Raw genomic sequence first — 115,343 nt, forward strand, 5'->3', positions numbered from 1 at the left:
GCAATGGATCTCGGCTTCAGCGATCAGCGGCAGCAGCTTGGAGACGTAATAATTGTCCATCGAATGCATGGAGGTGAGGTGCGAACCGGCGACCCTGCCTTTCAGGCCAAGCCGCTGCGTCTCATAGGCAAGGCTTTCGATATGTCGCGACATGGGATCGTCGGTTTCGTCGCAATGCAGGTCGACCATCAGGCCACGTTCGGCGGCGATCTCGCAAAGCGCCTGCACCGACAGGCGTCCATCCTCCATCGTGCGTTCGAAATGTGGAATGCCGCCAACCACGTCGACGCCCATGTCGAGCGCGCGGATGAGGTTCGTGGCAGCGGTCGGGGAGCGATAGAAACCGTCCTGCGGGAAGGCAACGAGCTGCAGGTCGAGGTAATCCTTCACCAGGTCGCGCACTTCGAGCAGCGCCTCGACGCCGACCAGCCGGTCGTCGCAAACGTCCACGTGGCTGCGGACGGCCAGCAATCCCTGCGAGACGGCGAGGTCGCAATAGCGCAGCGCCCGCTCGATCACCGCATCCTTGGTGAGAAGCGGCTTCAGTTCGCCCCAGAGCTGGATGCCTTCAAGCAGCGTGCCGGACCGGTTGAGCCTCGGCGTACCGAGCGACAGGGTGGCATCCATGTGGAAATGGATATCGATGAAGGGGGCGGTCACCAGCTTGCCGCCGGCATCGATGACGCGGCCGGCTTCCGCCGTGATGCCGCTTTCGACGGCTGCGATCTTGCCGCCGGAAACGGCGATGTCGATGCCGGTCCGGTCATCGGGTAGGTTGGCGTTCTTGATGAGAAGGTCGAAGGTCATCGGTCGGCTCCGGACATGTTGCGGATGTCTCTTCCCTGGGCGCCGATGCCGCTGCTGGACCGGTCATTGTTATTGCCGCAGAGTAGATGTAACCTGACCAAGTCGTCAATTTTTTAGATGCCACCCGCCACCGAAAAACATGCGGATGGCAGGAAAGCTATCAAGCGCATGCCAAAGGCCCGGACAGCGGAAAAGCTGGATGAAAAAATCCGCGCCCGCAATGTCAGACTGATCCTCGATGTTGCAACCGATGTCTTCTCCCGCAAGGGTTTCGACGGTACGCGGATTGCCGAGATCGCCGAGTTGGCGGAGCTGCCGAAGGCCAATATCTACTATTACTTCTCCTCCAAGGAGGAGATTTATTCGGCGATCATTTCCCGGCTGATCACCGGCTGGGACGACGCTCTGTCGAATATTAACGCAGACCGTGCTCCGGCAGACGCGCTGCGGGACTATGTCCGCGCCAAGCTTGATTATACCCGCGACAACCCGCGTGAATCACGGCTTTTCGCGAACGAGATCATCCAGGGCGCCCGTTTCCTGAGCGAAAAGGACCGCGCCCATATGCGCGCGGCAACCGACCGGCACGTGGCCGTGCTCGAGCAATGGATGAAGGATGGCCGCATGACTGCCGTCGACCCGCGGCATTTCTTCATCATGTTGTGGGGCGCGACGCAGTTCTACAGCGATTTCGAACCACTCGCCTGCGATGCGCTCAAGGCCCAGAAGATGTCGGCCAAGGATTACGACATGGCCGCAGAAACGATCGTCAGGACCATCCTCGGCGGCGTCATTCCACCAGCACCGCGGGATAAGCTGTCGCGGCCTCGATCGCACTCTAGAGCGGTTCATGTTTGACGGAAGCGTATCCTGCATTGGCGAAGTAGTTTGCGGGCGTTGTCACGTTGTCTTCGGCTTAAGGTTTCCGGGATAGTTGCAGTGGGATGTGCACCCTCTTCGTCAGCTATAAGAACCACCGCTTTCCGCCACAGATTATCGCCCATGCGGTGTGGCTGCATTTTCGGTTTCCTTTGAGCCTGCGGCTGGTCGAGGAAATGTTGTTGGAGCGCGGCATTGTCGTCTCCTATGAAACAATCCGGCGATGGGGCCGCAAATTTGGCTCGGCCTACGCAAAACAGTTGCGTAGAAAGAAGCCATCTCGAAAGGATATCTGGCACTTGGACGAGGTGGTAATTTCCATCGGTGGCCGAAAGCATTGGCTGTGGCGTGCTGTCGATCAAGACGGCAATGTTCTCGACGAAATCGTCCAGCCCCGCCGTGACACCAAGGCTGCCAAGCGATTGCTGGTCAGACTGCTGAAGAAGCAAGGCCTGGCGCCGAAGCGCATCATCACCGACAAATTGCGCTCATACGGCGCCGCAAAGCGAGATGTCACGCCCACTGTCGAACATCGATCGGACAAGGGCCTGAACAATCGGGCCGAGAATTCTCACTTACCCTTTCGAAAACGAGAACGGATGATGCAGGGATTTCGATCGGTCGGCGGTTTGCAACGGTTCGTATCGATCTTTTCAGCAGTCCGAAATCTCTTCGTCGCCCCACACCAGAAACGCTCGGCTCTGGCCATCTACATTCACCGTATCTGCGCCATGGCGCAGTGGAAAGCTGTGACAGCTGTGAGTGCCTGACCTACGCGCAGTGACGGTCCTCATCCATCTTTCGCCAACAACGTGCCAACGCCCACCCCAGACTTCTACCAACAGCCGCAAGTCAAAGCGCGACAACAAGCTCAACTTCCCGATCCTGAACGATAAGGACAGCGAGGTTGCCGACGAGTTCGGTATCCGCTTCTTGCTGCACGACGACCTTATCGAGGTCTACAGGAAGTTCGGGAACGATCTGCCGCAAATCAATTCAGGCCGGGACTGGCGGCTACCTATCGGAGACGACGCCCTTAACATTGATGTCAATCTGGCGATCGAAGGCGGCGATGTCTGCGCTCTCATCGCCAACCAGTCCGGTGACGAAGACGCCGCCGAATTGACCAGAATGTCGAGCCGGCCGAAGGCTGCATGCACTTTTCTGACCAGGGATACGACCTCGCCCGGTAAAGCCTGGTCCGCCTTGAAGGCGATTGCCTTGCCTCCGGCTGCTTCGATTTCCTTCACTAGGTTTTCGGCACGATCGGTGGACGCTGCATAACTGAAGGCGACCATTGCCCCGTCTTGAGTTAGGCGCCGGACGATGGCTGCACCGATACCACGCGAGCCGCCGCTGACGAGCGCGACTTTGCCTGCGAGGGGTTTCTCCGTCTTGGACATGATGTTCACTCCGTTTCTGTTGATGGAGTGAAGATGGGATGGATTATTCCATCTTGATTAGCGGTGAGTGCACGGTATCAATTTCAAGCAAAGCTTGAAGGAACGCCATGGACAGCCTTTCCAACCTGCAGTCGTTCGTGCGGAGCGCCGAGCTCGGCTCGAGGAATGACCGGCTCCCCGTCGGCTCATGCGACCGGTATGCAACACCAATCATGCGACGCGGCAAGAATGCACCCCGCGCTACGTCACCGCGATTCGTTGAACAAAATCCAGAAAAGCCCGCACCTTGGCCGGCGGCATGTGGCGTGACGGATGATAGGCATAAAGTGGAAACCGCTCGCCGGACCATTCCGTCAGGATCGTCGTGAGCGCCCCGCTCTCAAGCCACTCGTCGAGACCTAGGGCAAAGCTCTGGAATATGCCTTGCCCCGCGAGACAGGCCGCGACGGCAGCGGAGGGGTCGTCCATGACCAACCGCCCTGCCACCTTGATCTCGATGGCACCGCTATCACCCTGGAATTCCCAGGTGAACGGCCGCCCGGTCTGCGGGTCGCGAAAGAGAATGCAATCGTGGTGCATCAGGTCGTGGGGCGTGGCTGGAACTCCGTGACGGTCAAGATAGCCTGGGGCGGCACAGGTCAGCACCGGTACGTCCAGCAGTTTGCGCACGATCAGCGACGATTCGTCCGGCGGTCCAAAACGCACGGCGAAATCCGCGCCGCTCATCATCTCTTCGCGATAGTTGCTGGTGGTCAGATCGAGCGTCAGAGCGGGATAGCGCGCCAGAAATTCACCGATCCTCGGTGCCAGCACCATGCGCGCGAACCAGGGATCAATCGAAACCCTGAGCCGTCCGCCGACGAAGGTCGCCGAACCGGCGGCTTCGGAGGCCGCCTCCTCCAGCCCGGCCAGCAACGGCATTATCCTCGCATGGAAGCGGGCGCCCTCTTCGGTCAGCGTAACTTCACGCGGATTGCGGTCGAACAATCTGACGCCGACGCGTTGTTCGAGCCGCGCTACCGCACGACTGACCCCCGATGGCGTGAGGCCGAGAACATCCGCGGCCCGCACGAAATTGCCCGCCTCCATCACCGCCCCGAAAACGCCGACCCCGGTCAGCAGCCGCGTGTCGAAACTCATGCACCCTCTCCGCCGCAAGATCGGTCTTGCTGACCGTCTCGTCATGATGATTTGAAGTCATCTTATCTTTGATCTTAATGCGCGTGAATCATCTTTCTTCGTCCCTTAGATAGTTTCTCAACGCCCGGGCGGCGCCAGCGGCATGCCGGAACCGTGGAAATCTCCGGCCTTGCAGAGAAGGAATTCATCCATGGATGCGATCTCACGCCGAAGCCTGTTGGCGCGCGGCGGCCTCTTGCTGGCAGCCGGTACAGCCGCTGCGAATAAGCCGGCTCATGCGCTGGCAGCCAAACCGCAGGCGCGGTCCGGAAATTTCAAACCGATCGACATGGCGATGGAGCAGGCCGTTCGCGACGGGACCGTGGCAGGAGTCGTCGCCACAGCCGCAGGACCGGATGGCACGATCTACGAAGGGACATTCGGAAAGGCCAATACAGTTGAAGCCGGAAACGGTCGCGTCGATGATGCGAAACCAGATCGGCGACCTCGACGTGCGCGCCATGACGACGGCCCAACCCGCCTATTCGCAGAGCTTCGACCAGTTTCCCGGTGAGCCCCACAAGTGGGGATATTCGTTCGACATCAACACGCTGCCCGGTCCGAACGGTCGGTCGGCGGGCAGCATTTCCTGGGCTGGCCTGCTCAATATTTCTGGCTCGACCCGGTCCGGCAGGTGACCGGCGCCATCTTCACCCAGCTTCTGCCCTTCTACGACGAAAAGGTCGTGAAGCTCTACGGCACATTCGAGCGCGGCCTCTACGACGGCCTCGCCTGATCCATTCCCGACCTCAACACCAGGAGACATATCATGTATGCGATTACAGGAATTACCGGCAAGGTCGGCGGCGCGCTGGCGAAAGCCCTGATCGAAGCCGGAGAACCGGTCCGTGCGGTGCTGCGCGATCCCGCCAAGGCGGAAATCTGGCGCAAGCGCGGTTGCGAAATCGCCTTTGCCGACATGGGCGACGCGACGCAGCTTGCCACCGCGTTCAAGGGCGCCAAGGGCGTCTTCATCCTGCCGCCGTCGGAGTTCGATCCGGCGCCCGGCTATCCGGAAGCGGCAAAGCAGAATGAGGTGCTGACGACCGCTCTCCTTGCTGCCCGCCCGGAAAGGGTCGTCTGCCTCTCCACCATCGGCGCCGACGCGGACGTGGACAATCTGTTGAGCCAGCGGACGATGCTGGAAGAAGCCCTCGGCGAACTCGATCTTCCCGTCACCTTCCTGCGGCCCGGCTGGTTCATGGAAAATGCCGCCTGGGACATGGCCTCGGCCCGCGACGAAGGCGTGCTGCACAGCTTCCTCCAACCTGCCGACAAGACCTTCGCCATGGTCGCGACGCAGGATATCGGCCGGCTTGCCGCAGATCTGATCCGCGAGCAATGGATCGGCAAGCGGGTGGTGGAACTGGAAGGCCCGGCACGGGTCTCCCCCAACGATCTCGCCAATGCCTTCACGTCGGTGCTCGGGCATTCGGTGCGGGTGGAGATCGTCCCGCGGGCAAGCTGGGAGAACTTGTTCCGTGCCCAGGGTACGCGTCACCCGCAGCCGCGCATGCGTATGCTCGACGGTTTCAACGAAGGCTGGATCGACTTCAAAGCCGACGGCGGAAACCGTGTCAGGGGCACGACGTCACTTGAGCAGGTGATCGAAGCGCTGGTCCGGCAAGCAGCGGCGAGCGAGACCGCCTGAGCCCGCCGGGAGAACGGGCGGCGGACGGCTTCTGCCTCTGCCGCCGCGTCCCTCGCAACTCGAAAGGAATGATCATGGAAACGATTGAGACTCACGGTGTCGCGATCCCCCGGTTAGGACTGGGGACTTTCCGGATGCCGGGCGATGCCGCCCGACCGGTGGTCGAAAGCGGGCTTGAACTCGGCTTTCGCCACATCGATACCGCCGCCATGTACGACAATGAAGCCGCCGTCGGCGCGGCGCTCGCGGCCTCCGGCATAAACCGCGCTGACCTCTTCGTCACCACCAAGGTCTGGTACGACAAGCTCTCCCCCGATGCCCTGCGACGGTCCTTCGACACGAGCCTCGGCAAGCTTCGCCTCGACCATATCGATCTCTTCCTCGTGCATTGGCCATCAGCGAACATGAACATGAGCGCAACGCTGGACGCGATCACCAAACTGAAGGAGGAAGGGTTGGCGCGCGCCATCGGCGTCTGCAACTTCAACCTGCCCATGATCCGGCATGCGATCGAGGAAATCGGCGCCCCCATCGCCGTTCATCAAGTAGAATATCATCCGTTCCTGTCGCAGACGCCGATGCTGGATTACCTTCGCCGCAAGGGTATTCCGATGACCGCCTATGCGCCGCTTGCGCAAGGCCGGGCGGCAAAGGATTCCGTTCTCGCCAGGATCGGTGAGAAGCACAGCGCCACCGCAGCCCAGATCGCCATAGCCTGGCTTCTGGATCAGGAAAACCTCATCGCTATCCCCAAAGCCGCTCGCCCCTCCAGCCAGCGAGCCAATCTCGATGCGCTCAACATTCACCTCGACGAGGAGGACCGCGCGGCTATCGCGGCTCTGCCGAAGGACCTACGCTACGTTGACCCGCCTTTTGCTCCAGACTGGGAGGCTGCAACGATCTGAAATAATCTCGGGCTACGCCCTGGATACCCCTCGATATAGCCGAGCAACGTCCGCTTGTTGGCGCCAAGGCTATTGGCGAACGACCGGAATGGGCGCGCAAAGCGGCGCTGCTGCGGTGATCATCTGTTCGGTGGCTTCAATGCTCAGAACGGAAATTATTTCCGCTGACCCCGCCGGTTGACTGATACCCAAAGCCAGGGCACAAAGGTGGCATCCACGGTCGCTCGCGATGGGAAAACAGAGGGAATTTCAAGACTTTTCTTCTAAGCCATTGAAATCACGTGAGAATCCAGGTCTCCCAGGCAAGCCATTTTAGACCGATTCTCCGATCCAAATCGGCGACCATCTCTCGCACGAAAAAGCGACGTCTTCTCAAGAACTTGGGCAATCTCGGCCGCAGTTCTTTAGGCCATCCTTCGTGTTCGAAGGCGGCTAGGAAAATTGGCTGGGGACCCGCGGGCAATGACCGCAACGGGGCCGAGACCGGAATGGCAATTTTCAGGCGTCGACGACGCATAAGCGGACGAGAGTTCTAAATCTATCCTTTTGCACTCGTCACACACGCATATGGTCTATCACCGTCTGAGGCAATGGAAAGGTTCTGCGGTTGGTGGACAGTTTCCGATATTGTGAGGGTGTTAGGTTGTGGTGTCGGAGAAACACTCGGTTGAAATTTGACAGATTGCGATAGCCGACCTCGAAGCAGATGTCCGTGATCGGCAGAGAGGTATCGGTCAATAGCTGTCCCGCCTTCCAGATACGAAGCTTGTTGACGTGGTCGGTGAAGCTGTGACCGCTGTTTTTCTTGAAGAATCGCGAGAAAGCGCTGTCGCTCATGCCGACCATGCGGGCCATGTCCGGCATCCTTATGTCCTCCGACAGATTGACAAAGATATAGGCAAAGACCTGTTGCAGGGCTTCAAGCGACCCATAGCTCAGGTCCGGCACATAAGCCTCCGAGGACAGCGTATCGAACTCGTCGGTGTCCCGCAGCAGCGAGAGCAGTGATAGGAAGGTCGAAAGCCGCACGGAGCCAGTCTGGAACTCCATGTCGAGGATCAGCGCCTCCGCCTGCTCCCGCGTCCGGCCCTTGAAGGAAAGCCCCCGCTGCGCACGCGTAAGAAACTCACGTAGGCCCACCAGTTCCGGCAGGAAGGCCGAAGCCTGCTCCAGCTTGGCCGGCAGAAACTGGATGACGATGTCACGGCCTGGGATGCGCTCGTCCGGTCCGAGCGGTGTCACCCAGTCATGCGGCAGGTTGCTGCCGATGACGGAAATATGGCCCGGCGTGAACGCCCCGACATGATCGCCTGCAAGCAGGACGCCGCTTGCATTGGGAATGTAGTGGATCTCCACCTCCGGGTGGAAATTCCATACATTGCGCTCCCACGGATAGTCGTCACGGCGCCAGAGGAACGACTCGTCCGCTCCGGTCAAGACGTATTCAAATCTCGCGACCGTCGGCGAAATAGCTGACATTGCGGACACCCTCCAGTGCTTCCCACCATGCGCGTTGCGCTGACAACCAATATTGGATTGTGCAATGCACACAAAAATTCATAGGTATACTGGGTATTTTGCGCATGAGAGTATCAGTATTGCGCACCGGGCGCGCTTGTGTCCACCCATTCTTTCTACAAATATTCAGCTCCGTTGAGCGTGTCGGAGGAGAGTTTAGCACGCGCAGCCGGACCGATCTTACGATCCAAATGGAGGAGAATAATGAACAGTTTCGTCAAAGCCGCGGGCGTCGGCTTCATTTCGCTTGGCCTTTGGAGCTCGACCGCTCTTGCTCAGGATTCCTGGTGGAAGACTGCCGCCCAGCCCTATCAGGGCGCGACCATCCGGGGCATCTCGGAATCGACACCAGCATCGAAATATGTCGAGCAAGTGCTCGGCCCGAAATTCACCGAAGAGACGGGCATCAAGGTCGAATTCGAGGCCACGTCCTGGGACCAGATGTACGACAAGGCAATCAAGGACATGGAGGCCAACACTGGCATCTATGACTTCGTCTACATCGAACAGGACATCGTCTATACCTATCTGGCCCGCAACTTCCTGGTCGATATCTCCAAGTCGCTCGCCGACAATGCAAAGATAGCCTCGCCGGATTTCAAGCCGGAGAATTTCACCACGTTCCTGAACTATTTCAAGGATCCGAAGTCGGGCGATGTCATGGGCGTCCCGATGGAAGCATTCATCAAGCCTTATCTCTACCGCAAGGATCTTTTCGATGATCCGGCGATCCAGAAAGCCTACAAGGATGCCACCGGTGCGGATCTGAAGCCCGCGACGACGCATGAAGAGTATACCCAGATCGCCAAGTTCTTCACCGAATACGGCGCGGACAAGGAGCTGTGGGGAACCACCGTACAGGCCTCGTCGAGCCACCCTGCAGCCTTCTACGAATTCTTCGAGTCGGTCGCGCCGACCTTCGGCGTGTACAACTGGGGCATCGATGGCAAGACCTTCGCGGCCACAGAAGCCAACGGCGGCCAGATGAACTCGGCCGCGGCGAAGAAGGCGCTCAACTACTGGATCGACCTGCTGAAATACGCGCCGCCGGAATCGACGTCGTCCACATGGGACGAGGTTGCCGGGACATTTGCGGCCGGCCGCGCAGCCCAAGGCCTTGTCTACGGTGAAAACGCTGCCTGGATCGCGACCGACAGCAGCAAATCGACCGTCGTCGGTAAGGTGGGTGTGGCATTGCCTCCGGTCGAGCCGGGTGTCAAGGAAGCCGCCGAATCCGGAAAGGGATATATCGGCTACTACGATGGCGGCGCGTTCGGCATTCCGCATTCGTCCAAGAACAAGGACGCGGCGCTGCTATTCCTGCAGTATATCGGGCAGCCTTCGGTACAGACCGACTGGGCGCTGGCCGGCTCCCGTATCGTCATGAACTCGACCTACGATGATCCAAAGATTGTCGAGCAGGACAAGAAGATGAACGGCTACTACACGCTGATGCGTGAGGATGGAAAGCTGTTCGCAGGAGCGCCGCCCTTCCCGTTCCACTCGCAGGTTCTGCAGGTCGTCGCGCCGTTCATCTACAAGGCGATCGTCGGCGAGATCAAGCCGGACGATGCGCTGGACCAGGCCGCGACCGCAGCCGAAGCCGAACTCGTGAAGCTCGGTTACCGCAAATAAAAGACCGTACCTCCCAGCGGCCGGCGGTCGCCTTCCATAAGGCGGCCGCCCCTTCCTGACTGCAATTTTGCGGGCCTGCCCGCGACGTCGGCAGTCAGACAAACAAAAGTCATGAACAATCTGACGGAGCGCAGGATGAGACAATCCAACATCGGATGGCTGTTTCTAACGCCGGCAACGCTAATCCTGTTCGTTGTCGGGTTCGTTCCCTTCATCTACATTCTCTATGTCGGCTTCTTCGACTGGAATACCAACGCAGTCGACCCTACCCTGCGCTGGGCTGGCCTCCAGAATTATCGCAACCTCGTCTTTGACGCGACCTTCCTGAACTCGCTTGCGCGCACGCTGGTCTTCGCGTTCTTCGTCGTTGTGAGCGAACTGTTGCTCGGCTATGTCCTCGCCCGCGCGCTAATGGCAGACCGCCTGTGGGGCCGGCAGTTCTTTCGCACAATGCACACACTGCCGATCGTCGTCGCGCCCATCGCAGTCGGCGCCACCTGGCGGCTGCTTTGCGTTCCAGGCTTCGGCATCGTCCCCTATTACCTGAGACTGTGGTTCGGCATCGACTACAACATCTCGACCAATGCCTATCATGCCTTCGCAACGGCGATCATCATGGACCTGTGGCACTGGACACCGTTCGTCACGTTGTCGCTCATGGCGGGACTGACCGCCCTGCCGAAAGAGCCGCTCGAACAGGCGCAGATCGACGGCGGCAACAAGCTGCAGATTTTCTGGTACGTGATCGTCCCGATGTTGAAGCCGGTGCTTCTGACGACCGTCTTCATCCGGCTGATGGACGCGCTGCGCTCGGTCGACGAAATCTGGATGCTGACCAAAGGTGGTCCGGCTGAGGCGACCCGGTTCATCGGTCTTCATATCTGGATCAACGTCTTTCCGAAGACCGACTACGGCTACGGCGCGGCCATGTCGCTGCTCACGCTTTACGTCACGATCGTTTTGAGCTGGCTGCTGTTCGTCGCCATGACCGGCCGCAAGGGAGGCGCACAATGAGACGCTCCGGTATAGCCTCTTTCGTCCTCTGGATATGTCTGACCGTTCTGACACTGCTGCCCGTGTGGTGGATGCTGGTCGTTTCAATGCGCCCCCGCGTGAAGCTTTATTCGAAGTCGGTCCTCATCGACGATCTTTACTGGGACAATTTCCTGGCGGTGCTGAACAGCTCGACTTTCCTGCAGTATCTCTGGAACTCGCTCGTTGTGGCGACGTCGAACGCAGCGCTCGTCTGCGCGCTCGGCCTGCTCGCGGCGTTCGGGCTGTCGCGCTACAAGATCAGCGGCGGCGACAACGTGTTCTTCTGGCTGATCACCAACCGTATGGCGCCGCCAGCCGTGTTTCTCCTGCCGCTCTTCCTGCTCTTCACCAAGTGGTTCGTCTTCGGCGATTTCATGCTGTTCGACACGAAGATTGGCCTGATCCTCCTCTATTGCGTCTTCAACCTGCCCTTCGCCATCTGGCTCCTGAAGGGCATGCTCGACGGAATTCCGCTGGAGCTTGATGAAGCGGCACGGGTCGATGGTGCGACAACCGGCCAGGTGCTGTCCAACGTCATCCTGCCGCTGGCGCGGCCGGGTTTGGCCGTCACCTTCATCCTGACCTGGATTTTTGCCTGGAACGAGTACCTGTTCGCGGCGACTCTTACGTCCTCGGCCGGCGCCAGGACCGTGACGACGGCGCTCGCTGAATATGTCTCGGTGACCGGAACGAACTGGGGCGAGATGGCGGCGATGGCATTCCTGACCACGCTGCCGGCCCTGATCGTGCTCGGCTTCGTCCAGAAGCACATCGTGACCGGCCTCACGTTCGGTGCATTGAAAGGGTAAGACGATGGGTGGCTTTCAACCTCAGAAAACCGAACGCGACGGATTCCTGCCGATCCGTACCAACGGCTTCGACCGTGGCTTCATCTCCGTCGTCATCCTGATCCTGGTGCATCTTCTCTGGATGCGTTTCCTGGAGGGCGTGCTGCCCCTGTGGGTGGCAACGGTGCTCTGCCTGGCGCTGGCCGTATTTATTATCCGAAAGGGCTGAAAACATGAGATCGCTCGTCCTCGAACGCAAAGACGAACTGCGCATTCGCGACCTGGACCCGAAGGAGGTGCTCGGTCCGACCGACGTGCGCATCGCCATCAAGACCGTTGGCGTCTGCGGATCGGACGTTCACTATTATACCCACGGCGCGATCGGTCCCTTCGTTGTGCGTGAGCCGATGATCCTCGGCCACGAAGCCGCCGGCGTCATCGAGGAGGTCGGCAGCGCCGTCGAAAACCTGAAAGTCGGCGACCGTGTTTGCATGGAGCCCGGCATTCCCGATCCCCAAAGTCGCGCGTCGCGGCTCGGTCTCTACAATCTCGATCCCGCGGTGCGCTTCTGGGCGACGCCGCCGGTGCATGGGGTGCTGAGGCCGAGCGTAGTCCATCCGGCGTCCTTCACATTCAAGCTTCCGGACAATGTGTCCTACGCCGCCGGCGCCATGGTCGAGCCGCTGGCTGTCGGCTTCCAGGCAGTCTCCAAGGCGAGACTGACGCCCGGCGCGGTCGCGCTGGTCACGGGCGCCGGGCCGATCGGCATGGTGACGGCGATCGCGGCGCTGTCGGCTGGCTGCGCCAAGGTTATCGTGACCGACGTGGTCGACGAAAAGCTTGCCGTGGCGCGCAGGCTCGGCCCTGCCATCATGACCGTCAACGTCCGCGAGCAGGACCTGAAGAGTGTAGTTGCCCGCGAAACTGATGGCTGGGGTGTCGATGTCGTGTTCGAATGTTCGGGCGCGGCCGCGGTAATCGCAGACACGGTGCATCACGGTTGCCCCGGCGGCGCCGTCGTCCTTGTCGGCATGCCGCTGAAGCCGGTCCCGATCGATGTCGTCATCGCCCAGACCAAGGAACTGCGCATCGAACACGTGTTCCGCTACGCCCATGTCTACCCGCGCATCGTCGCGCTGCTGGGATCGAACCAGATCAATGTCGATGCGCTGATCACCGATACCTACGCCTTCGATGACTCCGTGGAAGCGTTCGATTACGCCGTGCGGCCGAAGCCGTCCTCCGTGAAGATCCAGATCGAGCTTGGAAAGTAGCATGTACCTGCGGAAGTTCGATCTCAGCGGAAGAGTGGCGGTCGTCACCGGCGCGGGGCGCAACATCGGCTATGCCTGCGCAGATGCCCTGTCGGAAGCCGGCGCCCATGTCGTGCTGACCGATCTTGACGAAGAGCTTGGTCGGTCGGCAGCCGAGAAGCTCGCCGCGACGGGGCGAAAGGCCGAATTCATTCGTCTCGACGTGACCGATTCCGGCGAGACCGACCGTGTCGCGGCTTCGATCGCCACCAGGCTTGGCCGCGTGGACATTCTGGTCGCCAATGCCGGCGTCGCTGCGCACAGCCCGGCGGAGGAAATGTCCGATGCCGACTGGCTCAAGGTCGCAAACGTTAACGTCAACGGCGTGTTCTGGAGCAATCGCGCCTTCGGAAACCTGATGCTAAAGGCGGGCAAGGGCGCGATCGTGAATATCGGTTCGATGTCCGGCATCATCGCCAACCGTCCGCAGCCGCAGGCGGGTTACAACGCCTCGAAGGGTGCCGTTCACATGCTGACGAGGTCCCTTGCAGCGGAATGGGCCGAGCGTGGTGTCCGCGTCAACGCCGTCGCGCCGACCTATATCGCGACCGACATGACGAAGAGCGCCGTCGAAAAGACCGGATGGGACAAGGACTGGTTGGACATGACGCCGATGAAGCGCATGGGCGAAGTCGAGGAAATCGCATCCGTTGTCCTGTTCCTGGCCTCCGATGCCGCCAGCCTGATGACCGGCAGCATCGTCGTTGCGGATGCAGGATACACCTCATGGTGAAGCTACCCGCGCACCCGTCCCGAATGATCGGCGGCCATGCCGCCACAACTGACTGAGGATTGATACATGGCGACGATCGAGCTCGACCAGGTCGATAAGCATTACGGCTCCTATCACGCACTGCGCAGGATCTCGTTCGACATAGCCGACGGCGAGTTCGTGGTCCTGGTCGGCCCCTCCGGTTGCGGCAAATCCACGCTGCTGCGATCTCTTGCCGGCCTCGAGGAGATCACCGGCGGCACGATCAAGCTTGGCGGACATCGCGTCGACAATATCGCCGCCAAGGACCGTGACGTGGCGATGGTGTTCCAGAACTACGCGCTCTATCCGCACATGACCGTTCGGGAAAACATGGCCTTCGCACTGAAGTTGCGCGGCGAAAATCTTGCGGATCGCAACGCCAAGGTCGACAAGGCTGCGGAGATGTTGCGGCTTACGCCCTATCTCGACCGATACCCGAAGGCGCTCTCCGGCGGCCAGCGGCAGCGCGTTGCCATGGGGCGCGCCATGGTTCGCCGCCCAAAGGCGTTCTTCTTCGACGAGCCGCTGTCGAACCTAGACGCTGCGCTGCGCGTCGATATGCGTTCGGAGATCAAGGCTCTTCACCAGCGCCTCGGCGCGACTTCCGTCTATGTCACGCATGACCAGATTGAAGCCATGACAATGGCGGACCGTATTGTCGTGCTTCGCGACGGCAAGGTGGAGCAGATCGGCGCGCCACTGGAGCTGTACGACAGGCCGGCAAATATCTTCGTCGCCGGCTTCATCGGATCGCCGGCGATGAACATGCTCCCGGCCACGATCGATCTCTCGCTGAACTCGGCGCGGCTGGCCGACGGGTCAACCCTTCTCCTGCCGCAAGACATTCGGGCGACCGACAGGCAGGAGGTGATATACGGAGTACGTCCGGACCAGTGGATCCTGTCGAAGGACGATACGGGCGTACCGGCGACTGTCGAGCTGATCGAGCCGACGGGTGCCGAAATTCTCCTGGCAGCCCAATTGGCGGGCAAGCGGGTCCTGTGCGCCTTCCGCGAGCGCCACGCGCTGAAGCCGCGCGACAGCATACGGCTCAACGTCGATCCCGCCGCGGCTCATGTGTTCGACAAGCAGACCGAACAGAGACTCGCGTTCTGAGCAACAGGCATCGGAAGGACCAGCCATGTCGGACTTTACAGGAAAAACGGTCATCATCACGGGCGCCGGCAAGGGTATCGGTCGCGCCTGCGTTGAACTGCTCACCCGCCGCGGCGCGCGGCTCATAGCCTTGTCGCGCTCGCAGGCCGATCTGGATGATCTGGCGGCAAAGTTCGGCGCGACCGTCATATCCGTCGATCTTGCCGACAATGCCGCAGCGCGCGCTGCCATGAAGGCGGCGGGACTGGCAGACGCACTGATCAATTGCGCGGGAACCAACGTGCTTGAAAGCGTCATCGATATGACGGAGGAGGGCTATGAGCAGGTCCTCGGCATCAACCTGCGGGCCGCGCTGATTTGTGCGCAGGAGTTCGCGCGGGCGCGCATTTCGAATGGCGGCGGCGGTGCGATCGTGAATGTGACGTCGATCGCCGGACATCGTGGTTTTGCGGACCATGTGGCTTATGCCGCCTCGAAGGCGGGTCTGGAAGGCGCGACACGCGTCATGGCCAAGGAACTCGGTGCCTATGGAATCCGCGTCAATGCGGTGGCGCCGACGGTTACGATGACGGAGCTTGCCGCGAAGGCCTGGTCCGAGCCTTCCAAAAGGGATCCGATGATTGTTCGCCACCCGATGGCACGCTTTGCAGGGGTCGACGATATCGCACGCTCGATTGCGCTGCTCATTTCGGAGGACGCGCCCATGATCAGTGGCGCGGTACTGCCAGTCGATGGCGGCTTCCTTGCCGTATGAAGAAACCAAGAAGCGAGACAAAACGATGACGAGACGACTTGAAGGAAAGATCGCTGCGGTAACCGGCGCAGCGTCCGGGATCGGGCTGGCGACCACCCGTGCCCTGGTCGATGCCGGCGCCAATGTCGTGATGGTTGATTACAACAGACAGGCGCTGGAAACCTGTGCGGCCGAGTTCGGCAACGCTGTCGTCATGCAGGTCACCGATCTCCTGGACGCCGCCAGTTGTGCGGCCATGGTGCCGGAAATCCTGGCAAAGGTCGGCCACCTCGACATCCTCCACTGCAATGCAGGGTCCTATATCGGCGGGGATCTCGTCGACACCGATACCGCGACGATGGATCGGATGCTCAATCTCAACGTGAACGCCGTCATGAAGAACGTCCGCGACATCGCTCCGCACATGATCGAGCGCGGGACCGGAGATATCCTGGTGACATGCTCCGTGGCCGGCCATGCGCCGATCCAATGGGAGCCGGTCTATTCCGCCTCCAAATGGGCGATCACCAGTTTCGTCCAGATCATGCGCCGGCAGTTGAAGAACCACGGCATCAGGGTCGGCCAGGTCTCGCCTGGCCCGGTCGTTTCTGCTCTGCTTGCCGATTGGCCCGCGGAAAACCTCGAGAAAGCAAAAGCCAATGGGAGCCTGATCGAGCCCTCGGAGGTCTCCGACGCCATCATCTTCATGCTGACCCGCCCGCGAAACGTCACGATCCGGGACATGATTGTCCTGCCGACAAATTTCGACGTGTAGGTAAGGAATGCCAAGTCGGTGCGGAAGCTCAATTCCGGGCTTCACACCGTAAGCCTGCGATAACAAGCAAACGAAAGCGCCGGATTAAATTTTGTCGAGTAGCGCTTTTCGTCGTTGCATCAAGTTGGTCAAAACGACACGACGGCCGCTTTGCGACGACCGGTCAATTGTGCAAACGTCCGAAATGAAGGCACAAAACTGCCGCGAGCCTTATAGCCGCCTCGCCGCAAACGTGAGGCCCGAAAGCGGAAATTATTGCCGCTCAACCGTCCAGTTGACTGATGCCCAAAGCCAGGGCACAAAGGTGGCATCCACGGTCGCTCGCGGCAGGAAAATAGAGGGGATTTCAAGGATTTTCATCTAAGTCATTGAAATTGTGTGAGAATCCAGGCCTCCTAGGCAAGTCATTTTTGATCGATTTTTCGATCCAAATTGGCGACCATCTGCCGCACGAAAAAGTGGCGTCTTCTCAATAAGTTGGGTGATCTCGGCCGCAGTTCCTTAGGCCATCCGTCGTGTTCGAAGACGGCTAGGAAAATTGGCTGGGGACCCCTTATTCGAGTCCTCAGACACTGTGTAACTGACGGCGGCATTGGCGCCGCAAGCAGGCCTTCCGGTAGTGGAGGCCGGGGGATGAAATAGCTGCCATAGAGTACGGGCGACCTCCATGACCTCTTCCGACCCTCCTGGCAGCCGTCAGCAGCCAATCTTGTTCGTGTAGCTGTCGCCAATGTCTGAATCAATTCCGCCAGCCGAATGCGCGCACCGAGAGGTGAGCGGTAGCCAAAAACAATAATCTTTCATAGCCACGGGAACTGAATCGTTTTCGATTCGTCCGCTCAGTAGTTTGTCAGGCTATTGCAGACCCGGCGCGCTCCGACAGCAGTTTGCCGGCGATCCCCAGGGCCTCCTCGCGAGATGAGGCGAGCCTCATCGGGTAGCCCCAGAACTTGGCAAATGCCACACCGAATGGCTTGAATGCCAGACGCTTGGCGGCGCTGGGCTCGATTACGATCATCGCCAGCACGAGCGTCCGTAGTTCGGCCTTGTGCTTTTTCATCCACAGCGAGGTGCGCTTCTTTTCTTCCTGGGTGTGCTCGTGGTCTTCGGCCGGAGCGGAGTTGGTCAAGAGCACGAACGGCAAGCCGCGCTTTAGATTCGCCTCAAAAGCCTCAAAGTCGTGGTCGTGGTCGTGGTCGGGACCTTCTTCAAAACTCATCCAGACGAGTGGGAAGTTCGTGCTGTCCAAAGGCATGTGTCGTCTCCTTGCCGGGATGGATGGTTTCAATTCGATCGGATGTGCCGCCAGGACATGATCAACGCGACCGCGCCCGGAAGCGTTACTGCCAGCAGTTCCAGGGCAACGAGATGGCTGCCGTCGCGCAAGCCATCCGATACGCCTGCGAGCGTGCTCATGGCGAAAAGGAGACCGCCGATGACAAGCATGGCCCGGTCGGTCACGCGCCTTCCGGGAAGCGCCAGCATTGGCGGGACGACCCAGGCGCCGTAAAAGATAGAGACTCCCCACAACGCGGCCGGGCCGAATGTAATGGCCTGCATCGTCCCGCCGCTCCTGACGTAATCGTTCAGATAAGAAAAGCACTGGATCGTGACGAAGATCGCGGCTCCGACTGCTGGGACAAGCCACGCGAGTGCGAGATTAACTGGTTTCTTTTCGATCACTGCAACACTCCTATCTGAATTTGCTCGATAGGGCAGTTGAGCGCCGCCCCTCCTGAAGAGGAGCGCGATCATAATCGCCGCATTTCCCTTCTGTCTGAAAGCAATAAGTCAGTCGGCAAGAGGCGTCATTGCGCAATCGTGACATTATATTTGTCAATCCTGCCGAGATGAAAACTGCGTCCCGCCAATCTCAAGACGAGCGCTTTTCAGCCAGGCTGTAGGTTTGTTCCATCAGGTATCGGGCTGGCGGTTTCCCTAACGTCTTTCGGAACATGGTGACGAAACTGCTTGCACTTTCATATCCCAGATCAAGCGCGACATTTTGAACGATTTCGCCGTCGCCAAGTCGCTGAAGGGCTAGGACAACATGTAGCTGACGTCGCCAGCGGCCAAAGCTCATCCCAGTCTCAACGAGAAGCGATCGACTCAAGGTGCGTTCACTCAATCCAATCCTCGCGGCCCATTTGGCCAGAGTCGCCTTGTCTCTTGGTTGTTTGAGAAGCAAGTCTGCAAGGTGCCGAAGGGGAACTGATTTGGGCATAGGAAACGAAAGCTTCACTTCTTGTGCGGCATCAAGTTCATCTAACAGGACAGCCAGGATGCGAAAATCCGCGTCGAAGAATGGCGCATCGACAGGCGATTGTGCGAACCTGAGAACCAGTTCCCGCAAGAGGGGCGAAACGGAAAGAGTTGCGCACGACCTTGGTTGCTTGGTGATCAATTCGGGTTCGATGAAGACAGCGTAACATTCGATATTACCTGACATGCGCCCCGAATGAGCTGTCCCTGCGGGCATCCACAGCGCAGAATGGGGAGGGACGATCCAGACACCATCGTCTGCTTCGCAAGTCACCATTCCTCTGAGGTTCAGCAAAAGCGAAGCCTTTCTGTGCGCGTGTTGCCCTTTCTCCCAGTAGGAAATGGCCTTCTTTGCACCCACGGTTATGAGAGGTTTTTCCACCATATCAGGATCAAATTCGGTCTCGAATTCTTCCAAGATAGGCATTGAAAAACCTCTCCATCATCTTCAGTCAGTATTGGCGCAGACGCCCATGCCATCAAAGCGCTGATATAGTGTGGCCAGTCAGAAGGACTTTGAAATGCCGACCCCCAGGACGCGGCCTTGGCTGACGGAAACAACCTGGCTTCCAAAGTAACCGGCGGCGCCGAACGTCTCATAACGTTCATCAAACAGGTTGCGTCCGAAACCGTAAACTTCAAAATCTCCGCCATCGTTTTTCCAGCCAATGCGAGCATTGACGATCTGATATGCGTCAAGGTCGAAGGTGGACTGCACATCAGCAGGGCGAGAGCTTCTGTACTGATAATCGATGGCGGCATTGAACGAGCCGGGCAAGCCCACCATTTCAGCATCCGTTTCGTAAGCCAATCCCGCAGATACACTCCATTCCGGAATATTGGGAACCCGGTTTCCTTCGAAAATCGAACTTGCTCCGTCCGAGCCGAGCCGGGTATGTGTATAGCCCACGCCCGCGTTAAAGCTTAATTCGTCCGTAATTGCAGCGCGCGCCTGCAATTCGAACCCATACGTGTCATAACTCTGGAAAGTCGTAGCGAAGCCCCCAATGCCGGGATCGTAATAGCTCAGGACGCCGTTCTTCACATCGTTATAAAAGACACTCCCGTCCAGTTCGAGACGGTCATCGAAAAGCGCAACCTTGGTACCAAGTTCATAGGTCCAGTTTTCGGCCGCGGGGTAAGCGTCGGCCACAATGCCGTTGTTCGGATAGGAAAACAGCGGGTAGATTTTCGTCCCATGTCCACGCGCGATGGAGACGTAGCTCTGCGCGGTTTCGCTCCATTTGTAAGCGAGCGCGGCTCGTCCCGTGAGATAGGTTCCATCAGCATCGCTGTCGCCCGTTAAGCTGGGAACTCGAAGGTCATTGGTCTTTTTCACTTTGATGTCATCGTGGCTCAGACGCCCACCAAATGACACTTCCCATTTCTCGCCGAGCGGGACGGAGGCATCACCGAACAGGCCAAGATTCAGACTGCGCAGATTCGTGTTCACGGTAACGAGACCGGAATATGGGAATGGTGCGCATTGAGGAGCCGCGCAACTATGGTCGAGATCCGAATAATTGAGGCTCGCTCCCACGACCCACCTGATATCATCCCCTTCAAGAGAGTTCAGTCGGATCTCCTGACTGAAGACCTTTTCCTCATCAACACCGAGCCAAACATTGCTCCCCACCAACGGGAACAATGACGGAATGAGGATATCGTTTGATTCAGTCCGGGACTTTATCTTGTTATTCTGGAAGCCCGTGATGGAAGTGAGGGAAAAGTTCTCGAACTCGTGCTTGATAGTGAGTCCGACATCGGCATGTGTCGTAACATAGTCAGGTTCTGTCACGACACCACTGATCGGGAACCCCGGCGCTCCACGCAAAAGAGAAAAGGGGGCGTTTGAATCGTCACGAAGATAATTTCCGGTCAGTGTGACAATCGTGTCATCAAGGCCATTGAATTGCAGCCCTCCGCGGAAGGCACCGATTTTTCTTGCGCCGAGATCGTCAGTGAACAGGCTGTCGATATCCCCGTCATAGTGGTTGAAACGAATTGCCATTCGCCCGTTCAGACTGTCGGGGATCAGCACGCCGCCGAGTGTGGCTTCGCCCATGGCATAGCCATGTTCTCCGTATTCGGTCGTGATCTTTGCCTCGTGTTCGCCGTCCGGCTGTTTGGTGGTCACATTGATTGCGCCGCCAAGCGCAGTCGTGCCCCAAAGCGTTCCCTGCGGTCCGCGAAGAACTTCCACACGATCGATGTCGAAGAGCATATTCTGAGAACTCAACATGCTCTGTGGTATGCCATCAACCGTAAAGCCAATTGTGCCATCGGAAAAATTGTTCGGCACGCCCAAGGAACTGATTCCGCGGATCGAAAAGAACTGTCTCCCCACGGATGCATTCTGCCACACGACGTTTGGAGACGTTGCCGCAATCGCTCCGCCTGAGTCGAGCGCATTACTTTCAACGTCTTCCGGCTTTACGACGGTGATGCTTTGAGGCACATCCCTTATTTGTTCTTCCGTTTTTCGTGCAGTTATGACGATCGGCTTGAGGACGGTAGAATCCTGTTCGATCGCTTCCTGGGCCCTTGCAGGAACAGCCGACGTGGCCACTAGCGCAAGCATCGACACGCGAGCAAGGTATTTCATCTTATGTTGGTTTTGGAATTTGTTTTGACCGCTTGGCTTGCTATCCGCATTGCTGTTCATGCCCTATCGCCCCGATTAACTTGACTGTTTTAGTCTTCTAATCGGCTTCATGATCACGAGCATTTCGATATCTGGACAAAATATTTTTCATTTCGGCCAAACCGTTCCGGGAAACAGCCATTGTGGCAATTTCACTTCATAGAAAGCTGCTGCTTTCAGTCTTTCCCGCTCGCGCCAGCGAGGGCATCACCCGACATGAATTGATATGGAGCAAGGACACCTAAATTGGGTGAATTAGCCCCCGAAGGCCCGGACATGCTCCAGGTTCAGACTAACTCCAAGATCCATGCAGCATCCGTTCCGCCCTTGAAGACAAACAATGCTCCGATTTAAGCAGCCCGTCAGCTCTTAGAGGGTTTTGGAATGAGCCGGATGGCAGAAATGAAGGCGCGAAGCCGTCATTGAACACATTCGCGAATCTGACAGCGGACGAGCTTTCAAGGTCTTGATGGGAACAAATCCAGAGAGCCCGTCACTCGGCATCTGGCTGCAGCTGAACGGAATCGAACGCGGACTTGTTAGGCCGACCTTAACCTTCTGGTAACCCTTCGGCCTTAGCACGCCACGCCTCGGGCTGGCATGTATATCGCTAAGGGAAACCTGAATGATCACAAACCCAACATCCGAAGCCTTTCGGCGCAAGATCTCCAGTTTCAGCGAGGTGCGGCTCGCGCCGCTCTTCGAGGCAGACGAATTGGAGCGGCTGACAGCTTTTACGCTTGCTCTCGTGGACTGCTGCCAGTTCCCGCCGATGCGCGGCAATGCAGTTGATTGGTCGGAGATTTCGATCGCGTGCAATCTCACCTCTCAGCTAACCACCAAGCACAAACGGATCGGCCAGTTTGGGTTCGATGCCGTCATCCGGTGGGTAAAAAATAGTGGGTGCTTGGTTCCCTTCACTAGGGATCCTGCTGGAATTGCTTATCGATGGTGATGTGGTGTTGGCGTCTCGGCAAATGTTGATCACCGCTGCGATTGGAAAGCTGCCTCCAGGTTTAGCCGGTCAAAGGCTCCGCTCTCGCGCTTGCCAATAGAGCCATGATCGGCCTCCCTCACTCCATCCGCTCGACAACGCTCGCCTGAGATCCGGCAGCGCCTATTCGAGTTCAATCTTGGCGTCGCGCACGACAGGTGTCCACTTGGCGATCTCCGCCTTTACATGTGCGCCGAGCTGCTCCGGCGTTGAACCCACGACAACGGCGCTGAACTCAGCCATCCTTTTTTTGACCTCCGGATCGGCGAGCGCCTTAATGGCGGCCGAGTTCAGGCGAGCAACGACATCTGCCGGGGTACCGGCGGGAGCAAACAGCGCGTTCCACGTGTAGGTTTCGTAGCCTGGAACGGTCTCGGCCACTGTTGGAACATCGGGGAATGATGAAGCACGCTCCTTGGTCGTGACCGCAAGCGCACGCAGTGTGCCGCTTTTGATGTGACCGGACGACGAGGGCAAGTTGTCGAACATGATCGGAACCTGATTGCCAAGAACATCGTTTAACGCCGGGCCCGCGCCCTTATAGGGGATATGTTCCATGTCCACCCCGGCCATCGCCTTGAAGAGCTCTCCGGAAAGATGCAGCGGCGTGCCGTTCCCAGACGAAGCATAGCTGTAAGTGCCAGGATTGGCCTTGAGGAGCGCGACCAGTTCGGCAACCGTTTTGGCCGGCAGCTCGGGATTGACGACGAGAACGTTGGGTACCAGCACCAACAGCGAGATTGGGGCGAAATCCTTTTCGGGGTCGTAGGGGGTCGATTTCAGGATCAACGGATTGAGCGCATGCGTCGCAACCGTTCCCATCAGGATCGTGTAGCCGTCTGCATCGGCGCGCGCGACATTGCCGGCGCCAAGATTACCGCCCGCACCTGCGACATTCTGCACGATCATCTGCTGGCCCAAATCCTCGGACATCTTTTGAGCCAGGATACGGGCAACGACGTCGGTTGATCCGCCGGCCGCAAATGGAACGACCATCGTCACCTGCCGATCGGGAAAATCCGCCGCCAGTGATGGCGATCCCGCCACCAGCGTCGCCACCAAAGAAAGGCCCGCAGCAAGCGTGTTTCGACGCGTCAGGATCAGTTTCGTCATCCAAATTCCTCCTCGTTGCAGTCTGTTTGTCAACGCGATGCGATGATCCCGTTTGCTCAGTCTTCTTCCTGGAAGACCTCCTCGCGCTTGGCCTTTACCGACGGCAAAAACACGACCAGCAGGACAGCGAGCGCAATCAGGAGCAAGATGGCACTGATTGGACGCGTCACGAAAGTCATCGGATCGCCGCGGGAAAGGATCATGGCGCGCCTCAGGTTTTCTTCCAGTAGCGGCCCCAGCACGAAGCCGAGAAGCAACGGTGCCGGCTCGCAGCGCAGCTTGACCAGCAGGTAACCCGCCAGCCCGAAAAAGGCGACGGCATAGAGGTCGTAGACGTTGGAATTGACGCTGTAGACCCCAATCGAGCAGAAGGCCATGATGATCGGGAAAAGCACGTAGTAGGGAATAGTCAGCAATTTCACCCAGAGGCCGATCAGCGGTAGGTTGAGGACAACCAGCATCAGATTGCCGATCCACATGGAGGCGATGATCCCCCAGAACAGGGCGGGCTGCTCGCTCGCCACGTTCGGACCCGGCACAATCCCCTGGATGATCATGGCGCCGACCATCAGCGCCATCACTGGATTGGCCGGAATCCCGAGCGTCAACAGCGGAATGAACGACGTCTGTGCCCCGGCATTGTTGGCCGATTCCGGACCGGCAACGCCGGCAATCGCCCCATGACCGAACTCCTGCGGGCGGTCGGAGATGCGCTTCTCCACCGTATAGGCGGCAAACGCAGCAAGGATGGCGCCGCCGCCCGGCAGGATTCCGAGTGCTGACCCGATCGCCGTGCCGCGTAGCACCGGTGCGATCATCCGTCGGAAGTCCTCGCGCGTCGGCCACAGACCGCTGACCTTGGCGATCAAGACCGTGCGGGTCTTCTCGCCCTCCAGATTGCGCAGGATCTCCGCGACACCGAACACGCCAACGGCAACGGCAACGAAATTCAGCCCGTCGGCATATTCACGAATTCCGAGGGTAAAGCGCGGCGTTCCCGTGTAGATATCCGTACCGACCAATCCGAGCAGCAGGCCAAGCGCCACCATGGCGAGCGCCTTGACGATCGAGCCATGCGCAAGGGCAACCGAGGACACCAGCCCGACGATCATGAGCGAGAAGTATTCGGCAGCACCGAATTTAAGGGCAAGCGCGGTCAGAGGGATTGCGAAGATCGCCACGAGAAAGGTCGAGACGGTGCCGGCAAAGAACGAGCCGAGTGCCGCAATCGAGAGTGCTGCCCCTGCTCTGCCGCGACGCGCCATCTGATAGCCATCGATCGCCGTCACCGCCGACGAAGATTCGCCCGGCATGTTGATGAGGATGGCCGTGGTCGAACCGCCGTACTGGGCGCCATAGTAGATGCCGGCCAGCATGATGAGCGAGGAAACCGGCTCGAGCTGGAACGTGATTGGCAATAGCATGGCGATGGTCGCCGTTGCCCCGATCCCCGGCAGGACGCCGATCAAGGTGCCGAGCAGCACGCCGATCAGGCAAAAAAGAAGATTCTCGGGCGAGGCAGCGGTGCTGAAGCCAAGGGCGAGATTGCTGACGAGATCCATAGATGCCTCCTAGAACCGAACCCAAGGGCCGAAGCGTTCGAATGGCAGGCCAAGCGCATAGCTGAAGACGGCGACCGAGAAGAGGGTTATTGCGGCTGCAAGGATTATCGCCAGCGGCACCTTCATCCGCGAGGAAGCGAAAGCCGCAATCAGCGCCACGACGAACAGCGACGGCACGAAACCGAGGCCGCGCACCGTCAACCCGAAGACGATCGGGGCGGGCAGGATGAAGGCCAGTCCGCGCCACGCGATCGGGCCGAGCGGCTCGCCTTGAACCCGTATCGCCTGGAGCAGCACGATCAAGCCGAGAAATGTGAGAACAACAGCAAGCAGCAGCGGGAAATAACCCGGACCCATACGGAGCGCCGTGCCGAGTTCAAGGTTCAGGCATTGATAGATGAAGAAGCAGCCCAAGCCGACGAAGAGCGCGCCGCAAAGAGCGTTGGTGCTGTCGAATGTCAATGATTTCATGTCTCCCCCGCTGTCGTTTCGACCTGAGCGCAGCAACAGTGCCGCCCGAAGGTTCTTCCGGGCGGCAACGAAGCGGCCTAGTCCGCGTACTGGCCCGCAGCCTCGATCACCGGCTTCCAGCGGGCAATCTCCGTTTCGAGTTTGGCCTTGAGCGCTGCCGGTGTCGCGTCAGCTTCCGGCGATGGCTCGGTGCCCAGTTCGGCGAAGCGGGCAATGACATTCGGGTCCTTGAGCGCAACCTGCAGCGATTTCGACAACCGCTCGGTCACATCGCCCGGCGTGCCCTTCGGCGCATACAGACCATGCCAGATACCGACTTGGAAATCGGGAAGGCCGCCTTCGACGGCGGTCGGCACGTCCGGAAGCACTTTCAGGCGTGCAGGCGAAGTGACGGCGTAAGCCTTGATCGTGCCTCCCTGGATCTGCTTGGTCGTGTTGGTGGTCTGGTCGCACATGATGTCGACCTGGCCGCCAAGCAGGTCGGTCATCGCAGGACCGGTGCCCTTGTAGGGAACAGTGGTCAGCGGTGTTTGGATCGCACTCATCAGCATCATGCCGCACAGATGGGAGGCCGCGCCGATACCCGCGTTGGCAACAGTCACACTGTCCTTGTTAGCCTTGATGTATTCGACAAGGCTTTTGAGGTCGGTCGGCTCGAAATCCTTGCGCGCAACGATTGTCATCGGCACGTCAGTCACGAGACCGACATATTCGAAGGAGTTCAAGGTGTCATAGGCAAGCTTGCGGTAAAGCGTGGCGCTTGTCGCCATGCCGATATGATGCAAGAGCACCGTGTAGCCGTCCGGGTCTGCCTGCGCGACGCGGCCTGCGCCAAGCGTGCCACCAGCCCCGCCGACATTTTCGACAATGATCTGTTGGCCGAGATCCTTCGACATCGACTCGGCCACGAGACGGGCGACCGTATCTGTCGGGCCGCCGGCGGCGAACGGAACGACCATCGTGATGGTCCGTTCCGGATAGGTTTGAGCGATTGCGGACGCGGAAATGAGCGAAACGGCGGCAACGGCCGTCATGCCCAGCAAGGCATTCAGTATTTTCATGTCATCCTCCCAGTAAACCACCGGAGCGGCTCCCCCCGCCCCGGTCATCAACTGTTACTGTGGAGTGCTCAATGCGTCGGACAACCGGGCGAGGTGCTGCTTGTCGCATTTTCCTGCATGATATCACACAAGACGGGTAGGAAAGGGGACAAACGAGCGGGACCATGGGTGGATTTCCACCCATTCACACTTCGAGCTCGTCCTCACCCCGACTCCCTTTTTCAAGCCCGTATTTCTGCATCTTCTCGTAGAGCGTCTTTCGCGAAACGCCCAGCATCTCATAGACTGGACGGAGACTCCCACCGTGAGCGGCAAGCGCGCTGGCAATAAGGCCGCGCTCAAAGGCGGCAACCCTGTCGGCGAGCTTCTGGTTTTGCTCTGCCGTGTCCTCAGGCTGCAGGTCGAGACCGAGAACCAGTCGGTCGGCGGCGTTGCGCAATTCGCGCACATTGCCAGGCCAGCTTCGCGAGCCGATCTTGCCGATCGTCTCCGGCCGTACCTCTATGTCGCTGCGCCCGTAGCGGGCCGCCGCCTCTCGAACCAACTGGAAAAACAACAGCGGAATATCGGCTTGCCGCTGCGCAAGCGAAGGGACATGAATGGTAACGACATTGAGGCGATAGAGGAGGTCAGGACGAAAGCGCCCTCGTGCCACTTCGGTCTCCAGATCGACCTTGCTGGTGGCAATGAAGCGCACGTCGAGCGATATAGCTTCGTTGGAGCCGAGACGGGTAATGACGCGCTCCTGCAGGACACGCAGGAACTTCGCCTGGAGATCGAATGGCATCGAGCCGATCTCGTCGAGCAGGATCGTGCCGCCACGACCGTGCTCGAACTTTCCGTATCGCGGTCGAAGAGCACCGGGAAAAGCGCCGGCTTCGTGTCCGAACAACTCACTCTCGATCAGGGTCTCCGGCAACGCCGCGCAATTGATCGCAATGAATGGCTTTCCGGCCCGGGCGCTGGTGTCGTGCAGCGCCCGGGCGACAACTTCCTTGCCGACACCGGTCTCACCGATGATCAGCGTGTCGGCATCCGTTGCCGCAATTGCTCGCAGCCGATAGCGCAGGTCCACCATTGCCTGCGTGCGTCCGGGCAGACGAGCCTCGATGTCGTCGCGTTTGCCGGCCACTGCACGCAACCGCCTGTTCTCGAGAACCAGGCTGCGCCGATCCAGCGCGCGTCTGATGATGCCAACAAGGTGCTGGGCCGCGAATGGCTTTTCGACAAAGTCATAAACCCCGGCATGCATTGCGCTGACGGCGAGCTGCACGTCCGCATGTCCCGTCACCAGGATGACCGGTATCTCCGAATCCATCTCGCGTATCCGCTGCAAGAGCGTCATGCCATCCATGCCCGGCATCCGGATATCGCTGATCACCACGCCGTCAAAGCCATAGCCGACACGCTCCAGCACCGGCTCTGCGCTGGCGAATGTAGCAACGTCCAGTCCAAACAAGCCGAGCGCCTGGGCGGAAGAGCGGCGCATCTCCTCCTCATCGTCTATCAGGAGTATCCGGCCTGCGCTCATTACTCAGCAGCCTCTCTGACGACAGGTGCAGCATCAAGGACGATACGGAATTCCGCGCCTCCGTCCGGTGCATTGCTCACCGAAAGGCTGCCGCCAAAATCCTTGATGATGTTGTAGGAGATCGACAGGCCGAGCCCAAGGCCGCGGCCGACGCCCTTCGTGCTGAAGAACGGATCAAAAATACGCTCGGCGATCGAAGGGGGAACGCCTGCTCCATGATCGCGCACGGTTACGATCACTTTGGCACCGTCGCGAGACGACACGACATGGATTCGCCTGTCATCAAGCCCCTCCACCGCATCAGCGGCATTGGTGATGATGTTGACAAGAACCTGCTGCAGGCGCACCGACCCCGCCTGCACGGCGACAGATGGCTCGCTGAGATCGATGTCGAGTGTCGCGTCTGCCACTTTCAGCCGCGCAGAAACGATTTCGAGCGTATCGGCCATTGCGGCGGCAAGCGAAACCGGACCAATCTTTTCATTGGGCTTGCGCGCAAAATTACGCAGGTGCCGGCTGATCGACGCCATCCGGTCGATCAAGCCGGAAATGCGGCCAAGGTTGTCACGCGCTTCATCCACGCGGTTTCGCGCTATCAGCATCGAGGCGCTGTCCACATAGGTCTTGGCAGCGGCAAGCGGTTGGTTGAGTTCATGCGATAAGGCTGCTGACATTTGCCCGAGGCCGGCAAGCTTTCCTGCCTGAATGAGATCGGCCTGCGTCTGGCGAAGCTTTTGTTCCGTCAGTCGTCGCTCGGCGATTTCCTCTTCGATGCGCTGATTAACGCGCGCCAGATCGGCGGTTCGCTCCTCTACACGCTGCTCCAACTGGTTGCGGGCATCGACCTGCATGCGCATCCTTTCGCGCGCGCGTGCCCGGCGCTGCAGCACGATCGCGACAACCAGCCCCGACAGGCCTAGGGAAAGCAAGACAGCGATCAGCATGGTCCGCGCCTGTGCGTGCACGGAACTCGTGTCCATCAAGACACTAACGGTCCAGTCCGCGTCCGGCATGTAGTGGGAGAGCGACAGATATTCCCTGACAGCAGCGCCATCGGCAACAGTGATCAATCTGTGACCACCCGCATTCTGCTCGCTGATCGGAAGCGGCTTTAGAACAGCTTCGGCGTAGCGGCGTGATGCCTGGGTGCGTTGCAGGCGCTCGTCTGTCAGGGGCAGGATGCCGGAATACAGCCATTCCGGGCTACCGGTCATGAAGATGATGCCTTCCGGATCGGAGACGAGTATCTTGTACTCGCCGCCCTTCCACGAGGCCTCGATTGAGTCGATATCGACCTTGAAGACGATAACCCCGCGGATTGTATTGTTCACCCGGATTGGCGAAGCGAAATAGTAGCCTCGCTTCAGCGATGTTGTACCGAGCGCATAAAACCGTGCCTGACGGCCCGCTACCGCATCCTGAAAGTAGGGCCGGTAGCTGAAATTCTCACCCACGAAACTCGTCGGGCCATCGTAGTTGCTGGCGGCGATTGTATCGCCGTTCATCCTCATCACGTAGATATCGGATGATTCAAGCAAACTGTTGATCTCCTTCAGATAGGTGTTTGCCGCATCGCGCAGGGCCGGATTGCCAGGATCGCTCACCAGCTGCTTGATATCGTCATGATCTGCGATCAGTTCAGGCAGCGGCTCGTATCGGCTCAGATGCCCGCCAAGCGCCGAAACAGCAAGGCGAAGCGCCGAGCCAGCTTGCAGTGACGCCTCGTCCATATAGCTTCGCGTCGCGAATTCTTTACCGGGAAAGATGGCAACATAGCAAACGGCCGACAACAGGCAGAAGCCGACAAGGATACGAAATCGTTGCTTCACGAACGCGGGCTCCTCCTTCCCTCGCCGCGGCCACTGCGACCGTCGGGCAAGTCTAGAGTTCAAAGCCGCAGTTTCCAAGAGTGCACGTTAACACCAGTTCGCCCGGACGCTGGACAGAACTTCCTGGCGGATGCAATGTCCGTCTGCGTAAGATCGTCGATGAAGCGCTGGGCTTTCACGATTCAGACGAACCCAAAAGCGACACCAGCCTTGATCGCAGTCATCTCGCCCGGGCCGCACATGGTGCGCGTTTACTCCAAATCCCGACGCGCCATTCAAGCAACTGAAGATTACACCTACCAGGAACCGCGGCACCTCGTCCTCCTGATCCGCCGACGCCAAGGCCCGTTGAAAACCGCCTTTACCCACCTCTAATTGATCCACGCCACGCGAGCTCCGCTTTGAACCTGAGCGAAAGATTTTCACTACCTGCGCTGTCGGTCGGCGGCTCGGAAAGCCATTCCACGGCAGCCTTGGCAACTTCCTTCACGGGTTGGGCAAACGTCGTGAGATCGTACGAAAGCCATGAAGCCTGCTCGATATCGTCGAAACCGGCGACACATAGCTGTTCCGGGATGGAAATGAAGAACTGGTGGCGGGCCGTATCCATAAAGCCACACGCCAGAAGGTCGGTAGCACAGAAGACGGCGTCTGGACGCTCAGCGCGCGTCAACATCCTTTGCGCGAGCACCTGTCCGGCAGCGTAGCCGGTCCAGCCGTGGCGCTCGACCATGACATCAAGTCCGAGTGCCCTGGCCGCTGCGACAAAGCCGTGTTCTCGCGCCATGAGGCTCGGTGTTCCGGCCTCGGAATTCGCAAAGGCGAGCTTGCGACACCCCGCACGGACAAAAGCGGTCACGGCACGCCCTGCGGCCTCGCAATCATCCAGATTGATCTTGAGGGGACCGGGCTGGTCGTCGTCGCGGTTGATGAGAACCAGGCGTTGACCGCTGCGCAGGCAAAGCTGCGCGATCGATTTGTCGGGAAGCCCGGAGAGGATAATCGAAGCATCGGCGCGGTATCGAATAGCTTGGCGCAGCGCCCGATCGACGCTACCGTTCGTAAGGTCGGTGTTGATGAGCATTGCTACCTTGCCGGCGTTCTGCAGCTGCAGCGTCAGTTCCCGCAGCAGAACGGACCGGTGTGGGGTCGCGACATCGGAAACGATAAGGCAGACGATCCCACTTTCCCTGCGCATCAACCCGCGTGCAAGCTCGTTGACGTGATATCCGAGCACTTCGGCGGCCTCCATCACACGTCTGCGTGTTTCAGCCGACACGCTGGCGCCGGGCGTAAAAGTGCGCGAGACCGCCGAGCGCGAAACGCCCGCCCTTTCGGCCACTTCCTGCGCACGGACATAAGCTTTGCTACCCAATGGCCCCTCCCATATCAGCGACTGTGCACAAACTTGCAATCGCGTGCAAGTGTCAGTCAATGAAAGATTTGGATAATCTCGGCATCAATGCTATTGACAGCTGCGTTTGCCTCATGCAGCATTTGCACGCGCTTGCAAAAGCGAGCGGCGTGGAGGCGCCGATTTTTTTCAGGAGGAAACAATGCATACGGTAAAAATTGCCGCGGCAGCACTTGCCGCGAGTGTGTCTTTTGTTGCCTATTCGGCGCATGCTGCCGGTGATCTCAATCTGATCTGCTCGGCCGATGTCGTCATCTGCGAAATGATGAAGGACCGATTCGAGAAAGAGACCGACATCAAGGTGAACATGGTTCGCCTGTCTTCCGGCGAAACCTACGCCAAGGTTCGCGCCGAGGCGCGCAACCCGAAGACTGACATTTGGTGGGCTGGCACGGGCGACCCGCATCTGCAGGCGGCAAGCGAAGGCCTGACACAGGAATACAAGTCGCCGATGCTCGACCAGCTCCAGGACTGGGCGAAGAAGCAGGCCGAAAGCGCCAATTATCGTACGGTCGGCGTCTATGCCGGCGCGCTCGGCTGGGGCTACAACACCGACCTTCTGACGAAGAAGGGGCTGAAGGAGCCGAAGTGCTGGGCCGATCTGCTCGATGCGTCCTACAAGGGCGAGATCCAGATCGCCAACCCGAATTCGTCTGGTACGGCCTATACCGCCCTGGCGACGCTCGTCCAGATCATGGGTGAGGACAAGGCTTTCGATTACCTCGGCAAGCTGAACGCCAACATCTCGCAATACACCAAATCTGGCTCCGCGCCGGTCAAGGCGGCCGCACGCGGCGAGGCGACGATCGGCATCGTCTTCATGCATGACGCGGTCGCCCAGACGGTCGAAGGCTTCCCGGTCAAGTCCGTCGCGCCTTGCGAAGGTACCGGCTATGAGATCGGCTCGATGTCGATCATCAAGGGCGCCAAGAACCTCGAAAACGCCAAGAAGTGGTACGACTGGGCGCTGTCTGCAGATGTGCAATCGCACATGAAAGATGCCAAGTCCTTCCAGCTGCCGTCCAACAAGTCTGCAGAAGTTCCGAAGGAGTCGCCGAAGTTCGAGGACATCAAGCTGATCGACTACGATTTCAAGACCTACGGCGATCCGGATAAGCGCAAGGCGCTACTCTCACGCTGGGACAAGGAAATTGGCGCGAAGGCCAACTGATCTGATCCACAATGACAATGGCCGGCTCCCGGTTGCCGGCCAAAATGCATGATACTGTACCCAAGCGGGAGCGACCGATGAAGAACCACAACCGCAGACTGGAGATCGCTCTCGTCCTTGCCGTTGTCGCCCTGATGCTGCTCCCGTGGTATCGGATCGAAGGCGGCTTCTTCGGCCTTGGCTGGCTGTCTGATTTCCCGGGTGATCCCTCCACGGCGCCCGGCATCGTGCAGATCGTCTCACATGGCCGATGGTGGCTCGCGATCGCTGTCCTCTTTGTTCTGCTTGGCGGCATCGCGCGCTTCCTTCCCGATCATCACCGGCGCGGTTCGCTGCTTGCCTGGGCGGGCGGCCTCGGCCTTCTGTTTCTCGCGCTTCAGGGATTGGCGATCGGCTTTACCGGCTGGAGCTGGACGATCAGTGAAACGCTATTCGGCGCTCTGCCGGACGGCCAACCTTCGATGGGCGCGGGTGCTGTTGTCGTCGGCCTCGTCTTCGTGCTCTTCTTTTCCTTCGGGCTTGCCGAGCGCGGCGTGATGAAAGGCGATGCCTTCGTCGTCAGCGCCATCGCCATGCTGATTTTCCTCGTCACCGTCTTCGTCTTCTACCCGATCGGCAGCATGTTCGTCGGCGCCTTCCAGGATTTCGACGGGTCCTTCAATCCCAACGGCTTCCTGGCGAATATTCAGGATTCTTCGGTCTGGAGCCTGCGATGTGTGGTGGGCGGCGAGCGCTGCGGCGTCGCTTGGCGGACGCTTTTGCTGGCGATCATGACGGCCGCCAGCTCAACGACGCTCGGCCTCTGCTTTGCCCTTGTTGCGACACGCACCCACTTCCCTTTCAAGAAGGGGCTGCGGCTGCTGACCATCCTGCCGATCATTACTCCACCCTTCGTCGTCGGCCTTGCTCTTACGCTGCTCTTTGGCCGCTCCGGCGTCGCCACGCAGTTCGTCTCTTTCCTGCTCGGTGTCGAGCCCGGCCGCTGGCTCTACGGCCTGACCGGCATCTGGATTGCCCAGGTGCTCTCGTTCACGCCGATCTCCTTCCTCGTGCTGATTGGTGTCGTGGAGGGCGTCAGCCCGTCGATGGAAGAGGCCTCGCAGACGCTGCGCGCCGATCGCTGGCGCACCTTCTGGCGCGTCTCCCTGCCGCTGATGAAACCCGGGGTCGCCAACGCCTTCCTGATCGGTTTCATCGAGAGTATGGCGGATTTTGGCAATCCGCTGGTACTCGGTGGTAGCCACGGTGTGTTGTCGACGGAAATCTTCTTTGCTGTCGTCGGCTCGCAGAATGATCCGTCGCGCGCGGCAGTGCTCGCCATGATCCTGCTCTGCTTCACGCTCTCGGCGTTCCTGGCACAGCGTTTCTGGCTTTCCGGTAAAAATTTCGCGACGGTTACTGGTAAGGGCGACTCTGGCCAGCATATCGCACTGCCGCGCGGGCTTTCGATTGCTGTCCATGCGATCGTCATTCCCTGGATGATCTTCACCATCGTCGTCTATGCGATGATCCTGTTCGGCGGTTTCGTACGCACTTGGGGTCTCGATAACACGCTGACATTCGAACACTACATCCGTGCTTTCTCGGTCGGGTTGCGCGATGACGGCGGCCTGGCCTGGACGGGGGTCGCCTGGAACTCGTTCTGGACGACGATGGAGATCGCCCTGATCTCCGCCCCACTCACGGCCGCTGTCGGCTTGCTCACCGCCTACCTCATCGTCCGGCAGAAGTTCGCCGGGCGTAATCTATTCGAGTTCGCGCTGATGATGAGCTTCGCGATCCCCGGCACGGTCATCGGCATCAGTTACATCATGGCCTTCAACCTGCCGCCGCTCGAAATGACCGGCACCGCGCTGATCCTCGTCGCCTGCTTCGTCTTCCGCAACATGCCGGTCGGCGTGCGTGGCGGTGTGGCGGCGATGAGCCAGCTCGACAAGAGCCTCGACGAGGCCTCGCTGACGCTGCGCGCCGACAGCTTCCGGACGATCCGCAAAGTCATCCTGCCGCTCTTGCGTCCGGCAATCACGGCGGCCCTCGTCTATTCCTTCGTGCGTGCTATCACCTCGATCAGCGCCGTCGTCTTCCTCGTCAGCGCCGAGTACAACATGGCAACATCCTACATCGTCGGCCTCGTCGAGAACGGCGAATACGGCGTCGCCATCGCCTATTCCTCGACACTGATCATCGTCATGGTCGCCGTCATTGCGAGCTTCCAGCGTCTTGTCGGAGAACGGCGGCTGCGGCGTGAAAATCGCGTTGCGCTCGCAGCACCGACGGCTACCGCTTCAGCACCTTTCGGTCAGGAGAAAACCGCATGAGCACCAACAAACCTGGTTCCGTCGTCTTTAAGAATGTGCGCAAGAGCTTTGGTGCCTTCACAGCGATCCCGGACCTTTCCTTGACGATCGAGCCCGGTACATTGGTTACCCTGCTTGGCCCCTCGGGTTGCGGCAAGACGACAACACTGCGCATGCTGGCAGGTCTCGAGCATCCATCCGCGGGGAAAATCCTGATCGGCGGCAAGGACGTGACCATGCTGCCCGCGAACGAGCGCGACGTCTCGATGGTCTTCCAGTCCTATGCTCTCTTCCCGCATATGACGGCACTCGACAACGTCGCCTACGGCCTTGAATCCTCCGGCCTGAAGCGCAAGGAAGCCCGCGAAAGGGCTGAAGAAGGCTTGCAGCTCGTCGGCCTTGCCGGAATGGGGCAGCGCCTGCCCGCCGAACTCTCGGGCGGCCAGCAGCAGCGTGTCGCGGTTGCCCGCGCACTGGTGCTCGGGCCGCAGGTGCTGTTGCTCGACGAACCTCTGTCGAACCTCGACGCACGCCTTCGCCGCCGCGTCAGGACCGAGATCCGAGAGTTGCAGCAGCGGCTTGGCTTCACCGCCGTCTACGTCACCCACGATCAGGACGAGGCACTCGCCGTCTCCGACCAGATCATCGTCATGAAGGACGGCGAGATCGCCCAGAAGGGCGCGCCGCGCGACCTTTACGACCAGCCGGCATCGGCCTTCATCGCCGACTTCATGGGCGAGGCGAATGTCGTGCCTTGCGATATTGTCGGTATCGACGGCGACCATGCGACGATCAACGTCGAGGGGCTGTTGCATCGGGTCGCCAGCCGCAACATGCGTCCGGGTCCGGCGCAGCTTGCAGTTCGTCCGAACGCCATCACGCTGGCGCCGAAGAATGGCGGCGCTTTCAGCGGACAGATCACCCACGCCGCCTACCTCGGCGATCACGTGGAATATGAAGTCAAAACCAATAACGGCACCCTGTTTGTCGTCGATCCTGCGATGGAGAGGGCTTTTGAACCTTTGACAGAGGTTGAAATCGGCTTCAAGGATCGCGGGATTGCCATCATCGGCGGCTGAGCGCCGCATTTCATCAAGGGAAGATTTTTATGACGTCGCATGTCGTACCAGGGCTCGAGGCGCGCTTTGCACTTGCCGAGGCGGTGGCCCGCGAGGCAGGAGCGGTGGCGCTCGATTACTTCAAGCGCCGCGAGACACTGGTTATCGAAACCAAACGGGACCCGCAGGACGTGGTCTCGATCGCCGACCGGGATGTCGAAAACCTGATCCGCGCCCGGTTCAACGAAGCATTTCCCGCCGATGGCGTGCTCGGCGAGGAGTATGGCCTTGAAGAAGGCACCTCGGGGTTTACGTGGGTCGTCGATCCGATCGACGGCACCAGTCCGTTCGTCAACGGCATGCCGAACTGGTGCGTTTCCATTGGCCTGCTGCATGACGGCGTACCGGTCGTCGGTGTCATCTGCGCACCGTGCCATGACGAGCTTTATGCTGCGGCACTCGACAAGGGAGCAACGCTGAATGGCAAGAAGCTTTCCCTGGACGCGTCGCGGACCATCAGAAACGCCGTTACAGGCATCGGTGCCAACAACCATGTCACGCCGGCGCTCGTCGCTGGGATAGTCGAAAGCCTCCTGGAGGCCGGCGGCAATTTCATCCGCAATGGTTCAGGCGCCTTGATGCTCGCCTATGTCGCGGCCGGTCGTCTCGTCGGCTACTACGAGCCATACATGCACGCATGGGATTGCATGGCCGGATACTGCCTCGTGAGGGAAGCGGGCGGCTGGTACCATCCTTTCCCAACGGTCGGGGAACAGCTGACAAAAGGCGCGCCGGTGCTTGCCGCCGCGCCAGGTGCGATCGACGACCTGCGCAAGCTCGCTGGCGTGTGATGCCGTTGACAGACCGGGCCGGCATCGGCAGCCGAGCGCTGCCGTCTATGCCTTTGCCTTTAAGAGCGCGGTCGCAATGCCGACAAACCCAAGGCCCGCCGGCTCCGAGGAAACCCATCGGGGCCTGTGCGGGAGCTTGTCCAGGATAGGCACGATGTTGCGCACGCCAAAGGAATTGCGGATGTAGCCGAACATCGGGGCGTCGTTGCGTGAATCGCCCACGAAAGCCGTTAGGGAAGGCGTATTGACGGGATCCACGCCGAATGCCTCATGAAGCACCCGCTCGCTCATGGCCCGCTTGTCGTAGTTACCGATCCATGTGTTGATATGAATGGAACTGATGGCGACGGTCGCACCCATTTCCCGGATTTGAGCGGCCAGGATCTCGACGTCTTCGTGCGCCACTCCACCAATGTCGATAGCAACGTCGGCCAGCCGGAATGGCTGGTCGTGGGCAATCTTGAAGGGTAGGGTGCTCAGGCTCAGAAGCGCCCTGATGGTCTCCAGATGCTCTCGCTGGCGTTTCGCCTGCCCGATACCGTCCTCCCAGTAATCGAAGCAGACCTGGCCATTTCGCCGGAAAGCCGCAAAGGCACCGCTCTCGCCGATGACCGCAGCCACCGGCCAGGCCCGGACGATATGTTCGCACCAGCCGGCCGATCCTCCGGTGACGGGAACGATCGAAACGCCGGCATGGTAGAGATCCCAAAGCGCCTGGTACGTCTGCGGCAACAGCTGGCCCTCGGTGGTCAGCGTGTCGTCAATATCGGTGAACAAATAACGCACGTCGCGCAGGTCCACCCGCGATGGCGCAGCGCCTATGAATGTCATGAATGCTCCTCGTCGCACACTACGATGTCCATGCTGCTTGCCGCGCATGCGGCCACAACACCGGGGTCATCAGGCAGTCGGTCGGTATAAAACCGGGTCAGTTTGTTGAAGGGAGCAACGCGCACCGAAGCGTTGCGCGTCCATTTGCTGGCGTCGGCGGCCAAAAAGCAGCTCTTGGAGTTTTCGATAATGGCGTTGGTGATCTGGGCTTCGCTGTAGCTGAAGTCCATCAGGCCGTGAACGGGACTGAGTGCACCGGCTCCGACAACCGCATGCGTGGCATAGAACTTCTCGAAAAACCGGATGACGTCGGCGCCGACCACATCCCGGTCGTCGTGACGCAACAGGCCACCGGTCAGATGCACCTCGATGTTTGAGGCGTCGCAAAGGATGAGTGCGACATGGATATTGTTGGTGACGACCGTAAGGCCGCGGTGATCACGTAGCGCCTCGGCCACAAACTGGACGCTGCTGCCGATCCCCAGAAAAACCGTGGAGTCCGGGCCGATATCGGCTGCGACGCGTTTGGCGATGCGCCGCTTTGCAACGCTGTTGAGTTGTGTGCGCGCATTGACGGAGATGTTCCTGCCCTCGACAGGCACATCGACGCCGCCGTGAAACCGCCTGGCATAACCGAGGTCGCAAAGCGCATTGATATCGCGCCGGATCGTCTGCGTCGTCAGGCCGTAACGACGCGCAAGATCCTCGATGAACTGTGTCCCCTCGTTCTCAATCAGCGCGAGGATGTCGCGTTGTCTGCTCGATATCATTCCGGCCCCCTGCACGCCTTCAAGTCAGAAAGAGACTTGGGTCGTCAGTAATGACACCTGTCAAGCCAGCGTCCCAGAAAGGAACAAGAAGATGTGGTGCGTTGCATGTCCAGGCCCTTACCTTGACCCCGCAACGCCTCGCCTCCTCGAGAAGGCCGAAGCTCAGCGCCTTGTAGTTTAGATGGATCGTCGTTGCCGGGATTGAGGTCAGGATATCGGCCCAGTCACGCGGAAGCTCGCGCCAAAGCATGGCGAGATCATAGCTTGGATCGAGCTTATGCATCGCCTTCAGCGCTTCTGAAGCGAAGCTCGAAATCATGATCTCGGTATGTGGCGCACGCTGGCGCAGGTGCGCATGCACGGTCTCAGCCAATTGCGCAAGGGATGTGTGATGCGCATGCTGCTTGATCTCGACATTGGCGCTGAGCCCAAGGTCGCCCAGCTTCTCGATCGCATGTGCGAGTGTCGGCAGCGCCTCTCCGCTGAAGGCTTCAGAGAACCAGGAACCGGCATCGATGCGGGCAAGATCAGTCGCCACCATGTCGGCAAGATGGCCGCGCGAGGAAGAGCAACGGTCGACGCTGACGTCGTGGATGACCACCGCCGTTCCGTCCTTGAGGAGGGCGACGTCGAGTTCGACCCATTTGCAGCCTTGCTCGGCTGCTGCCTTGAAGGCGGCAATCGTATTTTCAGGAGCAACGGCGGAAGCGCCCCGATGCGCCTGGACCTCGTTGCGTGTTGGGCCGGAACGCGGAGTCGTCATTTCGTTACGTCTTTCATCAGGCTGCAGGGCAGACGTGTTTGCATTGTCGTTACAGTGCGGATGCGACATCAGTTCGCTTGCCGGTTTCGCGGCTGAACGGATGCATCTCCTTGACGCGGGCATAGACCGGAAACTTCGCCGCCTCTGCCACGTCGGGACGTCCGGGGACGCTGAGGATGGCGGTGTGGTGAGTGTCACCAAGGCGCACGTGAAGATGGCTTTCTCCACCAATCGGCTCCAAAAGTTCGGCCGTCGCCTCCAGCCGGATCGATGGCTCGGACAGCTCGACAAGCGACAGTTCATCGGGGCGAAGCCCGACAATGTCGGTTCCGGCAGGCAGGTCGAGTGCATTCGCCCCGTTGGAACCGGTGACTATCTCGATCGGCATCAGGTTCATCGGCGGCGAACCGATGAACCCCGCGACGAACAAGCTGGCAGGTCGATCATAGACCTCTACGGGTGAGCCTATCTGTTCGACGAGCCCGCCGTTCATCACCACCAGCCGGTCGGCGAGCGTCATCGCCTCGAGCTGATCATGGGTGACGTAAATGCTCGTCGTCCTGAGCCGCCGCTGCAACCGTCGGATTTCCACGCGCATCTGCACGCGCAGCTTGGCATCAAGGTTTGAGAGTGGTTCGTCGAATAAGAACGCGGCAGGCTCGCGCACGATCGCCCGGCCCATTGCAACGCGCTGGCGCTGACCACCCGACAGTTCGCGCGGCTTGCGCTCCAGCATCGGTCCGATCTCCAGAATGTCGGCCGCTTCCTGCACACGTCGATCGATTTCGGCCCGTGGGGTTCCTCGGTTTTTCAGCCCGTATTCCAGATTGCCGCGCACCGTCATGTGCGGATAGAGCGCATAGTTTTGGAAGACCATCGCGATGTCGCGTTGTGCGGGCTCGGCATTGTTGACGTTGCGGCCGGCAATTTCGATTTTCCCTTCGCTGACGGTTTCAAGCCCGGCAATCATCCGCAGCAAGGTTGATTTGCCGCACCCAGAGGGACCGACGAGGACGATGAGTTCGCCATCGGCAACAGAGAGGCTCACGCCCCTGACGGCGGGTACGGAGCCGTAGTTCTTCTTCAGGTCGACGATGTCGATCGTGGCCATTTCTTATTTCTCCGTTTCAACCAGGCCTTTGACGAAAAGGCGTTGCATGGCGAGGATGACGAGGACGGGTGGTAGGGCTGCGAGGATCACGGCTGCCATCACGAGGTTCCAGCGTGGCTCCGCGTCTGCGACCGCCGCCATGCGCTGAATGCCCATGACAACGGTGTAAAGGCTCTGATCGGTGGTGATCAGCAGCGGCCAGAGGTACTGGTTCCAGCCAAGCACGAAGAGAATGATGAAGAGTGCAGCGATATTGGTGGTCGAGAGCGGCAGGAGGATATCGCGAAAGAACTTCATCGGGCCGGCGCCATCGACGCGCGCCGCTTCCATCAGTTCTTCCGGCACGGTCAGGAAGAACTGGCGGAAGAGGAAAGTCGCGGTCGCCGAGGCAATCAGCGGAATGATGAGGCCGCCATAATTGTTGAGAAGCCCGAGATCCGCGACGACCTTGAACGTCGGCACAATACGAACTTCGACCGGCAGCATCAGCGTGATGAAGATCATCCAGAAGGCAAGCGTTCGAAAAGGGAACCGGAAGTAGACGATCGCAAAGGCCGAGAGGATGGAAATGACGATCTTCCCGACCGCCACGCCAACGGCCATGACCAGCGAGTTGATCATCATCGGCCCGATCGGCGGGGCACCCGAACTCGTCATCCCGGCTGACAGCATCGTGGCATAGTTCTCGACAAGATGAGGGCCTGGAACAAGCGGCACGATGCCGGAGAGAAAGTCATTGCCGCCATGCGTGGAAGCGATGAAGGCAACGTAGACCGGAAAGACGACGACGGCGGCACCGATTATCAACACAAGATGCGCCAGGAAATTCAGGAATGGACGGTTCTCAACCACGGCAGAACTTTCTCAGTATTGAACGCGCCGCTCGATGAAGCGGAACTGGATAGCCGTGAGGCCAATGACAATCAGCATCAGGATGACGGACTGTGCTGCCGACGAGCCCAGATTGAGGCCGATAAACCCGTCGAAGTAGACCTTGTAGACGAGGATTTCCGTTGCGCGCGCCGGGCCACCCTGTGTCGTTGCGTGAATGATCCCGAAGGTGTCGAACATCGCGTAGACGATATTGATGACCATCAGATAGAAAGTCGTCGGCGAAATCAGTGGGAAGACGATCGTCCAGAAACGCTTGACCGGACCGGCGCCGTCGATTGCGCCGGCCTCCTGGAGCGACCGCGGCACCGATTGCAAACCCGCGAGGAAAAACAGGAAGTTATAGGAAATCTGCTTCCACGTCGCGGCAATGACGATCAGCGCCATGGCGTCGGTGGAGTTGACGAGATGGTTCCAATTGATCCCGACGGCGCGCAGCATGTAGGCGACGATGCCAATCGACGGATTGAACATGAACCACCAAAGAATGCCGGCAATCGCGGGCGCGACCGCATAGGGCCAGACGAGCAAGGTAGAATAGATCCGCGATCCCCTCAGAACCCGCATTGCTGCAACAGCCAGAAGCAGCGAGATCGACAGCGACAGGAACGTGACGAGGACGGCGAATACAATCGTATTCCCGAACGCGCTGACGTAGATCGGATCGGCAAACAGCCGTCGGTAATTCGCGAACCAGACGAAAGTGGTCTTGAAACCGAAAGCATCGTTACGGAGAAACGACTGCCAGAACGCCGTTCCGGCCGGCCAGACAAAGAAAACAATGGTCACCAACATCTGCGGTGCAAGCAGCAGATAAGGCAGCAGTTTGTTTGGGAAGACGGTTCGCTTGGTCTGCATGTGTCCCCTCACGCAAGAACAGATGGCAAGGAGGAAGCCGGCTGGGCCGGCTCCCTGTGTCGGGGACTATTGATTAGCCGATTGGAAATCGCGCAGCTGCTCGTTGCCACGGTTAACGACGGAATCGAGCGCCTCCTTGGCGGATTTCTTGCCGCCGAGCAAAGCTGCGAATTCGTCATCGATAATGCCGCGCACCTGCACGTAGTTACCGAAACGAATGCCCTTGGAGTTTTCCGTAGGCGCGACCCGCGTCAATTGCTTGATGGCAACATCCGAGCCGGGATTCTTCTCGTAGTAGTCTTGGTCCTGGCCAAGCTTGTAGGCCGCTTCCGTGATCGGAAGGTAGCCTGAGAACTGGTGCCAGCCGGCCTGGACTTCGGGCTTTTGGAGGTAAGTGTAGAACTTCGCTACGCCCTTGTATTCTTCTACCGGTCTTCCCTGCAGCGTCCAGAGGGTCGCCCCGCCGATGATTGAGTTCATCGGTTGCTTGATGACATCGTCATAGTAGGGTAGCGGCGCGAAGCCGACCTTGAAGTCCTTAGCGTTGTTGACCACGCCGGCGCGCCCAGCCGAAGAGTTCATGTACATGGCGCATTCCTGCGAGTAGAACATCGGAGGCGCGTTATCGCCACCACCTGGGCCGCCATATTTGAACAGCCCGTCATCCTGCCACTTTTTGAGGTTGCCCCAATGGCGTTCCGTGAGGTCGTTGTTGAAGGTGAACTCGGCATCGAGACCACCAAACCCGTTGGCCTTCGTCGAATACGGCTTGTCATGCAGCGCGTTCAGATTTTCAGTCTGGATCCACGAAATCCATGCGCTGGTGAAGCCGCACTTGGCAGCACCCGACATAACGATCTTGCGCGAGAAGGATTCGACGTCTGCCCAGGTCTTCGGCGGAGTCTCCGGGTCGAGACCGGCTTTCTTGAAGACATCCTTGTTGTAATACATGATCGGGGTCGAGGAGTTGAACGGCAACGACAGCACGTTCCCATCCGTGTCGGAGTAGTAGCCAACGACCGGAGTAATGAATTTACTCTGATCCCAGGCTTCGCCCTGATCCTTCATCAACTGGTAAATCGGGTAAATGGCACCCTGCGCGGCCATCATCGTGCCGGTACCAACTTCGTAAACCTGCACGATTGCAGGCTGCTGGTTGGCTCTAAAGGCTGCAATGGCCCCGGTTAGCGTCTCGTCATACGTTCCCTTGAAGACCGGAACGATCTCGTAGTCGCTCTGCGATGCGTTGAACTTCTTTGCGATCTCTTCGAGCTTGGCACCGTTTTCGCCTCCCATGGCGTGCCACCACTGAATCTTGGTTGCCGCCCATGCCGCCTGCGATGCCAGAAGCACTGCCGCCACACCTGCCGACAGGAACAAAGCCGTCTTTTTCATGCTCACTCCCTATTTGGTTCAGAGCCTCCCGCTCCAAACTTGCGGGGGACCGTATCAGGCGATGTTCATTTTGCAAGAACAAATATTCAAATGAACATTGCCAGTGAAAATACCGCCGATAGTACTGCCAGGGATTGAAAAAACTCATCAGGGCTGACGTCCATGGGCGCGGATGCCCGCATATCTCATTCATATGAACCTTTTGCGACTACAATATCGAAAGGGCGCAAAGGTCGGCGAGTGCCGTGGCGGAGGTCCCGTTAGAAATGGAGTTCCAACCTCGATCGAACTGGCCAAGTCGAAAGACTGTGGAAAGTCACGCTGCCACACCCTATCTAAAAGTATGCTAGGTTTCCGGTGCCCGCTGCTGTGATATTGCCCGATCTCAATCGGGAGAGATTCGATGGCCTTGATCGATATTCTGACGTCCGTGGCTCTCGCGGCAACTGCAACGGTCACCGCGTCCATTTCGCCGGCTCAGACGTCAACTCCTGCCTTCCGGCCATTCGGTGTTTCGCAAGATGCCCTGCCCTCCGCGCTCGGCTGCACGCCGATTTACGGCAACCAGCCAGATACGACAGGACAATATTCGTGCAACAGCTTGCCGGACGGAAATGACCTCTACGACCAGTATGTACTCGCCTACGTCCGCGGGATGGGAATCTGCAACGTCGTCGCGGTCTCTCGCTACATCAACGATGACCAGCGCGGCACTACGACGCGGCAGGTCTATAAGGAGGCGACTTCCTTGCTCGCATCCCAATTCGGTCCCGCGGACGAGAAGATCGACCATGTTGCCACGTCCAAATTCGGAAAGGATGGGATGTTCAAAGAGGCGGTCATCGCCCAGGAACGACAGATCTTCGAGCAGTGGGACAACCTGAACACTAAGTTTCAAAATGCCCAATCTGCCAGCGTGACCATTTCCGGAAGTGAGGACGCGGGGTTGGCGGTCTACAGTATTCTCCGCTTCGCCCACAACGATGCATGCCTCAGCAATCTCGAGCAACAGACGGGACTGTCCGGCGACGACGCAGAGTGATTGGGGTTGGCTGCAGATTTCGAACAAAAGGCCGCCAGCCGGCGGCCTCAAAGCAAAGCAGCTCAGGCGTCCGATCGAGCCCGACCCGTTTCTGGTCAGGATATGAACAATGCCCGCAAGCGAGAGAATAAGCCCGGCCGTTCTGCGCCGAGAATCCCCCGCACATAATGGGCTGCCGTTGCGGCGTTGACCGTCGCGCCGAAATGGCAATAGCAAAGCACATTGTGCAGTTCACTATCGGTAAGACTGAAGAATTTCTTTGCCTGACCGTAAGTGTCATTTTCCAATCCAGCAGCCCGCAGGATCGGATCCTCGAAGGCGACAGAAATCGGCGAGTTATCACTGCGCAGCAGCGACAAGACTGAAGTCGGCTGATGTTCCGTCTGGTAGAGGGTCGCCAGTCGTCGATGCGGACTCAGCTCGAGAAGCTCCACCCAGCGCTCGAGACGCTCGATTCGCGACATGATGCGGTGCGGATATGTCTGGTCGATATCCGCAATATTTTGCAGTTGCTCCAATGTCTGATGTTTCATGGTGGGCTCCATTCGGCTGAAATTTGCGCAGCCCCAATCACGCGTACGCCCCTGTATAATTGAGCTAGGGGACAGGGAAGCCCAATCAAGATAGCCTCGAAGGATTTATGCAGGCTTCGAGCAAATTGAATGACAGGCCGCTTTGGAGCCGCGCTTTGTTACACAGCGTATCCGGCCGCAACGCGCTCTTTGGGCCAGCCTTAAAGATATCAAAAAAAGGCCCAGGCTGTCGGAAACCGAGCGGCCAAAAGCCCCCAAGCCGTATGAATTTCATTCCTAAAGGGTTTCGCGCGACGAACAATATAAGTTGACATAAACAGTAAAGTTTCGCAGGAGCGTACGAACCCGCAATTGCTATCCGAATGCGAACAAAGAGACACCGCGCATGTCGACGCCCTTCCTGACCATGACACAGATTGCCTATCAAGCCGAAGGAAAGACCATCCTTGCGGCAATCGACCTGACATTGAAGAGCGGACGCGTCTATGGCCTGGTTGGGCAGAACGGTAGCGGCAAGAGTACGCTTCTGAAGATCATGGCCCGACAGATCACTCCGACGGCTGGCGCCATCGATCTGAAAGGACAAGCGCTTGCGCGCTGGGGCGGCAGAACCTTTGCCCGGCAGATCGCCTATATGCCGCAGTTTACGCCGGCAACCGACAGTATGACAGTTCGAGAACTGGTGGCACTCGGCCGCTTCCCCTGGCACGGCACGCTCGGCCGATTTACCAGCGTCGATCAGAAACTGGTCGATGAAGCCATAGAGCGCACCGATCTCGAGCGTTTTGCACACAGCTCGGTTGCCCACATGTCTGGCGGCGAGCGGCAACGCGCCTGGATTGCCATGATGCTGGCACAGAATGCGCAGTGCCTGCTTCTCGATGAACCGACTTCCGCGCTAGACCTTCTGCACCAGGACGGTGTCCTGGCACTGCTTCGCGAACTCAGCCATGAGCGCCGGCTGACGATCGTCGTCGTCCTCCACGATATCAATCTGGCCGCCCGCTATTGCGATGAGATTGTGGCCCTGAAGAATGGTCGTGTCTCGGCACACGGCACGCCGGCCGACATCATAAAATCCGATGTGCTGAAATCGGTCTTCGATTTGGAGATGGGTGTATTTTCGCACCCGGTCAGCAACGATCCGATCAGCTACATCCTCTAACAACGGCATTTGGTCGTCATGCGCGCGGACGGGACCGGGATTGGCGGGTTCACCGTATGCATGCCTATAATCTATTATTTCTATGGACTAAGAAATACGCAGCCGCCACGGCCGTCAAATAGGAAAAGTCTTTCCTCGATGCCCCTCCCCGGATGCTGCATGGTGACGCCAAATGAACGGGAGTCAGCCATGAACGCGCAACTGCATCACCTCGTACCGGACCGATCTGCGGCTATTTTTCTTGAGAATGAACAACAGGCGATCGCTGTCGCGCAGGAGCTTGCAAAGCAGTTTCAGACAACCGCATCAAGGCGAGATCGTGAGAGGCTGCTCCCCTTCGCTGAACTCGACGCCCTATCGCAATCCGGCCTGCTTGGTATCACGGTTCCTGAGCAGTACGGCGGGCTCGACGTGTCCAATTCGGTATTGGCTGAGATCATCGCCATTCTGTCCGAAGCAGATGGCTCGATTGGTCAGATCCCGCAGAACCATTTCTATATCCTGGAGGCGCTGCGCACCGACGGAACGGAAGAGCAGAAGCGCTTCTATTTCGGCCGTGCGCTTGCAGGCGACCGCTTCGGCAATGCTCTTTCAGAGCGCGGAACAAAGACTGTCGGCCACTACAATACCCGCATCACACGCGACGGCATCGGCTATCGCATCAACGGGCGGAAATACTACTCGACAGGCGTCCTGTTTGCCGACTGGATCGCGATTTTCGCACTGGATGAGGAAGAGCGGCTGGTTATGGCCTTCGTACCGAAGGGCACCGAAGGCGTGGACATTATCGACGATTGGGACGGTTTCGGTCAGCGTGTCACCGGCAGCGGCACGACGGTTCTCAACAATGTCTATGTCCACGCAGATTCCGTCGTGCGTCATCATAGAGGGTTCGAGCGTCCGACGACCATCGGCTCTGTCGGACAGATCATTCACGCCGGCATCGATCTTGGCATAGCCCGCGCTGCCTTTAGCGAAACGCTCGACTTCTTGCGGACCAAGTCGCGCCCTTGGACGAACAGCGGCGTCGACCATGCGTCGGAAGATCCGTTGACGATCGCCAGAATCGGCCAAATCGCCATTCGGCTGGAGGCCGCGACGGCGACAATCGAACGGGCCGGCCGCAAGGTCGATGCGGCACAGATCGGCACGACGCAGGAGAAGGTCGTTGAGGCGACGCTTGCCGTGGCGGCAGCGAAAGTCCTGACGACCGAGATCGCCCTTGAGGCCACCAACACCCTCTTCGAACTTGCCGGCACCGCGTCGGTGACGCTCGATGCCAATCTCGACAGGCACTGGCGCAACGCGCGTACCCACACGCTGCACGATCCGGTGCGCTGGAAGTACCATGTTGTCGGCAACTATCACCTGAACGGCGTCATCCCGCCGAAAAGCGGCGCCTTATAAGTCATCCGTCAAAGCAAAACCCCATTCTCTTGCCTGGGAATGGGGTTTTGCGTTTTGAGACTGTAGTGCACCTTAACTGTAAAGGCTGACTTCAGGAATCTTGTCGTTCAGAACAAACTCGCCGACTTCCTTGGCCTTGTAGAAGACTGGATCGTGCAAGGTGTGCGTGCGCACGTTTCGCCAGAAGCGATCAAACCGATATCGTTCTGCCGTCGAGCGCGCACCGGTCAGTTCGAAGACGCGCGAGGTGATGTCGAGCGACACATGGGTCGCGTGTATCTTGGCAGCATAGGCCTCCGCCGCCGCTTCGCCACGCTCGCGTGCCGTCACATGATGCCCACGCGCGAGACTTGCCTGAACGGCTGCAGCAGCATCGTCCGCCAACGCGGCGGAGGCTTTCAGCGCCGCGGTGAACTCGCCGATGCGCTCGAGAATGTAAGGGTCATCGGTGGCGCGCTCGACGCCAGAGGTGATCCACGGCCGCGTCGTCGTGCGGACATAGTCGATGGCCGCCTGCAGCGCCCCTTCTGCCGTACCGAGGTAGAAATTGACGAAGACAAGCTGGATCAGCGGCGTGTTGAAGGTGGCGAGCACGGGCGGCAGCGCACCCGGCGCATCAACGAAATCCTCCTCGTAGACGGGAAAGTCGCGGAACTCAACGCTGCCGCTGTCGGACAAGCGCTGGCCGAAATTGTCCCAGTCGTCGTTGGCCATGTAGCCCGGGCGGCTTGTCGGTACCGCAAAGCCGACGATCTTGCCATCGAGGCTCGCATTCGCGTTGATGTAATCGGAGACATGCGCCGCCGTGGAAAAGGACTTGCGCCCGTTGAGCACATAACCGCTGCCGCGACGCGTCAGGACGAGACCGGGATCGCGTGGATTGACGGCGGCCCCCCAATAGAGATTCTTGGCGACCGTTTCGCTCCCGAGCACGCGGGCACGGGCCTCGTCGAACGCCCAGTAGACGTACTGACTGTTGACGAAGTGGTAGCCGAGCAACTGGCCGATGGAGCTTTCGCCGCGTGCGAGAATGCGCGTGAGCTTCAAACCGTCCACCCAGTTCAACCCACCCCCACCGATCTCCGGCGCATGCAGAGCGTTCAGAAGACCAGCGTTCTTGAGTTTGACGATCTCGGCAAGCGGGGGACGCCCATCGCGGTCGAGCTGGGCGGAGCGCTTGGAAAGATCGGCGGAAATATCCTTTGCACGGGAGAAGAGATCCTCTCGGCTGGCTGTGCGATTGCTTGCAAAGAGCACGTTGGATTGGCTCATGGGTCGGAACTCCAATTCTTGAAATGGTGTCGGCAGGACCTCGCTGCTCCCGCCGACAAGTCGAGGCAGGCAGCTTAGAAAAGCCTGTCCGGAATCCAGCTTGCGGTCGCCGCGTCGCTCGTGGCGAAGGCCGGAACCTTCTGCGCCAGGTCCTCGATCGTCTTGACCCCGGCCGCGCGCAGGCTTTCCTGGGTGAGCAGCGCCGGCTTGACGGTGATCTGATGGGCAACGTCCTCGCCCGCGACCTGCAGCGCCGCCGCACGCACGGACACGGCCCCGACCACCGCCGGATTGGTCGCGACCGTCGCGACCCAGGGGCTACCGTCTTCGGTGATCTCCTGAATGTCCGCAGTCGAGACGTCAGCAGAGTAGATCTTCAACTTCTTGGTGATGCCGAGATCGCTTGCCGCCAATTTCACGCCGCGGGCAAATTCGTCATATGGCGCGAAGACGACACTGATGTCGGGATTGGCCGAGAGAACGGCCTTCGCCTGATCGGCCGTAGAGGTTGCCGTCGTATCGTTGACGACACCAAACCGCGCCTTCTCCACAACGCCGGCGTTTTCCGATCGGAACTTGTCCCAAACCTCGTTGCGGCGGTCGAGTGGCGCAAAGCCGGCGACATAGGCGTAGCCCGCCTTGAAACTCTTGCCATTGTCTTTCACCGCCTGATCGAGTGCGAGTTGCGCAAGCTCGTGGTCGCTCTGTTCGACCTGCGGGATCTTCGGGTTATTGAGATTTACGTCGAAAGCGACGACCTTGATGCCCTTGTCCAGCGCTTGCTGGGCTACGTCTCCGAGCGATTCTGGCAGGCCGTGATCGATCACGATGGCGGATACGCCGAGGTTGATTGCCTGCAGCACCTGTTCGCGCTGCTCTGCGGCATCCTGGCGGCCCGGAAAGACACGCAGATCAATATCGAGCGACTTCGCCTGCGCTTCGGCACCGGCCTGATAGGCCTGGAAGAAGTCGCCGGCGGAAATGTAGCTGATCAGCGCTATTTTGACGCCACCCTTGTCGAAGGGGGCGGGCGCACCGGCGAGGCCTCCGGCGAAGGCCGCCTCAGAGACAAAGAGCGGGATGGCGGCGCTCAGGGCCAGCCGTGCAAGAAGTTTCATCGTCGCGTTCCTCTAGTCATTTGAAAGCGTCGTCTGACGGACGGCAGATCCCTGCGACGCACGAATTATTAGATATAAACTCTATGTTTTTAGTAGATTAAATCGTCTGATTTTGCGGGCTTGCAGAGATTCTTTGTTTCGCGGGCAAGACCTGGCCGGCAAAGGCTTGCCTGGAAGTTCGGCCATTCTCCAGGTCAATATCAGCCGCTCGAAGCCGATCGGAATACCACGATGCCACTTCTTCATATAGAGAATCTTACCCGCAGCTTTGGCGCGACGCGTGCGCTGGCGGGGGTCGATCTTACGATCGATCGGGGAGAGCTCGTCGCGTTGATGGGCGCGAACGGTGCTGGCAAGTCGACGCTGGTCAAGATCCTGTCGGGCGTGCTTGCCGCAGACGGCGGCAAGATCAGCCTCAACGAACATGCCTTCGCTCCCCGTACGCCTTCCGAGGCCAGCAGTGCCGGTATAGCGACCGTCCATCAATCGACGGATATTGTCGGCGCCGCCGGGCTTACGGTAGCGGACGCACTGCTCCTCAATCGCTTTGCCGACCGCGGCACGCCGTTCTTCGTCTCGCGCCGGAGCCTCCGTCGCCAAGCGCGGGCAATGCTCGACGCCGCAGGCTTTTCGCTACCGCTCGATCGCGACTTCGGCGATCTCGCTGCGGCCGACCGTCAGCTCGTGGCGATTGCCCGGGCTCTTGCGGACAGGGCCGATCTGTTGATCCTCGACGAGCCAACCGCCAGTCTTTCCGGCGACGAAAGCCGACGACTGTTCGACATACTTTTGAAGCTGCGTTCTAAGGGCCTCGCGATCCTCTACATATCCCATCGTACGGCCGACCTCGAAGCCATCGCAGATCGAGCCCTTGTGATGCGCGGTGGCCGTGTCGTGCGCAGTTTCCGCCGACCGATTGACTTCTCGGGTGCCATCGAAGCAATGATCGGCCGCCGGCTCGAGGCGGCACATCCGGACGCGCGCGGCCAGCCTGGACCCTTGGTCTTTGAGATGCGTAGCGCGCGCCTCGTGCCGACAAGTGTGCCCTTCGATCTGACGATACGAGAAGGAGAGGTTGTCGCGATCACCGGGGCGCTCGGCGTTGGCAAGAGCCGACTGCTGTCTGCGATCTTCGGCGCGAACCGGCTTGCCGGCGGAGAAATGCTGCTCGACGGGCGACCGCACGCGCCGCGATCCCCTGCCGAGGCGATTGCCGCTGGCGTTGCAATGGCTGGGGAAGACCGCCATCGTTCATCCTTGATCCCAGCGGGCTGGCCGGGACATTCGCTTGCCGCCACGATCAGTCTTCCGCATTTGTCGAGATGGTATCGGCAAGGCTTCCTGCTCGGCGACCGGGAACGGCGCGAGGCAGTAAAGGCAATTTCCCGTCTCGGGATCAAGACTTCTGATCCCCTCGCCTCCGTCTGGAGCCTTTCCGGCGGCAACCAGCAGAAGACTGTGATCGCCCGCTGGGAGGCCGAACCAAGCCGACTGCTTCTCCTTGACGAGCCTTTCCAGGGCGTCGATGTCGGGGCGCGCCGCGATATCATCGATGCGATCCGCGCGCGCACCGATCGCGCCACATTGATCGCCACCTCCGATCCTGAGGAGGCCTACGAAGTCGCCGACCGCATCCTGAACATCGAACGCCATACCCTGCGACCGATCGCAGCCGCCAATCCAGTCATTCAAGGAACATATGCATGACGACGATCGATGATAGTGCTCTTTCAAAGGAACCAGCTGCACCTGACGACATCAGCAAAGATAGACGCAGCGCCGGCGCGGTCTTGCGCTCCGGCGCAGTCTTCATTCTGCTCGGCCTGATGCTGGTCGGCTTCGGCGTTGCCGAACCAGCCTTTATCAACATCGGCAATCTGATGAGCGTCCTGCAGGCAGTATCTGTCGTCGCGATCCTCGGGGCCGGCGTCACAGTGACGCTGGCCGTCGGCGGTTTCGATCTTTCCATCGGCGCGGTCGCCGCCTCAAGCGTCATGGCGGCAAGTTACGCCATGATCGTCTGGCAGCTCGATGCCTTTGCGACGGTACCTCTCGTGTTGGCCTTCGGCGCGACAATTGGGCTCATCAACGCCTTGCTTATCGTGCGCCTGCGCGTGCCCGATCTGCTGGCCACGCTTGCCATGATGTTCCTTTTGTCCGGATTGCAGCTCATCCCGACGGCGGGCCGCTCGATCTCGACCGGCCTGGTTCTGCCGGATGGATCGAAGGCGGTAGGAGCCTATGATCCGGTCTTTCTCCTCATCGGCCGGTATAGCTTCCTCGGCACGTTGCCCGTCTCGGTGCTGCTCATGACGCTCGTGGCACTTGTTCTCTATGTCCTCACCGAACGCACGCGCATTGGTCGACTGCTGTTTGCAACCGGCGGCAACGAGGTGGCAACACGGCTTGCAGGAGCGTCCACCGCGCGACTGAAGACGCTTGCTTATGTCATTTCAGGCGCGCTCGCCTCTCTCGGCGGCATCGTAATCGCTGCCCGCGTCGGTCGCGGCGACGTCTCGTCCGGCGGATCATTGCTCATGGATGCCGTGGCCGCCGCTCTGATCGGCTTCGCCGTCCTCAACCTTCGCCGCCCCAATGTGCTCGGAACTCTGGTGGGGGCGGTCTTCGTCGGCGTGCTGCTGAACGGCCTGACGATGCTGAACGCGCCTTATTACACGCAAGACTTCGTGAAGGGTGCAGTGCTGGTCGGCGCACTTGCCCTCACCTACGGCCTTGGCCGCAACCTGGATCGCTGAGAGCAGACTGCCGCCTTCCGAAATTTTCCCGTCGGGCGGTCCTTTTGGAATGACGTTTCTCCTTAATGATTTAAATCCATATATTTTATGGATTAAACGGAAACGAGAGGGTTATTTCCATGACTGAAGAAACGGCATCCGGCTTCGGCCGCCGCGAAATCTTGAAGCTCGCGGCCGTCGCGGGGGCAACATTTGCAGGCGCAGGCGTTTTTGCGTCGGCGTCGGCCAGCACTGCGGAGGATGGGCTTTCGCTGAAAGGCAAGCGCATCGCAATCAGCGCGACCGGCACCGACCACTATTTCGATCTGCAGGTCTACAACGCCCAGATCGAAGAGGTGAAGCGGCTGGGCGGCGAGCCGATTGCTGTCGATGCCGGCCGCAACGACGGCAAGCTGATCGCCCAGTTGCAGACGCTGGTGGCCCAGAAGCCCGACGCACTGGTGCAGATCCTCGGTACGCTCAGCGTCATCGACCCGTGGCTGAAGAAGGCCCGCGACGCCGGTATCCCGGTGCTGACCGTCGATGTCGGCTCGACCAATTCGCTTAACAACACGACCTCGGACAATTGGGGCATCGGCAAGGATCTCGCCTTGCAGCTGGTGTCCGACATCGGCGGCGAGGGCAACATCGTCGTCTTCAATGGCTTTTACGGCGTGACGCCATGCGCTATCCGCTACGACCAGCTGGTCAATGTCATCAAGTACTTCCCGAAGGTGAAGATCCTTCAGCCGGAACTGCGCGACGTCATCCCGAACACCGTCCAGGACGCGTTTACGCAGATCACCGCGATCCTTAACAAGTATCCGGAAAAGGGTTCGATCAAGGCCGTCTGGTCAGCCTGGGATATTCCGCAGCTCGGCGCTACACAGGCGATTGCCGCGGCCGGCCGTAACGAGATCCGTACCTACGGCGTCGACGGCAGCCCCGAGGTTCTGCAGCTCGTCGCCGATCCCAAGTCTCCGGCAGGCGCCGATGCTGCCCAGCAGCCGGCCGAGATCGGTCGCGTCGCGATCCGCAACGTCGCAAAGCTGCTGGCCGGACAAACGCTGCCGCGCGAGACCTATGTCCCGGCTCTCCTCGCAAACAAGGAGAACGTCGGCGAGATCACCAAGAAGCTCGGCATCGGCTGATAGCCGTCTCGCGATGCGGCCAGGCCGCATCGCCTACCTTACCTCTGAAGAGCCAGCAACATGACCGCAGCTGAACCAGCCGAGCCCGGCGACGCCATCATTCGTTTTGACCGTATCGTGAAACGCTTCGGTGGCGCGCAGGCGCTGGCAGGCGCCTCCTTTGCTGTGCGACGCGCCACCGTGCATGGCCTTGTCGGTCAAAACGGAGCTGGCAAATCCACACTCATCAAAATCCTTGCCGGCCTGCATAGGCCGGACGAAGGGCGCATTGAAATCGAAGGACGCGGCTACGAAAGCCTGACGCCGCATCTCTGCGAAGAGCTTGGTATCCACTTCATCCATCAGGACCGCCTGTTGGTGCCGACGTTCACTGTCGGGGAAGCGCTTTTTCTCGGCCGCGAAACACGCCTTCCCGGAACACCGTTCCTCGATCGCCACGCCATGCAGCGGCGGGCAGAAGAAATCCTTCTCAACTACTTCGGGCTGCGGCTGGCGAAAGATGCCCTGATCGGCGAGCTTTCCACTGCCGAACGACAGATCGTGCAGATAACCCGTGCCCTGCTCAACCAACCCAAGGTGCTGGTCTTCGATGAGCCGACGGCAGCGCTGGTGCGGCGTGAGGCGGAAACGCTCTTCCGGCTAATCCGACGCCTTCGCGACGATGGCGTCACCATCATCTATATCTCTCACTACCTCAACGAGATCGAGGAACTGTGCGACCACGTGACGGTCCTGCGCAACGGCCTCGACGTCGCCTCGCTGCCGATTGCCGAGACCTCGGCGAAGGGCATCGCCGGACTGATGATCGAGCGCGATATCACCGAGATGTTCCCGAAGTCACATGTCGAGCCGGGCGCTGAAATCCTCAGGGTCGAGGCTCTATCGGCACCGAACCGTTACGACAATGTCGGTTTCACGCTGCGCCGTGGCGAGGTGCTTGGCATCACCGGTCTGCTGGGATCCGGAGCCAAGGATCTCATCCGTACGCTCTTCGGGCTGGAACAGGCGGCATCCGGTTGGATCGAGATGGACAGCAAGGCTGCGCAGTTGCGCAACCCCAAACAAGCCGTCGAGCGAAGCGTCGCATTGGTGCCGGAAGATCGGCGTGGCCATGGAGTGGGTCTCGATCTCAGCCTGACCGAGAACATAACCTTGTCGAGCCTTGCGCGATATACCCGCTTCGGCTTCCTGAAGCGGAAGCGTGAACGCTCGGACACCGACGACCTCATTCGGCGCCTGCAGATCAAGACCACCGGACGAGACGCGCTGGTGCGCACACTTTCCGGTGGCAACCAGCAGAAGGTCGCAATTGCCAAATGGCTGAGCCGACAATCGGAGATCTACCTCCTGGACGAGCCGACGGTCGGCGTCGATATCGGCTCCAAGGTGGAGATCTACGCGTTGATCGGAGAGCTCGCCGCCCGTGGCGCCGGCATCATCGTTCTTTCCTCAGACCTGCCCGAGCTTGTGGGCATTACCGATCGGATCCTCGTTTTCTTCCGCGGACGTGTTGTCCGCGAACTCGTCTCCTTAGACACCACAACGGATGAAGTGCTGGCGGCATCGACCGGCGCTTCGGAAGGATTGCGCCATGTCGGCTGATGTTCCCTTCGCATCCCTGCCCGCCATTGCCGACAGCGACGCACCGAAGTCCAGGGGTAATCTCGCAGCCGCTGCACTTCGCTTCGGATCGTTGCTGGCCTTCGCCTCCATTTTTGTCGTCTTCTCGCTCACCGCTCCTTATTTCTTCACGATCGGCAACATTGGGAATGTTCTCGGTCAGTCGGCCATCGCAGGCGTTCTTGCGATCGGCTTGACGATCGTCCTGATCGCCGGAGGCTCAAACGTGGTCACTGGCGGTATCGATCTGTCGCTTGCCGCCAATATGGGCTTGAGCGCTGCGGTCTATGCTTCGCTCATTCAGCTCGGCTATGGCGATGCGACTGCCGCCGTGGGAGCAATCCTCACCGGGTTTGCGATCGGTGCCGTCAACGCGGCCGCCGTCGTGCTCGCCGGCATCGTGCCGCTTCTGGCAACGCTTGCCGTGATGAATATTGTTGCCGGCCTTGAACTGGTTCTGACCCAGAATACCGTGGTACCCGCCTCCACCGACGTGTTGACCGCGATCTCGACGTCTGACAGCTTCGGAGTGCCGATCCTCGCCTATATCCTGATCGGCTTCACAGCCATTGTGGCGGCGATCATCCAGTACACGCCACTCGGGCTGCGGCTTTACGCAGTCGGTGATTTTCCAGACGCTGCCCGCGCAGCTGGCCTTCCCCTCAAGCGTCTTGTCGCCGGTGCGTTTATCGCAAGCGGCCTCTGCGGTGGCCTCGCCGGTATTCTCTCGGTGTCCTATCTCAGCGGCAGCACGACGGGTTCCGGGGAAATGCTCCTGCCAGTCGTCGTCACCGCCCTGCTTGGTTCGGTGTTTTCGCGCCGCCTTGTTCCGACGATCACCGGCACCTTGATATCGGCGCTCTTCGTCGGTTTCCTCGTCAACGGCTTCCAGCTTCTGAACCTGCCGAGCACGCTCGTCAGCGGCGTCCAGGGTCTCCTGATCCTGATCGTCGTCTCTGCCACGACCTTGCTACGCAAGTGGGAGATCTGACCATGTCTGCTTCAATTTCCGCCGGGCGACCGCTCGCCAGTCTTTCCCGGTATGGTCTGATACTCGCTCTCATCGCCGTCTTCTCGATCTTCTCTGCTGCCGCTCCGACCTTCCTGACGACGGGCAATCTGCAGAGCATTCTCGTCAACAACTTCACGCTGCTCGCCATCGTCTCGATTGCCATGACGCTCGCGGTGTCGGCTGGCGGGATCGACCTCTCGGTCGGCACCGCAGTTGATTTTGCAAGCTTCGCGTTCGTTTCGCTCGTTCTTGCCGGCCAACCCGTCGCGCTCGCACTGCTCGCGGCCCTCCTGGCCGGCGCCCTTGTGGGAGCCTTCAACGCGATCCTGATTTCTGCAATCGGGGTGTCGCCGTTCCTGGCAACACTCGGCACCCTGTTCATTGGCCGCAGCATCCAACAGCTGCTGACGAATGGCGGCAATCCCGTCTATCTGCCCCCGAACGGCGTTCCCGATGCCTTCCGCTTCCTCGGGCACGGAACCATCGCAGGCCTGCCAGTTCCACTTCTAATCGCTGCCGTCGTGATCTTAAGCGTCGCAGTGCTGTATTCTAAAACGCGTTTTGGTCGTGTTGTGCTATCCATCGGCATCCAGCCAAGCGTGGTGCGCTATTCCGGCATCGCGCTTGGACGAGATGTCGCTGTCATCTTCATTCTCGCAGGCACGGTCGCAGCAATTGCCGGCATCATCCTGACCTCCACCGTCACGGTCTACATTCCCTCATCAGGCAATGCTTTCCTCTTGAATGCGATCGGCGCCACGTTCATCGGTACAACCTTCTCGCCACTCGGCCGGCCGAACGTCGCCGGTACCGTGCTCGGGGTTCTACTTCTCAGCATCGTGTCCAACGGTCTGCTTTTGACCGGACTGAACTTCTACTGGCAGCAGGTCGGCACCGGCAGCCTCATCTTCGCCGTGCTGGCATTCAGCTTCATCAACCAGAAAGCGGTCGGCGCCTGATCGCGGCCGACCAAACCAATTCAGGAACAGTGACATGAGCCGAGAAATCAGGCTGAACGCCTTTGACATGAACTGCGTCGGACACCAATCGCCCGGGCTCTGGCGCCACCCGCGCGACAAATCCTGGACCTACAAGGATCTCGATTACTGGGTGCATCTTGCCAAGACGCTCGAGCGCGGGAAGTTCGACGGGCTGTTCATCGCAGACGTGCTCGGGGTCTACGATGTGCTGAACGGCAATGTCGATGCGGCGCTGCGCCATTCGGCACAGGTGCCGGTCAACGATCCGCTGCAGCTCATCCCAACCATGGCCTATGAGACCGAACATCTCGGCTTCGGTCTGACCGCATCGCTCTCCTTCGAGCACCCCTACACCTTCGCCCGCCGGATCTCCACGCTCGATCACCTGACCAAGGGGCGGGTGGGCTGGAACATCGTCACCTCCTACCTCAACAGCGGTGCCCTCAATGTCGGCCAGCCCGCGCAGACGAACCACGACGATCGCTATGACCTCGCCGATGAGTATCTCGAGGTCTGCTACAAGCTTTGGGAAGGCAGCTGGGAGGATGACGCCGTCGTCCGTGACCGCCAGAAGGGCGTTTTCACGGACCCGCGGAAAGTGCATCCGATCCGCCATGCAGGCAAGCATTTCACCGTGCCGGGCATTCACCTCAGCGAGCCCTCCCCACAGCGCACACCGGTGCTCTATCAAGCGGGCGCCTCCAGCCGTGGCAAGGACTTCGCCGGCGCTCATGCCGAGTGCATTTTTGTCGCCGCACCGTCGAAAGCCGTGCTCAAGCGCTATGTCGCCAATGTCCGGCAGGCGGCCGAGCGGGCCGGCCGCAACCCGCGCGAAATCCTCGCCTTCAACCTGCAGACGGTCATCCTCGGCGAAACGGATACCGAGGCGCAGCGCAAATTCAACGAGTACCGGCAATACGCATCCTTTGAAGGAGCGCTGACGCTGATCTCAGGCTGGACCGGGATCGACTTTGGCCAGTTCGGCCCGGACGAGGTGCTGCGCCACCGCCATACCAATGCTGTGCAGTCCGCCGTCGAGACCTTCACGACGATCGATCCGAGCAAGGAATGGACCGTACGGGAAATGGCCGATTGGGTCGGTGTCGGCGGCTTCGGACCCGTCTTCGTCGGCTCACCATCGACAGTCGCTGACCTGATGCAGGAATGGGTCGAGGAGACCGACGTCGACGGTTTCAACCTTGCTTACACGGTAACCCCGGAGAGCTTCGAGGACGCGGTCGAGCTACTGGTGCCGGAACTCCAGAAACGCGGCGTCTACAAATCGGAGTATCGACAGGGAACCCTTCGCGAAAAGCTGGGTGGCACAAGCCCTCGCCTGCGGGCGCCGCATCCAGCCACCGCCTATCGCAATCTCGCAAACACGACGAAGCTTGCCGTGTAAGGCCGATAGGACGCAACGGCAAGCAGCCCATGACGTCTTCACACATTGGGTCCAATGTTTGATCATTGCCGGCTCGGCTCGAGAAGCAACCTACAACGTCACCGTGCTGAGCTTCGACGAACTGGTGGCAACGTTGCGCGCACGACTTAAGCTTCCTAAAGGACGAAAAGGCATCGCGTTGACCTAGGAGAAAAGCCGCGCGGGAAATGGTCCGCGTTTGGCTTTTGTCGCCAGGCGCTCTTAGCTTAGCGCGCCAACACGCCGATTTGAGTTGCGTGAATAGCCGAGCTTCTCGGATATTTCCGATGCCGCGTCGAGAAGACTCTCAAGATAGGCCGCCCGATTGCGCAAGCCATCTTCGCGCGGCGCGACCAAGCATAGCGTCGCGATGCAGGCGCCGTCCGCCTGATGAATAGGCACGGCGAAGCAATGCGTGAAGTTCTCGACTTCGCTGTTGAAGGTGAAATAGCCGTCGCGCGCCGCGTTGCGGACTTGGCCGATGAAGTCGGCCGGATCGAGGCGCCTGCCGTTCGGCAGCACGAAGTCGTCCGGAGGAATGAGGTCAAGGATCTGGCGGTCGGACAGGTGCGACACGAGCAGCCGCCCCGAGGCCGTCCAGGGTATCGAGACGAGTTCGCCGACATTTGAGGAAATGCGGAACGGGCGGATGCCTTCCCGCATCATAGCCACCGTATACTTCGTACCCTCGAGGACGCACATCTGCGCCGTCTCCCGGGTTTCCTCTGCGAGGCGGATCAGCATGCGCTCGCATTCGCGCATGAGGTCGAACTGTTCGGCATAGGCGGTGCCGAGGAAATAGAGCCGGCGGCCGAGATAGACCCGGCCATCGTCCTGATAGTAGTCGAGCATGCCATGGCTGAGCAGCAGGTTGACGAGCTCGTAGACCGAGGAGCGCGGCGCACCGATCTCGGCGGCGATCTCGTTTGGCCGCATGGGCTGGCGCCTCACGCGCAGGAATTCGAGGATCTCAAAGGCACGATCCAGTCCTCGGGTGCGCCGCGACACTGTGTCGACACCAGCCTCAGCCATGCTTTTCTCCAGTATTAGGCGCGATCCGCGCGGTAGGCAACGCAGTCAACTTCGACCTTGCAATCGACCATCATGCGTGATTGGACGCAAGCGCGCGCCGGAGGGTTTTCGCCGAAATAGTCGGCATACACGCCGTTAAAGCTCCAGAAATCGCGCGGATCGTCAAGCCACACGCCCACGCGCACGACGTCTTCAAGGCTGTAGCCCGCCTCATTGAGAATGGCAATCAGGTTTTCGATCGCCTTTCGGCTCTGGGCAACGATTCCGCCACCGACAATCTCCCCCTTTTCCATAGGGACCTGACCGGAAACATACAGCCAGCCGCCTGCTTCGGTGGCTCGGGCGAAGGGAAGTGGTTGTCCGCCTGCACCTGTTTCACCGGCCCCATAACGCTTGATCGTCATTCTTTTCACTTTCTCTTTTAGTTGAAGCTGGAGGTCTTCAGGAATTCAGCCAAGCGCTCGGTCTTGGGCCTCACGAACATCTCCTTTGGATCACCCTGCTCGCAGATGACCCCTTGATTCATGAAGATGACACGCGATGAGACTTCGTAGGCAAAGCGCATCTCATGGGTGACCAGCAGCATGGTCATGCCGTCTGCCGCGAGACCCTTGATCACCTGCAGCACTTCACCCACCAGTTCGGGATCAAGAGCCGAGGTCACCTCATCGAACAGCATAAGGCGTGGTGACATTGCGATTGCACGGGCGATTGCCACGCGTTGCTGCTGACCACCGGAAAGCTGGCCTGGGTAATGATTGGTTCGTGCCGACAACCCGACGCGGTCGAGCCAACGCTCGGCGATCAAGCGCGCTTCGGCTTTCGGCATCTTCTTGACCTTGATGAGGCCAAGCATGACGTTCTGGGCTGCAGTCATGTGCGGGAACAGGTTGAATTGCTGGAAAGCCATTCCCGTAAGAGCGCGTTGACGGGCAATCTCCTTCTCGGTCTTGCGCCGACGCGTCGATCCTTGGACGTGGTAGCCGATCTCTTCGCCATCGAGGCTGATCGTGCCGCCCTGGAATTCCTCCAGCATGTTCACGCAGCGCAGCATCGTGGTCTTGCCCGAGCCGGACGAGCCGATGATCGCAATGACCTCGCCTTCCTGCACGGAGCAGTCGACGCCTTTGAGAACCTCGTGTTGGCCGTAAGTTTTGCGCAGGCCCTTGATTTCAAGCATTGTCTTGGCCATCGATCGGCCTCCTCAGGATGGAAGGGCAGTCTTGCGCTCGACGAACTTGCCGAAACGCTCGATACCGAAGTTGACGACGAAATAGAGGGCTCCTGCCAGGAAGTAGAACTGCAGGCTCATGAAGTTGCGGGAGATGATCTCCTGCGTGCGCAGCAGCAGCTCCGCTACACCGATTACCGACAGCAGGGTCGATGCCTTCACCATTTCCGCCGCCGTATTGACCCAGGCTGGCAGGCACTGGCGCAGGGCTTGAGGCCACAGGACGGAGGTGAACGTCTGCGTGAACGTCAGTCCGATCGCTTTTGCAGCTTCGGTCTGTCCCTTCGGGATGGCTTGCAGGGCACCGCGAACGATCTCACCGACGTGGGACGAACAAAATATCGCCAACGCCAGAACGCCCGCCGCAAATGGTCCCAATTCGATGCCCACGGCGCTCGAGACGTAGTAGCTGGCGAGGACAAGGACCAAAACCGGCGTGCCGCGGATCACGTCCGTATAGGCCCTCACGATCAGGCGCAGCACACCGTTTCCATAAACCAGAGCCAGACCGACAAAGATCCCGAGCACCGAGCCTGCGAGGATGGCCAGCAGGGAGATCGATACCGTCATCGCGACGCCATTTACGATGACATGGCGGGCGATCCAAAGTTGATCGAGAAAAGTTTGAGACATTGGCTTACCTCGGCAATGCCAGACGCCGCTCGACAAGGCGCATCAGCGCGGCAATGAGGAAACAGGTGACGACATAAAGAGCGGATGTGACTATCCAGGTCTCGATCACACGGAAGCTCTCGACGTTGATCTTGCGTGCTGCAAACGTCAGCTCGGGCACGGCGATCGTTGCGGCAAGCGATGTGTCCTTGAAGAGAGAGATGATTGTCGACGATAACGACGGCAGAACGTTGCGGATCATCAGTGGCGCTATGATCGAGGTGCGTATCTGCATCGACGTTAGGCCAATCGCCATTCCGGCTTCCGTCAATCCCTTTGGAATGGACAGAAGTCCAGCGCGGAAAACTTCCGCCAGATACGCTCCCGAGTAGAGCGACAAAACCAGGACGAAACTCTTTATCTTGTCGAGCCGGAAGCCGATTTGAGGCAGCGCAAAGAACGCAAACAAGACGAGAACGAGGATCGGCAGATTTCGTATCACAGTAACATAGGAGCGCGCCGGCACGACGATGAGGCGGTTCCTCGAAAGCAGCGCGAAAGCTACAAAAAGGCCGAGGACAGCCCCGATCAAGATCGAGATCACCGCCAAGCCGAGGCTCAACATCAAGCCGCTAAGTAGGAAATCGAAGTTGCGCCAAACGGCAGCGAAATTCAGCGTATAACCCATTATAGGCCGCCCTCCAGAAACGGGAGCGGGATGGACCCGCTCCCTTGGGCCATTTACTTGTATTCGACCGGGAAGCCGATTTGCGGAGGCGTCAGATCCTTGCCAAACCAGGTCTTGAACGATTTGGCATAGGCATCAAATTCGACACCAGTCATGGCTTCGTGAAGGGCGGTGTTGACGAAATTCAGCCAATCCTGGTCGCCGCGCTTGACGCCGCAGGCATAGGTCTGCGGATTCCAGCCGAAGCCTGCATCCTTATACTTGCCGGGGTTTTGGGTCATGTACCACGCCAGCGAGGACTGGTCGGTGGCCACGGAATCGGCGCGGCCGGATTCCAATGCCTGATAAATCAGGTCTACGGAGTCATACTGGTCGACCGTCGCTTCCGGAAGCGCAGCATGAACCATAGCTTCTGCATAAACATTCTGCAGGACCGAAATTGTCACCGATGAGCCGGCAGCCTTAAGCGCTGCGTAGTCGGCATACTTGCCATCAGCCTTCAGCATCAGGCCGACACCTTCACGGTAATAGGGAATCGTGAAGGCGATCTGCTGGGCTCGCTCGCCCGTCACCGTCATGAACTGGCAGGTGATGTCGACTTTGTCCGTGGTGATGTTCGGAATGCGGGCGTCTGAGGACTGATTGACGTACTCGATCTTCTCAGGATCGCCAAAGAGAGCCTTGGCGATGATGTGACCCATATCGACGTCAAATCCCTGGAGCTTGTCATCGGCGCTCTTGAAGTGCCAGGGCGCATTGGTGCTGCCCGTCCCCATGACGAGGTGACCGCGAGCAAGCACCTCGTCGAGCTTGCTCCCGTCGGCAAGAACCGGGCGGGAAAGGACTGTGGCTGCGGCCAAAGCGATCAGGCCGACACGAAAAGAAGATGTCATGGCGTTCCCCTTGTGAACATTTGTTTCTGTCCAATATTCCGGACATGTGTCTGTTTTATTGGATTAAGATAGGAAGCGGCATCGGTGATGAATTGTCAAGCTGCATCGCCAAAAAAGCTGCAACGATCAAAGTTGACTGCTTTTTGGGCAGCGCAGCATGTCGTTTGTCGAGGTGGACACGTCCCTCGGCGAGCCCTTCCTGACCGCAATCTACGATTGATTGCCCACGATACTGTTTCCGAGAAGGGACGGCCGACGTTGGTCACCTGCGTGAACATTGGGGCTCTGCGAACGAAAGCTGGCAGAGAAGCATTCACGCATGGCCGGCACTGCCGTCCGATCCATGGGAATGTCTCCCCCCGACACGATTGCGCGCGCCGCTCACACGCGCTGGCAGACCGCTTTGAAATCGTCGCAATCACCGTCGGCCAATTGACGGAACGTCTATTCACCTAAAGTCGATCAATCCATTTCGATCAAGTTGCCATAGAAATCTCGCCATCTTACGTCTAAGTAAGCCAAAGTTTTCGAAATTAGGTGAGCCCTGAAATGCACAGCGATACAAACTTCCATGAAGAGGCAAGATTGCTTGCGCTTCTGGCAAATGAAAAAAGGCTCGTGATTGCCAGCCTTCTCCTGGACAATGAACTGAACGTCGGCGAGCTCGCGAAACGAGTTGGTCTTTCGCAGTCGGCTCTATCCCAGCATCTGGCGAGACTACGTGAAGGCAACATCGTGACAACACGACGTGACGCCCAGACAATCTACTATTCGACAACCCACTATGGCGTTCGAAAAATCCTTTCGACCCTCAATGAAATCTGTGCCCCCGCGATGTTGAACACTGCGAGCTAAACTTCTGGATGGCGCTCGACTACTAACAAGTACCAACTTGCGGAAGAATGGGGGCTGCGCCATCTTCTCCTCATAGCGGTCTTTGAGGAGCGGCCATGATACCCGAAGGCGATCATCTGTTTTCCACGCAAATCTCAGGCGAACCGATGCCTGATGCTGGATTGTTTACGTGGGACCTTAGGAGCAATCTTGTCTATGCGGACAGCGCCCTTGCACGGTTGTTCGGCCTGGAACCTGGCGAAACAGAACACGGCCTGCCGCTACAAACCTACATGGAACGCATTCACCCTCAGGATGCGCCGACCCTGGCCAAACAGATCAACGACGCCATCGTTGCGCAGCATCCCACGGTGCAGAACTATCGCGTTATGAACCAGGATGGGATCTATGTTGCCGTTTGCGCGTTTGGCCGGTGCTTTCGCGACCGCGACGATGTTCCGGTTCACTATGCGGGTATCGTCGTACCCGCCGAGACGTTGCCGGACAAACGATTTCACTAGCTACCGCGACTTGCTTCGCCGACTAACCTTGCGCCTCCAACGCTAGCGGCTGGACCAAGTTGGACGATAACGTCCGAAGGGCACGCCGGATCAGGCTATTGCAGCCGAGCAGAGGCTCTTGGGCTCACCTGAGAGCGAAAATCTTGCCAAGCATTGCCGATTGTCACGACTATTGGTAGCATTTGCGGCCGCCGCTGATCTGCAGTTCGCGATGCCTTGAATTGATAGACTTCCTCGTGTTCGTTGGAGACTGATCGATGAAAGTGCCACGTCGAGTTTCACCGGTCTATCTGAGCGTACTCCTCGTTGCGTGGATGTCAGCGCCTCAAGGCGCCTTGGGGCAGACGGTGCCAACCGTCGGGATAGCGAACGTTCAGATTGAGGATGTCTCTCCAAAGCATGAATTCGTCGGACGTGTCGAAGCGGTGGACGCGGTAGACATCCGCTCACGGATCGAAGGCTTCCTCGACAAGCGGCTTTTCGACGAAGGCCAGATCGTCAGGAAGGATCAGGATCTTTTCCTCATCGACAAGCGATCGCTTAAAATCTCCCTCGAAGATGCCCAGGCTTCCCTTGCAAGCGCTCAGGCAACGCTGACGGACGCGCAACGACGGCTCGAACGCAATCAGTCATTGAGCTCACAGACCGTCTCGCGCGCCACGCTGGAGGAGAGCCAAACTGCGGTGGAAACGGCTCAAGCGAACGTCTTGTCGGCGCAGGCACGAGTAGGGCAAGCAGAGCTAAACCTCAGCTATAGTCGAATAACCTCCCCGATCGAGGGACGCATCGGGGCAGCAGAGTTGTCAATTGGAAGCTTCGTAAGCGGCAGTTCACCGATACTCGCACGCGTCGTCGAAATGGACCCGATCCGCGTCGTATTCTCCGTCAGCGACCGGTCGATCCTTGACCTGCGGGCTGCTGCGGGCGGCATCGGTAAAGAGGATTTGGCCAGGAAGTATGAGCCAACCTTACGTCTGTCCAATGGCCAGCAATACAGCGAGCCGGGCAAGATCGAGTTTTTCGGAAACGAAATCGACGAGACAACGGGCACACTGGCAATTCGAGCACGGTTTAGCAATCCAGAGCACCTGCTCATTCCAGGCCAGTTCGTGACAGTAATCATATCGGAGGCGGAACGGAAGATGCGCCCGGTTGTCCCGTTAGGCGCTGTCCAGCAGGACCGCGAGGGCAAATTCGTCCTGCTTGTCGACCAGAAGAAACAGGTTACGCTCCAGCGCATAAGAGTCTCCCAGCAGGTCGACGGAAACTGGGCTGTGGACGAAGGACTAAAAGGGGGCGAGAACCTCATCGTGGAGGGACTGCAGAACGTCTCCGAGGGAGTGGCCGTGAATGTCACGCCGGTGGCTGCGGAAGGCATCGTAGCCTCGCCGTCCTCCGTCGCGCCCCAAGCTGGTACACAGCAATGAATATATCGCGACCCTTCCTTGCCAGACCAAGGTTCGCGATGGTCATTGCAATCGTCATGATGATCGCGGGCGCCGTCTCCCTCCTCCTGATACCAGTCGCTCAATTCCCTCAGATTACACCGCCGGAAGTGCAGGTAACTGCCAGCTATCCCGGTGCCAATGCCAGCGTCATGACGGACAGCGTGGGAGCGCCGATCGAGGACCAGGTGAACGGCGTCGAAGACATGCTCTACATGTCGTCGTCCAGCACCAACAATGGCACATACAGTCTGACGGTGACATTTGCCGCGGGGACAGACCCTGCAATCGCCCAGGTCAACGTTCAGAATCGGGTGGCCATGGCAACGCCGCGACTTCCGGCTGCGGTGACCCAGATCGGTGTGTCTGTGAGAAGCCGTTCGTCGAGCATGCTTCTCGGTTTCGCGATCTACTCGCCGAGGGGTACGAAAGACGAAATCTTCATCAGCAACTACGCGACGATAAACATCCGAGACGCGATCGCCCGGCTCCCCGGCGTCGGAGAAGCGAGCGTTTTTGGCCCCACCTATAGCATGCGTGTGTGGATGAACCCTGACCGCATGCAGGCCCTCGCAGTAACGGCCGCCGATCTGACTGCAGCCATTCAGGCTCAGAACGCTCAGGCATCAGCCGGGCAGCTCGGATCACCGCCGTTGGTAGCAGGCCAGCAAATGCAGTTGACCGTTATGGCCCGAGGACGTCTTGCAAGCGAAACCGAGTTCGGCGACATCATCGTTCGTACGAACCGGGATGGGGCGATCGTACGCATCCGCGACGTTGCCCGAGTAGAACTCGGCGCACAATCATATGACACTGCCTCCACCTTGAACGGGCGGCCCAGTGCGACGGTGGTCGTCTATCAATCGTCAGATGCCAACGCCCTGGCCGTGTCCGCCGCTGTCCTCAAAGAATTGGAGACATTATCGAAGCAGTTCCCCGACGACGTCGCGTATACGGTGGTTTTCGATACGACCGCTTTCGTTCGACAGACGATCGAAGAAATTCTCGTCACGCTGGCCATTACCTTTGCCCTCGTCGTCGCGGTGGTCTTTCTCTTCCTACAAGACTGGCGCGCGACAGTAATCCCCACATTGACCATACCCGTTTCGCTGGTAGGCGGCTTCGCCGTGCTCTACGTCATGGGATATTCGGCCAACACCATCACCCTGTTTGCGATGATACTCGCCATCAGTCTCGTGGTGGACGATGCAATCATCGTCGCGGAGAACGTTCAGCGAGTGATGAGCGAAGCCGGCGTTGGCGTACGGGAAGCGACCTTGCGCACCATGAACGAAGTGACGGGGCCGATCGTCGCGACCACGCTGGTCTTGGCCGCCCTTTTCATTCCGGTGGCCTTTCTTGCCGGCATAACCGGTGAGCTCTACCGTCAATTTGCCGTCACGATTCTGGTCACGATCACTTTCTCAACGATCAATGCGTTGACGTTGAGCCCGGCCCTATGCGTTCTCATCCTCCGGCCCGCGCGACACAGCCCGTCACCACTTTTCAGCAAGGTGAACAAGGGGCTGGATGCATCACGACGCTTTTATCTGAACTTGCTGGAGGTTTTTTCCCGCAGGCTAGTTCTCGCTGCCTTGCTCCTCGTAGCCGTTCTCGGCGGCATTTACGGCTTCTATCGTGTCTTGCCGACTGGATTCGTTCCTGCCGAAGACCAGGGTTATCTCTTCATGAACGTGCAATTGCCAAGCGGGGCATCCCTGGAAAGAACGCAGCAGACAATTGCAACGGTCAGCTCCGTCCTTCAGCGAACCCCTGGCGTTGCAAATACGATCGGAATCGCCGGCTCAAGCATGGTGGGTGGCGGGGGCTCCAACTCCGGAATGGTCATCGCGGCATTGCGCCCTTGGAACGAGCGGGAGAGCGATCAAAGCGTCTTTGCACTGATAGACGAACTACGCGCTGAATTTGCAACGATTTCGACCGCGTCGGTTGTACCGTTCAATCCACCGGCGATACCCGGCCTCGGTACGACGGGGGGTTTTGACTTCCGTCTTCAGGCGCGCGAAGGGCAAAGTCAGGAGGAACTGGCCGAAGTGATGCGCGCTCTGATCATAGCGGCAAACCAGACGGGGAAGACGGCCAGCGTATTCAGCACTTTTTCCGCTGATACGCCACAAATCTATCTCGATATCGACAGGCAGCGCGCCGAACTTTTCGGCGTTTCGCCAGCAACGATTTTCAGCACGCTTCAATCCCACCTCGGATCGTCATATGTCGACGACTTCAACATCTTCTCGCGGGTGTACCAGGTACGCATTCAGGACGAGCCCAGTTTCCGAACCCGAATTGAAGATATTCAGCGATTGCGGGTGCAAGGTCAGTCCGGCAATCTCGTTCCGCTGCAGGGACTGCTTTCGATTTCGACCGTCTACGGTCCGAACTCGGTTAACCGCTACAATCTGTTCCCGTCGGCTGCGATCAACGGCCAGGCAGCGGCCGGCTCCAGCACCGGCGATGCACTGGAGACCATGGAAACGCTTGCGCTGGAAAAATTGCCCCCCGGCTTCGGCTACGAGTGGACCGGATTGGCGCTGCAGGAGCGCCAGGCCGGCAATCAAACTGCAATCATCCTCATCATGGGGATCCTCTTCACCTACCTTTTCCTCGTCGCTCAATATGAAAGCTGGAGCGTGCCGCTGGCGGTGATGCTGTCGGTGACGGTAGCCGTTGTCGGAGCGCTGGGCAGTCTCGTGATTGGTGGCATCGATCTCAATATCTACGCGCAAATCGGCCTGTTGCTGCTTATCGGGCTTGCTGCGAAAAATGCGATCCTCATCGTGGAATTTGCCAAGGAACGCCGCGAAGGAGGCCTCAGCATCGTGGAAGCAGCCACCGCGGGAACGGCACAGCGCTTTAGACCCGTCTTGATGACTGCGATGGCATCCGTGCTTGGCGTTGTGCCTTTGGTCGTCGCCACGGGCGCGGGAGCAGCCAGCCGGCAGGCAATCGGTACGACAGTCCTGGGAGGACTACTCGTTGGCACTGTCGTCGGCCTCCTGGTTATCCCACTTCTGTATATCCTCGTCCAAACCGTCAGGGAGGCTGTCAAACGTCGAATCTTCGGCCACGGCCGCGACGAGGCCAGCGGACCTCCGACTGCCATAGCCCCTGAGTAGATGACCGGCTCAAAGCTGGGTGTTTTGCAGGCAACAACGGTTGCGCGCAACAGGCCTGCTCGCCGGCTGGCTTGTCGCTTCATTACCAGCACCTTCGTGCTTGCGCGTAAAGTCCATGCGCACATCCATCACCGCGTCTTCTTGAACGGCAATCGTAGCGTCGTGTTCCTGCCGGACCCAGGAAGCTACGCATCGGAGCGGATGGCTAAAAGCCTACAGGCATCACAACATTACGACGACCTTCACGTCGCTACTCAACCCTGTTGAGAGCAGAAGCGATGGCTTGCCGACCGTCCCGACAGATTTGATGGCCGCCTGCCTGAAAATGGGCGGCTGTTCGGCCATTATCCTGTTTCAGGCCGCCGGCTGAAATTGACGTCGATTGTCGTGTGCCAGAACACGGCGCCAAGAATGATCGCGCCGCCGAAATAGGTGGCGACGGGCGGCTGTTCGGAAAACAGCAGCCAGACCCAGAAGGGGGTGAGCACGATTTCGATCGTGCCGATGAGCGCCGCTTCCGCCGGCGCCATCCGCTTTGCCCCGGCAAGGAAGAGCACCAGTGCGAGAGAGAAATTGGTCGCGCCGAAGGCGGCAAGAACGATCCAGTTGTGCAGATCGAGCGAGCCCACTGAACCGAACGGAGCAAAAATGACGAGGGTCAGGAAAGCGCTGACGACGGTTGGCGGCAGGCTCGGCACGTCGGGATCGATGCGAGGAATGACGATGACGAGCGCGAAGGACGCAGTCATGCCGAGCGCCAGCAGATCGCCCCAACCCGTGCCGCCGCCAATCGACGAGGCGACGATGACCGCGACGCCGAAGAACGAGATGCCGCCGGCAATCAGCGTCCGTCTGGCAACCCTCTCCTTGAGGATGAGCCAGCCGAGCAGGGCTGCGATGAAGGGCGTCGTCGCATAGATCATCGTCACATTGGCGACGGTGGTCATGTAAAGCGCCCCGATGAAGCATCCCTGACTGAAAGTCTGGCATGCGATCATGGCAAGACCGGGCGGATGGAAGACGGAACGCCATTGCCGCCGTGAGATACCCCCTTCGAGGAAAAGACAGGGGATCAGCAGGAACAGTCCGCCGAACAACGACCGCCAGGCGATCGCTGTCCATACGTCGGTGGTCAGGAGCCGCGAATAGACACCGCTCGCGCTCCAGGCAAGCGTCGCGGCAACGATGAGAAGCACACCCTTCCCATGCTCGCTGCCTGCGAGGCCTCTGGCCGGATTTTCAATGGTCACGCAGATATTCTCAAAGAAGGAAGTCGAACGCCGTTCTTTTTTGCGCCAGGAGTTGACATTAGACAAACGAATAGTTGAGATAGCTATCATCGATTTTTTCTATGACTACCCATGCGCGAGCCAATCGAAAGCGACTTACTCAGAACTTTTTTGGTCGTCGCCGAGACGTCCAATTTCTCCGCGGCTGCCCAGCGCATTGGGCGGACACAGTCGGCCGTCAGCACCCAGATCAAGAGGCTAGAGGAGACGATCGGCGAAACTCTGTTTGAACGGGGCGCTCGCGGCGTCCTGCTGACGCGCCAGGGCATACAGCTTGTGCCTTATGCCCGCAGGATCATTGACCTGTTGAGCGAGGCCGCCGCGACGATCCGCAGCAAACCGCTGGATGGGCCGGTGCGCATCGGAATTCCCGAGGAATACAGCCAGACGGTGCTGCCGGCGGCACTTGCGGCTTTCGCCGTACGCCACCCGGCCGTCGAGGTCACCGTGTCCTGCGACTATACGGTCCGCAACATTGCCGCCCTGGAGCGCGACGAGCTCGATCTGGCCGTCGTTTTCGACTGGAGCGACCAGACGAAAGGCGAGGTCCTCTGCATCGATCCGACCGTCTGGGTCACATCCATGGTCCACCGGCTGCATGACATAGATCCCCTGCCTGTTGCAACCTATCGCAACTCCACCTGGTCGCGCGATTTTGCGCTGCGATCGCTGGAGCAGCTGGGCCGCAACTACCGGATCGCATTCATCGCCGATACCGGCTCGGGGTTGAAAAACGCCGTGACGGCTGGCCTCGCCGTCACCACGCTTTCCCGCAGCAACATTCCGCCCGGCTGCCGGGAACTGACCGCCGAAGACGGTTTCCCGCCGGTCGATTCCTCCAAAGTCGTGCTGCGCCGGAGCACTTTTCGCTCCAGCGAGGCCGTCCGGGAACTGGCCGAAATGGTACGGGACGCGTTCCAGCCTATGTCGGCGATGACGTGATACGGCGGCGCAATCGGCGCCGGGTCTCGGATGGGCTCTCGGAAAAACTCGTCCGATAGCTTCTCGCAAAGGCAGAGGCCGAGTTGAAACCGGTCGCCGCGGCGATATCGGCGAAGGAGGCTGTCGTCTCAATTACCTTGCGGCGCGCCGCATTCAAGCGCAGGGCGAGATAGTGCACATGCGGCGGCGCGCCGATGTTCTGCTGGAAAAGATCCTGCAGATGCCGGGCGCTGATGCCCACCTTGCGGGCCAACCGCGCCAGAATGAGAGGCTGCTCGATATGCTCCTCCATCAGCCGCACTGCCTGTGCCACGCGGGGATCATGCATGCGCAGCCCTGCCGAGGCTGCGGAAAGCTGTTCGTCGGCATGGAAGGAAGGCTGCTCGTAACGGAACAGCCGGCTGACCTCGAGTGCCAGCGAATAACCCTGCCGTTGCCTGATCACCTCCAGCATCAGGTCTACGGTCGGAAGCGAACCTGATGTCGTCAGCCGCTTGCCGTCGATGACGAAACGATCCTTCACGGCCCTCACCTGCGGATAGGCCAGCGCAAAATCTTCGTAGTCCTCCCAGTGGACGGTCGCCGGCAGTCCGTCGAGCAGGCTTGCCTCGGCCAGCAGCCATGTGCCGGACTCGATGCCGGCAATCACTTTGCGGTAGCGGGCAGCCTGGGAGAGCTGCATCTTGAGCGCCGGCGACGCGCTTCCACGCCAATTGTAACTGGCAAGCACGAAAAGCGGCACATCCTCGCTCGTCGCCCGGAAGGCCCCTTGGGCGGGCACGGCGATACGGCTGGTAGTCGGGACCGGCGCACCGTCTGGCGTCAGGAGCCGCCAGCGATAGAGCTCGCTGCCGGAAATGCGGTTGGCGCCGCGCAGCGGCTCGATGACCGACGCGATCAGGATCAGGTTCGTATCCGGCAGGACAAGAAGGTCAATATCGAGCCGTTCCGTCGATCGCTGCAGCAAAGCCACCTCCCTTTAATTCTGATAATGTATCGATAGCTTCCGAAATTGCAAAGCATCTCCCTTCATCCTGCCGCGTAATGCGGACAAGACGGGGAGAACGACAATATGCCTCTTGCGATGAACCGCGATGTTTTCATCACCTGCGCTGTTACCGGCGCCGGCGATACGGTTTCCAGATCCAGTCACGTGCCGATCACTCCCAAGCAGATCGCCGAATCCGCCATCGACGCGGCCAAGGCTGGTGCTGCGGTCGTTCACTGCCACGTCCGCGATCCGGAAACGGGTGCGGCCAGCCGCCGCAACGACCTTTACAAGGAGGTCACCGACCGCATCCGCTCGGCGGATATCGACGTCGTCCTCAATCTCACCGCCGGTATGGGCGGGGACCTGATTTTCGGCGATGTCGAAGCCCCCCTTCCCCTCAATTCCAAAGGCACTGATATGGCGGGCGCCACGGAGCGCGTCAGCCATGTCGCCGAATGCCTGCCGGAAATCTGCACGCTCGACTGCGGCACGATGAATTTCAACCTCGGCGACTATGTCATGACCAACACGCCGGCCATGCTGCGGGCCATGGCCAAGAAGATGACGGATCTCGGCGTGCGGCCCGAGATCGAGGCCTTCGACACTGGTCATCTCTGGTTTGCTAGGCAGCTTGCCGAGGAAGGCCTGATCGAAGATCCGGTACTGATCCAGCTGTGCATGGGAATTCCTTGGGGCGCGCCCGATGATCTCAATACGTTCATGGCGATGGTCAATAACGTACCGCAGAGCTGGACCTTTTCGGCCTTTTCGATCGGCCGCAACGCCATGGCCTATCCGGCGGCGGCCGTGCTGGCGGGCGGCAATGTGCGCGTCGGGCTCGAGGACAATCTCTTTGTCGGCAAGGGCCAGCTCGCCACCAATGCGCAGCTTGTCGAAAAGGCCGTGCAGGTCGTCGAAGGCATGGGTGCGCGGATCATCGGTCCGGACGACGTCCGCAAGAAACTCAAACTGACGAAGCGCTGAGGACGGGATGGCAGGGATCAACAAGGCGGCTTGTATCGGTGGCGGCGTCATCGGCGGCGGATGGATCGCACGGTTCCTGCTGGCCGGCATCGACGTGAACGTGTTCGACCCGCATCCGGAAGCGGGCCGCATCGTCGGCGAAGTAATCGCCAATGCCGAAAAAGCCTATGCCATGCTGACCGGGGCACCCTTGCCGCCGCGCGGCAGGCTCAACTTCTGCAAGACATTGGAGGAAGCTGTCGCCGACGCCGACTGGATTCAGGAAAGCGTGCCGGAAAGGCTTGACCTCAAGCGCGGCGTCCTGACTGAGATCGATGCCGCTGCGCGCCCCAACGCTCTGATCGGCTCTTCCACGTCGGGCCTGCTGCCGAGCGATCTGCAGCGCGACATGAGGTATCCCGAACGCCTCTTCGTCGCCCATCCCTACAACCCCGTCTATCTGCTGCCACTCGTCGAAATCGTCGGCGGCGAGAGGACTTCGGCGGCGACCATCCAGGCGGCGATGGACAGCCTGCCGCCGATCGGCATGAAGGGCGTCCACATCGCCAAGGAAATCGAGGCCTTCGTCGGCGACCGGCTGCTCGAAGCGCTGTGGCGCGAGGCCCTATGGCTCATCCATGACGATATCTGCACCGTCGAGACCCTCGATGACGTCATCCGCTATTCCTTCGGCCTGCGCTGGGCGCAGATGGGCCTGTTCCAGACCTACCGCATCGCCGGCGGCGAGGCCGGGATGCGCCATTTCCTCGCCCAGTTCGGTCCCTGCCTCGCCTGGCCCTGGACCAAGCTCACCGATGTCGTCGATCTCGACGAGGCTCTCATCGAAAAGATCGGCCGGCAATCCGACGAACAGGCGGCTGGCCTGTCGATCCGCGAGCTCGAACGCATCCGCGACGAAAATCTCGTCGGCATCCTGCAAGCCCTCAAGGGTGGGCACGGCGGCAAGGGCTGGGGCGCCGGCAAGCTGCTGAAGGACTTCGAGCAATCGCTCTGGACGCAAGGCGGCGGGGCAGCCGTGTCTTTTGACCCGTCGAAGCCGCTGAGGCTCGTCGAGACGAAAGTCAGCCCTGCCTGGGTCGACTATAACGGCCACATGACCGAACACCGCTACCTGCAGGTTTTTGGCGACACCTCCGATGCGCTGTTGCACCTGATCGGCGTCGATCTCGCCTATGTCGAGGCGGGACAGAGCTACTACACAGTGGAAACCCACATCCGCCATCTTGGCGAGGCAAAGCTCGGCCAGGCGATCCATTCGACCTGCCAGATCCTGTCTGTCGACGACAAACGGCTGCATGTCTTCCACACCCTTTACGGCACGGCTACGGGCGAGGCTCTCGCCACGGCCGAGCACATGTTGCTGCATGTCGACAGCAAGGCAGGCAAGGCTATCCCTGCACCGGCCGCTGTGTACGACAAGGCGAAGGTGATTGCGCAAGCGCACGCGACGTTGACGGTGCCTGAAGGCGTCGGCCGTCACGTCGGCCAGAAACGGTAGGAGGATCGGCATGAATTTCGGACTGAGCGAAGAACAGGAAATGATCGTCGAGACGGTCCGCGCCTTCGTCGAATCCGAAATCTATCCGCATGAGAACGAGGTCGAGCGCACCGGTATCGTCCCGCCGGAGCTCGGACGCGAGATCCAGCGCAAATGCATCGATCTCGGCTTTTACGCCTGCAATTTCCCCGAGGAGGTCGGTGGCGCCGGCCTTGACCATGCCACCTTCACGCTGGTCGAGCGGGAGCTCGGACGCGGCTCGCTGGGGCTGACGGTTTTCTTCGGCCGGCCCTGCGGCATCTTGATGGCCTGCCAGGGCGAGCAGCGTGAGCGTTATCTCCTGCCAGCGGTACGCGGCGAGAAGATCGACGCTCTTGCCATCACCGAGCCGGACGCCGGGTCCGATATGCGCGGCATGAAATGCGCCGCCCGCCGCAACGGCGACGATTTCGTCCTGAACGGCACGAAACATTTCATCTCGCATGCCGACGTCGCCGATTTCGTGATCGTCTTTGCCGCGACGGGCGAGGAGGACACGCCAAAAGGCATAAAGAAGAAGATCACTGCCTTCTTGGTGGATCGCGGCACGCCCGGGTTTGAAATCCTCAAGGGCTATGATTCGGTTTCGCATCGCGGCTACCACAACTGCACGCTGAGCTTCGAAGATTGCCGGATTCCCGCAAGCCAGGTGCTCGGCGAAGTGCATCGCGGCTTCGATATCGCCAATCAATGGCTTTACGGCACGCGGCTGACGGTTGCCGCCACCTGCGTCGGCCGGGCACGACGCGTGTTCGACATGGCCCTGTCCTACGCCGCCGAGCGCAAGCAGTTTGGCAAGCCGATCGGCGCCAATCAGGGTGTTTCCTTCAAGCTTGCCGACATGATCACCGAAATCGACGCAGCCGAGTGGCTGACGCTTTCAGCCGCCTGGCGGCTCGACGCCGGCCTTTCCGCAGACCGCCAGATCGCCTCGGCCAAACTCTATGCCTCCGAGATGCTGGGTCGCGTGACGGATGAGGCAATCCAGATCTTCGGCGGCATGGGCCTGATGGACGATCTGCCGCTTGCGCGCTTCTGGCGCGATGCGCGCGTCGAGCGTATCTGGGACGGCACCTCAGAAATCCAGCGGCACATCATCAGCCGCGACCTGCTTAGACCTTTAGGAGCGTGAGCCGATGACGCCTGGCCCGCTCGACCGCCTTCTCAGACCGCAAACGATCGCCGTTTTCGGCGGCCGCGAGGCGCGCAGGGTGATCGAGCAGTGCGACCGCATGGGTTTTGCCGGCGAGATCTGGCCCGTCCATCCCAAGCTTGGCGAGGTGCTCGGGCGGCCCTGCTATCGCTCGGTATCCGATCTGCCTTCGGCACCCGACGCTGCCTTCGTCGGCGTCAACAGGATGCTGACCGTCGAGATTGTGCGCAGCCTTTCGCGGGCCGGCGCTGGCGGGGCGGTCTGTTACGCATCGGGCTTCAGCGAGGCGACGGCGGAACTCAGCGACGGCGCCGAGCTGCAGCAGGCCCTGCTGGAAGCAGCCGGCGACATGCCGATCCTCGGGCCAAACTGCTACGGCCTCATCAACGGTCTCGACGGCGCGCTGCTATGGCCCGATCAGCACGGCATGCGGCGTATGGCACGCGGCGTCGCGATCCTCACGCAGTCCTCCAATATCGCCATCAACCTCACCATGCAGACCCGTGGCGTGCCCATCGCCTATGTGGTCACTGCCGGCAACCAGGCGCAGACATCGCTTTGCGATGTTGCCTGTGCGCTGATCGACGATCCGCGTGTCACAGCGGTCGGCCTTCATGTCGAAGGCTTCGGCGATCTCGCTGCACTCGAACGCCTGGCCGCCATCGCCCGCCATTCAAGCAAGCCGGTCGTCGTGCTCAAGGTCGGCAGGTCCGAGCAGGCAAAGCGTGCGGCCGTGTCGCATACCGCCTCGCTTTCCGGCAGTGATGCCGTCGCGAATGCCGTGCTCGCCCGCCTCGGCCTCGGCCGCGTCCAGAGCTTGTCGGCGCTCTTGGAAACCTTGAAGCTGCTGCATGTCGCCGGCCCTCTCGCAGGCCATTCGATCTCGTCGATGAGCTGTTCGGGAGGCGAAGCTTCGCTGATGGCAGATGCCGCCGTCGGCCGCGCCGTGGAATTCTCTGCGTTGCGGCCGCAGCAATTGCCACGGCTGCGGCGGGTCTTGGGCGAGATGGTGACGCTTTCCAATCCGCTCGATTATCATACCTTTGTGTGGGGCGATTTCGCACGCCAGACCGAAGCCTTCAGCGCCATGTTCGAAGGTGGATATGCCCTCAATCTCGTCGTCCTCGACTTCCCGCGTGGTGACCGCTGCGATGCGTCCGAATGGGCGATGACCGTTGAGGCGGTCATAACGGCCGCCGCCACAACCGGTGCGCTTGCCGGTCTTCTCGCGACCCTTCCGGAAAACATGCCGGAGCCGATAGCCGAACGGCTGATGGCAAACGGCATCGTTGCCTTCTGCGGCATCGACGAAACGATCGCCGCTGCGGAAGTCGCAGCCGGCATAGGGCGGGCCTGGAAAGCGCCACTTCCCCTGCCGTTGCTCGATGTGGCCTTGGTAGCCGGAGAGATCGAGACGCTGACGGAGGCCGATGCGAAGTCCGAACTCGCCGCCTTCGGACTTCCGGTTCCCGAGGGGCTGTCGGCCTCTTCTCCCGGTGAAGCCGCTGAGCTGGCTGAACGGCTCGGTTTCCCGGTCGTGTTGAAGGGTCTCGGCATTGCGCACAAGACCGAGGCGGGGGCCGTCGCACTCAACCTCAACAATATTGAGGCGGTATCGAACGCGGGAACGGCCATGCCGCCGAATGCCGGTTATCTCGTCGAGAAGATGATCGATCCGCCGATCGCCGAGCTCATTGTCGGCGCCATCCGCGACCCTGTTTTCGGATTGTCGCTTACCGTCGGTGCGGGCGGAATCTTCGTTGAATTGCTTGAAGATTCCGTCATCTTGCCGCTTCCGGCGACGAAAAAGGACATTCACGCAGCGATTTCCGGGCTCAAACTCGCAAAATTGATCTCTGGCTATCGCGGGCGGCCAAAAGGCGATCTCGAAGCCGCGGTCGCTGCTGTCGCAGCAGCAGCAGATTATGTCGTAATGAACGCGACACACCTTGAGGAACTCGACATTAATCCATTGATGGTTCTTCCCGAAGGGCGCGGCGTTGCCGCAGTTGATGCCCTGATACGGCGGAGGAGGTAGCATAGGTTGAACGACCACATTCGCACACGAAATGACGGCGGAGTGCTCGAAGTCGTCATCGACCGGCCGAAGGCGAACGCCATCGACCTTGCGACCAGCCGTGCCATGGGGTTGATCTTTCGAGATTTCCGCGACGATCCGGCATTGCGCGTCGCCATCGTGTCGGGCGCGGGCGAAAAGTTTTTCTGTGCCGGATGGGACCTGAAGGCGGCCGCCGCCGGTGATGCGGTCGACGGAGACTACGGTGTGGGCGGCTTTGGCGGGCTGCAGGAATTGCGCGACCTCAACAAGCCTGTCATCTGTGCGGTCAACGGCATCTGTTGCGGTGGGGGGCTGGAGATCGCGCTCTCGGCCGACCTGATCATTGCCACCGAACATGCGACCTTCGCCCTGCCGGAAATCCGCTCGGGTACGGTTGCCGATGCAGCGTCGATCAAGCTGCCGAAGCGCATCCCTTACCACATCGCCATGGACATGCTCTTGACGGGCCGCTGGCTCGACGTTCACGAGGCGCATCGCTGGGGTTTCGTCAACGAGGTCTTGCCGGCCGAGCGGCTCATGGAGAGGGCATGGGAGCTTGCCCGACTGCTCGAAAGCGGGCCGCCGCTCGTCTATGCCGCCATCAAGGAAATCGTGCGCGAAGCAGAGGGTTTGCCGTTCCAGACCGCCATGAACAAGATCACCAAGCGGCAGTTTGCGACGGTCGACAGGCTCTATGCGAGCGAAGACCAATTGGAAGGCGCGCTCGCCTTCACCGAGAAGCGAAACCCCATTTGGAAAGGACAGTGACGAGGCGGCGGCAACCGCAGCATTTTCCCGCATGATGCGGGCACCGGGGGCGGAGAGGAAACCGCCTGCGGATCTGCCCGGAAGTTCTGTCAACGCACCATAAAGAAGGAACTGGGGAATGAACGATTACACCAAATATCTCGCAGGCCGTGTCACCGCGGGCGGGCTCAGCCGCCGTGAATTCATGGGACGCGCCATGGCGGCGGGCATCACACTTGCCGTCGCCGACAACCTGTTTACCGAAAGTGCCAAGGCCGCCGAACCCAAGCGCGGCGGCCACCTGAAGCTCGGCCTTGAAGGTGGCGCGGCCACCGATTCCAAGGATCCGGCGAAATTCCTGTCGCAGTTCATGTTTTGCGTCGGCCGCTGCTGGGGAGACATGCTCGTTGAATCCGATCCGCTGACGGGGGCTGCCGTGCCGGCGCTCGCCGAATCCTGGGAACCGTCGAAGGATGCAGTGACCTGGACCTTCAAGATCCGCAAGGGCGTCAAGTTCCACAATGGCAAGGAACTGACGATCGACGACGTCGTTGCGACGCTCAAGCGCCATACCGATGCGAAGTCGGAATCCGGCGCACTCGGTGTCCTCGGCTCGATCAAGGAGGTCAAGGCCGATGGCGGCAATCTCGTCCTGACACTCAGCGAAGGCAACGCCGACATGCCGCTGCTGTTGTCCGATTATCATCTGGTCATCCAGCCGAATGGCGGCGTCGACGATCCGCTGGCCTCGATCGGCACCGGTCCCTACAAGCTGACGAGCTTCGAGCCCGGCGTGCGTGCCACCTTCGAGAAAAACAAGGACGACTGGCGCACCGACCGCGGCTATGTCGATTCGATCGAGATCATCGGCATGAACGACGCCACCGCCCGCATCGCGGCACTGTCGTCCGGCCAGGTGCACTATATCAACCGCGTCGACCCGAAGACCGTCAACCTGCTGAAACGCGCGCCCAACGTCGAGATACTCTCGACCGCTGGCCGCGGCCATTATGTCTTCATCATGCACTGCGACAAGGCGCCTTTCGACAATAACGACCTGCGCCTGGCACTCAAATACGCCATGGACCGCGAGACCATGGTGCAGAAGATCCTCGGCGGCTACGGAAAGGTCGGCAATGATTTCCCGATCAACACCACCTATGCGCTGTTCCCCGAGGGCATCGAGCAACGCGCCTACGACCCCGACAAGGCCGCCTTCCACTACAAGAAATCAGGCCATAGCGGCTCGGTCCTTCTACGCACTTCCGAAGTCGCCTTCCCCGGCGCTGTCGATGCGGCCGTCCTCTATCAGGAAAGCTGCAAGAAGGCCGGGATCGAGATCGAGGTCAAGCGCGAGCCGGGTGACGGCTACTGGACCAACGTGTGGAACGTCCAGCCCTTCTCGACCTCCTACTGGGGCGGCCGGCCGACGCAGGACCAGATGTATTCCACCGCCTATCTCTCGACGGCGGACTGGAACGACACCCGTTTCAAGCGTCCTGACTTCGACAAGCTCTTGCTGCAGGCTCGCTCCGAACTTGATGAAGCCAAGCGCAAGGACATGTACCGCACCATGGCAATGATGGTGCGCGACGAAGGCGGGCTGATCCTGCCGATGTTCAACGACTTCGTGAACGCCTCCACCAAGCAGGTGAAGGGGTATGTCCACGATATCGGCAACGACATGTCGAACGGCTACGTCGCGACCCGCGTTTGGCTGGACGCCTGATGGCAAGGGGCGCACGCCCCTCCGATCTCCAACGAAGCCGGGACCGTGGGATGAAACCCGCGGTCCTCCCGACGTTTTAGCGCGAGGTCCTCGCCATGACCAATCCGGCCCCAAGCAATATCCTGCCCGGCCTCAGGTTCCGGCAGCGTTTTCCGCTGCTTGCCCTCATCCTCGAGCGCTTCGTGCTCAGCATCGTCCTGCTTTTTGCCGTTTCCATCCTGATCTTCGGGGGGCTGGAAGCCCTGCCCGGCGATTTTGCAACCACCTATCTCGGCCAGTCGGCGACGCCGCAGGCCGTTGCCAATATTCGCCAGGACCTAGGGTTGAACCGTCCGGTAACGACGCGCTACGTCGAGTGGCTCGGCAACGCCGTCCAAGGTGACTTCGGCACGTCCTGGGCCAGCAAGAATTCGGTGAGCGAGCAGATCGGCAAGCGCCTCGGCAATTCGCTCTTCCTGGCGGGGTTCGCAGCGGTCATCTCCGTGCCGCTCGCCGTCGGCCTCGGCATGCTGTCGGTACACTTCCGCAACCGCCTGCCGGATAAGATCATCAACGTGATCTCGCTTGCGGCGATCTCCCTGCCGGAATTCTTCATCGGCTACCTGCTGATCCTCTTCTTCGCCGTGAAGTTCGGCATCGCCACCTTTCCGGCGACCGTTTACGACAGCATGGGTTTCGTCGAGCGGCTGAAGGCGATCGCGCTGCCGACGGCGACCCTGGTGCTCGTCGTTCTCGCGCACATGATGCGCATGACGCGGGCGGCGATCCTCTCCGTCATGTCGTCGGCCTATATGGAGACGGCGGAGCTGAAAGGCCTCGGTGCCTTCCGCTCGATCGTCAAGCACGCTGCTCCCAATGCGCTCGCGCCGATCATCAACGTCGTCGCATTGAACCTTGCCTATCTCGTGGTCGGCGTCGTCGTTGTCGAAGTCGTCTTCGTCTATCCCGGCATGGGGCAATATATGGTCGATGCGGTCACCGTGCGCGACATGCCCGTCGTGCAGGCCTGCGGCCTGATCTTTGCGGCCGTCTACATCTTCCTCAACATGACGGCCGATATCCTCGCGATCATCGCCAACCCCCGGCTGAGGCATCCGCGATGAGATTGAGAGACATCCCCATCACCGCCTGGATCGGCATCAGCGGTATCGCAATCGCCTTCATCTTTGCGGCCTTCGCGCCCTGGATCGCTCCCTATGGCGAGACCCAGGTCGTCGGTGACGTCTGGCAGCTGCCCGATGATCAATATGTCTTCGGCCTCGACAATCTCGGCCGCGACATCCTTTCGCGTCTCATTTACGGCGCGCGCACGACGCTGCTCGTCTCGTCCGCCGCCACCCTCATCTCCTTTTCGCTCGGCGTCATCTTGAGCTTCACCGCCGCCGTTTCACGCGGCCTAATCGACACGATCTTTTCGCGCTTCAACGATCTGATGATGTCGATCCCGACGCTGATCTTCGCGCTCGTGGTTCTGGCCGTCCTGCCGCAAAACATCATCGTCCTGATCCTCGTCATGGCGATCCTCGATTCCACCCGCGTCTACCGTCTCGGCCGTGCCGTGGCGCTCGACGTCGCGGTGATGGAATTCGTCGAGGCGGCCAAACTGCGCGGTGAAGGCAAGCTCTGGATCATCTTCCGCGAAATCCTGCCGAACACCCTGTCGCCGCTGCTTGCCGAGTTCGGGCTGCGCTTTGCCTTCTCGATCCTGTTCCTGTCAACGCTTTCCTTCCTCGGCCTCGGCATTCAGCCGCCTGCGGCCGATTGGGGCGGCATGGTCAAGGACAACAAGGACGGCATTATCTTCGGCATTTCCGCCGCACTGGTACCGGGCACGGCGATCGCCGTGCTGGCTGTCTGCGTCAACCTCGTCGTCGACTGGCTCCTGAAACGCACATCCAGCCTCAAGGGAGGGCGCGGCGATGCCTGAGCTTCTTTCCGTCCGCAATCTGAAGATCGAAGCGACCAGCTACCCGCCGGGCGAACCGCCAAGGCGGGTGACGATCGTCGACGGAGTTTCCTTCGATCTCCTAAAGGGCAAGGTCCTCGGCCTGATCGGGGAATCGGGCGCCGGCAAGTCGACGATCGGTCTCTCCGCGCTCGCCTATGGCCGGGGCGGCGCAGAAATCACCGGCGGCGAGGTGCGGCTCGACGGCACCGATATCCTGGCGCTCGGCAAGAACGGCATCCGAAAAATTCGCGGCGCGCGGGTCTGCTACGTCGCGCAATCAGCGGCTGCCGCCTTCAATCCGGCGCACAGGCTCGGCGATCAGGTGATCGAAGCTTCGATCAAGCATGGTCTGATGACCAGGGAGGAGGCGCGCAAGCGTGCGCTTTATCTGTTCCGCGTCTTGGGTCTGCCCAATCCGGAGACCTTCGGCGAGCGCTTTGCCCACCAAGTCTCCGGTGGCCAGTTGCAGCGCGCGATGACGGCGATGGCGCTCTGCTCCAACCCCGAACTCATTGTCTTCGACGAGCCGACCACGGCTCTTGACGTCACCACGCAGATCGACGTTTTGGCGGCGATCAAGCACGCCATCGAGGAAACGCACACGGCCGCTCTCTATATCACCCACGATCTTGCAGTCGTCGCCCAGATCTCGGACGACATCATGGTCCTGCGCCATGGCAAGCAGGTGGAATATGGCAGCGTCCAGCAGATCATCAAGACGCCGCAGCAAGACTATACCCGTGCCCTCGTCAATGTCAGGCAAGCCTACCGTGAGGAAGCCGCCGATCAGTCCGTCGGGCTTCTCAAGGTGGAGAATGTGAGCGCCGAATATTCCAACGGCTTCAAGGTGCTCCACGATGTCTCGCTGCATGTGCCGAAAGGGCAGACGCTTGCCGTCGTGGGCGAATCCGGTTCGGGCAAGTCGACCCTGGCGCGCGTCATCACCGGCCTCCTGCCCCCGAGCAGCGGACGTATCGTCTTCGATGGAAAGCCGCTTGCGCTCCGCCTCAAGAGCCGGCCAAACGACGACCTGAGGCGCATACAGCTGATCTACCAGATGGCGGATACGGCGATGAACCCGCGCCAGACGGTCCGCGACATCATCGGCCGCCCGCTGACCTTCTACTATGGCCTGAGAGGGGGCGCAAAGACTGCCCGGGTGAAGGAACTGCTCGACCAGATCGAAATGGGCAAGGGTTTCATCGACCGTTACCCGGCCGAGCTGTCAGGCGGCCAGAAACAGCGCGTAGCGATCGCAAGAGCCCTTGCCGCCAGGCCCGAACTCATCCTTTGCGACGAGCCGACCTCGGCACTCGATCCTCTGGTGGCCGAGGGCATCCTCAAGCTGCTCTTGCGCCTGCAGGAGGAAGAGCAGCTCTCCTACGTCTTCATCACCCATGACATCGCGATCGTCCGGGCGATCGCCGACAGTGTGGCGGTGATGCATCGCGGCAAGCTGGTGCGGTTCGGCCCGAAATCGACGGCGCTGTCGCCGCCCTTTGACGACTACACGGATCTGCTCTTGAAATCCGTGCCGGAAATGGAGATCGGCTGGCTGGAACGTGTGCTTGCCACGCGACGCATGGAAAGCGCCGGCCACTGACTTGGCGAGGCGAAAGCCTCTCTCATGGAACATCAAGGGAATGATCATGACTTCGCGCGGCTTCACCACCATCGAGAATGAATGGATTGTCCTGAAGGATGGAACGCGGCTTGCCGCGCGTATCTGGATGCCAGACGGTGCAGAGGAAAATCCGGTTCCCACGGCCTTTGAATTCCTGCCCTATCGCAAGCGGGACGGGACCAGTCTCAGGGACGAGTCGACCTATCCGGTGTTTGCGGCGGCAGGCATTGCTGGCGTGCGCGTCGATATCCGCGGATCTGGAGAATCCGATGGCATCATCGATGGCGAATATACCACGATGGAGCTTGCCAATGCCTGTGAGCTGATCGCCTGGATCGCCCAGCAGCCATGGTCGAACGGCTCGGTCGGCATGATGGGCATCTCCTGGGGCGGCTTCAACAGCCTGCAGGTCGCAGCGTTGCGCCCGCCCGCGCTCAAGGCCGTCATATCGATCGCCTCGACCGTCGACCGCTATAACGACGACATCCACTACAAGAACGGCTGCCACCTCTCCGCACAGCTTTCATGGGCCGCGACCATGCTCGGCTATCAATCGCGCCCACCCGACCCCGCGCTTGTCGGCGAGCGCTGGAAGGAGATGTGGCTGGAACGCCTGGCGGGCGAACCCTTCCTGATGGAGGAGTGGCTGGCACACCAGCGGCGCGACGATTTCTGGCGTCACGGCTCGATTTGCGAGGATTTTTCGAGCGTGCAGATCCCCACACTCGTCATCGCCGGCTGGGCCGACGGCTACCGCAATACGCCTCTGATGGCGGTCGAGGGCCTGGGGAGCAAGGCGAAGGCGCTGATTGGCCCCTGGGTTCACAAATATCCGCACTTCGCCTGGCCGAAGCCCCGCGCGGATTTCCATGGCGAAGCGATCGCCTGGTGGAACAAATGGCTGCGCGGCGAGGACAATGGGATCGACGGATTACCGCAGACCCGCGCCTATATCCTCGATGCCGTGCGCCCTGCCGCGCGGCGCGACAGCGATCCAGGCTTCTGGATCGCCAAGGACGCCTGGTCGCCACCGCAGATGGAATGCTTCTATGTCGAGCAATTCGGCCGTTTGACGCAGGGCATGCCGATCCCGCACGCGCCTGATCATATGGTCTATCTGCGCTCTCCGCTCGACACCGGGACAGCATCCGGTGAATATTTCACGCTGAAGCCAGACGCCGAAATGGCAATCGACCAGCGTGCGGACGATGCCGGCTCTTTGGTCTTCGAGACAGTACCGCTTGCCGGGGATTGCGATTATCTCGGCCGGCCCGTGCTTACGCTTGCGCTGCGTTCCCACGCGACAGGTGGCAATCTCTGTGCCCGGCTCATCGACGTCCATCCGGATGGCACGGCAACGCGTGTCGCCTTTGGCGTCGTCAATCTCACCCACCGCGATGGCAATGCCGATCCCAAGCCGCTGGTTCCAGGCGAGAAGGTGTCGGTCCGGCTCGTGCTTGATGCCTGCGGTTATCGCTTCCGCAAGGGCCATCGTATCCGTCTTTCGCTTTCCAGCGCATATTGGCCGATGATCCTGCCGCCGCCGGAAGACGAAGGGGTCGAGATCGATCTCGCATCGCTCGGCCTGGCACTACCATTGCTCGGTGAATTCAGGAGGATCGAGATCAAGGAACCGGCCAATCCCGATCCGCTGCCGAAATATATCGAGCATGCAGCCGCAGCAACAAAGCGGCAGGTCATCCGCAACCTTTCGGCTAACCGGACAGAGTATCACATCCATGAGGACACCGGACTTTACGAGCATCCGCAGACCGGCCTGTCGACGCGGCAATTGCGGGAAGAAGTCTGGTCAATTGCGCCGGATGATCCGCTGTCGATGACCGGCACGTCGACCTGGACCTGCGACATGTGCCGCCCCGGTTGGGTCGTGCGAACGGTCGCGACCGCTCGGATTGCATGCACCGGAACCGATTGGATCGTCAGCGCCATTGTCACCGCGTTTGAGGGCGACGTGCAGATATTCGAAATGATCTTTCCTGAAAAGCGGATCGCGCGCGACCTGATGTGATCGTCAGGCCGTCGCAAAATGCCTGATGGCGTCGCACACGGCATAGAAGCCGTCGCGCGCGCCATCGCTCATGTGGCGGGCACGCAGCCAGGCGTGCACCATCTGCGGCTCTTCTCGGAACCACACCTCGATGTCTTCGGCGGCGAGCCGGGCTGCATATTGCGCTCCGTCGTCTCGCAGCGGATCGAAATGCGCGACCGTGATGAAGGCTGGTGGCAGTCCGGCAAGCGAAGATGCCTGCAACGGCGCGGCGATCTCATTGCCCGCCGGCGCCTGCAGGATTTCGCGGTAGTAGGCGACATCCGCTGTCGTCAGGCCGGGCGCCGCGGCCATTTCGACATAGGAGCCCGCGGTAAGGTCTCCGCCGAGCGCCGGATAGATCAGGACCTGACCGACGACGCCAGGCAGGCCCTCATCGCGTGCACGCAATGCAAGGCCAGCCGCAAGATTGCCGCCGGCGCTATCGCCGATCAGCACGACCCTGTTGTTGGCGGAAAGCAGATGCTTCAGCACGGCAAAAGCGTCATCTGTCTGTGCCGGCCAGCGATATTCAGGGGCCAGCCGGTAATCGACGGAAACCAGTTCCGCACCGACAAAATCGGCGATCTCGGCGCAGATGGCATGGTGGCTCTCGAGTGAGCCGACAACGAAGCCACCGCCATGAAGATAGAGCAGAATGGTTCGCGTGGTGATTTCCCGCGGACGGTAGCGCCGGATCGGTATGCGCTGGAGCATGCCGTCCGAAAAGATCATCTCGGCGGGCAGTGGGCGGTCGAAGCGTGCGCAAAGGGCGTTGTACCAATGCCGCTGCTGTTCGATCGATGCTCCAACGGCGTCTGGCGGATAAAAGGCATCGCAAATCGCGAGAAACTGCAGCATGCCCTTTTCGGTGGGGCCAGGCGATTGAATGGACATAAAGGTCCTTTCGCGATTTGGGACACTGCAGGCCATGTCCCCGGTCGACTCGGCCCTGATCATGCACCCTTCTGACGGGAACGATCTGTCTGGTTGCGACCTATTGATGTCGCGGCACTTCATAATCTCGAACCTGCATTTCAGGGGCCAGATGCTCGGCGAAAGTGATAGAACCTAGCGCTTCAAGGTTTGCCATGGCAATTGACCGAAACGCTTCTTGTATTCGGCTGCAAACCGCCCGAAATGCGTAAATCCCCATTTCAGCGCGATGTCGGCGACGACCTGTTTCGTGCCGGCCCCGAGCAAATCGCGATGGGCGGCAATCAATCGAATTTCATGTAGGCATGACATCGGGCTCGTGTTTCTGAATTGCCTAAAACCCTGTTGCAAGGTCCGAACACTCACCTTGGCCGCAATCGCGATATCGATGAGCGAAATCGGCTGTGCCATATGCATAAAGTCGACCGCTCATTTTGCATGGCGTGGGGCCGGTGCCAGAGCCGCATGTGCGAGCTCATCTGAATAGCAATTGGAACAGTTCTCCAGAAGCAAATAGATTGCGGCGTCGCAGAGAGAGCTTCAGTTCTTCTGCCGACCGTAGAGCAATAGCATGCCTATGATGACTGCTCCGTAGATCAGTTGGCGGCCAGCCTCTTCAATCTGCATTACCGAGAGGATTGACTGTAACAGGGTGATAAGGATCACGCCCGCCACGGTACCAAGGTAGGTTCCTTTTCCACCGAGAACATGGGTACCGCCGAGGACCACGGCCGCGATTGACGGCAGGAGATAGGCATCGCCCATCGACTGCGAAGCCTTTGATGCATAACCGGCCAGCAACACACCACCAAGCGCGCTCAGCGACCCGGAGATCACAAAAGCGAGTAAAGTAATACGCCGTGTGTCGATGCCCGACATATAGGCCGCCCGCTCCCGGTTTCCGATTGCATAGAGCGAGCGACCGAAGGTGGTTCGAGTCAGCAGGAAGACGGCGAGGATACCGACAGCAAGCCACACCAGAACGCCGTTGGGGACGGAGGGAATGGTATAGCCGGTCGCAAGAAAGCGCATCGCCCGAGAGGCCGAATCCTGCGGTGAGAACCCGCCGGTATAGACGACCATCAATCCTTGCACGACCGCATTGGTCGCGAGCGTGATGATCATCGAGGGAATGCGCAGGTACGCGACGGTAAGCCCATTGACCAAACCAATCGCTGCGCCGCAGGCAACTCCGAAGGGAATGGCTAGAAAGGAGGCGCTTGTTCCATAGGCCGTCGCAGCGCATGCCATCATCGCGCCAGCGGTAACTGTCCACGGAACGGATAGATCGATCTGCCCAAGCAGGATAACCATCATCATCCCCGTCGCGATCACGCCAAGGAACGAGGCGACCTTCAACTGTTGCAAGAGGTAATCGGGCGAAAGAAAGTTCGAAGAATAGAGTGATCCGCCGAGCAGCAGCAGTATGATACAGCCGAAGGCGATCGCCACGGCGGGATCTCTTCCCCGCAGCCGAAGGGGAACGATTGAGTGCCGCATGCTGAATGCATCCTCGCTCATTGGAACCATTCCAGTCGATTGCGTACCCGCGCCAGCCCGATCGAGCCAACACCGATCGCAAGCATCAGCACGATTCCCTGGAACAGCGGCTGCCAGAGTGGGTCGAGATCAAAGACGAAAAGGAGGTCGCCGATGGTGCGAAACGCAAGCGCCCCGAATGCCGCGCCGACAGCGCTGCCTTTGCCACCCGCCAGAGACACGCCCCCGAGGACGACAGCAGCAATCGAATAAAGTGTATAGGCGTTGCCGCTCGCGAAGGCGGCTTCGCCAGTATAAGAAAAGAAGGTGAGGTAAAGCCCGCCCATGGCTGATAAAAGCCCGGCAAGTGTGTATGCGGCAAGCTTCGCCCGCTTAAGCGGCATACCCGACATGTAAGCCGCATTTTCCGCAGAGCCCGCCGCATAGGCGGCGCGGCCGTAGACCGATCTGCTGAAAGGAATCCAGACCAGCAGTATCGTGGCGGCGAGCACGACTAGACTGGTAGGAAACATCCCGAAGAGCTTTGAGGTAAACACGTCCGCAAGGGTCTCGTTGACGGAACCACCCGGCGTTGGCCGCAACAGTAGCGCAAGACCGAAGAAGATTGCGCTTGTGGCGATGGTCGTCACAATCGGTTGCAGTCTGCCAAAGATGATGATCAGCCCGTTTAAGGCGCCGCAGGCGAGCCCTGCCGCCAGTACGACCACGATGCCGAAACCGGTCTGCAGCGGCGTACCGACCACCAGCCAGGATGCGAGGCAATTGCACAGCACCAGGATCATCCCGGCCGAAAGGTCGATGCCTGCAGTGATAACCACGAGGCATTGCGCCATCGCGACGAAGGCGAGCAGGGTTGCCTTGTTAGACGCTGTCTGCACGACATTCGGTGTGAAGCCTGCCGGATGGTTGGAGACATAGATTACGAACATCACGACAAAAAGAGCCGCGGCAAGTAGCGTCCCCCTGTGGAGTTCGTACCAGAATCGCCATTCACCGGCCGTGCCTGTTGTCACTGAGTTGCCCTCCGCTCCACCGGCTCAGCGGCGATGTTCAACGCACTGCCAATCAACTCGCGTTCGTTGAGCTTATCGCCGTCAAGCGTGCGCACAATCGTACCGTCATACATGACAAGCACTCGATCGCAGCAGCCAATCAGCTCGTCGTAGTCCGTGGAATAAAAGATGATTGCTGCGCCGCTGTCGGCAAGCTTTCGCAGCAGCTGGTAGATTTCCTGCTTGGTCCCGACGTCGATGCCGCGTGTCGGGTCGTTCAGCAGGATGATCCGCGGTCGGTTCATAAGCCATTTGGCAATCACGACCTTCTGCTGGTTGCCGCCGGACAGATTGCTCACCGGCATGTCGATATTCGCCGCCTTGATGGCCAGGAGCTCCAGGAGTTCGTTGACACGGGTCGCCTCCACACCGCGATCAATGATGCCTTTGCGCGAGACGCTGCCAAGCGCAGCTATCGAAAGGTTCTCGCGCACCGTCATCGGCAGCATCAACCCTTCGGTCTTTCGATCTTCCGGGATGAGCGCAATGGAGGTTGCTCCAGATTTAGCCTCCTTGGGACTGCTCAAACGCACGCTGCGGCCGTCGATCCGCACGTCGCCCCGGACGTCGCGAAGCACGCCGAAGAGCGCTAGCAAGAGTTCGCGCTGACCCTGCCCATCCAAGCCTCCGAGGCCGACAATCTCCCCTGGACGGGCATCGAATTCGATGTCGGCCAAACGATCCCCCCAGCAAAGGCCAGAGCAAGAAAGGACGGGGGGTCTTGAAATCTCAAGACCCGGTTTGGCCGGAAACACGCTTTTGTATTCCCGACCGATCATCAGCTCTACAACCTGCTGATCGGTCTTTGTACCCGCTGGATAGGATTCTATGCTGCGCCCGTTGCGGAGCACCGTGCAATCGTCGGCAAGTTCTGCAATCTCATGCATGCGATGCGAGATGTAGACCAGCGCCAATCCCTCTGCGCGCAGTCGCTTCAGGACGCTGAAGACCTTCTCGACGTCAGACTTGCTCAAGGCGGATGTCGCCTCGTCCAGGATCATCAGCCGAGGGCTGCGGGCGAGAGCCTTTGCAATCTCGACCATTTGCCGACGGGAAAGCGGAAGGTCTTTGACCAGCGATGATGGATGAATGTCGAAGGCGCCGGCGCGCGCCAGGGCTTCCACGGCGATCAGCCGCTGGGCGCGTCTGTCGATCATGCCAAAACGTTGGGGTGGATTGCTAATGACGATGTTGTCGGCAACGGAGAGGTCGGGAATAAGCGACAGCTCCTGAAAGACTGATACGACCCCGGCCGCATTTGCCGCTGCAGGTGATGAGAAGGATACCGCCTTGCCGTCCAGAAGCATTCGGCCTTCATCGGGTGCGGTCACCCCGGCCATGATTTTGATCAGTGTTGATTTTCCCGCGCCGTTCTCGCCCAGCACGGCATGAATCGCGCCGGGTCGGATTGCAATATCGGCTTCGTTGAGTGCTATGACACCGCCGTAGCGCTTCGATATGCCTTCCATGCGCAACAGCGGTTCTGACAAGATCACGCGCCCCTCCCATCGGGTGCACTTCGCCTCTGACCGCGGGCACGCATGCCCGCAGTCGATCCTATGAGCACGCTGCTATTGGTTTTCCTTGGTCTGCCCCATAATTTCCTGAGCCGTGAAATTGATGCCACAGGTGGGGAAGGCGTTGCCGACAAAGAAGTTGTCGGACTGATTAGGGTAGTAATCTTGATCCTTCTTGAAGTCCGGGTGTGACACCAGTGCCGTCGGCAGTTTGACGGCCTGCGGAACGACCTGGCCTTCAAGCGCGGCGATCGCCGTCTTTATGGCGACTGCCACCTGGGCTGGTCCTGTTCCTGCCGACGAGCAAACCAGCCCCTCGCCTGCATGGGCGGCGCAAAGCTTGCGGAAGCCGTTTTCGGTCTCGCCGCCGAAAGGTACGAACGGATGCTTCGCGTCGATCATCGCCTGAACAACGCCGGTGTCGCCACCTTGTGCGGTGATGCCGTCAAACGGACCGTTTGTGGCGATGGCATCCGCTGTCGCCTTCTGGGCAACGCCATCATCCCACTTGCCGACGACTTCCGTCACGTCGAACTTTTTGCCTGAGGCTGCGAGCGTTTCCTTGATGCCGTTGTGACGGTCGGTGTCGACGGATGTGCCGGCGACCCCCCTTACTTCCAGAACCTTGCCGCCGTTCGGCAGATGCTTGATGAGCCACTCGGCCCAAGTAACCCCCAGGCCCTTCTGGTCGACGTTGACGTTAATTGCATCCTTTGTATCCAGCGTGTTGTCGAATGCGACGAGGACGACGCCGGCTTCCTTGGCACGCTTGATCACGGGACCAAAAGCGGTCGGATTTTGAGCATTGACGACGATCGCGTCATAGCCGGCGTCGATGAAGTTGTTGATCGCCGAAATCTGCGCCGGCACGTCCTCGCCCGTGGAGACGACTTTGAACTCTTTCAGCTTTGCCTTAACCTCCGGCTGTGCTGCATAGGCCTTCGCGGTCTGGACCATCTGGATGCGCCAAGTATTGGCAATATAGCCATTGGCCAACGCGATGCGGTACGGGCCTTCCTTTTTCGGATACTGCAAAAACTGCGTATCAGACGCCCACGGCGTCATGCAGCCCGGATCCGCTGCTGGCCCTTTCACGACTTTTGGTTCGGCGTAGGCGGCGCTGCACAACAGCGCAACTATCGGTGCGGAAACTGCCGCAACGCGCGCAGATTTCGCTTTCACGTTTCCAAGCATGGATGTTCTCCTCCGCAGGCGGACCAAGCCGCCCTCCAATATTCTGATTGGCATGATTGGTCCGAAAGGGCTCCGTCCCATCCCTTGCGGAACAAACAAAAAGTTAACACAGATGACAGCGCTGTCAAATTCTCTTTGATAGCGCTGTCAATTGTAGAGTATCACTCGGTTCTGCTTGATCATCCGTTCCGTTGAGCTCTTTGTATTGGATAATGCTTCAATGCGCCGAATAACTCTCGACGATGTTGCGAGCCTGGCGGGTGTCAGCCCGATCACAGTTTCGCGCGTGCTCCGAAAACCGGCTACCGTCTCGGAAACCTTGCGCCTGCGCGTTAACAACGCGGTTGAAAAATTGGGCTACGTGCCGAATGTTGCGGCAAGCAGACTGGCCTCCTCCCGCACCCACACGATCGGCGTGATCGTGCCGACGCTTTATAACGTCATCTTTGCCGAATACTTGTTTGCCCTGCATGAGGTTCTGATCGCGGCAGGTTTCCAAGTTATCGTTGTGAACAGCCGTTATTCGGAGGTAGAGGAGGAGAATGCGATCAAGGCACTCCTCGGCCAGCGGGTGGAAGCGATCATCATTGCGGGCATCCACCACACCTCGCTGTCGCGTCAGCTTTTGGTGCAGGCGCGCCTACCGGTTGTCCAGACCTTCGAGTTGTCCGACGATCCGATCGACCTCAACATCGGCATGTCGCAGGAGCATGCCGGCCATACTGCTACCCGCCATCTCATTGACTGCGGGTTCCGACGGATTGCGTTCCTGACCGGCAATCTCGACCATCGCGCCCAGTCACGGTTTGACGGATATCATGCTGCGATGCAGGAGGTTGGTTTGAAAAGTCTGGAAATGATTGCCGATAGGCCGCGCCACAGTTCGGTGGCGCTTGGATCTGAACTCTTTGGCGAAATGCATGACCGCGGCGATCTGCCGGAGGCGATCTTTTGCACGGACGATAACTTGGCGCTTGGCGCCATGCAGGAGTGCAGGAAGCGTCGCATTCGCGTGCCGGACGACATTTCGATTATCGGTTTCCACGACCTCGAATTCGCGGCCTGTGCTGCCCCTTCCCTTTCCTCGATCGCCACCCGCCGCTACGAAACCGGCAGGCTTGCCGCCGAGAAGGTTCTCTTGGCGCTCGATGCTTCCACAAGGTCCAGCGCCGAGCAAATCGATATGGGATTTGCCCTTATCGCGCGCGAAAGCACTTCTGGCAACACGGCTCCTTAACTGACGATGCAGCTTTGGCTGCACAAGCCACATCTGACGACCCGTTGCGATCAAACACTCAGAAACCGCGGCAGCTTCACCAGGTCTGCTTTTGGCAGGGCTTGCTGTGCAGGAATCCCTGTGCCGCATCACAGCCATTGGCCATTAAAAAATCCGCCTGCTCGACCGTCTCAACGCCTTCTGCGATCCATTGTCCGAAGGACACAAAGAACCGCCAGTGTTTCGTATTTCTGATCAAGCAGAAGGCTTTCCGTGATTTCAATCTCGATCCGGTCCTGCGCGAGCCTTGTTTTGAGTGCACGCCACTCGCCGTTTTTCAGTTGGATTTCTTCGTCCTTGTTGTTGGGCAAAGTCGCGGCGGCGTCTCCGACGGCGCGGCAGTCGAAAAATGTGCCAGTGTGATGGAATCGAAGCCAACCAGACAAGGAATTGGTGTCAGGGCTGCTCGTTGATCGGAAGCGGCCCTCGATGCATCGAACGATGCCCGCCCGCTTGAACTGGCCGTGAGGCACTTGGCCTTGCTGGGGAGGCTTTGATGCCTGCCATTTTGATCACGTTGGACCACCGCTGGCGGCCTCCGACGATCAATGCCGGTCTCGTGGGGCGAACCACGGATGTAGCGATCGCAGTTCCGCCAAAGATAACAGTTCTTCTCCTCATTCGGTCTTTTCCAATCTTGGCGGAAAATCCTGTATGGCCGGGTACGACAAATCCAGTTAAATCTTGTCCATGGTAACCTGAAGGACGGAAATGGCGCGCTGGAGCGCCGTCCCGTGCGGCGATTGCGAGAACGGGCATGGCCATGCGGTTAACCGCCTCCGAAGCAGGAGTTTCGTATGGTTTTCGCCGTTCGGCCAATATTCCTGCTTTTGCAACCCTATCATTGCCACATCTTCGTCGTCATACCGGAGTGATGTTCACGAACAGAGAAGACTGTCCTTTCGTGACATCGCCAACAAAATCGCATCGGAGCAGAACCTGACCCTCGGCATCGGCCAAGGCGATTGTCGAAAGCGTCCTCAGCCAGATGCCGCAAGGGGCGGGTTAGCGACAACAAGGCCGGTCGCGGCTGCAGTTCATCAAGCGCAAAAATGTGCCAATCAGCGCCCCCAAGCCAGTATCTCAACTGGATCGAGGAGATTCATCCGCTTGCTAGATCATCCTGAAAAATTTGAAGTTCATTGGCGATGTACTGCCACAGTGCTCCGATTGGCTGGGAAGACAGGTCCTTCCCTTCGACTATAAAGAGCCCGAACTCCACGAGCGGAGCAGGTGGCATTCCATCGGCAGGCCCCAGAACCGTCATTGTCGCCGGGCGGATGTTAACATCCAAGAGAACGGCAACCCCTAGGCCAGCTTCAATCGCCGACTGTATGGACGAAAGGTTGGTGCTGCTTAGGGCAGTGCGCCAGGATTTGGCGACGCTGTTCAGCGCTCCCGTCATCTTCTGGTTCCAACTGCAAGTGCCGTCGAATGTAATCAAGGGCAAAGGGGCGTGTTGCGGAGCGACAAACCCTCGCGCGACCACCCACCTCAAGGGCAGCCGCCAGGTCAATATCGGCTGAATGCGAATCCGTGCTGGGTCTCCAACGACAATGTCCAGCAAACCCAAGGACAGTTTTTCTGAAAGCACATCGCTATCTGCGACTATCAGATCCAAAGCGACACCAGGATAAGAGACGGCGAAACTCTGCAGTGCCTTGGGCAGCGAACCGACGGCAATGTCTTCGATCATTCCCAGCCGGATCCGGCCCTCCACGGTTTGACCGGAAAGCGCCCGCCGCGCGCTTGCTCCCAGTCCCAATATCTTGTGGGCGTATGGAAGGAGAATGTGCCCGGCTTCTGTCAGATCCATCCCTCTTGGACCTCGCTTCAGCAGTTGCACGCCAACATCGCCCTCCAGGCGGCGCAATTGCATGCTGACCGCAGCTTGGGTTTTTGCGAGACGGTGTGCCGCCTTGCTGACGCTTCCACATTCTGCGGTGACAACGAAGGCTCGTAAGAGGCTGGTTTCCAAATCGCGCATATAAGGTTCTCTAATATCACTATTAGAACTATCAGAGTTCCTTAATTCTATCGCCTTGCTATCTCTGCGCAAGAAGCGATGAGGAAGATCCAGAGATGGCGGAAACAGCGACGACAGTTGAGGGCAACAAGCGGCCTCAGGCGGCGAGAACGCAGAATTTTGGTGGGAAGACCTATCTCGCTGTCGTCTTTTGCGTTCTATCCATGTGCAGCGTGCAGTTTGGCGCAGCACTGTCCAAGCCGATTATGCAAATTATGGGGTCTTTCGGAACGACATGGCTCCGGCTCTCATGGGCTGCATTCGTGCTGTTTCTCTTCATCCGTCCGCCTTTTTTACGCTATTCACGGTCGCAATGGCTCGCCGCCGTGGCACTGGGCGCCGCCATGGCCATGATGACGCTCTGCTTTTTCGCTGCAATCGAGCGCATCCCGCTTGGGCTTGCCGTAGCGATTGATTTCTTAGGGCCGTTGACCGTAGCGACCCTATTTGGCGGCCGCGGGTGGCGGCTCGTCTGCCCCTTGATCGCCGCGGCAGGCGTCCTTTGCCTGTCGTGGGACGGCAGCGCCTTGGCCGGTGATTTGATCGGCGTGCTGTTCGCGTTCGGTGCAGCGGTCGGCTGGGGCAGCTACATTTTGCTCATGAAAAATGTGGGGCAGCAATTCAAGGGACTTGAGGGTTTGTCGGTGTCGCTCGTGTTTGCGGCGCTCGCCGCAACGCCTTTCGGAATTCATCAGTGGCGGTCGGGATTTTCTTATGAAACCATCCTTGCTACGGGGTGGCTTGCTGTACTCGTGCCACTACTTCCCTATGCGCTCGAATTCATCGCGCTTCGCTGGATGAAGGCATCGGCCTTCGGCATCCTGATGAGCTTGGAGCCGGCGATTGGCGCGGCTGCCGGCTTCGTCGTTCTTGGGCAAGCGTTAACCGGGATCCAAATGCTTGGCGTCGCGCTGGCCGTTGCCGCAAGCGCAAGCAGCACCGAGTCGAGCTAAGCCGAGAGTTCTTCGACACCGGCGTTCAAAACAGTGTCCCACCATCTCTATGCCCTGCCGGCTAACAGCAGTCTTATGTGACAACTCCTCTCGCCTTTGTCATCTCGTCGCGCTTCAGATCTCTAGCGCAGTTCTCCTGGCGGCTCGGCGAGAGTAGAAACCAAGGTGCACAACCCAGTTGAACCTCGAGCGTTGCGATTAATCACCGCGTTTCCAATATCCGCATCAATCGCCCGCGATAGCTATCCAGGATAACCGCCAACACGATAACGGCGCCGATGACGATCGGCTTGATGTTGTCGTCGGCGCCCAAAAGCTGCAATCCAGTCGATAGAACCTGAAGAATGCAGGCCCCCACCAGCGTACCTATGATCGAGCCCTTTCCGCCCGAGAGACTAGTCCCACCGATAATGACTGCGGCTATGGCATTCAGTTCATAGCCAATGCCCGCAACCGGACTGCCGACATTGAGGCGGAGCAGGTAGACCATAGCCGCAATGCCCGCAGTCAATCCGGAAATCGTGAATACGGCGATCTTGTATCTTTTGGGCTCGTGGCCCGACAAGCGAACCGCCTCCTCATTGGTGCCGATCGCAAAGACGAAGCGCCCGAAAACGGTATAGCGCAGCACAAACCAGCCGATGAGGACGACGACGATCGCAATCAGAAAGATCGAGGGAAATATGCCCCAGAAGATCAGGTTCCCAAAATCAACGAAAGGCTGAGGCAAGCCGGTAATCGTGGAATTGTCACTGACCACGCGCGCCAGGCCGCTGGCGACGTTCAGCATGCCGAGGGTGACGATGAAGGAAGGAAGCTTCCACTTCTCGCAGATCCATCCGTTGACGGCGCCAAGGACCGCGCCCGTGCCCATCGACGCAAGAGATGCCAGAACAATCGCCTGCCATGGAGAAAACTGCGGATTGATCATGATCGTTGCGCCGATAACCGTGCAAAGGGCAAGCAGCGACCCGACCGAAAGATCAATGCCGCCGACGAGGATGACGAAGGTCATACCCGAAGCAAGTACAGTGTTGATGGCAATCTGCACGAAGATCTTCAGGAAGTTCTCTGGCGTTGCGAAGTACGGCGCCGTCGCCGAGAAAAACACCAGAATCAGAACGAGAGCAATTGCGACGCCCGCTTCCTTCATCGAGATCCGAATAAGCTTGTCCCAGAAGCTGGCCTCTTTCGCCTCGGTCTGTTTTTCAATGTTGGCGGACACGGCTGTACTCCTTGTAGGCGAGCGAAAGAATCCTGCTCTCGTCAAATTGCTCTCGAGGTATTTCGCCGGCTATCTTGCCATCGGAGAAAACGATGATGCGATGGCAAATACCGATGAGCTCCGGCAAATCCGAAGACACGACCAGAACACCTTTTCCTTCGGCCGCAAACTTCCACAAAAGCTCATAAATCTCGGCTTTAGCACCCACGTCGATTCCACGGGTCGGCTCATCGAAGATCAAGACTTTAGGACCGCGGAACAGCCATTTTGCAATAACGACCTTTTGCTGATTGCCGCCGGAAAACGTTCTGACGACCTGATGGATGGAGGGAGTCTTTATACGCAGCTCACGCACGAGGCGCTGCGATTGATCATCCTCCACCCTTCGGATGATCAAGCCGTTGCGGGAGACCTTGCCGAGATCCGTTATGGTGGCGTTTTCAGCGCAGCTCATGTCGAGCATCAAGCCCTGCATCTTGCGGTCTTCGGTTGCCAGACACAGCCCCGCAGCAACGGCATCCCTCGGCGAATTGATCTCGACCGGCTCGCCATTCAAGCGAATTTCGCCGGCAGCTTTTGCGTCGGCACCGAATATGGCGCGGACCGCCTCCGTCCGACCGCTGCCCACAAGGCCAGCAATGCCGACGATTTCTCCGTTTGCCACGGAAAATGACAGTTCCGGGCTATTTCGCGTCACCTTCAGGCCGGAAATACCGAGCGCCTCCCCTGACACTGCGCTGTCGCTGCGAAAGACGCCATGATCCGAAAGCTTGCGCCCGACCATGAGTTCGACGATATCAGGAATAGCCAGTCCCGACAGCGGGCGCGTGATCACATGCTGGCCGTCGCGCAGCACCGTCACATCGTCACCGACTTCGAATATCTCCTCCAGTCGGTGAGATATATAGAGCGTCGTAACGCCACGCCTCTTCAGTCGCTTCAAAATTTCGAAGAGGCGATCGACCTCCTTGGAGGTCAGGGTTGCCGTCGGTTCGTCAAGGACGAGAAGCTTGCTTTCATAGCAGAGCGCCTTGGCTATCTCGACTAACTGAAGCTGCGCGACGCTGAGGCGATTGGCCGGCGTCGTCGGCGACACGTCAAGGCCAACCTCTTCCAGGAGCTCGGCCGCTCTCTTATTCATCTGCTTATAGTTCACCAGCCCGTATCGGCGCGGCAGATGCTCAAAAAGCAGGTTTTCTGCGACCGTCAGGTTGGAAAGAGGGTGCAATTCCTGGTGAATGACACGGATGCCCGCCTTGAACGCCTCCAACGGCGAGGCCGGATCATAATGCTTGCCGTCAAACAGGATGCGACCGTCATCGGGCCTGAAGACGCCGCCCAGCAGATTGATCAGGGTCGACTTTCCGGCGCCGTTCTCACCAAGAAGAATGTGCCCCTTGCCGCGGCCGATCCGCATGGAAACATCTTTGAGCGCCACGACACCAGGGAAGCGCTTGCCGATCCCTTCCAGCTTCAGGATGTCGTCATCTGATGCGTCTGACACGTCCACCTCATGCGTGGTCAATTTCAATGGGAGATGGCCAGCCTCCACGCAGCACGTTACTCCCGAGGCCCGAAAGCGACCTCACCGGCGTGATCAACACGGAAAGCGGTTTGTAGCGGTGAGCGCCGGCCATGAGCCGGCGCCTCTCTTCAACTTCGCAGTCGGCAATTTCGACTATTTGAGATCCTTGGCGGTGACGAGCTTGACATCCGTCTTGACCCAGCCAGTGAATTTTTCACCGGCAAGTTCACGCAGACCATAGTCGATCCCCATGACCGCCATCTGCGCACCATATTGCTCGACCGTAGCAAGCATCTTGCCGTCCTTGATCAGCGGCTGAACCGGCGGGATGTTGTCGAAGCCGACAACCTTGATCTTGCCGCTCTGGCCGGTCGCATCGAGAGCCTTGACGACGCCGAGGGCCATGGAGTCATTGGCTGCCATGACACCCTGAATATCCTTATACTTCGTCAGGAAATTCGTCATGACGGTGTTGGCTTCTTCCGTTTCCCAATGAGCGGTCTTGCTGTCGAGAAGCTGCAGCTTGCCGCCATTGACGGAGTCCATGAAGCCTTCCTTGCGCTCCTTGGCGTTGTCAGCCTCGGGGTTACCCTCCAGGATGACAACCTTCGCGCCGGACCCCAAATCCTTGGCAAGCGCGTCGCCTGCAAGCTTTGCCCCTTCCCGATTGTCAGGACCGAAGAAAGCGAGATCGATACCGGCCGCCTTCTTCGCATCCGCATCCAGCGGCACGTCGATGTTGATGACCTTGACGCCGGCCTTCACAGCTTTCGCAAGGGGAGTGGCCATTGCCTTTGAATCGGCCGGCGCAACGACGATGATATCGTATTTCTGAGTGACGAAGTTTTCGACGGCATCGACCTGTGCAGCGAAATCACGCTCGTCCTTCATGCCGACAGCCTTGAAGTCAAACTTGTCCTTGTTTTCAGCCGCATACTTATCGGCGCCGGCCTTCATCTGCTTGAAGAACTCATTGGACAAGGATTTCATAATCAAGCCGACTTTAGGCTTGCTCGCCGCAAAGGCAGGCGACACGCCGCAAGACAGCGCGAGCATCAACGTACCGGCAATTCCAAGCTTCAACGCCGCGCGACGCGGCGCGCTGATCAAGACGGAATCACGCTTTATAGAATTGAACATTTCCTTCCTCCCGAACGGTCCTGGGCTCAGCTCCACCTGAGTTGTCAGCAACAATGAACCGTTTCCAACGCCTACTGAGTAACAACGCCACAGAAGATTGTCAAGTCGCCAAAACGAGCCAAAAAACCAGCGCAAACTGCCCAGACCATCACCTTGTGAAGCGCAGCAGATGAACCGTTTCCATTGAATATCTGCAGTGGCGATGCTATGGCAGATCAGCGGTCAGAATTAAGATGCAGTCCTTTGACTAAGGCGATAGACAGACCATTAGCTGAAAGCACGGATCAGCCGCCTTTGGATGTCCCCGAAGGCGAAGATGAAGGGACATATGTTGCTGCTATGCCAAAAGTTGGAATTCGAGACGTTGCCAGGCTCGCGGGCGTTTCCACCGGGACCGTCTCAAGGGTTTTGAATGATCATCCCTCTGTTACGGATGAATTGAGGACACGTGTCAGAGGCATTATCGAAGACCTGGGCTACCTGCCCGACCCGTCCGCCAGAAGCATGCGCAGCAAGGTCAGCCGCCTCATCGGCATTGTCATTCCTGACCTGACCAATCCCTTCTTCTCGGAGCTCGTCCAGTCCGCCGAACAAGCGGCGGCAAACCATGGCTATAACATCATCGTCATGACGTCCTTTGACGATGCGTCCAAGGAGGCTGATCGCATCGGACAGCTGACAAGTCGGAAGGTGGACGGCATCATTCTCGTTCCCAGCAACGATTTCCATACGATCAAGCTGCCGAAGGGATTGCCAATCATTGTTGTGGACCGTCTCATGCCAGGATATTTTGGCATCGCCGCCGACCATCGCAACGGCGTCCGCCTAGGTGTTGAACATCTTTTGAAGCTAGGCCATCGCCGCATCGGCTTCATTTCGGGCCCCAAAGATTCTGTCCCGGCCAATGACCGCCTCATGGGCTATCTAGGCGCAATGGAGCAAATACAGGACGACGGGCAAACGGCCAGTCCATCGCTAATAGCCGAGGCCGCATTTGACTATGAAAGCGGCCGCCTCGCAGGAAACTATCTTCTTGCACGCGCACGCAGTGAGCGCCCGACTGCGATCTTCGCAAGCTCGGACCAGCAGGCGATCGGCTGCATGCGCGCGGCACATGATCTTGGTATTCCGGTACCGGCAGCACTTTCGATCATGGGATTCGACGGCATTCCCCTCTCAAGTATGACGACGCCGCGCCTAACGACAGTGAAACAACCGATTGAAAGGATTGCAGCGGTAGCCGTGGCAATTCTACTAAACAAGCAACCGGTGCCTGATCTCGACAACCCAATCCTGCTTGCTTGCGAGATTTCGGACGGAGAAACGACCTCGGCGCCCCAACCCGACTGAACGCAACGGTGGCCGAGCCGCTATCTAACGCTTACGCTTGACCAGATCATTGCCCGAACCGGTGCCGGGGCGGTCATCCCCGGCAACCATTCGCGCAAGATCCCATCCTCCCGATGTGAGCATCTACGAGATGCGCAACTGCCGAAGATAAATCAAGTGACGGGAAGATATCGGTTCTGCCTGGCGCTTATGCTGGTAGTTGGAAAATCCAATTGGCGATCAACACAATGGCGAGGCCGCCGGCAAGCGTCAGATATGGCAGAATACCTGCCTTCTTCACACCTAGATCCAGTCCGACCAGGCCGAGATCCTCCATCGCCCCGGCTGGGAACTTGCCGCCGTCGCGCACATAGTGCCTGTAGGCGAAGACCGGTAGGATCAACGCGGCGAAAGCGAAGCCGATCCAGAGCGCGTTCGCGTAACCCCAGACCTTGGCGCCGGCGCCGAGGAAGAGCGCATTGACGAAAGCGAGAACGGTGTTGAGACCGATGAGCCAGGTCGGCGCCTTCCACGGACGCTCGATATGACCGGAGTCGATGCGGTGGATCCAGCCGGAATTGAGATTGAGGAAGTTGAAGATGATGTAACCGACATTGGAGACGGCTAGCACGAAGAAATAGCCGCTGGTGTCAGATGCAATGGCGAGAAGGGCGAGGTTAAAGGCGAAGTCCGTCCACATTGCCCTGGTCGGTGCGCCATTCTCGTTCACATGGTCGAGATATTTCGGCAACCAGCCGTCCTTCGAGCCCTGATAGAGCGTGCGTGAGGAACCGGCCATCGCGGTCATGATCGCGAGGAACAGCGCCAGGATCATCAGGATGACGAGCAGCTGCGTGACGATCCTGCCGGCGCCGATCAGGCCACCAAGCGCTTCGCCTACACCGGTGCCATCTACGATGCCCGGCGCCAACATGCCGGCATGGCCGAGCACGCCCTGGAAGGCGAAGGGCACAAGAAAGAAGAACAGGCAGCAGGCAAGACCGGAATAGAAAATCGCCTTGAACGTGTCGGTCTTCGGATTCTTGAGCTCGCGCGTATAGCACACGGCGGTCTCAAAGCCGTAGGTCGACCAGGCAGCAATATAGAGGCCGCCGAGGAAGAGCGTCCAGCCACCATTGCTCCAGGTACCGTCGGTGCCGGCATAGGCGGCTGTCGGCGGCATGAGGCCGGTGACGTTGGAGGCGATGATCTGGCCGCTGACGATCGGATAGACACCGATGATCAACAACGGCACAAGAACGATGATCGCGAGCCACTTCTGCACGCTTGCCGTCTCAGAAATGCCGCGATGCTGGATCGCGAAGATAATCAGCATCAGGATACCACCGATGAAGAAGGTGGCGTTGACGTTGGCGGTCGCGAGGAATGGAATGTTGAAGCTGACGAGAGACCAGTTGCGGATGGCTGGCGTCAGCGCGGCAACGGCATCGGCGCTGAGCAGCGCGCTTAGAGCATCCTGTGGCGACGTGCCGGCGTGAGCCGCAATATATTCAGCAATGCGCGGGCTATCGGCCGCTATGGACGTGGCATGCGCGCTGATCCAGGTGATGACGGCCTGCGAATCCGCCGCCGGGATCGGGAAAAAGGCATTGAGAATATAGCCGGCTGCGATGGCACAACCCAGCGACAGCACCGGCGACCAGGCAAACCAATTGCACCAAACCGAGAGTGGCGCGATGAACTTCGAATAGCGCAACCAGGCAGTCGCACCATAGACGGAGGCGCCGCCAGACTTGTTGGCGAACATGCCAGCGATTTCGGCGTAGGTGAAAGATTGCAAAAATCCCATGATCATCGAGATGATCCACACGGCGAAGGCGAGCTTACCGGTTGTGCCGGCGATGCCGCCGATGGAGAAAAGAACGAGCGGCGGCACGCCCGCAGCAACCCAGAATGCGCCCTTCCAGTCGAGCGCGCGTATAAGCTTACCTTCGGTGCCAGCGGAAACGCTGGCGTCCACAATATCAGTCATCGATGAAGTTCCCCGTTTTTGTTCCGAACGTAACTTTCGTACGTCTCCTTGAACGTGCCTCCCATGGCATTTCGGGCTTGCTGGAGATTTTCGCGAGCCGCGTCTGCGCGCGGATTTCCGAGTCTAGGCCCTTTATAGAAAGTAAATATTTTTTCTTTCTAGTCAATATCCCTTTACTTTCGGCAGGTGTTTTGTCAGCATAATTCGAGTGCTGGGAGGCACATCGCTACGCCGAGAGGATTGCATGCGAGATCTCCATCCGACGATCGCCGGAGTGCGGCCCCCTTCGGCGAGCATAATCCGCTATCCCGGCATCACGGCATTGCCGCCAAATACAGAACGCTACCGCTGCAAGGGTGGCGGATCGCTCGTTATGCGCGTCGAGCCGGGTGATCATATCACGGTGACCGACAGCGAGGGCGGACAGGCCTGCGAACTGTCCTTCCTCGACACGACGGGCAAGTTCCAGGCCGCCGGCTTGGGAACGGCCTTCACCCATGCCGCGGAAGGGCTGAAATCCATCCTATCTTCCAGCGACGAGAGCGCGGCAAGAACCCGCGGGGCATTGCAACGCCGTGGCGCCGATCTCTCGAAGGCCGGGGCTCTTCGCATCCTTGGAACGGCATCGCCTGCCGGCAGCACGGCCGAGTTCACGACTACCCTGACAGGCCTGTTGATCGTCACGGCACCGGGCGACGCCATGTCACCGGAGGCACAGGACACCACGACGCCGATCGAGATTAGAATCCGGCGCAGCCAACTCATCCGCGACTATGCCTCCGCCCTGCCGGAACCGCTGGCAGACCCAATCGAGGATATCCGTATCAGGGCGGCCACGGCGTCCGCCTATTTCGTGCGCGCCGGCGAATTCATCCAGATCATCGACGTCTACGGCCGGCAGTGCACGGACTTCCAGGCCTTTGCTGCCCGCAAGGTGGACAAGGGGTTCGATCTCGCGCTCGATTCCACCGTCACCCGCACACTGCTCGGCCGCAGCTATCCCGCGCCCGGCCTGCCCTCGAAAGCCTTCGATCGCGACTTCGAGCCGCTGGTGGAGATCGTGCAGGATATGGTCGGGCGTCACGACGCCTTCGCGACCGCCTGCAATTCCCGTTATTATGACGACATGGGCTATCCTGGCCACGTCAATTGCACCGACAACTTCAACGCGGCGCTGGCACCCTATGGCATTGCCGGCCGCAAGGGCTGGGAAGCGCTCAACTACTTCTACAACACCAATATCGACCACCATAATCAGCTCTATCTCGACGAACCTTGGTCGCGGCCGGGCGATTATGTACTGATGCGGGCGCTGACCGATCTCATCTGCGTCTCCTCCTCCTGCCCCGACGATATCGACGCTGCGAACGGCTGGGATCCGACGGATATTCACGTCCGCACCTTTTCCGGAAAAGAGAAATTCACACGAGCGGTAGCCTATCGCATGACCCCTGACGCCGACGCCGAACTGACGCGCGAAACCGCGTTCCACCCTCGCCTCTCCGCACTGACGCGGGATTACACCGAATATCGCGGCTACTGGCTGCCGAACCGCTTTGCCGCCGAAGGCCCGGTCGAGGAATATTGGGCCTGCCGTGAACATGCTGCCGTCATCGATCTCTCGCCACTTCGCAAGTTCGAGGTGACGGGGCCGGATGCCGAAGAGCTGCTGCAATATTGCCTGACACGCGATGTCCGCAAGCTATCGACCGGCCAGGTCGTCTATTCAGCCATGTGCTATGAAAACGGCGGCATGATCGACGACGGCACGCTGTTCCGGCTCGGCGACAAGAATTTCCGCTGGATCGGCGGCGACGACTACAGCGGCATCTGGCTGCGCGAACAGGCTGAGAAGAAGGGCTTCAAGGCCTGGGTGCGTTCCTCGACCGACCAGATGCACAATATCGCCGTCCAGGGACCGAAGAGCCGCGACATCCTGAAGGAGATCATCTGGACGGCGCCGCGCCAGCCGGCGATCGGCGAACTCGAATGGTTCCGCTTCGCCGTTGGCCGCATCGGCGACTTCGAGGGTGCTCCCGTCGTCGTCTCGCGCACGGGTTACACCGGTGAGCTCGGCTACGAGATCTTCTGCCATCCCAAGGATGCTTTGACCGTCTTCGACGCCGTCTGGCAGGCGGGGCAACCGCACGGTCTGAAGCCCATGGGTCTCGAAGCCCTCGACATGGTTCGCATCGAGGCGGGACTGATCTTCGCCCATCACGAATTCACCGACCAGACGGATCCCTTCGAGGCCGGCATCGGCTTCACCGTGCCGCTGAAATCCAAGCAGGATGATTTCATCGGCCGCGACGCACTTATCCGCCGCAAAGAGAACCCACGCCACCTTCTGGTCGGGCTGGATGTCCAGTCCAATGAGGCGGTCGGCCATGGCGATTGTGTTCATATTGGCCGAGCACAGGTCGGCGTCGTGACCAGCGCCACACGCTCGCCGATCCTCGGCAAGACGATCGCGCTTGCCCGCATCGACGTGACTCATGCAGGCGTCGGCACCGCGGTTGAGATTGGCAAGCTCGACGGCCAGCAGAAACGCTTGCCGGCCGTCATCGTGCCGCTCTCACACTACGATCCGCAAAAGACGCGGCCGCGGTCCTAATCGCCTACTTCGTTTTGCGCTGCGCATTCGAGATCGCCCGTGCGGCCTCCTCCGAAGAGTTGGCCAGAGAACGCATCTCCGCCGCCAGCACGGCAAAGCCGGATCCAGCGGTTCCCGCTCTTGCGGCCTCAATGCCGGCATTGACCGCAAGCAGCTTCAGGTAGCGCAGCGACTGCAGGATCTCGTTGGTCTTGGACGCCGTCACCCGCATGCCGGAGGTCTGTTCGTCGATGCGTTGATAGAGCGACTCGATATTGATGATGCTGCCTTCGAGATAGAGCAGTTCCCCGGTCTCGTCCCATACGCCGCCGCCGGTCTCCGTCACCCAGATCAAGTGGCCGTCGAGATGGCGTATCCGGTACTCCATCGTCCAGTCGGCTCGGCTTTCCAACGCCTTGCCGACAACTTCGTCCATGAGCGGAACATCCTCCTCGAACATGATGGAGGTGAAGGTCCGCGCCCGGTTGCCGACGATCTCGTCGGCGGGGTAACCGAAGATGCGTTCGATGCCGTTGGTCATCTCCAGCATCGTATAGTTCTCATCGGCGCGGCAACGATAGAGAAAGCCGCTCATGCGGCCGAGAACGCTCGTTTGGAAATCCATGAAGACCATGCCCGAGGAAAAAGAGTTGCAGATCAAGGTGCTTCGTCTTGTTTCAAACACACCAGAAAGGGCCGCGACGAACGGCCCCTTCGGGTTACGCAGTCTTACGAGATCCTCAGTTACGCAGATATTCCTCCATCGAGTCGTCGAGCGCCTCGACCCAGGGCGTGTGATGCTTCGGCGACATATTGCCGGTCATCAGTGAGCGATAGGCATGGTCGCGGAAACCCATGATGTTTTCCGCCTTGTGGTGCTCCCACTCCATGAAGGTCTTGTTCGTGCCTTCGATGTCGAAGCTCGGATAGTCGGTGTCGGCAAGCAGCTCCTTCACATAGTCGCCCTGATACCAGATCATCTGCTCGGCATCTTCCAGCGTCTCCTCGCGGGCACGCCACATATCGAAATTCGCCTTCAGCTCCTCTTCCTTTGGCAGCTCGATGCGGCCCATCATCACGTCGCGCGCCCACCAGGCCTGCACGTCGAACATGTTGAAGGTGTAGAACTGGTCCTGCATGCCGATATAGAAGAGCTGCGGATTCTTGTCGAAGATCACGCCCTTATAGAGGTGATCGGCCCAGAGCCGGTTGGCTGTCTTCAGGCGCAATTCATCGGGCAGGAAGGGAAAATGATGCTGATAACCGGTGCAAAGGATCAGCGCATCGACATCCTTGGATGAGCCGTCGAGGAAATAGGCCGTCTTGTTCTCAAGCCGTGTCAGCAACGGCCGTTCCTCGAAATTCTCCGGCCATTTGAAGCCCATCGGCTTCGAGCGATAGCTCGTCGTCACCGATTTGGCGCCGTATTTCCAGCATTGCGAGCCAATGTCTTCGGCCGAGTAGCTGCGGCCGACGATAAGGATGTCCTTGCCCTTGAACTCCAGCGCATCGCGGAAGTCATGGGCATGCAGCACACGGCCGTTGAAGGTCTTCACGCCCTCGAAATAGGGAACGTTCGGCGTCGAAAAATGGCCGCTCGCGACCACGACATAGTCGAACTCCTCGTCATACATCCGGTCTTGGGCGCGGTCATGCGCCGTCACGGTGAACTTCTTCGTCTCCTCATCGAAGCGCACCATGCGCACCGGTGTGCTGAAGCGCACCCACTTGCGCACATCCGCCTTCTCGACGCGGCCCTTGATATAGTCCCAAAGCACGGCGCGCGGCGGATAGGAGGCAATCGGCTTGCCGAAATGTTCCTCGAACGAATAATCGGCGAATTCCAGGCATTCCTTCGGGCCGTTCGACCAGAGATATCGATACATGCTGCCATGGACCGGTTCGCCATATTCGTCCAGGCCGGTGCGCCAGGTGTAATTCCAAAGTCCGCCCCAATCGGACTGCTTTTCGTAGCACACGACTTCCGGAATCGCTGCGCCCTTTTTCGCCGCCGATTGGAAGGCTCGCAACTGGGCCAGTCCCGAAGGACCGGCGCCGATAACGGCAACTCTTGTCATGAAGCATTCCCCTCTCGATTATATCGAAATTCTTGTCGCATGCGGTCCGTCTGGCGCGTCGTTCCAGCGTCAATCCGGGAAGAAGCCGGGGCTGGTCGAGGCCCCGTCGTCGTATTTTGAAAGCCAGTCGATTGTGGTTTCGCGGAACCGCGTCAGGCCTTTGTAGTCCACGAGTTCCGGCGGCAGGGTCCGTAGCACGCGCGGAAAGCGGCGCGCCCACTTCGGCACGGTCACGAGCTCGTTCATGTTCATCAGATAGCAGCGGATGACGAAGAGAATGGCGTTCGAACGCGGCAGACGCCAAAGGCTCTGCAGTTCGACGCGCAGATGCACCTTCTCGCCGACATTTTCCGGCGTCACGGTCGTGCGGTCAGGACCCCATTTGGGATAGTTCTCAGGACTGGTATCGAGGCGGGGATTGATCGTCATCGTCCAGTTGAAGCGTCGCGTCGGCTTGCCCTGCTGTAGGTTCAGGAGGAACTTCAGCGCGCGGTCGAAGACGCCGATCTGATGGGCGAGTGGCACCGGCCCGTGCCATTCCATGAAATTCATGCCGATGTCGAAATCGAGCGACCAGTCGGCCTGCGTCGTCACCATGCCGGCATCCATCCAGAGGTTGCCGTCGCGCTGGTCGACGATGCAGAAGTCGCCCTGGGCCTGGCGGGTGATGTATTCGAAGGGCTCGTAGGGCAGCGTTGAAGCATCGCCGAAGGTGAAGCTATCGTCGATGCCGAGCGGCCGGTTGATCCAGCGCCACTGGTCGCCGTTCTTGATCAGCGTGAAATGCTCGGGGTAACCGGCGGCCTGCTCCTCCATCAAAAGCTCCAGCGTATCCCATTGCGCCGTCATCATATGGGCCAGCGCCTGATAGCGCAGCGGATCTTCCTTCAACACCAGCGCCCGGTCGTGCATCTCGGCGACATAATGCTCATCGACATCGATCAGGCTTTCGTAGACGGTGCCCGCCTGCCCCTTCACATGCGGTTCCATGTTGACGGAATACATGTACTCGTCGCGATCGAAGGGGAACGGAAAGCGCCGGATGTTTTCCGGACTGTTCCGGTAGCTGAAATCGTCCCGGAAGGTTTCCTTTTTGAAGGCGATTGCCATGTCCGTTCTCCTGGTTCGGCCCGATGCCTAGAGGTCGAGATGCAGCGTGTTTCCCTCGAAGCGGGAGACACAGATCATCACCTTGCGGCCGGAAGTCTTTTCTTCATCGGTCAGATAGACGTCATTGTGCAAAAGCTTGCCGTCGCAGGCGGCAACACCCGTCTCGCATTGCCCACAGGCCCCGCCGCGACAGAGGAAGGGCGCGTCGACACCGGCGGCCTCGATCGCCTCCAGCATGCTCTCGTGATGGCCAACATGAACCGTTTTGCCCGAGCGTGTCAGCTCGATCGAGAAAGGCTTGCCGGGCTGCGAGGACAGGAAGCGCTCGGAGTGCAGGTTCTGTTGCGGCCAACCGGCCTCGATACCCGTTTTCAGCACGCCGTCGATCATGCCCGACGGACCGCAGACATAGAGATGCGTGCCGAGCGGCTGGCTTTCGAGAAGACGGGCGACGGGGATGAAATTGCCGTCAGCGTCGCAATAGATCTTCACCCGCTGCGGGCCATATTGTTCGACAAGTTCGCGACAATAGGCCCCGCGATCCAGCGAGCGCACAGCATAATGCAGCTCGAAATTGGCGCCTTGGCGGGAAAACTGCTGCATCATCGCAATGAAGGGCGTGATGCCGATGCCGCCGGCGATCAGGAGGTGTTTGCGGCCGCGCCAATCCGGCTGGAAGAGGTTGACGGGATAGCTGACCTTGAGTTGATCACCTTCTCGCACCTTCTCATGCATGAAAGCCGAGCCGCCACGCGAATCCTCGACGCGCAACACGCTGATCTCATAGGCCGAACAATCATGCGGCGGCGACATCAGCGAATAGGCGTTGCGGCGCATATGCCCTTCATCGTTCATCGAAACGATCACATGCGCGCCGCCGGAGAAGTAAGGCATCGGCTTGCCGTCGAGGCGCTCGAAGCGAAAGCGCTTGATGCGGTCGGCAATCGGAGTGACCCTCGCAACGCGCACCGGAATTTCCGTACCACCGCTCATAGGAACAGCTCCTCTGGATCGGGCGCGCTGCCGGGCTCTTCCGCATCGATATTGACCCCCTGGAAGGCGCCGAGGCGGCGCGAATAGTGATCACGCACCAGAAGCGGAAGGCTGCAATGGCTGCACGTGAACGGACTGTGGGTGACATCCTCGGTGATGCCCTTGCAGTGGACGCATTGCACGCGGCGGGCGAGCGAACCGCGATGTTCCGTGATGATCGAGGCATGGTCCATGTCGTAGTCGAGCGCCGCCATCATCGCCTGGCCGATGAAGCCTTCCGTGCCGGCGATGTAAAGCCGCGTCCCCATATGGGCTGTCGAAAGCGACCCCTTCAGACGAAAGAGCAGCGTTGCGATGGTCGGCGCCGTGAAGAACATGTCGGCGCCGAGATTGCGCAGGGTCTCGTCATGGCCCTTACCTTGAGAGCCGCGCGCAACGTAGAGAATTTCGCTTCGCGACAGCGTCGTCTCGTCAAGCACGGAGCTTTGATCGAGAAGAGCACGAGCGCCCTCCCCTTCGAGAGCGAAGAGGTGCCGACGGGCATGCGGCTGAATTGCTAGACCACGGTAAACCGGTCGGCTCTTGATGCCTTCGACAAGCATGAGCGCCTCCCTAGCCGATGGCCGTCCTCTTCTTCTTTTCGGGATCGTCGAAGGGCAGAGTATGAGCAATCGCACTTGCCCTCAGGCTCTTGCCACGCACTTCGAGCTTTGTGCCTTGAACGGCCTTGTCGACGTCCAGACGGGCGATCGCCATCGATTTCTTCGTCAGCGCAGAGTAGCAGGGGCAGGTGATGACACCGACCTTTTTGCCATCGGCATAGACCTCGTCGCCAAGATCGGCCGGGCCATCGGCATCGATCAGCATGCCGAAAATCTTGAAACGTTCCTTGCCCTTGAGACGGGCGTGCTCCTCGGCGCCTCTGAAGCCGGCCTTGCCGGGGCTGACGGTGAAGTCGAGACCGAGTTCCCACAGGCTGTCGCCGGGTGGCTGGTCGGCAAAGGGGTACATCTGCGAGTTATCGTAGGGGTAGAAGAGCAGATAGCTTTCGACGCGCAGCATATCGAGAACGCTGAAACAGCAGGGGATGATCCCCATCTCCTTGCCTTCCGCGACGATGCGATCCCAGACCATCGGGGCATCCTGGCCGCGCACGAAGATTTCGTAACCGCGCTCGCCGGTATAGCCGGTGCGCGAGATCATCACAGGAGCGCCGAACAGAGTCGTCTGCATGTGATGGAAATATTTGAGGTCGCGGATGCCGGGCACATATCTGGCGAGATAATCGACGGCTACGGGACCTTGAAGCGACAGATCGTGAAGATCGTCGTCGAAGAGGACCGCGCAGTTGCGGCCGGCTGCCTGCTTGACGAGCTCCTCGTGGCCGGAGCCCGAGCCATGCACCAGCATCCAGGAATTCGGTCCGGTGCGATAGACGATGCAGTCATCGGTGAAATAGCCGCGATCATTCAACATCGCAGCATAGACCGAGCGGCCGGGATAGATCTTCGACATGTCGCGGGTGGTGATGTAGTCGAGCACGGCGATGGCGTGCGGGCCGACCAGATGCACCTTCTTGAGGCCGGAAACGTCCATAATGCCGGCCTTGGTGCGGATCGCGACATGTTCGTCCGACATGTCCTTCTCGTAGGTCCAGGCGGTACCCATGCCGCTCCAGTCTTCGAGTTTCGATCCGAGAGCACGGTGCCGGTCCGCCAAGGCGGAGAAACGCCATGATAATGCCATTTCGTTCCCTCATTTTCTTCTATGGAATATTTATTTCCTGACTATAGTCGTCTTTCATGCCTTGGCAAGCCGATCCGAGTGGTTTTTTGTTATCTCCCGGCTGGCTTTTCCTCAAAATTTCGGCGGCTTTCTGCCCGCGGCGCGATGGGCTGCGATGACGGTATTGGCCATCAGCATGGCAATGGTCATCGGCCCGACGCCACCCGGTACCGGCGTGATGGCCCTGGCGACTTTGGACGCCTGCGCATAAGCGACATCGCCGACCAGACGGCTCTTGCCCTCGCCCCGTTCCGGCGCATCGATGCGGTTGATGCCGACGTCGATCACAGTCGCACCCGGCCTGATCCAGTCAGCCTTGACCATCTCGGGCCGGCCAACCGCAGCCACCAGAATGTCTGCGCCGCGTGCCACGGATGCCAGATCCTTGGTGCGCGAATGCGCCGTCGTCACTGTGGCATTGGCGTTGAGCAGCAGTTGCGCCATCGGCTTGCCGAACAGGTTGGAGCGGCCGATGACGACGGCATTGAGACCCGACAGGTCCTCGCCATGGATCGAACGCACCAGCAGCATGGCGCCGGCCGGCGTGCAGGAGATCAGCCCGGTTGCGAGATCGCCGGTCGCGAGCTTGCCGGCATTGACCACATGCAGGCCGTCGACATCCTTTTCCGGCAGGATCGACTGGATGATCGCGTCCGAACTCAGGTGCTTCGGCAATGGCAGCTGCACCAGGATGCCGTGGATGGACGGATCCTCGTTTAGCGACGCCACCAGGCCTGCAAGCGCTTCCTGCGTCGTCTCTGCCTCAAGCGTGTGCTGGATGGAGTTGAAGCCGCATTCCTTGGCCATGCGCCCCTTGGCGCCGACATAAGTGTGGCTCGCCAGATCGTCGCCGACGATGACGACCGCAAGTCCGGTCTTCACACCGGTCTCCTTCTCCAGTCCCGCCGCTGCATTCTTCACCGCCTCGATTATCGAAGCCGCGGCAACCTTGCCATCGATCACTGTTGCAAGCGTCATGTCTCAGCCCATGCGCTCGGAGGCGTATGATCCCGGGCTTGCCGGGAAGACAACGGTGCGATTGCCGTTGAGGAAGGTGCGGAAATGGATATGCGCATGGACCGCGCGGGCCAGCACCTGGCTCTCCACGTCGCGGCCGATCGACACATAGTCCTCCGCCGACTGCGCATGCGTGATGCGCGCCGTGTCCTGCTCGATGATCGGACCCTCATCCAGATCCGCCGTCACATAATGCGCCGTGGCGCCAATCAGCTTCACGCCACGCTCATAGGCCTGCTTGTAGGGATTGGCCCCCTTGAAGCTCGGCAGGAAGGAATGGTGGATGTTGATGATCCGGCCCGACATCTTCTTGCAGAGCGCGTCCGACAGCACCTGCATATAGCGGGCGAGCACGATCAATTCGGTGCCGGTCTGCTCGACCAGATCCAGAAGCTGGGCTTCCGCCTGCGGCTTGTTCTCCTTGGTCACCTTGATGTGATGGAAGGGGATGTCGTGGTTGACCACCACCTTCTGGTAATCGAAGTGGTTGGAGACGACGCCGACGATGTCGATCGGCAGCGCGCCGATCTTCCAGCGGTACAGCAGGTCGTTGAGGCAATGGCCAAAGCGCGACACCATCAAAAGCACCTTCATGCGCTTGTGGGCATCGTGGATCTCAGCCTCCATCTCGAACTTGCCGGCGATCGACTTGAAGCCGTCGATCAGTGTCTCCTGACCCACACCTTCCTCGGAGATGAAGCTCACCCGCATGAAGAACTTGCCGGTATCGAGATCGTCGAACTGCGAACTGTCGACGATGTTGCAGCCCTGATTGGCCAGATAGTTCGATATCGCCGCAACGATCCCACGCGTCGAGTGGCACGATACCGTCAATACGAATTTCATCATGCTGTCTCTTCCCTTGCCATTCGAAGCGCGCAGACTGTCATTGGCCGGGTTCCCGGTTCCGGCCCTTTGCGTCGCGATTTTCAAGCGTCGTGCCACTGGCTCAGACGTCAAGCGTAGTCTCGCGTTCCCACTGCGTGAAATGCGAGCAGTAGGAATTCCATTCCTGCTGCTTGAGCTTGAGATAGGCGGCGGAGAATTCGGCTCCGATCGCAGCCTTCAGGCCCTCGTCGGCATCATAGGCACGCAATGCATCAAGCAGGTTGAGCGGCAGGCGCGGCGCATCCTTCACCAGATGGCCCTCGGCATACATGTCGATATCGTGATGCGGGCCGGGATCGGCCTTGTTGCGAGTGCCGTCGAGGCCGGCGGCAATGATGATCGCCTGGAGCAGGTACGGGTTGACCGCACCGTCCGGCAGGCGCAGCTCGAAGCGGCCGGGGCCCGGTACGCGCACCATATGGGTGCGGTTATTGCCGGTCCAGGTCACCGTGTTCGGTGACCAGGTGGCGCCCGACGTCGTACGCGGCGCGTTGATGCGCTTATAGGAGTTGACTGTTGGATTGGTGATTGCGGCGAGCGACGAAGCATGTTTCATGATGCCGCCAAGGAAGTGCCTTCCCTCCGCCGAGAGGCCGAATTCCGCTTCCCTGTCGGCGAAGATGTTGGTCCTGCCGTCATTGCTCCACACCGAGATATGGCAATGGCAGCCATTGCCGGTCAGGCCCTTGAAAGGCTTCGGCATGAAGGTGGCGCGCAGCCCATGCTTCTCGGCGATCGACTTGACCATGAACTTGAAGAAGGAATGCTTGTCAGCCGTCTTCAGCACATCGTCGAACTCCCAGTTCATCTCGAACTGGCCGTTGGCGTCTTCATGATCGTTCTGATAAGCGCCCCAGCCGAGTTCCAGCATGTAGTCGCAGATCTCGGCAATCACATCATAGCGGCGCATGATGGCCTGCTGGTCATAGCAGGGCTTTTCGGCGGTA

Annotated in this window: 99 protein-coding genes and 3 pseudogenes (2 of these 102 cut by a window edge); 48 read left to right on the forward strand and 54 right to left on the reverse strand. The window is 59.5% G+C overall.

Annotated features, from left to right (window positions below; genetic code table 11):
• Window positions 1–807, reverse strand: the 5' portion of a protein-coding gene (locus K9B32_RS07675; protein WP_224561354.1) for an amidohydrolase family protein. Its footprint begins 495 nt before the window's first position; only the first 807 of its 1,302 coding nucleotides appear in the window; it begins with the start codon at window positions 805–807; its stop codon lies beyond the left edge, outside the window.
• Window positions 808–975: 168 nt separating this feature from the next.
• Here K9B32_RS07675 and K9B32_RS07680 point away from each other — a divergent pair, with 168 nt between their 5' ends.
• Entirely contained in the window at window positions 976–1,665 is a 690-nt protein-coding gene (locus K9B32_RS07680) for a TetR family transcriptional regulator C-terminal domain-containing protein (RefSeq protein WP_224561355.1), read from the forward strand.
• Between the two features lie 39 nt (window positions 1,666–1,704).
• Window positions 1,705–2,456, forward strand: a pseudogene (locus K9B32_RS07685) (IS6 family transposase).
• Window positions 2,457–2,645: 189 nt separating this feature from the next.
• Here K9B32_RS07685 and K9B32_RS29080 read toward each other — a convergent pair.
• Entirely contained in the window at window positions 2,646–3,089 is a 444-nt protein-coding gene (locus K9B32_RS29080) for an SDR family NAD(P)-dependent oxidoreductase (protein WP_224561357.1), read from the reverse strand.
• Between the two features lie 240 nt (window positions 3,090–3,329).
• Window positions 3,330–4,229, reverse strand: coding sequence for a LysR family transcriptional regulator (locus K9B32_RS07695; RefSeq protein ID WP_224561358.1), 900 nt, complete (start codon window positions 4,227–4,229; stop codon window positions 3,330–3,332).
• Window positions 4,230–4,624: 395 nt separating this feature from the next.
• Between K9B32_RS07695 and K9B32_RS07700 the strand changes: the two genes are divergently transcribed.
• The 3 genes from K9B32_RS07700 to K9B32_RS07710 all read left to right on the forward strand — a co-directional run bounded on the left by K9B32_RS07700 (window position 4,625) and on the right by K9B32_RS07710 (window position 6,824).
• A complete protein-coding gene (locus K9B32_RS07700) occupies window positions 4,625–4,906 on the forward strand; it encodes a hypothetical protein (protein WP_224561359.1) in 282 nt (93 codons plus the stop codon).
• A gap of 131 nt (window positions 4,907–5,037) precedes the next feature.
• Window positions 5,038–5,919 (forward strand): NmrA family NAD(P)-binding protein, encoded by an 882-nt coding sequence (locus tag K9B32_RS07705; RefSeq protein WP_224561360.1) that lies wholly within the window; start codon window positions 5,038–5,040, stop codon window positions 5,917–5,919.
• Between the two features lie 74 nt (window positions 5,920–5,993).
• A complete protein-coding gene (locus K9B32_RS07710; protein WP_224561361.1) occupies window positions 5,994–6,824 on the forward strand; it encodes an aldo/keto reductase in 831 nt (276 codons plus the stop codon).
• A 555-nt stretch (window positions 6,825–7,379) separates the two neighbouring features.
• Here the strand turns inward: K9B32_RS07710 and K9B32_RS07715 are convergent.
• Window positions 7,380–8,303: an AraC family transcriptional regulator gene (locus tag K9B32_RS07715; protein WP_224561362.1), complete on the reverse strand. Its 924-nt coding sequence runs from the start codon at window positions 8,301–8,303 to the stop codon at window positions 7,380–7,382.
• 243 nt (window positions 8,304–8,546) lie between these two features.
• On the opposite strand from K9B32_RS07715, the gene K9B32_RS07720 reads away from it, so the two are divergent.
• From K9B32_RS07720 to K9B32_RS07760, 9 genes are all read left to right on the forward strand, one after another.
• On the forward strand, window positions 8,547–9,977 hold the full coding sequence (locus tag K9B32_RS07720) for an extracellular solute-binding protein (protein WP_224561363.1): 1,431 nt from the start codon (window positions 8,547–8,549) through the stop codon (window positions 9,975–9,977).
• Between the two features lie 135 nt (window positions 9,978–10,112).
• Complete coding sequence (locus tag K9B32_RS07725; RefSeq protein ID WP_224561364.1) at window positions 10,113–10,991, forward strand: carbohydrate ABC transporter permease; 879 nt, start codon at window positions 10,113–10,115, stop codon at window positions 10,989–10,991.
• Entirely contained in the window at window positions 10,988–11,821 is an 834-nt protein-coding gene (locus tag K9B32_RS07730) for a carbohydrate ABC transporter permease (RefSeq protein ID WP_224561365.1), read from the forward strand. The genes K9B32_RS07725 and K9B32_RS07730 overlap by 4 nt, the downstream gene beginning before the upstream one ends.
• 4 nt (window positions 11,822–11,825) lie before the next feature.
• On the forward strand, window positions 11,826–12,029 hold the full coding sequence (locus tag K9B32_RS07735) for a DUF2160 family membrane protein (protein WP_224561366.1): 204 nt from the start codon (window positions 11,826–11,828) through the stop codon (window positions 12,027–12,029).
• 4 nt (window positions 12,030–12,033) lie between these two features.
• The gene (locus tag K9B32_RS07740) at window positions 12,034–13,074 is read left to right on the forward strand and encodes an NAD(P)-dependent alcohol dehydrogenase (RefSeq protein ID WP_224561367.1); all 1,041 of its coding nucleotides are present in this window, start codon (window positions 12,034–12,036) and stop codon (window positions 13,072–13,074) included.
• Window position 13,075: 1 nt separating this feature from the next.
• Window positions 13,076–13,846, forward strand: coding sequence for an SDR family NAD(P)-dependent oxidoreductase (locus tag K9B32_RS07745; protein WP_224561368.1), 771 nt, complete (start codon window positions 13,076–13,078; stop codon window positions 13,844–13,846).
• A gap of 66 nt (window positions 13,847–13,912) precedes the next feature.
• Window positions 13,913–14,983, forward strand: a complete 1,071-nt coding sequence (locus tag K9B32_RS07750; RefSeq protein WP_224561369.1) for an ABC transporter ATP-binding protein — start codon at window positions 13,913–13,915, stop codon at window positions 14,981–14,983.
• 25 nt (window positions 14,984–15,008) lie between these two features.
• Complete coding sequence (locus K9B32_RS07755) at window positions 15,009–15,737, forward strand: SDR family oxidoreductase (protein WP_224561370.1); 729 nt, start codon at window positions 15,009–15,011, stop codon at window positions 15,735–15,737.
• A gap of 25 nt (window positions 15,738–15,762) precedes the next feature.
• Window positions 15,763–16,491, forward strand: coding sequence for an SDR family oxidoreductase (locus K9B32_RS07760; protein WP_224561371.1), 729 nt, complete (start codon window positions 15,763–15,765; stop codon window positions 16,489–16,491).
• An 850-nt stretch (window positions 16,492–17,341) separates the two neighbouring features.
• Here K9B32_RS07760 and K9B32_RS07765 read toward each other — a convergent pair.
• The 11 genes from K9B32_RS07765 to K9B32_RS07815 all read right to left on the reverse strand — a co-directional run bounded on the left by K9B32_RS07765 (window position 17,342) and on the right by K9B32_RS07815 (window position 31,333).
• The gene (locus K9B32_RS07765; RefSeq protein ID WP_224561372.1) at window positions 17,342–17,746 is read right to left on the reverse strand and encodes a hypothetical protein; all 405 of its coding nucleotides are present in this window, start codon (window positions 17,744–17,746) and stop codon (window positions 17,342–17,344) included.
• Window positions 17,747–17,775: 29 nt separating this feature from the next.
• Entirely contained in the window at window positions 17,776–18,174 is a 399-nt protein-coding gene (locus K9B32_RS07770) for a hypothetical protein (RefSeq protein WP_224561373.1), read from the reverse strand.
• A gap of 190 nt (window positions 18,175–18,364) precedes the next feature.
• On the reverse strand, window positions 18,365–19,180 hold the full coding sequence (locus K9B32_RS07775; protein ID WP_224561374.1) for an AraC family transcriptional regulator: 816 nt from the start codon (window positions 19,178–19,180) through the stop codon (window positions 18,365–18,367).
• A gap of 78 nt (window positions 19,181–19,258) precedes the next feature.
• On the reverse strand, window positions 19,259–21,418 hold the full coding sequence (locus K9B32_RS07780) for a TonB-dependent receptor (RefSeq protein WP_224561375.1): 2,160 nt from the start codon (window positions 21,416–21,418) through the stop codon (window positions 19,259–19,261).
• A 1,096-nt stretch (window positions 21,419–22,514) separates the two neighbouring features.
• On the reverse strand, window positions 22,515–23,504 hold the full coding sequence (locus K9B32_RS07785; protein ID WP_224561376.1) for a Bug family tripartite tricarboxylate transporter substrate binding protein: 990 nt from the start codon (window positions 23,502–23,504) through the stop codon (window positions 22,515–22,517).
• A 56-nt stretch (window positions 23,505–23,560) separates the two neighbouring features.
• Window positions 23,561–25,066 (reverse strand): tripartite tricarboxylate transporter permease, encoded by a 1,506-nt coding sequence (locus K9B32_RS07790; protein ID WP_224561377.1) that lies wholly within the window; start codon window positions 25,064–25,066, stop codon window positions 23,561–23,563.
• Between the two features lie 9 nt (window positions 25,067–25,075).
• Complete coding sequence (locus K9B32_RS07795; protein ID WP_224561378.1) at window positions 25,076–25,537, reverse strand: tripartite tricarboxylate transporter TctB family protein; 462 nt, start codon at window positions 25,535–25,537, stop codon at window positions 25,076–25,078.
• A 77-nt stretch (window positions 25,538–25,614) separates the two neighbouring features.
• A complete protein-coding gene (locus K9B32_RS07800) occupies window positions 25,615–26,598 on the reverse strand; it encodes a tripartite tricarboxylate transporter substrate-binding protein (RefSeq protein ID WP_224561379.1) in 984 nt (327 codons plus the stop codon).
• 184 nt (window positions 26,599–26,782) lie between these two features.
• On the reverse strand, window positions 26,783–28,129 hold the full coding sequence (locus K9B32_RS07805; RefSeq protein WP_224561380.1) for a sigma-54-dependent transcriptional regulator: 1,347 nt from the start codon (window positions 28,127–28,129) through the stop codon (window positions 26,783–26,785).
• Window positions 28,129–29,958 (reverse strand): sensor histidine kinase, encoded by a 1,830-nt coding sequence (locus tag K9B32_RS07810; RefSeq protein WP_318013317.1) that lies wholly within the window; start codon window positions 29,956–29,958, stop codon window positions 28,129–28,131. Before K9B32_RS07810 ends, K9B32_RS07805 begins: the two co-directional genes overlap by 1 nt.
• Window positions 29,959–30,319: 361 nt before the next feature.
• Complete coding sequence (locus K9B32_RS07815; protein WP_224561381.1) at window positions 30,320–31,333, reverse strand: LacI family DNA-binding transcriptional regulator; 1,014 nt, start codon at window positions 31,331–31,333, stop codon at window positions 30,320–30,322.
• 181 nt (window positions 31,334–31,514) lie between these two features.
• Between K9B32_RS07815 and K9B32_RS07820 the strand changes: the two genes are divergently transcribed.
• From K9B32_RS07820 to K9B32_RS07835, 4 genes are all read left to right on the forward strand, one after another.
• Entirely contained in the window at window positions 31,515–32,543 is a 1,029-nt protein-coding gene (locus K9B32_RS07820; RefSeq protein WP_224561382.1) for an ABC transporter substrate-binding protein, read from the forward strand.
• Window positions 32,544–32,620: 77 nt separating this feature from the next.
• The gene (locus tag K9B32_RS07825) at window positions 32,621–34,861 is read left to right on the forward strand and encodes an ABC transporter permease (RefSeq protein ID WP_224561383.1); all 2,241 of its coding nucleotides are present in this window, start codon (window positions 32,621–32,623) and stop codon (window positions 34,859–34,861) included.
• Window positions 34,858–35,919: an ABC transporter ATP-binding protein gene (locus K9B32_RS07830; RefSeq protein ID WP_224561384.1), complete on the forward strand. Its 1,062-nt coding sequence runs from the start codon at window positions 34,858–34,860 to the stop codon at window positions 35,917–35,919. Before K9B32_RS07825 ends, K9B32_RS07830 begins: the two co-directional genes overlap by 4 nt.
• Window positions 35,920–35,948: 29 nt before the next feature.
• Window positions 35,949–36,749: an inositol monophosphatase family protein gene (locus K9B32_RS07835; protein WP_224561385.1), complete on the forward strand. Its 801-nt coding sequence runs from the start codon at window positions 35,949–35,951 to the stop codon at window positions 36,747–36,749.
• Window positions 36,750–36,794: 45 nt separating this feature from the next.
• Here K9B32_RS07835 and K9B32_RS07840 read toward each other — a convergent pair whose 3' ends face one another.
• From K9B32_RS07840 to ugpB, 7 genes are all read right to left on the reverse strand, one after another.
• Entirely contained in the window at window positions 36,795–37,580 is a 786-nt protein-coding gene (locus tag K9B32_RS07840; RefSeq protein ID WP_224561386.1) for an HAD-IIB family hydrolase, read from the reverse strand.
• Window positions 37,577–38,350 (reverse strand): DeoR/GlpR family DNA-binding transcription regulator, encoded by a 774-nt coding sequence (locus K9B32_RS07845; RefSeq protein WP_224561387.1) that lies wholly within the window; start codon window positions 38,348–38,350, stop codon window positions 37,577–37,579. Before K9B32_RS07845 ends, K9B32_RS07840 begins: the two co-directional genes overlap by 4 nt.
• Before the next feature lie 19 nt (window positions 38,351–38,369).
• On the reverse strand, window positions 38,370–39,113 hold the full coding sequence (locus K9B32_RS07850; RefSeq protein WP_224561388.1) for a glycerophosphodiester phosphodiesterase family protein: 744 nt from the start codon (window positions 39,111–39,113) through the stop codon (window positions 38,370–38,372).
• 49 nt (window positions 39,114–39,162) lie between these two features.
• Window positions 39,163–40,224, reverse strand: a complete 1,062-nt coding sequence (gene ugpC, locus K9B32_RS07855) for a sn-glycerol-3-phosphate ABC transporter ATP-binding protein UgpC (protein ID WP_224561389.1) — start codon at window positions 40,222–40,224, stop codon at window positions 39,163–39,165.
• 3 nt (window positions 40,225–40,227) lie between these two features.
• A complete protein-coding gene (gene ugpE, locus K9B32_RS07860) occupies window positions 40,228–41,076 on the reverse strand; it encodes a sn-glycerol-3-phosphate ABC transporter permease UgpE (RefSeq protein ID WP_224561390.1) in 849 nt (282 codons plus the stop codon).
• Between the two features lie 12 nt (window positions 41,077–41,088).
• On the reverse strand, window positions 41,089–41,973 hold the full coding sequence (gene ugpA / locus K9B32_RS07865; RefSeq protein ID WP_224561391.1) for a sn-glycerol-3-phosphate ABC transporter permease UgpA: 885 nt from the start codon (window positions 41,971–41,973) through the stop codon (window positions 41,089–41,091).
• Between the two features lie 66 nt (window positions 41,974–42,039).
• The gene (gene ugpB / locus K9B32_RS07870; RefSeq protein WP_224561392.1) at window positions 42,040–43,368 is read right to left on the reverse strand and encodes a sn-glycerol-3-phosphate ABC transporter substrate-binding protein UgpB; all 1,329 of its coding nucleotides are present in this window, start codon (window positions 43,366–43,368) and stop codon (window positions 42,040–42,042) included.
• Window positions 43,369–43,771: 403 nt separating this feature from the next.
• Here ugpB and K9B32_RS07875 point away from each other — a divergent pair, with 403 nt between their 5' ends.
• Window positions 43,772–44,410 carry a hypothetical protein gene (locus K9B32_RS07875; RefSeq protein ID WP_224561393.1) on the forward strand — a complete coding sequence of 213 codons (639 nt, stop codon included), beginning with the start codon at window positions 43,772–43,774 and terminating at the stop codon, window positions 44,408–44,410.
• A gap of 95 nt (window positions 44,411–44,505) precedes the next feature.
• Here the strand turns inward: K9B32_RS07875 and K9B32_RS07880 are convergent, their stop codons facing one another.
• Window positions 44,506–44,943, reverse strand: a complete 438-nt coding sequence (locus K9B32_RS07880; RefSeq protein WP_224561394.1) for a hypothetical protein — start codon at window positions 44,941–44,943, stop codon at window positions 44,506–44,508.
• Between the two features lie 385 nt (window positions 44,944–45,328).
• Here K9B32_RS07880 and K9B32_RS07885 point away from each other — a divergent pair, with 385 nt between their 5' ends.
• Window positions 45,329–46,108: an ABC transporter ATP-binding protein gene (locus K9B32_RS07885; protein WP_224561395.1), complete on the forward strand. Its 780-nt coding sequence runs from the start codon at window positions 45,329–45,331 to the stop codon at window positions 46,106–46,108.
• A gap of 189 nt (window positions 46,109–46,297) precedes the next feature.
• Entirely contained in the window at window positions 46,298–47,515 is a 1,218-nt protein-coding gene (locus tag K9B32_RS07890; protein WP_224561396.1) for an SfnB family sulfur acquisition oxidoreductase, read from the forward strand.
• Between the two features lie 72 nt (window positions 47,516–47,587).
• Here K9B32_RS07890 and K9B32_RS07895 read toward each other — a convergent pair whose 3' ends face one another.
• A complete protein-coding gene (locus K9B32_RS07895) occupies window positions 47,588–48,787 on the reverse strand; it encodes an acyl-CoA dehydrogenase family protein (RefSeq protein ID WP_224561397.1) in 1,200 nt (399 codons plus the stop codon).
• A gap of 74 nt (window positions 48,788–48,861) precedes the next feature.
• Window positions 48,862–49,905 (reverse strand): substrate-binding domain-containing protein, encoded by a 1,044-nt coding sequence (locus tag K9B32_RS07900; protein WP_224561398.1) that lies wholly within the window; start codon window positions 49,903–49,905, stop codon window positions 48,862–48,864.
• Window positions 49,906–50,136: 231 nt separating this feature from the next.
• Between K9B32_RS07900 and K9B32_RS07905 the strand changes: the two genes are divergently transcribed.
• The 7 genes from K9B32_RS07905 (at window position 50,137) to K9B32_RS07935 (ending at window position 58,805) form a co-directional block, all read left to right on the forward strand.
• Window positions 50,137–51,612: a sugar ABC transporter ATP-binding protein gene (locus tag K9B32_RS07905; RefSeq protein WP_224561399.1), complete on the forward strand. Its 1,476-nt coding sequence runs from the start codon at window positions 50,137–50,139 to the stop codon at window positions 51,610–51,612.
• On the forward strand, window positions 51,609–52,661 hold the full coding sequence (locus K9B32_RS07910; RefSeq protein WP_224561400.1) for an ABC transporter permease: 1,053 nt from the start codon (window positions 51,609–51,611) through the stop codon (window positions 52,659–52,661). Before K9B32_RS07905 ends, K9B32_RS07910 begins: the two co-directional genes overlap by 4 nt.
• Window positions 52,662–52,780: 119 nt before the next feature.
• On the forward strand, window positions 52,781–53,791 hold the full coding sequence (locus tag K9B32_RS07915) for a sugar ABC transporter substrate-binding protein (RefSeq protein ID WP_224561401.1): 1,011 nt from the start codon (window positions 52,781–52,783) through the stop codon (window positions 53,789–53,791).
• 60 nt (window positions 53,792–53,851) lie between these two features.
• The gene (locus K9B32_RS07920; RefSeq protein ID WP_224561402.1) at window positions 53,852–55,393 is read left to right on the forward strand and encodes a sugar ABC transporter ATP-binding protein; all 1,542 of its coding nucleotides are present in this window, start codon (window positions 53,852–53,854) and stop codon (window positions 55,391–55,393) included.
• Window positions 55,383–56,402 carry an ABC transporter permease gene (locus K9B32_RS07925; RefSeq protein ID WP_224561403.1) on the forward strand — a complete coding sequence of 340 codons (1,020 nt, stop codon included), beginning with the start codon at window positions 55,383–55,385 and terminating at the stop codon, window positions 56,400–56,402. Before K9B32_RS07920 ends, K9B32_RS07925 begins: the two co-directional genes overlap by 11 nt.
• A gap of 2 nt (window positions 56,403–56,404) precedes the next feature.
• A complete protein-coding gene (locus K9B32_RS07930; protein ID WP_224561404.1) occupies window positions 56,405–57,382 on the forward strand; it encodes an ABC transporter permease in 978 nt (325 codons plus the stop codon).
• Between the two features lie 34 nt (window positions 57,383–57,416).
• Window positions 57,417–58,805, forward strand: a complete 1,389-nt coding sequence (locus K9B32_RS07935) for an LLM class flavin-dependent oxidoreductase (protein WP_224561405.1) — start codon at window positions 57,417–57,419, stop codon at window positions 58,803–58,805.
• A gap of 240 nt (window positions 58,806–59,045) precedes the next feature.
• Here K9B32_RS07935 and K9B32_RS07940 read toward each other — a convergent pair whose 3' ends face one another.
• The 6 genes from K9B32_RS07940 to K9B32_RS07965 are packed head-to-tail and all read right to left on the reverse strand — an operon-like array spanning window position 59,046 to window position 63,279.
• Window positions 59,046–59,855 (reverse strand): IclR family transcriptional regulator, encoded by an 810-nt coding sequence (locus tag K9B32_RS07940; protein WP_224561406.1) that lies wholly within the window; start codon window positions 59,853–59,855, stop codon window positions 59,046–59,048.
• Between the two features lie 14 nt (window positions 59,856–59,869).
• Window positions 59,870–60,259, reverse strand: a complete 390-nt coding sequence (locus tag K9B32_RS07945; protein WP_007800161.1) for a RidA family protein — start codon at window positions 60,257–60,259, stop codon at window positions 59,870–59,872.
• Between the two features lie 17 nt (window positions 60,260–60,276).
• Entirely contained in the window at window positions 60,277–61,047 is a 771-nt protein-coding gene (locus K9B32_RS07950; RefSeq protein ID WP_318013318.1) for an amino acid ABC transporter ATP-binding protein, read from the reverse strand.
• Between the two features lie 12 nt (window positions 61,048–61,059).
• Window positions 61,060–61,719: an amino acid ABC transporter permease gene (locus K9B32_RS07955; protein WP_007800158.1), complete on the reverse strand. Its 660-nt coding sequence runs from the start codon at window positions 61,717–61,719 to the stop codon at window positions 61,060–61,062.
• Between the two features lie 4 nt (window positions 61,720–61,723).
• Window positions 61,724–62,386 carry an amino acid ABC transporter permease gene (locus tag K9B32_RS07960; RefSeq protein ID WP_224561407.1) on the reverse strand — a complete coding sequence of 221 codons (663 nt, stop codon included), beginning with the start codon at window positions 62,384–62,386 and terminating at the stop codon, window positions 61,724–61,726.
• 53 nt (window positions 62,387–62,439) lie between these two features.
• A complete protein-coding gene (locus K9B32_RS07965) occupies window positions 62,440–63,279 on the reverse strand; it encodes a transporter substrate-binding domain-containing protein (RefSeq protein ID WP_224561408.1) in 840 nt (279 codons plus the stop codon).
• Between the two features lie 549 nt (window positions 63,280–63,828).
• Between K9B32_RS07965 and K9B32_RS07970 the strand changes: the two genes are divergently transcribed.
• The 5 genes and pseudogenes from K9B32_RS07970 to purU (K9B32_RS07990) form a co-directional block, all read left to right on the forward strand.
• Window positions 63,829–64,134, forward strand: a complete 306-nt coding sequence (locus K9B32_RS07970; RefSeq protein ID WP_224561409.1) for an ArsR/SmtB family transcription factor — start codon at window positions 63,829–63,831, stop codon at window positions 64,132–64,134.
• A 95-nt stretch (window positions 64,135–64,229) separates the two neighbouring features.
• A complete protein-coding gene (locus K9B32_RS07975; protein ID WP_224561410.1) occupies window positions 64,230–64,634 on the forward strand; it encodes a PAS domain-containing protein in 405 nt (134 codons plus the stop codon).
• Window positions 64,635–64,891: 257 nt separating this feature from the next.
• A complete protein-coding gene (locus K9B32_RS07980; protein ID WP_224561411.1) occupies window positions 64,892–66,061 on the forward strand; it encodes an efflux RND transporter periplasmic adaptor subunit in 1,170 nt (389 codons plus the stop codon).
• Complete coding sequence (locus K9B32_RS07985) at window positions 66,058–69,216, forward strand: efflux RND transporter permease subunit (protein ID WP_224561412.1); 3,159 nt, start codon at window positions 66,058–66,060, stop codon at window positions 69,214–69,216. The genes K9B32_RS07980 and K9B32_RS07985 overlap by 4 nt, the downstream gene beginning before the upstream one ends.
• A 96-nt stretch (window positions 69,217–69,312) precedes the next feature.
• A pseudogene (gene purU / locus K9B32_RS07990) lies at window positions 69,313–69,420 on the forward strand (formyltetrahydrofolate deformylase); the annotation flags it as partial.
• 140 nt (window positions 69,421–69,560) lie between these two features.
• On the opposite strand, the gene K9B32_RS07995 reads toward purU (K9B32_RS07990), so the two are convergent.
• Window positions 69,561–70,466: a DMT family transporter gene (locus K9B32_RS07995; protein WP_224561413.1), complete on the reverse strand. Its 906-nt coding sequence runs from the start codon at window positions 70,464–70,466 to the stop codon at window positions 69,561–69,563.
• Between the two features lie 111 nt (window positions 70,467–70,577).
• Between K9B32_RS07995 and K9B32_RS08000 the strand changes: the two genes are divergently transcribed.
• Window positions 70,578–71,447 carry a LysR substrate-binding domain-containing protein gene (locus tag K9B32_RS08000; RefSeq protein WP_224561414.1) on the forward strand — a complete coding sequence of 290 codons (870 nt, stop codon included), beginning with the start codon at window positions 70,578–70,580 and terminating at the stop codon, window positions 71,445–71,447.
• Here the strand turns inward: K9B32_RS08000 and K9B32_RS08005 are convergent.
• Window positions 71,428–72,420: a GlxA family transcriptional regulator gene (locus K9B32_RS08005; RefSeq protein WP_224561415.1), complete on the reverse strand. Its 993-nt coding sequence runs from the start codon at window positions 72,418–72,420 to the stop codon at window positions 71,428–71,430. The genes K9B32_RS08000 and K9B32_RS08005 overlap by 20 nt on opposite strands.
• Window positions 72,421–72,519: 99 nt before the next feature.
• Here K9B32_RS08005 and K9B32_RS08010 point away from each other — a divergent pair, with 99 nt between their 5' ends.
• From K9B32_RS08010 to K9B32_RS08055, 10 genes are all read left to right on the forward strand, one after another.
• The gene (locus K9B32_RS08010) at window positions 72,520–73,422 is read left to right on the forward strand and encodes a 3-keto-5-aminohexanoate cleavage protein (protein ID WP_224561416.1); all 903 of its coding nucleotides are present in this window, start codon (window positions 72,520–72,522) and stop codon (window positions 73,420–73,422) included.
• Between the two features lie 7 nt (window positions 73,423–73,429).
• The gene (locus K9B32_RS08015) at window positions 73,430–74,920 is read left to right on the forward strand and encodes a carnitine 3-dehydrogenase (RefSeq protein ID WP_224561417.1); all 1,491 of its coding nucleotides are present in this window, start codon (window positions 73,430–73,432) and stop codon (window positions 74,918–74,920) included.
• Window positions 74,921–74,930: 10 nt separating this feature from the next.
• Complete coding sequence (locus tag K9B32_RS08020; RefSeq protein ID WP_224561418.1) at window positions 74,931–76,091, forward strand: acyl-CoA dehydrogenase family protein; 1,161 nt, start codon at window positions 74,931–74,933, stop codon at window positions 76,089–76,091.
• A 4-nt stretch (window positions 76,092–76,095) separates the two neighbouring features.
• Window positions 76,096–78,150, forward strand: a complete 2,055-nt coding sequence (locus tag K9B32_RS08025) for an acetate--CoA ligase family protein (RefSeq protein WP_224561419.1) — start codon at window positions 76,096–76,098, stop codon at window positions 78,148–78,150.
• Between the two features lie 6 nt (window positions 78,151–78,156).
• A complete protein-coding gene (locus K9B32_RS08030; RefSeq protein ID WP_224561420.1) occupies window positions 78,157–78,939 on the forward strand; it encodes a carnitinyl-CoA dehydratase in 783 nt (260 codons plus the stop codon).
• Between the two features lie 118 nt (window positions 78,940–79,057).
• Window positions 79,058–80,647 (forward strand): ABC transporter substrate-binding protein, encoded by a 1,590-nt coding sequence (locus K9B32_RS08035; RefSeq protein ID WP_224561421.1) that lies wholly within the window; start codon window positions 79,058–79,060, stop codon window positions 80,645–80,647.
• A gap of 95 nt (window positions 80,648–80,742) precedes the next feature.
• A complete protein-coding gene (locus tag K9B32_RS08040) occupies window positions 80,743–81,750 on the forward strand; it encodes an ABC transporter permease (RefSeq protein WP_224561422.1) in 1,008 nt (335 codons plus the stop codon).
• On the forward strand, window positions 81,747–82,574 hold the full coding sequence (locus K9B32_RS08045) for an ABC transporter permease (RefSeq protein WP_224561423.1): 828 nt from the start codon (window positions 81,747–81,749) through the stop codon (window positions 82,572–82,574). The genes K9B32_RS08040 and K9B32_RS08045 overlap by 4 nt, the downstream gene beginning before the upstream one ends.
• Window positions 82,567–84,198 (forward strand): ABC transporter ATP-binding protein, encoded by a 1,632-nt coding sequence (locus K9B32_RS08050; protein WP_224561424.1) that lies wholly within the window; start codon window positions 82,567–82,569, stop codon window positions 84,196–84,198. Before K9B32_RS08045 ends, K9B32_RS08050 begins: the two co-directional genes overlap by 8 nt.
• A 46-nt stretch (window positions 84,199–84,244) precedes the next feature.
• Window positions 84,245–86,248, forward strand: a complete 2,004-nt coding sequence (locus K9B32_RS08055; protein WP_224561425.1) for a CocE/NonD family hydrolase — start codon at window positions 84,245–84,247, stop codon at window positions 86,246–86,248.
• A gap of 3 nt (window positions 86,249–86,251) precedes the next feature.
• Here K9B32_RS08055 and K9B32_RS08060 read toward each other — a convergent pair whose 3' ends face one another.
• From K9B32_RS08060 to K9B32_RS08085, 6 genes and pseudogenes are all read right to left on the reverse strand, one after another.
• Window positions 86,252–87,163, reverse strand: a complete 912-nt coding sequence (locus K9B32_RS08060) for an alpha/beta hydrolase (RefSeq protein WP_224561426.1) — start codon at window positions 87,161–87,163, stop codon at window positions 86,252–86,254.
• A 174-nt stretch (window positions 87,164–87,337) separates the two neighbouring features.
• Window positions 87,338–87,739 (reverse strand): annotated as a pseudogene (locus K9B32_RS08065) (helix-turn-helix domain-containing protein); the annotation flags it as partial.
• Window positions 87,740–87,742: 3 nt separating this feature from the next.
• Window positions 87,743–88,723, reverse strand: a complete 981-nt coding sequence (locus tag K9B32_RS08070) for an ABC transporter permease (protein ID WP_224561427.1) — start codon at window positions 88,721–88,723, stop codon at window positions 87,743–87,745.
• A complete protein-coding gene (locus tag K9B32_RS08075) occupies window positions 88,720–89,715 on the reverse strand; it encodes an ABC transporter permease (protein WP_224561428.1) in 996 nt (331 codons plus the stop codon). Before K9B32_RS08075 ends, K9B32_RS08070 begins: the two co-directional genes overlap by 4 nt.
• Window positions 89,712–91,250 carry a sugar ABC transporter ATP-binding protein gene (locus K9B32_RS08080; RefSeq protein ID WP_224561429.1) on the reverse strand — a complete coding sequence of 513 codons (1,539 nt, stop codon included), beginning with the start codon at window positions 91,248–91,250 and terminating at the stop codon, window positions 89,712–89,714. The genes K9B32_RS08075 and K9B32_RS08080 overlap by 4 nt, the downstream gene beginning before the upstream one ends.
• Before the next feature lie 75 nt (window positions 91,251–91,325).
• Window positions 91,326–92,336 (reverse strand): sugar ABC transporter substrate-binding protein, encoded by a 1,011-nt coding sequence (locus tag K9B32_RS08085; RefSeq protein WP_411969692.1) that lies wholly within the window; start codon window positions 92,334–92,336, stop codon window positions 91,326–91,328.
• Window positions 92,337–92,685: 349 nt separating this feature from the next.
• On the opposite strand from K9B32_RS08085, the gene K9B32_RS08090 reads away from it, so the two are divergent.
• Entirely contained in the window at window positions 92,686–93,702 is a 1,017-nt protein-coding gene (locus tag K9B32_RS08090) for a LacI family DNA-binding transcriptional regulator (protein ID WP_224561431.1), read from the forward strand.
• A 76-nt stretch (window positions 93,703–93,778) separates the two neighbouring features.
• Here K9B32_RS08090 and K9B32_RS29085 read toward each other — a convergent pair whose 3' ends face one another.
• Both K9B32_RS29085 and K9B32_RS08100 read right to left on the reverse strand, forming a co-directional pair.
• Complete coding sequence (locus K9B32_RS29085) at window positions 93,779–94,003, reverse strand: EAL domain-containing protein (RefSeq protein ID WP_411969686.1); 225 nt, start codon at window positions 94,001–94,003, stop codon at window positions 93,779–93,781.
• 840 nt (window positions 94,004–94,843) lie between these two features.
• Window positions 94,844–95,728: a LysR family transcriptional regulator gene (locus K9B32_RS08100; RefSeq protein ID WP_224561433.1), complete on the reverse strand. Its 885-nt coding sequence runs from the start codon at window positions 95,726–95,728 to the stop codon at window positions 94,844–94,846.
• 302 nt (window positions 95,729–96,030) lie between these two features.
• Here K9B32_RS08100 and K9B32_RS08105 point away from each other — a divergent pair, with 302 nt between their 5' ends.
• Window positions 96,031–96,720, forward strand: coding sequence for an EamA family transporter (locus K9B32_RS08105; protein WP_224561434.1), 690 nt, complete (start codon window positions 96,031–96,033; stop codon window positions 96,718–96,720).
• Between the two features lie 202 nt (window positions 96,721–96,922).
• Here K9B32_RS08105 and K9B32_RS08110 read toward each other — a convergent pair whose 3' ends face one another.
• The 3 genes from K9B32_RS08110 to K9B32_RS08120 all read right to left on the reverse strand — a co-directional run bounded on the left by K9B32_RS08110 (window position 96,923) and on the right by K9B32_RS08120 (window position 100,610).
• Window positions 96,923–97,945, reverse strand: a complete 1,023-nt coding sequence (locus K9B32_RS08110) for an ABC transporter permease (RefSeq protein WP_224561435.1) — start codon at window positions 97,943–97,945, stop codon at window positions 96,923–96,925.
• Entirely contained in the window at window positions 97,929–99,449 is a 1,521-nt protein-coding gene (locus K9B32_RS08115; RefSeq protein WP_224561436.1) for a sugar ABC transporter ATP-binding protein, read from the reverse strand. The genes K9B32_RS08110 and K9B32_RS08115 overlap by 17 nt, the downstream gene beginning before the upstream one ends.
• 174 nt (window positions 99,450–99,623) lie before the next feature.
• The gene (locus tag K9B32_RS08120; protein ID WP_224561437.1) at window positions 99,624–100,610 is read right to left on the reverse strand and encodes a sugar ABC transporter substrate-binding protein; all 987 of its coding nucleotides are present in this window, start codon (window positions 100,608–100,610) and stop codon (window positions 99,624–99,626) included.
• A 339-nt stretch (window positions 100,611–100,949) separates the two neighbouring features.
• Here K9B32_RS08120 and K9B32_RS08125 point away from each other — a divergent pair, with 339 nt between their 5' ends.
• Window positions 100,950–101,960: a LacI family DNA-binding transcriptional regulator gene (locus K9B32_RS08125; RefSeq protein ID WP_224561619.1), complete on the forward strand. Its 1,011-nt coding sequence runs from the start codon at window positions 100,950–100,952 to the stop codon at window positions 101,958–101,960.
• 187 nt (window positions 101,961–102,147) lie between these two features.
• Here K9B32_RS08125 and K9B32_RS08130 read toward each other — a convergent pair whose 3' ends face one another.
• A complete protein-coding gene (locus tag K9B32_RS08130; RefSeq protein WP_224561438.1) occupies window positions 102,148–103,932 on the reverse strand; it encodes an APC family permease in 1,785 nt (594 codons plus the stop codon).
• 244 nt (window positions 103,933–104,176) lie between these two features.
• On the opposite strand from K9B32_RS08130, the gene K9B32_RS08135 reads away from it, so the two are divergent.
• Complete coding sequence (locus K9B32_RS08135) at window positions 104,177–106,546, forward strand: DUF1989 domain-containing protein (RefSeq protein ID WP_224561439.1); 2,370 nt, start codon at window positions 104,177–104,179, stop codon at window positions 106,544–106,546.
• Window positions 106,547–106,550: 4 nt separating this feature from the next.
• Here K9B32_RS08135 and K9B32_RS29025 read toward each other — a convergent pair whose 3' ends face one another.
• The 9 genes from K9B32_RS29025 to glnT form a co-directional block, all read right to left on the reverse strand.
• Window positions 106,551–107,150, reverse strand: a complete 600-nt coding sequence (locus K9B32_RS29025; protein ID WP_318013319.1) for a PAS domain-containing protein — start codon at window positions 107,148–107,150, stop codon at window positions 106,551–106,553.
• Window positions 107,151–107,265: 115 nt separating this feature from the next.
• Complete coding sequence (locus K9B32_RS08150; protein WP_224561440.1) at window positions 107,266–108,603, reverse strand: NAD(P)-binding domain-containing protein; 1,338 nt, start codon at window positions 108,601–108,603, stop codon at window positions 107,266–107,268.
• A gap of 69 nt (window positions 108,604–108,672) precedes the next feature.
• A complete protein-coding gene (locus K9B32_RS08155) occupies window positions 108,673–109,713 on the reverse strand; it encodes a heme-dependent oxidative N-demethylase family protein (RefSeq protein ID WP_224561441.1) in 1,041 nt (346 codons plus the stop codon).
• Window positions 109,714–109,740: 27 nt separating this feature from the next.
• Complete coding sequence (locus K9B32_RS08160; protein ID WP_224561442.1) at window positions 109,741–110,706, reverse strand: PDR/VanB family oxidoreductase; 966 nt, start codon at window positions 110,704–110,706, stop codon at window positions 109,741–109,743.
• Window positions 110,703–111,308: a dimethylamine monooxygenase subunit DmmA family protein gene (locus K9B32_RS08165; protein WP_224561443.1), complete on the reverse strand. Its 606-nt coding sequence runs from the start codon at window positions 111,306–111,308 to the stop codon at window positions 110,703–110,705. The genes K9B32_RS08160 and K9B32_RS08165 overlap by 4 nt, the downstream gene beginning before the upstream one ends.
• Before the next feature lie 10 nt (window positions 111,309–111,318).
• Complete coding sequence (locus K9B32_RS08170; protein ID WP_224561444.1) at window positions 111,319–112,452, reverse strand: aminomethyltransferase family protein; 1,134 nt, start codon at window positions 112,450–112,452, stop codon at window positions 111,319–111,321.
• Window positions 112,453–112,563: 111 nt separating this feature from the next.
• On the reverse strand, window positions 112,564–113,469 hold the full coding sequence (locus K9B32_RS08175; protein WP_224561445.1) for a bifunctional methylenetetrahydrofolate dehydrogenase/methenyltetrahydrofolate cyclohydrolase: 906 nt from the start codon (window positions 113,467–113,469) through the stop codon (window positions 112,564–112,566).
• A 3-nt stretch (window positions 113,470–113,472) separates the two neighbouring features.
• On the reverse strand, window positions 113,473–114,357 hold the full coding sequence (gene purU / locus K9B32_RS08180; protein ID WP_224561446.1) for a formyltetrahydrofolate deformylase: 885 nt from the start codon (window positions 114,355–114,357) through the stop codon (window positions 113,473–113,475).
• Between the two features lie 100 nt (window positions 114,358–114,457).
• On the reverse strand, window positions 114,458–115,343 hold the 3' portion of the coding sequence (gene glnT, locus K9B32_RS08185; protein ID WP_224561447.1) for a type III glutamate--ammonia ligase. 422 nt of this gene lie beyond the right edge of the window; 886 of the gene's 1,308 nt are visible here — the last part of the coding sequence; its start codon lies off the right edge, out of view; the stop codon is at window positions 114,458–114,460.

It is taken from the genome of Rhizobium sp. 3T7 (assembly GCF_020166565.1).
Taxonomy (GTDB): Bacteria; Pseudomonadota; Alphaproteobacteria; order Rhizobiales; family Rhizobiaceae; genus Rhizobium.

Coding starts and splice junctions, on each gene's coding strand:
- K9B32_RS07850 (WP_224561388.1), bottom strand. CDS start 39,113: ATGACGACTCCGCGTTCCGGCCCAACACGCAACGAGGTCCAGGCGCAT.
- K9B32_RS07890 (WP_224561396.1), top strand. CDS start 46,298: ATGAACGCGCAACTGCATCACCTCGTACCGGACCGATCTGCGGCTATT.
- K9B32_RS08070 (WP_224561427.1), bottom strand. CDS start 88,723: ATGAGCGAGGATGCATTCAGCATGCGGCACTCAATCGTTCCCCTTCGG.
- K9B32_RS08055 (WP_224561425.1), top strand. CDS start 84,245: ATGACTTCGCGCGGCTTCACCACCATCGAGAATGAATGGATTGTCCTG.
- K9B32_RS07785 (WP_224561376.1), bottom strand. CDS start 23,504: ATGACGAAACTGATCCTGACGCGTCGAAACACGCTTGCTGCGGGCCTT.
- K9B32_RS07985 (WP_224561412.1), top strand. CDS start 66,058: ATGAATATATCGCGACCCTTCCTTGCCAGACCAAGGTTCGCGATGGTC.
- K9B32_RS07805 (WP_224561380.1), bottom strand. CDS start 28,129: ATGAGCGCAGGCCGGATACTCCTGATAGACGATGAGGAGGAGATGCGC.
- K9B32_RS08050 (WP_224561424.1), top strand. CDS start 82,567: ATGCCTGAGCTTCTTTCCGTCCGCAATCTGAAGATCGAAGCGACCAGC.
- K9B32_RS07730 (WP_224561365.1), top strand. CDS start 10,988: ATGAGACGCTCCGGTATAGCCTCTTTCGTCCTCTGGATATGTCTGACC.
- K9B32_RS08120 (WP_224561437.1), bottom strand. CDS start 100,610: ATGTTCAATTCTATAAAGCGTGATTCCGTCTTGATCAGCGCGCCGCGT.
- K9B32_RS07975 (WP_224561410.1), top strand. CDS start 64,230: ATGATACCCGAAGGCGATCATCTGTTTTCCACGCAAATCTCAGGCGAA.
- ugpB (WP_224561392.1), bottom strand. CDS start 43,368: ATGAAAAAGACGGCTTTGTTCCTGTCGGCAGGTGTGGCGGCAGTGCTT.
- K9B32_RS08020 (WP_224561418.1), top strand. CDS start 74,931: ATGAATTTCGGACTGAGCGAAGAACAGGAAATGATCGTCGAGACGGTC.
- K9B32_RS07775 (WP_224561374.1), bottom strand. CDS start 19,180: ATGCCTATCTTGGAAGAATTCGAGACCGAATTTGATCCTGATATGGTG.
- K9B32_RS07940 (WP_224561406.1), bottom strand. CDS start 59,855: ATGGCTGAGGCTGGTGTCGACACAGTGTCGCGGCGCACCCGAGGACTG.
- K9B32_RS07945 (WP_007800161.1), bottom strand. CDS start 60,259: ATGACGATCAAGCGTTATGGGGCCGGTGAAACAGGTGCAGGCGGACAA.
- K9B32_RS07700 (WP_224561359.1), top strand. CDS start 4,625: ATGGCACGATCTACGAAGGGACATTCGGAAAGGCCAATACAGTTGAAG.
- K9B32_RS07725 (WP_224561364.1), top strand. CDS start 10,113: ATGAGACAATCCAACATCGGATGGCTGTTTCTAACGCCGGCAACGCTA.
- K9B32_RS07930 (WP_224561404.1), top strand. CDS start 56,405: ATGTCTGCTTCAATTTCCGCCGGGCGACCGCTCGCCAGTCTTTCCCGG.
- K9B32_RS08045 (WP_224561423.1), top strand. CDS start 81,747: ATGAGATTGAGAGACATCCCCATCACCGCCTGGATCGGCATCAGCGGT.
- K9B32_RS07845 (WP_224561387.1), bottom strand. CDS start 38,350: ATGATATCGAGCAGACAACGCGACATCCTCGCGCTGATTGAGAACGAG.
- K9B32_RS07875 (WP_224561393.1), top strand. CDS start 43,772: ATGGCCTTGATCGATATTCTGACGTCCGTGGCTCTCGCGGCAACTGCA.
- K9B32_RS07720 (WP_224561363.1), top strand. CDS start 8,547: ATGAACAGTTTCGTCAAAGCCGCGGGCGTCGGCTTCATTTCGCTTGGC.
- K9B32_RS07925 (WP_224561403.1), top strand. CDS start 55,383: ATGTCGGCTGATGTTCCCTTCGCATCCCTGCCCGCCATTGCCGACAGC.
- K9B32_RS07800 (WP_224561379.1), bottom strand. CDS start 26,598: ATGAAAATACTGAATGCCTTGCTGGGCATGACGGCCGTTGCCGCCGTT.
- K9B32_RS08150 (WP_224561440.1), bottom strand. CDS start 108,603: ATGACAAGAGTTGCCGTTATCGGCGCCGGTCCTTCGGGACTGGCCCAG.
- K9B32_RS08090 (WP_224561431.1), top strand. CDS start 92,686: ATGCGCCGAATAACTCTCGACGATGTTGCGAGCCTGGCGGGTGTCAGC.
- K9B32_RS08060 (WP_224561426.1), bottom strand. CDS start 87,163: ATGTCCATTCAATCGCCTGGCCCCACCGAAAAGGGCATGCTGCAGTTT.
- K9B32_RS08135 (WP_224561439.1), top strand. CDS start 104,177: ATGCGAGATCTCCATCCGACGATCGCCGGAGTGCGGCCCCCTTCGGCG.
- K9B32_RS07880 (WP_224561394.1), bottom strand. CDS start 44,943: ATGAAACATCAGACATTGGAGCAACTGCAAAATATTGCGGATATCGAC.
- K9B32_RS08085 (WP_411969692.1), bottom strand. CDS start 92,336: ATGACGCCGTGGGCGTCTGATACGCAGTTTTTGCAGTATCCGAAAAAG.
- K9B32_RS08015 (WP_224561417.1), top strand. CDS start 73,430: ATGGCAGGGATCAACAAGGCGGCTTGTATCGGTGGCGGCGTCATCGGC.
- K9B32_RS07885 (WP_224561395.1), top strand. CDS start 45,329: ATGTCGACGCCCTTCCTGACCATGACACAGATTGCCTATCAAGCCGAA.
- K9B32_RS08125 (WP_224561619.1), top strand. CDS start 100,950: ATGCCAAAAGTTGGAATTCGAGACGTTGCCAGGCTCGCGGGCGTTTCC.
- K9B32_RS08000 (WP_224561414.1), top strand. CDS start 70,578: ATGCGCGAGCCAATCGAAAGCGACTTACTCAGAACTTTTTTGGTCGTC.
- K9B32_RS07780 (WP_224561375.1), bottom strand. CDS start 21,418: ATGAACAGCAATGCGGATAGCAAGCCAAGCGGTCAAAACAAATTCCAA.
- K9B32_RS29025 (WP_318013319.1), bottom strand. CDS start 107,150: ATGGATTTCCAAACGAGCGTTCTCGGCCGCATGAGCGGCTTTCTCTAT.
- K9B32_RS08130 (WP_224561438.1), bottom strand. CDS start 103,932: ATGACTGATATTGTGGACGCCAGCGTTTCCGCTGGCACCGAAGGTAAG.
- K9B32_RS08175 (WP_224561445.1), bottom strand. CDS start 113,469: ATGACGCTTGCAACAGTGATCGATGGCAAGGTTGCCGCGGCTTCGATA.
- K9B32_RS08040 (WP_224561422.1), top strand. CDS start 80,743: ATGACCAATCCGGCCCCAAGCAATATCCTGCCCGGCCTCAGGTTCCGG.
- K9B32_RS08035 (WP_224561421.1), top strand. CDS start 79,058: ATGAACGATTACACCAAATATCTCGCAGGCCGTGTCACCGCGGGCGGG.
- K9B32_RS08025 (WP_224561419.1), top strand. CDS start 76,096: ATGACGCCTGGCCCGCTCGACCGCCTTCTCAGACCGCAAACGATCGCC.
- K9B32_RS07735 (WP_224561366.1), top strand. CDS start 11,826: ATGGGTGGCTTTCAACCTCAGAAAACCGAACGCGACGGATTCCTGCCG.
- K9B32_RS07950 (WP_318013318.1), bottom strand. CDS start 61,047: ATGGCCAAGACAATGCTTGAAATCAAGGGCCTGCGCAAAACTTACGGC.
- K9B32_RS08010 (WP_224561416.1), top strand. CDS start 72,520: ATGCCTCTTGCGATGAACCGCGATGTTTTCATCACCTGCGCTGTTACC.
- K9B32_RS07695 (WP_224561358.1), bottom strand. CDS start 4,229: ATGAGTTTCGACACGCGGCTGCTGACCGGGGTCGGCGTTTTCGGGGCG.
- K9B32_RS07790 (WP_224561377.1), bottom strand. CDS start 25,066: ATGGATCTCGTCAGCAATCTCGCCCTTGGCTTCAGCACCGCTGCCTCG.
- ugpA (WP_224561391.1), bottom strand. CDS start 41,973: ATGCAGACCAAGCGAACCGTCTTCCCAAACAAACTGCTGCCTTATCTG.
- purU (WP_224561446.1), bottom strand. CDS start 114,357: ATGATGAAATTCGTATTGACGGTATCGTGCCACTCGACGCGTGGGATC.
- K9B32_RS08170 (WP_224561444.1), bottom strand. CDS start 112,452: ATGGCATTATCATGGCGTTTCTCCGCCTTGGCGGACCGGCACCGTGCT.
- K9B32_RS07710 (WP_224561361.1), top strand. CDS start 5,994: ATGGAAACGATTGAGACTCACGGTGTCGCGATCCCCCGGTTAGGACTG.
- K9B32_RS07825 (WP_224561383.1), top strand. CDS start 32,621: ATGAAGAACCACAACCGCAGACTGGAGATCGCTCTCGTCCTTGCCGTT.
- K9B32_RS07980 (WP_224561411.1), top strand. CDS start 64,892: ATGAAAGTGCCACGTCGAGTTTCACCGGTCTATCTGAGCGTACTCCTC.
- K9B32_RS07965 (WP_224561408.1), bottom strand. CDS start 63,279: ATGACATCTTCTTTTCGTGTCGGCCTGATCGCTTTGGCCGCAGCCACA.
- K9B32_RS07760 (WP_224561371.1), top strand. CDS start 15,763: ATGACGAGACGACTTGAAGGAAAGATCGCTGCGGTAACCGGCGCAGCG.
- K9B32_RS07830 (WP_224561384.1), top strand. CDS start 34,858: ATGAGCACCAACAAACCTGGTTCCGTCGTCTTTAAGAATGTGCGCAAG.
- K9B32_RS07755 (WP_224561370.1), top strand. CDS start 15,009: ATGTCGGACTTTACAGGAAAAACGGTCATCATCACGGGCGCCGGCAAG.
- K9B32_RS07740 (WP_224561367.1), top strand. CDS start 12,034: ATGAGATCGCTCGTCCTCGAACGCAAAGACGAACTGCGCATTCGCGAC.
- K9B32_RS07915 (WP_224561401.1), top strand. CDS start 52,781: ATGACTGAAGAAACGGCATCCGGCTTCGGCCGCCGCGAAATCTTGAAG.
- K9B32_RS07970 (WP_224561409.1), top strand. CDS start 63,829: ATGCACAGCGATACAAACTTCCATGAAGAGGCAAGATTGCTTGCGCTT.
- K9B32_RS29080 (WP_224561357.1), bottom strand. CDS start 3,089: ATGTCCAAGACGGAGAAACCCCTCGCAGGCAAAGTCGCGCTCGTCAGC.
- K9B32_RS07935 (WP_224561405.1), top strand. CDS start 57,417: ATGAGCCGAGAAATCAGGCTGAACGCCTTTGACATGAACTGCGTCGGA.
- ugpC (WP_224561389.1), bottom strand. CDS start 40,224: ATGGCCACGATCGACATCGTCGACCTGAAGAAGAACTACGGCTCCGTA.
- K9B32_RS07715 (WP_224561362.1), bottom strand. CDS start 8,303: ATGTCAGCTATTTCGCCGACGGTCGCGAGATTTGAATACGTCTTGACC.
- K9B32_RS07705 (WP_224561360.1), top strand. CDS start 5,038: ATGTATGCGATTACAGGAATTACCGGCAAGGTCGGCGGCGCGCTGGCG.
- K9B32_RS08165 (WP_224561443.1), bottom strand. CDS start 111,308: ATGCTTGTCGAAGGCATCAAGAGCCGACCGGTTTACCGTGGTCTAGCA.
- K9B32_RS07910 (WP_224561400.1), top strand. CDS start 51,609: ATGACGACGATCGATGATAGTGCTCTTTCAAAGGAACCAGCTGCACCT.
- K9B32_RS07895 (WP_224561397.1), bottom strand. CDS start 48,787: ATGAGCCAATCCAACGTGCTCTTTGCAAGCAATCGCACAGCCAGCCGA.
- K9B32_RS07840 (WP_224561386.1), bottom strand. CDS start 37,580: ATGACATTCATAGGCGCTGCGCCATCGCGGGTGGACCTGCGCGACGTG.
- K9B32_RS08100 (WP_224561433.1), bottom strand. CDS start 95,728: ATGCGCGATTTGGAAACCAGCCTCTTACGAGCCTTCGTTGTCACCGCA.
- K9B32_RS07835 (WP_224561385.1), top strand. CDS start 35,949: ATGACGTCGCATGTCGTACCAGGGCTCGAGGCGCGCTTTGCACTTGCC.
- K9B32_RS07750 (WP_224561369.1), top strand. CDS start 13,913: ATGGCGACGATCGAGCTCGACCAGGTCGATAAGCATTACGGCTCCTAT.
- K9B32_RS07745 (WP_224561368.1), top strand. CDS start 13,076: ATGTACCTGCGGAAGTTCGATCTCAGCGGAAGAGTGGCGGTCGTCACC.
- K9B32_RS07765 (WP_224561372.1), bottom strand. CDS start 17,746: ATGCCTTTGGACAGCACGAACTTCCCACTCGTCTGGATGAGTTTTGAA.
- K9B32_RS07900 (WP_224561398.1), bottom strand. CDS start 49,905: ATGAAACTTCTTGCACGGCTGGCCCTGAGCGCCGCCATCCCGCTCTTT.
- K9B32_RS08160 (WP_224561442.1), bottom strand. CDS start 110,706: ATGAGCGGTGGTACGGAAATTCCGGTGCGCGTTGCGAGGGTCACTCCG.
- K9B32_RS07960 (WP_224561407.1), bottom strand. CDS start 62,386: ATGGGTTATACGCTGAATTTCGCTGCCGTTTGGCGCAACTTCGATTTC.
- K9B32_RS07920 (WP_224561402.1), top strand. CDS start 53,852: ATGACCGCAGCTGAACCAGCCGAGCCCGGCGACGCCATCATTCGTTTT.
- K9B32_RS08155 (WP_224561441.1), bottom strand. CDS start 109,713: ATGGCAATCGCCTTCAAAAAGGAAACCTTCCGGGACGATTTCAGCTAC.
- K9B32_RS07795 (WP_224561378.1), bottom strand. CDS start 25,537: ATGAAATCATTGACATTCGACAGCACCAACGCTCTTTGCGGCGCGCTC.
- K9B32_RS07905 (WP_224561399.1), top strand. CDS start 50,137: ATGCCACTTCTTCATATAGAGAATCTTACCCGCAGCTTTGGCGCGACG.
- K9B32_RS07955 (WP_007800158.1), bottom strand. CDS start 61,719: ATGTCTCAAACTTTTCTCGATCAACTTTGGATCGCCCGCCATGTCATC.
- K9B32_RS07680 (WP_224561355.1), top strand. CDS start 976: ATGCCAAAGGCCCGGACAGCGGAAAAGCTGGATGAAAAAATCCGCGCC.
- K9B32_RS07820 (WP_224561382.1), top strand. CDS start 31,515: ATGCATACGGTAAAAATTGCCGCGGCAGCACTTGCCGCGAGTGTGTCT.